Source organism: Brevundimonas sp. GW821-FHT02A10, assembly GCF_059422025.1.
This window is the reverse complement of record NZ_JBWKWC010000001.1, coordinates 1010517-1120588: the sequence shown is the minus strand read 5'-3', so window position 1 is coordinate 1120588 and position 110072 is coordinate 1010517. Positions and strand designations below refer to the sequence as shown.

Annotated in this window: 109 protein-coding genes (2 of these 109 cut by a window edge); 44 read left to right on the top strand and 65 right to left on the bottom strand. The window is 68.0% G+C overall.

All coding sequences use genetic code 11. From position 1 onward, the window contains the following. On the bottom strand, window positions 1–284 hold the 5' portion of the coding sequence (locus AC07U0_RS05180) for an HIT domain-containing protein (RefSeq protein WP_494718944.1). Its footprint begins 133 nt before the window's first position; only the first 284 of its 417 coding nucleotides appear in the window; it begins with the start codon at window positions 282–284; the stop codon falls past the left edge of the window. Window positions 285–361: 77 nt separating this feature from the next. Between AC07U0_RS05180 and AC07U0_RS05175 the strand changes: the two genes are divergently transcribed. Beyond that, a complete protein-coding gene (locus tag AC07U0_RS05175) occupies window positions 362–1177 on the top strand; it encodes a sterol desaturase family protein (RefSeq protein WP_494718943.1) in 816 nt (271 codons plus the stop codon). Here AC07U0_RS05175 and AC07U0_RS05170 read toward each other — a convergent pair. Further along, window positions 1162–2061, bottom strand: a complete 900-nt coding sequence (locus AC07U0_RS05170; protein WP_494718942.1) for an SIMPL domain-containing protein — start codon at window positions 2059–2061, stop codon at window positions 1162–1164. The two genes, AC07U0_RS05175 and AC07U0_RS05170, sit on opposite strands and share 16 nt — an antisense overlap. A gap of 177 nt (window positions 2062–2238) precedes the next feature. Between AC07U0_RS05170 and mdh the strand changes: the two genes are divergently transcribed. Continuing rightward, entirely contained in the window at window positions 2239–3201 is a 963-nt protein-coding gene (gene mdh / locus AC07U0_RS05165) for a malate dehydrogenase (RefSeq protein WP_494718941.1), read from the top strand. A 102-nt stretch (window positions 3202–3303) separates the two neighbouring features. On the opposite strand, the gene AC07U0_RS05160 is transcribed toward mdh, so the two are convergent. Both AC07U0_RS05160 and zapE read right to left on the bottom strand, forming a co-directional pair. Then, window positions 3304–3861 carry a YbjN domain-containing protein gene (locus AC07U0_RS05160; protein ID WP_494718940.1) on the bottom strand — a complete coding sequence of 186 codons (558 nt, stop codon included), beginning with the start codon at window positions 3859–3861 and terminating at the stop codon, window positions 3304–3306. Between the two features lie 64 nt (window positions 3862–3925). Further along, window positions 3926–5032, bottom strand: a complete 1107-nt coding sequence (zapE, locus tag AC07U0_RS05155) for a cell division protein ZapE (protein ID WP_494718939.1) — start codon at window positions 5030–5032, stop codon at window positions 3926–3928. A 100-nt stretch (window positions 5033–5132) separates the two neighbouring features. On the opposite strand from zapE, the gene AC07U0_RS05150 reads away from it, so the two are divergent. The 4 genes from AC07U0_RS05150 (at window position 5133) to AC07U0_RS05135 (ending at window position 9791) form a co-directional block, all read left to right on the top strand. Then, complete coding sequence (locus tag AC07U0_RS05150) at window positions 5133–5987, top strand: hypothetical protein (protein WP_494718938.1); 855 nt, start codon at window positions 5133–5135, stop codon at window positions 5985–5987. A gap of 227 nt (window positions 5988–6214) precedes the next feature. Continuing rightward, on the top strand, window positions 6215–7258 hold the full coding sequence (locus tag AC07U0_RS05145) for an aspartate-semialdehyde dehydrogenase (protein WP_494718937.1): 1044 nt from the start codon (window positions 6215–6217) through the stop codon (window positions 7256–7258). 114 nt (window positions 7259–7372) lie between these two features. Beyond that, a complete protein-coding gene (rarD, locus tag AC07U0_RS05140) occupies window positions 7373–8299 on the top strand; it encodes an EamA family transporter RarD (RefSeq protein ID WP_494718936.1) in 927 nt (308 codons plus the stop codon). Window positions 8300–8321: 22 nt separating this feature from the next. Continuing rightward, window positions 8322–9791: an MFS transporter gene (locus AC07U0_RS05135; RefSeq protein ID WP_494718935.1), complete on the top strand. Its 1470-nt coding sequence runs from the start codon at window positions 8322–8324 to the stop codon at window positions 9789–9791. Here the strand turns inward: AC07U0_RS05135 and AC07U0_RS05130 are convergent. Together AC07U0_RS05130 and AC07U0_RS05125 are read right to left on the bottom strand one after the other, a co-directional pair. Beyond that, window positions 9776–10912: a serine hydrolase domain-containing protein gene (locus AC07U0_RS05130; protein WP_494718934.1), complete on the bottom strand. Its 1137-nt coding sequence runs from the start codon at window positions 10910–10912 to the stop codon at window positions 9776–9778. The genes AC07U0_RS05135 and AC07U0_RS05130 overlap by 16 nt on opposite strands. Next, window positions 10909–12144 carry a BaiN/RdsA family NAD(P)/FAD-dependent oxidoreductase gene (locus AC07U0_RS05125; RefSeq protein ID WP_494718933.1) on the bottom strand — a complete coding sequence of 412 codons (1236 nt, stop codon included), beginning with the start codon at window positions 12142–12144 and terminating at the stop codon, window positions 10909–10911. Before AC07U0_RS05125 ends, AC07U0_RS05130 begins: the two co-directional genes overlap by 4 nt. A 59-nt stretch (window positions 12145–12203) precedes the next feature. Here AC07U0_RS05125 and greA point away from each other — a divergent pair, with 59 nt between their 5' ends. Then, the gene (gene greA / locus AC07U0_RS05120; protein WP_494718932.1) at window positions 12204–12680 is read left to right on the top strand and encodes a transcription elongation factor GreA; all 477 of its coding nucleotides are present in this window, start codon (window positions 12204–12206) and stop codon (window positions 12678–12680) included. A gap of 65 nt (window positions 12681–12745) precedes the next feature. Further along, window positions 12746–12898 (top strand): hypothetical protein, encoded by a 153-nt coding sequence (locus tag AC07U0_RS05115; RefSeq protein WP_492946435.1) that lies wholly within the window; start codon window positions 12746–12748, stop codon window positions 12896–12898. On the opposite strand, the gene AC07U0_RS05110 is transcribed toward AC07U0_RS05115, so the two are convergent. Both AC07U0_RS05110 and AC07U0_RS05105 read right to left on the bottom strand, forming a co-directional pair. Further along, window positions 12895–14067 (bottom strand): DUF1501 domain-containing protein, encoded by a 1173-nt coding sequence (locus AC07U0_RS05110; RefSeq protein ID WP_494718931.1) that lies wholly within the window; start codon window positions 14065–14067, stop codon window positions 12895–12897. The genes AC07U0_RS05115 and AC07U0_RS05110 overlap by 4 nt on opposite strands. Continuing rightward, a complete protein-coding gene (locus tag AC07U0_RS05105; RefSeq protein WP_494718930.1) occupies window positions 14064–15701 on the bottom strand; it encodes a DUF1800 domain-containing protein in 1638 nt (545 codons plus the stop codon). Before AC07U0_RS05105 ends, AC07U0_RS05110 begins: the two co-directional genes overlap by 4 nt. Before the next feature lie 152 nt (window positions 15702–15853). On the opposite strand from AC07U0_RS05105, the gene AC07U0_RS05100 reads away from it, so the two are divergent. Then, a complete protein-coding gene (locus AC07U0_RS05100; RefSeq protein ID WP_494718929.1) occupies window positions 15854–16834 on the top strand; it encodes a GAF domain-containing protein in 981 nt (326 codons plus the stop codon). A 133-nt stretch (window positions 16835–16967) separates the two neighbouring features. After that, on the top strand, window positions 16968–18485 hold the full coding sequence (exaC, locus tag AC07U0_RS05095; RefSeq protein WP_494718928.1) for an acetaldehyde dehydrogenase ExaC: 1518 nt from the start codon (window positions 16968–16970) through the stop codon (window positions 18483–18485). Window positions 18486–18560: 75 nt separating this feature from the next. Here the strand turns inward: exaC and AC07U0_RS05090 are convergent, their stop codons facing one another. Then, entirely contained in the window at window positions 18561–19457 is an 897-nt protein-coding gene (locus AC07U0_RS05090) for a LysR family transcriptional regulator (protein ID WP_494718927.1), read from the bottom strand. Between the two features lie 130 nt (window positions 19458–19587). Between AC07U0_RS05090 and AC07U0_RS05085 the strand changes: the two genes are divergently transcribed. The 7 genes from AC07U0_RS05085 (at window position 19588) to AC07U0_RS05055 (ending at window position 26793) form a co-directional block, all read left to right on the top strand. Next, entirely contained in the window at window positions 19588–20649 is a 1062-nt protein-coding gene (locus AC07U0_RS05085) for an NAD(P)-dependent alcohol dehydrogenase (protein WP_494718926.1), read from the top strand. A gap of 136 nt (window positions 20650–20785) precedes the next feature. After that, window positions 20786–21784, top strand: coding sequence for an aldo/keto reductase (locus tag AC07U0_RS05080; protein WP_494718925.1), 999 nt, complete (start codon window positions 20786–20788; stop codon window positions 21782–21784). Window positions 21785–21807: 23 nt separating this feature from the next. After that, window positions 21808–22794 carry an aldo/keto reductase gene (locus tag AC07U0_RS05075; RefSeq protein WP_494719191.1) on the top strand — a complete coding sequence of 329 codons (987 nt, stop codon included), beginning with the start codon at window positions 21808–21810 and terminating at the stop codon, window positions 22792–22794. Window positions 22795–22844: 50 nt separating this feature from the next. Then, window positions 22845–23252: a GFA family protein gene (locus AC07U0_RS05070; protein WP_494718924.1), complete on the top strand. Its 408-nt coding sequence runs from the start codon at window positions 22845–22847 to the stop codon at window positions 23250–23252. Between the two features lie 123 nt (window positions 23253–23375). Then, complete coding sequence (locus AC07U0_RS05065; protein WP_494718923.1) at window positions 23376–25520, top strand: TonB-dependent receptor; 2145 nt, start codon at window positions 23376–23378, stop codon at window positions 25518–25520. Further along, window positions 25430–26614 carry a PepSY-associated TM helix domain-containing protein gene (locus AC07U0_RS05060; protein WP_494718922.1) on the top strand — a complete coding sequence of 395 codons (1185 nt, stop codon included), beginning with the start codon at window positions 25430–25432 and terminating at the stop codon, window positions 26612–26614. The genes AC07U0_RS05065 and AC07U0_RS05060 overlap by 91 nt, the downstream gene beginning before the upstream one ends. After that, on the top strand, window positions 26611–26793 hold the full coding sequence (locus AC07U0_RS05055) for a hypothetical protein (protein ID WP_494718921.1): 183 nt from the start codon (window positions 26611–26613) through the stop codon (window positions 26791–26793). The genes AC07U0_RS05060 and AC07U0_RS05055 overlap by 4 nt, the downstream gene beginning before the upstream one ends. A gap of 3 nt (window positions 26794–26796) precedes the next feature. On the opposite strand, the gene AC07U0_RS05050 is transcribed toward AC07U0_RS05055, so the two are convergent. Continuing rightward, window positions 26797–27123: a hypothetical protein gene (locus tag AC07U0_RS05050; RefSeq protein ID WP_494718920.1), complete on the bottom strand. Its 327-nt coding sequence runs from the start codon at window positions 27121–27123 to the stop codon at window positions 26797–26799. 168 nt (window positions 27124–27291) lie between these two features. Between AC07U0_RS05050 and ku the strand changes: the two genes are divergently transcribed. Beyond that, complete coding sequence (gene ku, locus AC07U0_RS05045) at window positions 27292–28149, top strand: non-homologous end joining protein Ku (RefSeq protein WP_494718919.1); 858 nt, start codon at window positions 27292–27294, stop codon at window positions 28147–28149. A gap of 47 nt (window positions 28150–28196) precedes the next feature. Here the strand turns inward: ku and ligD are convergent, their stop codons facing one another. The 4 genes from ligD to groES all read right to left on the bottom strand — a co-directional run bounded on the left by ligD (window position 28197) and on the right by groES (window position 34074). Then, window positions 28197–30773, bottom strand: coding sequence for a DNA ligase D (ligD, locus tag AC07U0_RS05040; RefSeq protein ID WP_494718918.1), 2577 nt, complete (start codon window positions 30771–30773; stop codon window positions 28197–28199). Between the two features lie 69 nt (window positions 30774–30842). Beyond that, a complete protein-coding gene (locus AC07U0_RS05035; RefSeq protein ID WP_494718917.1) occupies window positions 30843–31925 on the bottom strand; it encodes a hypothetical protein in 1083 nt (360 codons plus the stop codon). A 160-nt stretch (window positions 31926–32085) separates the two neighbouring features. Beyond that, the gene (groL, locus tag AC07U0_RS05030; protein WP_494718916.1) at window positions 32086–33732 is read right to left on the bottom strand and encodes a chaperonin GroEL; all 1647 of its coding nucleotides are present in this window, start codon (window positions 33730–33732) and stop codon (window positions 32086–32088) included. A gap of 54 nt (window positions 33733–33786) precedes the next feature. Next, window positions 33787–34074: a co-chaperone GroES gene (groES, locus tag AC07U0_RS05025; protein ID WP_492034640.1), complete on the bottom strand. Its 288-nt coding sequence runs from the start codon at window positions 34072–34074 to the stop codon at window positions 33787–33789. Between the two features lie 235 nt (window positions 34075–34309). Between groES and AC07U0_RS05020 the strand changes: the two genes are divergently transcribed. Then, entirely contained in the window at window positions 34310–34744 is a 435-nt protein-coding gene (locus tag AC07U0_RS05020) for a DUF2141 domain-containing protein (RefSeq protein ID WP_494718915.1), read from the top strand. Window positions 34745–34778: 34 nt separating this feature from the next. On the opposite strand, the gene AC07U0_RS05015 is transcribed toward AC07U0_RS05020, so the two are convergent. Both AC07U0_RS05015 and AC07U0_RS05010 read right to left on the bottom strand, forming a co-directional pair. Beyond that, window positions 34779–36293 (bottom strand): tetratricopeptide repeat protein, encoded by a 1515-nt coding sequence (locus AC07U0_RS05015; RefSeq protein ID WP_494718914.1) that lies wholly within the window; start codon window positions 36291–36293, stop codon window positions 34779–34781. A gap of 69 nt (window positions 36294–36362) precedes the next feature. Further along, window positions 36363–37766 carry a tetratricopeptide repeat protein gene (locus tag AC07U0_RS05010; protein WP_494718913.1) on the bottom strand — a complete coding sequence of 468 codons (1404 nt, stop codon included), beginning with the start codon at window positions 37764–37766 and terminating at the stop codon, window positions 36363–36365. Window positions 37767–38030: 264 nt separating this feature from the next. Between AC07U0_RS05010 and AC07U0_RS05005 the strand changes: the two genes are divergently transcribed. After that, window positions 38031–38465 carry a YMGG-like glycine zipper-containing protein gene (locus AC07U0_RS05005; protein WP_494718912.1) on the top strand — a complete coding sequence of 145 codons (435 nt, stop codon included), beginning with the start codon at window positions 38031–38033 and terminating at the stop codon, window positions 38463–38465. Window positions 38466–38526: 61 nt separating this feature from the next. On the opposite strand, the gene pgi is transcribed toward AC07U0_RS05005, so the two are convergent. Continuing rightward, window positions 38527–40125: a glucose-6-phosphate isomerase gene (gene pgi, locus AC07U0_RS05000; RefSeq protein WP_494718911.1), complete on the bottom strand. Its 1599-nt coding sequence runs from the start codon at window positions 40123–40125 to the stop codon at window positions 38527–38529. A gap of 108 nt (window positions 40126–40233) precedes the next feature. Between pgi and AC07U0_RS04995 the strand changes: the two genes are divergently transcribed. The 4 genes from AC07U0_RS04995 to mmcB all read left to right on the top strand — a co-directional run bounded on the left by AC07U0_RS04995 (window position 40234) and on the right by mmcB (window position 42340). Next, window positions 40234–40710 (top strand): hypothetical protein, encoded by a 477-nt coding sequence (locus tag AC07U0_RS04995; RefSeq protein WP_494718910.1) that lies wholly within the window; start codon window positions 40234–40236, stop codon window positions 40708–40710. A 108-nt stretch (window positions 40711–40818) separates the two neighbouring features. Next, entirely contained in the window at window positions 40819–41286 is a 468-nt protein-coding gene (locus AC07U0_RS04990) for a universal stress protein (protein WP_494718909.1), read from the top strand. Beyond that, the gene (locus AC07U0_RS04985) at window positions 41283–41837 is read left to right on the top strand and encodes a GNAT family N-acetyltransferase (protein ID WP_494718908.1); all 555 of its coding nucleotides are present in this window, start codon (window positions 41283–41285) and stop codon (window positions 41835–41837) included. The genes AC07U0_RS04990 and AC07U0_RS04985 overlap by 4 nt, the downstream gene beginning before the upstream one ends. A 77-nt stretch (window positions 41838–41914) precedes the next feature. Then, the gene (gene mmcB / locus AC07U0_RS04980) at window positions 41915–42340 is read left to right on the top strand and encodes a DNA repair putative endonuclease MmcB (RefSeq protein ID WP_494719190.1); all 426 of its coding nucleotides are present in this window, start codon (window positions 41915–41917) and stop codon (window positions 42338–42340) included. A 3-nt stretch (window positions 42341–42343) separates the two neighbouring features. On the opposite strand, the gene AC07U0_RS04975 is transcribed toward mmcB, so the two are convergent. Then, entirely contained in the window at window positions 42344–42901 is a 558-nt protein-coding gene (locus tag AC07U0_RS04975; protein ID WP_494718907.1) for an ActR/PrrA/RegA family redox response regulator transcription factor, read from the bottom strand. A gap of 92 nt (window positions 42902–42993) precedes the next feature. Then, window positions 42994–44478 carry an ActS/PrrB/RegB family redox-sensitive histidine kinase gene (locus AC07U0_RS04970; protein WP_494718906.1) on the bottom strand — a complete coding sequence of 495 codons (1485 nt, stop codon included), beginning with the start codon at window positions 44476–44478 and terminating at the stop codon, window positions 42994–42996. Between the two features lie 87 nt (window positions 44479–44565). Between AC07U0_RS04970 and AC07U0_RS04965 the strand changes: the two genes are divergently transcribed. Continuing rightward, complete coding sequence (locus AC07U0_RS04965; RefSeq protein WP_494718905.1) at window positions 44566–45186, top strand: SCO family protein; 621 nt, start codon at window positions 44566–44568, stop codon at window positions 45184–45186. 11 nt (window positions 45187–45197) lie between these two features. Here AC07U0_RS04965 and AC07U0_RS04960 read toward each other — a convergent pair whose 3' ends face one another. Next, window positions 45198–46328 carry an FAD-dependent oxidoreductase gene (locus tag AC07U0_RS04960; RefSeq protein WP_494718904.1) on the bottom strand — a complete coding sequence of 377 codons (1131 nt, stop codon included), beginning with the start codon at window positions 46326–46328 and terminating at the stop codon, window positions 45198–45200. Window positions 46329–46406: 78 nt separating this feature from the next. On the opposite strand from AC07U0_RS04960, the gene AC07U0_RS04955 reads away from it, so the two are divergent. From AC07U0_RS04955 to AC07U0_RS04945, 3 genes are all read left to right on the top strand, one after another. Further along, window positions 46407–47093 carry a TetR/AcrR family transcriptional regulator gene (locus AC07U0_RS04955; RefSeq protein WP_494718903.1) on the top strand — a complete coding sequence of 229 codons (687 nt, stop codon included), beginning with the start codon at window positions 46407–46409 and terminating at the stop codon, window positions 47091–47093. A gap of 95 nt (window positions 47094–47188) precedes the next feature. Continuing rightward, entirely contained in the window at window positions 47189–48469 is a 1281-nt protein-coding gene (locus AC07U0_RS04950; RefSeq protein WP_494718902.1) for a polyhydroxyalkanoate depolymerase, read from the top strand. Next, window positions 48423–49166 carry a M48 family metallopeptidase gene (locus AC07U0_RS04945; RefSeq protein WP_494718901.1) on the top strand — a complete coding sequence of 248 codons (744 nt, stop codon included), beginning with the start codon at window positions 48423–48425 and terminating at the stop codon, window positions 49164–49166. Before AC07U0_RS04950 ends, AC07U0_RS04945 begins: the two co-directional genes overlap by 47 nt. On the opposite strand, the gene AC07U0_RS04940 is transcribed toward AC07U0_RS04945, so the two are convergent. From AC07U0_RS04940 to AC07U0_RS04910, 7 genes are all read right to left on the bottom strand, one after another. Next, window positions 49167–49562: a hypothetical protein gene (locus AC07U0_RS04940; RefSeq protein ID WP_494718900.1), complete on the bottom strand. Its 396-nt coding sequence runs from the start codon at window positions 49560–49562 to the stop codon at window positions 49167–49169. 145 nt (window positions 49563–49707) lie between these two features. Continuing rightward, window positions 49708–51252 (bottom strand): 2-oxoglutarate dehydrogenase complex dihydrolipoyllysine-residue succinyltransferase, encoded by a 1545-nt coding sequence (gene odhB / locus AC07U0_RS04935; RefSeq protein WP_494718899.1) that lies wholly within the window; start codon window positions 51250–51252, stop codon window positions 49708–49710. Window positions 51253–51327: 75 nt separating this feature from the next. Then, window positions 51328–54333, bottom strand: a complete 3006-nt coding sequence (locus AC07U0_RS04930; RefSeq protein WP_494718898.1) for a 2-oxoglutarate dehydrogenase E1 component — start codon at window positions 54331–54333, stop codon at window positions 51328–51330. 316 nt (window positions 54334–54649) lie between these two features. Further along, window positions 54650–55552 carry a succinate--CoA ligase subunit alpha gene (gene sucD / locus AC07U0_RS04925; protein ID WP_494718897.1) on the bottom strand — a complete coding sequence of 301 codons (903 nt, stop codon included), beginning with the start codon at window positions 55550–55552 and terminating at the stop codon, window positions 54650–54652. 58 nt (window positions 55553–55610) lie between these two features. After that, window positions 55611–56801 (bottom strand): ADP-forming succinate--CoA ligase subunit beta, encoded by a 1191-nt coding sequence (sucC, locus tag AC07U0_RS04920; protein ID WP_494718896.1) that lies wholly within the window; start codon window positions 56799–56801, stop codon window positions 55611–55613. 149 nt (window positions 56802–56950) lie between these two features. Then, window positions 56951–58462, bottom strand: coding sequence for a spinster family MFS transporter (locus AC07U0_RS04915; protein WP_494718895.1), 1512 nt, complete (start codon window positions 58460–58462; stop codon window positions 56951–56953). Window positions 58463–58576: 114 nt separating this feature from the next. After that, the gene (locus tag AC07U0_RS04910) at window positions 58577–60799 is read right to left on the bottom strand and encodes a TonB-dependent receptor (RefSeq protein WP_494718894.1); all 2223 of its coding nucleotides are present in this window, start codon (window positions 60797–60799) and stop codon (window positions 58577–58579) included. Between the two features lie 180 nt (window positions 60800–60979). On the opposite strand from AC07U0_RS04910, the gene AC07U0_RS04905 reads away from it, so the two are divergent. After that, window positions 60980–61690: a TetR/AcrR family transcriptional regulator gene (locus AC07U0_RS04905; RefSeq protein WP_494718893.1), complete on the top strand. Its 711-nt coding sequence runs from the start codon at window positions 60980–60982 to the stop codon at window positions 61688–61690. On the opposite strand, the gene AC07U0_RS04900 is transcribed toward AC07U0_RS04905, so the two are convergent. Both AC07U0_RS04900 and AC07U0_RS04895 read right to left on the bottom strand, forming a co-directional pair. Further along, the gene (locus AC07U0_RS04900) at window positions 61687–62196 is read right to left on the bottom strand and encodes a DUF2306 domain-containing protein (protein ID WP_494718892.1); all 510 of its coding nucleotides are present in this window, start codon (window positions 62194–62196) and stop codon (window positions 61687–61689) included. The two genes, AC07U0_RS04905 and AC07U0_RS04900, sit on opposite strands and share 4 nt — an antisense overlap. A gap of 134 nt (window positions 62197–62330) precedes the next feature. Beyond that, window positions 62331–62954: a DUF2141 domain-containing protein gene (locus tag AC07U0_RS04895; RefSeq protein ID WP_494718891.1), complete on the bottom strand. Its 624-nt coding sequence runs from the start codon at window positions 62952–62954 to the stop codon at window positions 62331–62333. A 192-nt stretch (window positions 62955–63146) separates the two neighbouring features. Here AC07U0_RS04895 and AC07U0_RS04890 point away from each other — a divergent pair, with 192 nt between their 5' ends. Further along, window positions 63147–63854, top strand: coding sequence for a LytTR family DNA-binding domain-containing protein (locus tag AC07U0_RS04890; protein WP_494718890.1), 708 nt, complete (start codon window positions 63147–63149; stop codon window positions 63852–63854). Between the two features lie 12 nt (window positions 63855–63866). Here AC07U0_RS04890 and AC07U0_RS04885 read toward each other — a convergent pair whose 3' ends face one another. From AC07U0_RS04885 to AC07U0_RS04875, 3 genes are all read right to left on the bottom strand, one after another. Next, window positions 63867–65333, bottom strand: a complete 1467-nt coding sequence (locus tag AC07U0_RS04885) for a carotenoid oxygenase family protein (protein ID WP_494718889.1) — start codon at window positions 65331–65333, stop codon at window positions 63867–63869. Between the two features lie 88 nt (window positions 65334–65421). Further along, window positions 65422–65838, bottom strand: coding sequence for a DUF2141 domain-containing protein (locus tag AC07U0_RS04880; protein ID WP_494718888.1), 417 nt, complete (start codon window positions 65836–65838; stop codon window positions 65422–65424). Between the two features lie 157 nt (window positions 65839–65995). Then, window positions 65996–66418, bottom strand: a complete 423-nt coding sequence (locus AC07U0_RS04875) for a metallopeptidase family protein (protein ID WP_494718887.1) — start codon at window positions 66416–66418, stop codon at window positions 65996–65998. 176 nt (window positions 66419–66594) lie between these two features. On the opposite strand from AC07U0_RS04875, the gene AC07U0_RS04870 reads away from it, so the two are divergent. Next, on the top strand, window positions 66595–68928 hold the full coding sequence (locus AC07U0_RS04870) for a sensor histidine kinase (protein ID WP_494718886.1): 2334 nt from the start codon (window positions 66595–66597) through the stop codon (window positions 68926–68928). 40 nt (window positions 68929–68968) lie between these two features. Then, window positions 68969–69826, top strand: coding sequence for an HAD family hydrolase (locus AC07U0_RS04865; protein WP_494718885.1), 858 nt, complete (start codon window positions 68969–68971; stop codon window positions 69824–69826). A 16-nt stretch (window positions 69827–69842) separates the two neighbouring features. On the opposite strand, the gene AC07U0_RS04860 is transcribed toward AC07U0_RS04865, so the two are convergent. From AC07U0_RS04860 to AC07U0_RS04845, 4 genes are all read right to left on the bottom strand, one after another. Next, window positions 69843–70745, bottom strand: coding sequence for a dienelactone hydrolase family protein (locus AC07U0_RS04860; protein ID WP_494718884.1), 903 nt, complete (start codon window positions 70743–70745; stop codon window positions 69843–69845). 70 nt (window positions 70746–70815) lie between these two features. After that, window positions 70816–71433 carry an alpha-ketoglutarate-dependent dioxygenase AlkB gene (locus AC07U0_RS04855; RefSeq protein WP_494718883.1) on the bottom strand — a complete coding sequence of 206 codons (618 nt, stop codon included), beginning with the start codon at window positions 71431–71433 and terminating at the stop codon, window positions 70816–70818. 18 nt (window positions 71434–71451) lie between these two features. Next, entirely contained in the window at window positions 71452–72330 is an 879-nt protein-coding gene (locus AC07U0_RS04850) for a hypothetical protein (RefSeq protein ID WP_494718882.1), read from the bottom strand. Window positions 72331–72412: 82 nt separating this feature from the next. Then, window positions 72413–72823 (bottom strand): hypothetical protein, encoded by a 411-nt coding sequence (locus AC07U0_RS04845; protein WP_494718881.1) that lies wholly within the window; start codon window positions 72821–72823, stop codon window positions 72413–72415. A gap of 367 nt (window positions 72824–73190) precedes the next feature. Between AC07U0_RS04845 and dnaK the strand changes: the two genes are divergently transcribed. From dnaK to dapB, 3 genes are all read left to right on the top strand, one after another. Continuing rightward, entirely contained in the window at window positions 73191–75098 is a 1908-nt protein-coding gene (gene dnaK / locus AC07U0_RS04840; protein WP_494718880.1) for a molecular chaperone DnaK, read from the top strand. 184 nt (window positions 75099–75282) lie between these two features. Beyond that, entirely contained in the window at window positions 75283–76485 is a 1203-nt protein-coding gene (gene dnaJ, locus AC07U0_RS04835; protein ID WP_494718879.1) for a molecular chaperone DnaJ, read from the top strand. Window positions 76486–76510: 25 nt separating this feature from the next. After that, on the top strand, window positions 76511–77260 hold the full coding sequence (gene dapB / locus AC07U0_RS04830) for a 4-hydroxy-tetrahydrodipicolinate reductase (protein WP_494718878.1): 750 nt from the start codon (window positions 76511–76513) through the stop codon (window positions 77258–77260). 18 nt (window positions 77261–77278) lie between these two features. On the opposite strand, the gene AC07U0_RS04825 is transcribed toward dapB, so the two are convergent. Continuing rightward, window positions 77279–77650 carry a hypothetical protein gene (locus AC07U0_RS04825; protein ID WP_494718877.1) on the bottom strand — a complete coding sequence of 124 codons (372 nt, stop codon included), beginning with the start codon at window positions 77648–77650 and terminating at the stop codon, window positions 77279–77281. 167 nt (window positions 77651–77817) lie between these two features. On the opposite strand from AC07U0_RS04825, the gene AC07U0_RS04820 reads away from it, so the two are divergent. Next, window positions 77818–78744, top strand: a complete 927-nt coding sequence (locus AC07U0_RS04820; RefSeq protein WP_494718876.1) for a DMT family transporter — start codon at window positions 77818–77820, stop codon at window positions 78742–78744. Here the strand turns inward: AC07U0_RS04820 and AC07U0_RS04815 are convergent. From AC07U0_RS04815 to coaBC, 3 genes are all read right to left on the bottom strand, one after another. Beyond that, window positions 78741–79148 carry a hypothetical protein gene (locus AC07U0_RS04815; RefSeq protein WP_494718875.1) on the bottom strand — a complete coding sequence of 136 codons (408 nt, stop codon included), beginning with the start codon at window positions 79146–79148 and terminating at the stop codon, window positions 78741–78743. The genes AC07U0_RS04820 and AC07U0_RS04815 overlap by 4 nt on opposite strands. A 107-nt stretch (window positions 79149–79255) precedes the next feature. Beyond that, complete coding sequence (dut, locus tag AC07U0_RS04810; RefSeq protein ID WP_494718874.1) at window positions 79256–79705, bottom strand: dUTP diphosphatase; 450 nt, start codon at window positions 79703–79705, stop codon at window positions 79256–79258. Then, window positions 79706–80941, bottom strand: a complete 1236-nt coding sequence (gene coaBC, locus AC07U0_RS04805) for a bifunctional phosphopantothenoylcysteine decarboxylase/phosphopantothenate--cysteine ligase CoaBC (RefSeq protein WP_494718873.1) — start codon at window positions 80939–80941, stop codon at window positions 79706–79708. A 129-nt stretch (window positions 80942–81070) separates the two neighbouring features. Here coaBC and AC07U0_RS04800 point away from each other — a divergent pair, with 129 nt between their 5' ends. After that, complete coding sequence (locus AC07U0_RS04800; RefSeq protein ID WP_494718872.1) at window positions 81071–81634, top strand: S-type pyocin family protein; 564 nt, start codon at window positions 81071–81073, stop codon at window positions 81632–81634. 31 nt (window positions 81635–81665) lie between these two features. Here AC07U0_RS04800 and AC07U0_RS04795 read toward each other — a convergent pair whose 3' ends face one another. From AC07U0_RS04795 to thpR, 13 genes are all read right to left on the bottom strand, one after another. Next, on the bottom strand, window positions 81666–82079 hold the full coding sequence (locus AC07U0_RS04795; RefSeq protein WP_494718871.1) for a helix-turn-helix domain-containing protein: 414 nt from the start codon (window positions 82077–82079) through the stop codon (window positions 81666–81668). A 196-nt stretch (window positions 82080–82275) separates the two neighbouring features. After that, the gene (locus AC07U0_RS04790) at window positions 82276–82833 is read right to left on the bottom strand and encodes a helix-turn-helix domain-containing protein (protein WP_494718870.1); all 558 of its coding nucleotides are present in this window, start codon (window positions 82831–82833) and stop codon (window positions 82276–82278) included. Then, entirely contained in the window at window positions 82830–84473 is a 1644-nt protein-coding gene (gene lnt, locus AC07U0_RS04785; RefSeq protein WP_494718869.1) for an apolipoprotein N-acyltransferase, read from the bottom strand. Before lnt ends, AC07U0_RS04790 begins: the two co-directional genes overlap by 4 nt. A 25-nt stretch (window positions 84474–84498) precedes the next feature. After that, window positions 84499–84972 (bottom strand): rRNA maturation RNase YbeY, encoded by a 474-nt coding sequence (ybeY, locus tag AC07U0_RS04780; RefSeq protein WP_494718868.1) that lies wholly within the window; start codon window positions 84970–84972, stop codon window positions 84499–84501. Next, window positions 84969–85958 (bottom strand): PhoH family protein, encoded by a 990-nt coding sequence (locus AC07U0_RS04775; protein WP_494718867.1) that lies wholly within the window; start codon window positions 85956–85958, stop codon window positions 84969–84971. Before AC07U0_RS04775 ends, ybeY begins: the two co-directional genes overlap by 4 nt. Beyond that, window positions 85958–87373 (bottom strand): tRNA (N6-isopentenyl adenosine(37)-C2)-methylthiotransferase MiaB, encoded by a 1416-nt coding sequence (gene miaB, locus AC07U0_RS04770; RefSeq protein WP_494718866.1) that lies wholly within the window; start codon window positions 87371–87373, stop codon window positions 85958–85960. Before miaB ends, AC07U0_RS04775 begins: the two co-directional genes overlap by 1 nt. A gap of 59 nt (window positions 87374–87432) precedes the next feature. Next, window positions 87433–87900 (bottom strand): Fur family transcriptional regulator, encoded by a 468-nt coding sequence (locus AC07U0_RS04765; RefSeq protein ID WP_207869338.1) that lies wholly within the window; start codon window positions 87898–87900, stop codon window positions 87433–87435. A gap of 23 nt (window positions 87901–87923) precedes the next feature. Further along, the gene (rimI, locus tag AC07U0_RS04760; protein WP_494718865.1) at window positions 87924–88418 is read right to left on the bottom strand and encodes a ribosomal protein S18-alanine N-acetyltransferase; all 495 of its coding nucleotides are present in this window, start codon (window positions 88416–88418) and stop codon (window positions 87924–87926) included. Then, window positions 88415–89071, bottom strand: a complete 657-nt coding sequence (gene tsaB, locus AC07U0_RS04755; RefSeq protein ID WP_494718864.1) for a tRNA (adenosine(37)-N6)-threonylcarbamoyltransferase complex dimerization subunit type 1 TsaB — start codon at window positions 89069–89071, stop codon at window positions 88415–88417. The genes rimI and tsaB overlap by 4 nt, the downstream gene beginning before the upstream one ends. A 52-nt stretch (window positions 89072–89123) precedes the next feature. Beyond that, window positions 89124–89543 carry a helix-turn-helix domain-containing protein gene (locus tag AC07U0_RS04750; protein WP_494718863.1) on the bottom strand — a complete coding sequence of 140 codons (420 nt, stop codon included), beginning with the start codon at window positions 89541–89543 and terminating at the stop codon, window positions 89124–89126. Window positions 89544–89628: 85 nt separating this feature from the next. Then, window positions 89629–90225, bottom strand: a complete 597-nt coding sequence (locus tag AC07U0_RS04745) for a helix-turn-helix transcriptional regulator (RefSeq protein ID WP_494718862.1) — start codon at window positions 90223–90225, stop codon at window positions 89629–89631. A 73-nt stretch (window positions 90226–90298) separates the two neighbouring features. Then, a complete protein-coding gene (locus tag AC07U0_RS04740) occupies window positions 90299–90853 on the bottom strand; it encodes a NifU family protein (protein ID WP_494718861.1) in 555 nt (184 codons plus the stop codon). Between the two features lie 31 nt (window positions 90854–90884). After that, on the bottom strand, window positions 90885–91421 hold the full coding sequence (gene thpR, locus AC07U0_RS04735) for an RNA 2',3'-cyclic phosphodiesterase (protein WP_494718860.1): 537 nt from the start codon (window positions 91419–91421) through the stop codon (window positions 90885–90887). 126 nt (window positions 91422–91547) lie between these two features. On the opposite strand from thpR, the gene AC07U0_RS04730 reads away from it, so the two are divergent. After that, window positions 91548–92294, top strand: coding sequence for a Bax inhibitor-1/YccA family protein (locus AC07U0_RS04730; RefSeq protein WP_494718859.1), 747 nt, complete (start codon window positions 91548–91550; stop codon window positions 92292–92294). Window positions 92295–92412: 118 nt separating this feature from the next. Here the strand turns inward: AC07U0_RS04730 and AC07U0_RS04725 are convergent, their stop codons facing one another. The 5 genes from AC07U0_RS04725 to AC07U0_RS04705 all read right to left on the bottom strand — a co-directional run bounded on the left by AC07U0_RS04725 (window position 92413) and on the right by AC07U0_RS04705 (window position 98238). Continuing rightward, window positions 92413–92760, bottom strand: coding sequence for a DUF2794 domain-containing protein (locus tag AC07U0_RS04725; protein ID WP_494718858.1), 348 nt, complete (start codon window positions 92758–92760; stop codon window positions 92413–92415). Window positions 92761–93090: 330 nt separating this feature from the next. Beyond that, window positions 93091–94572: a trypsin-like peptidase domain-containing protein gene (locus AC07U0_RS04720; protein WP_494718857.1), complete on the bottom strand. Its 1482-nt coding sequence runs from the start codon at window positions 94570–94572 to the stop codon at window positions 93091–93093. A gap of 51 nt (window positions 94573–94623) precedes the next feature. After that, window positions 94624–96066: a sensor histidine kinase gene (locus AC07U0_RS04715; protein WP_494718856.1), complete on the bottom strand. Its 1443-nt coding sequence runs from the start codon at window positions 96064–96066 to the stop codon at window positions 94624–94626. Next, entirely contained in the window at window positions 96066–96866 is an 801-nt protein-coding gene (locus AC07U0_RS04710; protein WP_494719189.1) for a response regulator transcription factor, read from the bottom strand. The genes AC07U0_RS04715 and AC07U0_RS04710 overlap by 1 nt, the downstream gene beginning before the upstream one ends. A gap of 181 nt (window positions 96867–97047) precedes the next feature. Next, window positions 97048–98238: an acyl-CoA dehydrogenase gene (locus AC07U0_RS04705; RefSeq protein WP_494718855.1), complete on the bottom strand. Its 1191-nt coding sequence runs from the start codon at window positions 98236–98238 to the stop codon at window positions 97048–97050. Window positions 98239–98393: 155 nt separating this feature from the next. Between AC07U0_RS04705 and AC07U0_RS04700 the strand changes: the two genes are divergently transcribed. From AC07U0_RS04700 to AC07U0_RS04690, 3 genes are all read left to right on the top strand, one after another. Beyond that, entirely contained in the window at window positions 98394–98660 is a 267-nt protein-coding gene (locus tag AC07U0_RS04700) for a DUF6356 family protein (protein WP_492034724.1), read from the top strand. Window positions 98661–98767: 107 nt separating this feature from the next. Next, window positions 98768–99586, top strand: a complete 819-nt coding sequence (locus AC07U0_RS04695) for a hypothetical protein (protein ID WP_494718854.1) — start codon at window positions 98768–98770, stop codon at window positions 99584–99586. A 55-nt stretch (window positions 99587–99641) separates the two neighbouring features. Continuing rightward, window positions 99642–100871, top strand: a complete 1230-nt coding sequence (locus tag AC07U0_RS04690) for a CaiB/BaiF CoA transferase family protein (protein ID WP_494718853.1) — start codon at window positions 99642–99644, stop codon at window positions 100869–100871. On the opposite strand, the gene AC07U0_RS04685 is transcribed toward AC07U0_RS04690, so the two are convergent. The 6 genes from AC07U0_RS04685 to nepR form a co-directional block, all read right to left on the bottom strand. Beyond that, window positions 100864–102318 (bottom strand): NAD-dependent succinate-semialdehyde dehydrogenase, encoded by a 1455-nt coding sequence (locus AC07U0_RS04685; protein ID WP_494718852.1) that lies wholly within the window; start codon window positions 102316–102318, stop codon window positions 100864–100866. The two genes, AC07U0_RS04690 and AC07U0_RS04685, sit on opposite strands and share 8 nt — an antisense overlap. A gap of 72 nt (window positions 102319–102390) precedes the next feature. After that, the gene (locus AC07U0_RS04680; protein ID WP_494718851.1) at window positions 102391–104052 is read right to left on the bottom strand and encodes an MFS transporter; all 1662 of its coding nucleotides are present in this window, start codon (window positions 104050–104052) and stop codon (window positions 102391–102393) included. Window positions 104053–104241: 189 nt separating this feature from the next. Further along, window positions 104242–104382 carry an entericidin A/B family lipoprotein gene (locus AC07U0_RS04675; RefSeq protein WP_492946514.1) on the bottom strand — a complete coding sequence of 47 codons (141 nt, stop codon included), beginning with the start codon at window positions 104380–104382 and terminating at the stop codon, window positions 104242–104244. 49 nt (window positions 104383–104431) lie between these two features. Continuing rightward, window positions 104432–106243 carry a sensor histidine kinase PhyK gene (gene phyK / locus AC07U0_RS04670; RefSeq protein ID WP_494718850.1) on the bottom strand — a complete coding sequence of 604 codons (1812 nt, stop codon included), beginning with the start codon at window positions 106241–106243 and terminating at the stop codon, window positions 104432–104434. A gap of 7 nt (window positions 106244–106250) precedes the next feature. Then, complete coding sequence (locus tag AC07U0_RS04665) at window positions 106251–106871, bottom strand: sigma-70 family RNA polymerase sigma factor (RefSeq protein ID WP_492946516.1); 621 nt, start codon at window positions 106869–106871, stop codon at window positions 106251–106253. After that, window positions 106868–107071: an anti-sigma T factor NepR gene (gene nepR / locus AC07U0_RS04660; RefSeq protein ID WP_207869305.1), complete on the bottom strand. Its 204-nt coding sequence runs from the start codon at window positions 107069–107071 to the stop codon at window positions 106868–106870. Before nepR ends, AC07U0_RS04665 begins: the two co-directional genes overlap by 4 nt. A 246-nt stretch (window positions 107072–107317) precedes the next feature. On the opposite strand from nepR, the gene phyR reads away from it, so the two are divergent. From phyR to AC07U0_RS04645, 3 genes are all read left to right on the top strand, one after another. Next, a complete protein-coding gene (phyR, locus tag AC07U0_RS04655; protein WP_494718849.1) occupies window positions 107318–108112 on the top strand; it encodes an anti-anti sigma factor/receiver protein PhyR in 795 nt (264 codons plus the stop codon). A 332-nt stretch (window positions 108113–108444) separates the two neighbouring features. Continuing rightward, window positions 108445–109464, top strand: coding sequence for an NADP-dependent oxidoreductase (locus AC07U0_RS04650; RefSeq protein ID WP_494718848.1), 1020 nt, complete (start codon window positions 108445–108447; stop codon window positions 109462–109464). Window positions 109465–109475: 11 nt separating this feature from the next. Further along, complete coding sequence (locus AC07U0_RS04645; protein WP_494718847.1) at window positions 109476–109883, top strand: acyl dehydratase; 408 nt, start codon at window positions 109476–109478, stop codon at window positions 109881–109883. 165 nt (window positions 109884–110048) lie between these two features. On the opposite strand, the gene AC07U0_RS04640 is transcribed toward AC07U0_RS04645, so the two are convergent. Continuing rightward, a protein-coding gene (locus AC07U0_RS04640) for a SapC family protein (RefSeq protein ID WP_494718846.1) crosses the window boundary here: on the bottom strand, window positions 110049–110072 show its end. The gene runs 768 nt beyond the window's last position; 24 of the gene's 792 nt are visible here — the last part of the coding sequence; the start codon falls outside the window, past its right edge; its stop codon occupies window positions 110049–110051.

The following is a 110072-nucleotide window of genomic DNA, read 5'->3' as shown; positions in this document are numbered from 1 at the left end:
TGGGCGGTGACATTGCCGAGCGCGGCGGTGTTCACCTTGTGCACCTCCAGATCCATGGCCTGAGCCAGACGGCGCACGATCTCTCCGGCCCGGATCATCTCGGCCATCAGGACGGGGCGGTCGGCGGGGGCAAGGTCGTCCAGCTCCGAGGCGTTGGCGACGCGCGGGATCAGCACCAGCCAGGGAAAGCGGGCGTCGTCCATGAGCCGCACGTCGCACAAGGGCCAGGCGGCGACGGCCGTGGAGTTGGCGATCAGGCGGGGGTCGGTCTCGAAAGTGGTCATGGCGTCATCCTAGTGCGCCCGAACAAATTCGGCAGGGGCTTAATCGGCCTGCAAGGACGATCGGTCACACTGGCGGGATGACGCTGAAGGACCTGCTTATCCTGATCGGTTTCGGCGCGGCCTTCATCGTGCTGGAGCGGCTGATCCCGCGCGACCGGTCGCAACCCATCCTGCGCCCCGGCTGGCAGACCGACGTGCTGCACGCCTTTGTCGGCGGCTGGATGATCAGCGTGGGGGTCATCCTGATGGGCATCGTCCTGAGCCTTCTGGCGGTGCATGCGGTTCCGCATTCGATCGCCGCCACGATCCGCAGCCAGCCCGACTGGCTGGAGTTCATCGAAATCCTGCTGCTGGCCGATCTGGGAATCTACTGGATCCATCGGGCGTCGCATGCCGCGCCCGTCCTGTGGCGCTTCCACGCGGTGCATCACTCCAGCGAGCATCTGGACTGGGCCGCGGCGCACCGGGTGCACCCCATCGAACAGGTGCTGTTCTCCACCGCCGCCGTCGGCCCGGCGGTGCTGCTGGGCTTCTCGCCGGGGCCGCTGACCGTCTTCGGCCTGCTCTATCACGCCCACGCCCTGCTGCTGCACGCCAATGTCCGTCTGGACTTCGGGCCGCTGAAGCACGTCATCGGCTCGCCGGCCTTCCACCACTGGCACCATGCGGACCAGCGCGAGGCCTATGACCGCAATTTCGCGGCCCTGTTTTCCGCCTACGACCATCTGTTCGGCAGCTTCCGCCTGCCGAAGGGGCGTTTGCCCGAGCGCTATGGCGTCGAGGACCCGGTGCCGAAGGACTTTGTCGGCCAGCTGGCGCATCCGTTCCGGAGTGCGGGCGACGACGCGCGCGCCGCGCCCGCCCCCGAAGCGGCGGCTCAGTTCAACCCGTAGACCACGCAGGCGCTGTCGGTGAGGGTCTGGAGCGGCGGCTGCAGGGCCAGGCGCGCGGCCTCGATGGCGTCCTCTCCCGGGGCCTGACCGGGAGGCGGCGGCGGCGGTGGGGGCGGCGCGGGCGGAGGTGGCGGCGCCTCGGCGAACATGCCCGCGTCCACCGTCGTGGCCTGACCACCGCCGGAGCCGTAGGAGGGCCAGCCGGCGAGGACGTCGGTCTGGCAGGCGCGGCCCGTGGGGTCGATGACCCGGACCGAGCCGAGCGTGGCCCCGGCGTTGGACGCGGCGGCCTGGGCCCGGGCGCGGGCGTCCTTCATGGCCTCGGCGGCCAGACGGGTCTTCCAGGCGTTCTCGGGCTCGAGATAGAAGCTGACCCTGCTGATCGAGGTCGGCTGGGTCGCCACCACCGTCGCATAGACCCGCTCCAGCGCAGAGATGTCGCGAACATTCACGCTGACGGTGGCTTCGGTCTGGTAGCGGACGATCTTGTCGGGCCGGACGTTGTCGCGCATCACCCCGGCCTCGTCGCGGTATTGCTCATAGACCGGCCGGGTGGTGAGGCCCGTCTCGATGCGCACCTTGTCGACGCCGTAGCCGGCCAGCTGCTGGCTCAGGGCCCGCACCAGGTCGGCGGCCTTTCGTGAGGCTTCCGCCGCGCTGCGGTCCAGCGCCGTGAAACTGGCGCCGAAATTGGCGCGGTTGGCCGGGATCTCGACGCGGACGCTGCCGATGGAGGCGATGACCGGGTCGCGCATCCACCAGGGGGCCGGGACATATTGCTGGCCGATGGTCGCGGGCGGCGTCTGGGCCAGGGCGGGAGCGACGGCGCCGGAAAGGGCGGCGAGGATCAGGGCGGCGGGCAGGGCGGCGGCGGCTGGACGCATCAGTTTCACTCCCGTTTTGCGAGCACCCTCGCAGCCGCCGTGAAGCGCGTAAACCCCGACGCTTGCCGAGGCCCGTCCACAGGTCTAGACCGCCGCCCAAAGATTTCCTCCCTCACTCGCAACCCCGGCCTCAAGTCGCGCTCAGCGCATCGGGCCACGCAAAACGGAGACGACCCTATGGCTCGTGCAAAGATCGCCCTTATCGGCGCCGGCATGATCGGCGGCACCCTGGCCCATGTGGCCGCGCGCGAAGCGCTGGGCGACGTCATCCTGTTCGACATCGCCGAGGGCACCCCCCAGGGCAAGGCTCTGGACATCGCCGAAGCCACCGCCGTGTTCGGCTCGTCGGTCTCACTCAAGGGCGCCAACGCCTATGAGGACATCGCGGGCGCCGACGTCTGCATCGTCACTGCCGGCGTGCCCCGCAAGGACGGCATGAGCCGCGACGATCTGGTCTCCATCAACCTGAAGGTCATGAAGGCCGTCGGCGAGGGCATCAAGGCCCACGCCCCGAACGCCTTCGTCATCTGCATCACCAACCCGCTCGACGCCATGGTCTGGGCCCTGCAGAAATTCTCGGGCCTGCCCAAGGAGAAGGTCGTCGGCATGGCCGGCGTGCTGGACTCGGCCCGCTTCGCCTACTTCCTGTCGGAAAAGACCGGCGTCTCGGTGCAGGACATCCACGCCTGGACCCTGGGCGGTCACGGCGACGACATGGTCCCGATGGTGCGTCACTCGACCGTCGGCGGTCTGCCCCTGCCTGACGCCGTCGCCGCCGGCTTCCTGTCGCAAGCCGATCTGGACGCCATCGTCACCCGCACCCGCAAGGGCGGCGGCGAGATCGTCGCCCTGCTGAAGACCGGTTCGGCCTTCTACGCCCCGGCGGAATCGGCCATCGCCATGGCCAAGTCCTACCTGCTGGACCAGAAGCGCGTCCTGCCCTGCGCCGTCTGGCTGTCGGGCGAATACGGCCTGTCGGACCTCTACGTCGGCGTGCCGGCCCTGATCGGCGCCGGCGGCGTCGAGAAGGTCGTCGAGTTCACGACCAACGACGAAGAGAAGGCGATGTTCGAGAAGTCGGTCGCCTCGGTCCAGGGCCTGATCCAGTCCTGCAAGGATCTGGATCCGTCGCTGGCTTGACGCCAGCGAGGCGCTAACGCGCGCGACGCGGTCGCGCGCTGCTTGAGCGCCGAAGAGTGAATGGAAAGGGCCGCAGCATCTGCTGCGGCCCTTTTTCTTTGCCTACTGCGCAGGCGCTGCGGCCGGGGCTGCAGCCGCCGCGCCGGTGGTCAGGCGGGCGAACTGGGGCAGGAGGCTGCGCCAGATCGACAGGTGGTCGGCCAGCTGTTCGGGGCCGCCGGCGTTCAGCAGAACGTCGTACTGGACCACCGCCGAGGGCAGGCCCGTGCCTTGGGGCGCCTCATAGATGGCCTTGAGGAAGCGGCGCTCGCGGTTCCAGCCGTTGATCATATCCGGCGTGATGACGGCGTTGGACACGCCGGTGGTGAACTGGACGTCCGAGCACAGGCCGTTGTCGCACGACTGGAAGAACAGCAGCCAGGCCAGGCCGTCGGCGTCGACACGGACATACTGGCGGCCCTGATCCTCCTGGATGGCGCCCGCCGTGGCGCCCTGGGCGGCGAGCCAGGCGATCACCGCCGCGGGGGAGACGCCGAGCGCCGCCGGCTGCGCAGCCGGCTGCGGGGCCGCCGGAGCCGCCACAGGGCGGGCAGGGGCCGTCTGGCTGACGGGCGTGACGGAGAGGGCGAGGGCCGACAGGGCGGCGGCGAAAACAGTCATCGGGAAACCTCCAGCTTCGGCCCCAGCCTAACAGCCATTACGGCGAAGTTGTGGGCGTGGACACTCAGGCGTGTTCGGCCCGCTCCAGCCACGAGGCGCTCGACATTTCGCGCAGACGAGAGACCGTGCGCTCGAACTCGAAAGCGCCGTCACCGGCCGGATAGAGGGCCTCGGGCTGATCTTCGGCGCGGACCACCAGCCGGGTCCCCGCCTCATAGAGAGCGTCGATCAGGGTCACGAGCCGCTTCGCCTCATGGCGCCGGTCGGGGCTGAGGATGGGCACGGAATCGAGGAACAGGGTGTGGAAGCGCGCCGCGATGGCCAGATAGTCCTGCGGCCCCAGCGGCCGGGCGCAGAGCTCGTCGAAGGTGGCGCGGGCCAGACTGCCGGCGGTGCGTTCGATGACCACGTCGCGGCCCAGCACCTGAAGATGGGCGGCCTCTTCCGGCTCGCCGCCGCGCAGATCGGTCCAGAGGGCCTCGAAGGCCGCGCCCGACTTGCCGTCCGCATCGCCGACAAACCAGACCGGCGAGCCCATCAGCCGGTTCAGTCGCCAGTCGCGGGCGCCGTCGATCTCGATGACCACGCAGCGTGTTTTGATCTCGTCGATGAAGGGGGTGAAGAGCTGGCGGTTGATGCCGTTTTTGTAGAGTTCGTCGGGTGCGCGGTTGGAGGTGACGGCCAGAACCACCTTCCTCTCGAACAGGGCGTCGAACAGCCGGCCCAGGATCATGGCGTCGGCGATGTCGGTGACCTGAAGCTCGTCGAAACAGAGCAGCCGGGCCTCCGAGGCGATCAGGGCCGCGATCGGCTCGATGGGGTCGTCGCCCTTGTGGGTCCCGAAGACGGCCTGACGCTGCTTCTTGTCGCCCTCGCGCCACTGGCGGACCAGGTCGTGGATGCGGGCCATGAAGGCGTGAAAGTGGGCGCGCAGCTTCTTCGGCTCGGGCGTGGCGGAGACGAACAGGTCCATCAGCATGGACTTGCCCCGCCCCGGAGGCCCCCAGATGTAGAGGCCGCGGACCTCGGGATGGCCGCCGAACAGACCCTTTCTGGAGAGATCCTTCTCCAGCCGCTCCATGGCCTTGATCAGCGGCGCCTGGGCCGGATCGGGCGCGATCACCCCCTCTTCGACGCGGATGTCATAGGCGGAGCGGATGCGGGAGGTCATGGCGCTTCAGTTAGGCGACGGGGGCGTGGCTGTGAAGCTGACGTCTGGCGTCGGGCGAACGGCCCGCCTAGGTTGGCGTGGCTGTTCTACGGGGGGTGGAATGTTTCAAGCGTTGATTCTCGCGGTCTCGTTGTTGGGGCCGCAGGCGGGGGATGCTGTCCTGCTGCCGGTCCAGCACGACCGGGCCTATGCGATTGAGACCCGTATCCACCGCTGGCGCCGGACCGGCGACGATCCGGCCGTGACCGCCGACCAGCACCTGAGAGTGGAGGTTCAGCCGGTTCCGGACGGCTTCAAGACCCTGTGGCGCGATCTGGCCGCGCCAGACCGCACCGCCATGGCGGTCCAGACCAACGAACGACTGGTCCCGCTGGTTCTGAGCAATCTGGATGCGGCCTGGGCCGAGCGCGGGCTGGCGCTGGTCAGGATGAGTTCGAACAATTCCGTGGCGGCGCAAGAGATGTTCGAGGCCATGCCGGACAATGCGCGCCAGGCCATGCTGTTCAAGGACGCCATCCTGATCGCCTCTGTCCAGGGACTGGGGCAGGCGGTGGGGGAGCCCTTTGTACAACGCCTGCCCGGCCAGAGGGTGGGCGACAGCCCGTCGATGGACATCGTGTCGACAGTGACCCTGGACTCCGTCGATCGCGCCACGGGCAAGGCGGTGATCACCTGGACCACGGCGCTGGATCCCAAGACCGTCGCCGACGCCCTGCCCGCCGCCGTCAGGGCGGTGCTGGGTCTCTCGGAGGAGGAAGCCGCGAAGATGGAGGGGTTCGACGCCATGCTCTCCTCCGCCAGGATGCAGAACGGCCGGAACTGCCGCTACGACGTCGACATGGCTTCCGGCCTTGCCGAGACGGTCGTCTGCACGGAGCTGCAGGATATCGACATCGGGGGCCAGCGGATGAAGACCGAGGGGCGTATGGAGGCGACGCAACGCCTGATGCCCTGAAGCGTCAGGGTCTAAACATAAGCGTAGCCGATGCCTTTGGCGTGCGAACTGGGGCAAATCCTTGCGCTCCCGCAGCGGAAAGCGATTGCTTCGCGCGTGCGAAAGCTTACATGCGTGCCCCTGCCGCAAGAACCCTTGCGGCAGGCCTTGCCTATTCATGCACCAATCGCGCTCAAGCAGCGAGGGACCGCGTCCCGAGCGTTAGCGCGTCCGAAGGACCAAATATCATGGGCTATCGCGTCGCCGTCGTAGGCGCCACCGGCAATGTCGGCCGGGAAATGATGACCATCCTCGAGGAACTGAACTTCCCCGTGGACGAAATTCACGCGATCGCCAGCCGAAAATCCAAAGGCGTGGAGGTCTCGTTCGGCGACCGCACCCTGAAGTGCCAGGATCTGGAACAGTTCGACTTTTCCACCGTCGACGTCGTGCTGATGTCGGCCGGCGGGACGGTGTCGAAGGAATGGTCCGAGAAGATCGGCAAGGCCGGTCCGATCGTGATCGACAACTCCTCGGTCTTCCGCATGGACAAGGACGTGCCCCTGATCGTGCCGGAAGTGAACCCGGACGCGGTCAAGGACATCCGCAAGAACATCATCGCCAACCCGAACTGCTCGACCGCCCAGCTGGTCGTGGCGCTCAAGCCCCTGCATGACGCGGCCAAGATCAAGCGCGTCGTGGTCTCGACCTATCAGTCGGTTTCGGGCGCGGGCAAGGAAGGGATGGACGAGCTGTGGAACCAGACCAAGGCCATCTATGGCCTGGGCGACGCCAAGCCGAAGAAATTCCCCAAGCAGATCGCCTTCAACGTCATCCCCTTCATCGGGTCGTTCAACGAGGACGGCTATACCGACGAAGAGGCCAAGATGTGGAACGAGGTCCACAAGATGATGGACCCGGAGATCAAGCTGACGGTCACCTGCGTGCGGGTGCCGGTCTTCGTGGGCCACTCCGAAGCGGTCACGGTCGAGTTCGACCGTCCGATCTCGGTCGACGAGGCGCGCGCCATCCTGCGCGAGGCCCCGGGCGTTCTGGTGGTCGATAAGCACGAGCACGACGGTTACATCACCCCGGTCGACGCCGCGGGCGAGCATGCCGTCTATGTCTCGCGCATCCGCAAGGACCACACGGTCGAGAACGGCCTGAGCTTCTGGGTGGTGTCGGACAACCTGCGCAAGGGCGCCGCCCTGAACGCCGTCCAGATCGCCCAGCTGCTGGACGAGACGGGGACCCTCAAGTCCTCGACCGGCTTCCGCTCGATCTCGGTCTGATCCCTCCCCAAGGGGAGAGTTTCGCCGTCAAAAGGATGAGGGGCCGCAAGGCGCCTCATCCGATCGGGCTTCGGCCCGGCCCCCTTCTCCCGCCGGGAGAGGGAAGGAGATGCCATGACTGACGCCGCCGCCTCCGAAACCCGCAACGCCCTGATCGCGGCCCTGCTCTGCTATTGTGTCTGGGGCGTGCTGCCGCTGCTGTTCATGGCCCTGGCCCATATGGGCTATTCGGCGCCCGAGATCCTGGCCCACCGCGTCCTGTGGTCGGCGCCGTTCGCAGCCGTGCTGGTGCTGCTGGCCGGACAGTCGGGTCAGGCCCGGCAGGTGCTGACCAGCCCCGCGACCGTGGGCTGGCTGGCCCTGTCGACCGTGATGATCGTCATCAACTGGGGCCTCTATGTCTGGGCCACGACCCATCACCACACGATCGAGGCCAGCCTCGGCTACTATATCAATCCGCTGCTCAACATGGCCGCCGGCATGGTGCTGTTCCGCGAGCGGATCGACAAATGGGGCTGGGCCGCCATCGGTCTGGCCGCTGTCGGGGTTGTGATCCAGGCCGTCGCCCTGGGCCGCCCGCCGTGGCTGTCGATCGGCATCGCCCTGAGCTTCGCGGCCTATGGGGTGATCCGCAAACGGGTCGCGGCCGAGGCCCAGACCGGCCTGTTTGTCGAATGCCTTCTGATGCTGCCCTTCGGCGCGGCCTGGTTGATCTGGCTCGCCCATACGGGACAGGCCGTCGGGTTCGCCAGCCCGTCGCACTGGGCCTGGTCGATCGCCTGCGGCGTGATCACCACCATCCCGCTGGCCCTGTTCGCCTGGTCGGCGCGGCGGCTGCCGCTGTCGACCATCGGCTTCCTGCAGTTCCTCGCCCCGACGCTGCAGTTCGCCGTCGGCGTCTTTACGGGCGAGCCGCTGACCCTGCTGCGTATCCTGTCCTTCGTCTTCATCTGGGCCGGCGCCGCCGTCTTCGCCCTCGCCGCCCTGTGGCGCAAACGGGCCGAGCGGCAGGCGATCAAGACGGTGGTCGACGCCGTCTAGGGACGGGCCTAGCCTCAGGCCCATGACCGAGGCTCTGTCGAAATCCCACAAGCGCTGGATCCTCGCCGCGACGGTGCTGGGGTCGAGCCTCACCTTCATCGACGGTTCGGCGCTCGGCGTCGCCCTGCCGGCGATCCAGAAAGATCTCGGGGCCGGCCCGGCGGCGGTGCAGTGGGTGTCGAACGCCTATCTGCTGACGCTCGGCGCGCTGGTCCTGATCGGCGGGGCGGCGGGCGACCGGTTCGGGCGGCGCAAGGTCTTCCTGATCGGGGTGGCGATCTTCACCCTGGCCTCCATCGTCTGCGGTCTGTCGCCGAACGTGCAGGCGCTGATCGGGGCGCGGGCGGTGCAGGGGGTCGGGGCGGCCCTGCTGACGCCGGGAGCGCTGGCCCTGATCGGGGCGACCTTCCCGCCGGAAGAACGCGGCAAGGCCTTCGGCGCCTGGGCCGGGGCGGGGGCCATCTTCGGCATGGTCGGGCCTCTGGTCGGCGGCTGGCTGGCCGACCACGCCGACTGGCGCGCCATCTTCTGGATCAATGTGCCGCTGGCCGTCCTCGCCGTCCTGATCACCGTGAAGTTCACGCCCGAGAGCCGGGACGAGGGCGCAAAGGGGCTGGACGGGCTCGGCGCCATCCTGGCCGTGGTCGGGCTGGGGGCGGTGACCTGGGGGCTGACGGCGGCGCCCGATCTGGGCATGGCGAACCCGTGGATCGTCGGCTCGCTGGTCGGGGGCGTGCTGGTGCTGGCGGGCTTCCTGTGGGCGGAGGCGAAGGAGGCGCATCCGATGATGCCGCTGAGCCTGTTCCGGTCGCCGGTGTTCAGCGGGATCAATCTGCTGACGCTGCTTCTTTATTTCGCGCTGGGCGGGGCGATGTTCTTCCTGCCGTTCGAGCTGATCCGGGTGCATGGCTGGACCGCGACCGGGGCGGGCTCGGCCATGCTGCCCTTCGCGGTGATCATGGGGCTGTTCTCGGGCGTGGCGGGCCGGATCGCCGACCGCTTCGGGGCGAAGCTGTCGCTGAGCGTCGGGCCGGTGCTGGCGGGCGTGGGGCTGGCGCTGCTGGCCCTGATGCCGAGGGACGCCGGCTATGTCGCCGGACCTCTGGCCGGGATGACGGTGCTGGCCATCGGGATGACCTTCGCCGTCGGGCCGCTGACGGCGGCGGTGATGGGGGCGGTGGCGCCGGGCCACACCGGGGTGGCGTCGGGCGTCAACAATGCGGTGGCGCGGGTGGCGGGCCTGCTGGCCGTGGCCCTGCTGGGGATGGTGCTGTCGGCGGTGTTCGTCGCCGTGCTGGACCAGCCCGAGGCCCGGGCAAGGCTCGGCGACTTCATGGCCGGAGCCTCAGGACAGGCGGCCGAGGGCGCGGCCTTTCACCGGGCGTATCAGGTCGTCATGGCGGCGTGCGCCGCATGCGCGATCCTGAGCGGAATCATCGGTGGATTCACCGCGCCCGGCCGGGTCGAGAGTGGCGTTCAGAAGCCCGCGTAGAAGGCGTCGATCAGCCGGGTCGCGCGCGGATCGCCGATCAGGTGCGGCGACTGGCGGGTCATCACATAGGCGCCCGAGACCCGGGCCTTCGCATCGGCGAAGACACAGGAGCCGCCCCAGCCGCAATGGCCGACCGTGTCCGGGTTGGGGCCGAAGATGTTCAGGCCTTCGTTGCGCATCACGCCCGTGGCCCAGCTGATCACATAGGGCAGGACCTTGTCGGGGCCGTGAATACGTTCGCGGGTCAGCTGTGACACCACATCCGGAGACAGGATCGAGCGGCCATGCAGGTCGCCGCGGTTGGCGACGATGCTGAAGATGCGGGCCAGGTCGCGCGCCGTGGCGTGAAGATTGGCCGAGGGGATTTCCGTCGTGCGCCATTCGGTCGAGCCGCGTCCGCCGGGAGCCGCGCCCTTGGAGATGAAGGCGGCGGACTTGATCGGGTCGATGCCGCCGAGGCTGGGCGGGGCGGCGGGCTTGCGGATCGCCGCGACCCGGTCGTGTTCGGCCTCGGGCAGGCCGATCCACAGGTCGAGATCGTATTTCGTCGCGAAATCCTCGCGCAGGGCGGTGCCCATCGAGCGGCCGTCGGCGAGGCGGAAGACCTCTCCGGCCAGATAACCGATGGTGATCGGGTGGTAGCCAGAGGCCGTGCCCGGGGGCCACATCGGGGCCTGGGCGGCGAGCCGGTCCAGCACCGCCTGACGATCAAACCAGATGGCCGGGTCCTCAGGGGTGTCGAAACCGGGCAGGCCGTCCTGATGCGACATCAGCTGGGCGACGGTAATGCCGTCCTTGCCCGCCTGACCGTAAGCTGGCCACAGGCTGGCGACGGTCTGGTCGTAGCTGAGCTGGCCGCGCTCGACGGCGGAGGCGATCAGAAGCGCCATCACCGCCTTGCCGGTCGAGAAGACGGGGGTCAGGGTCTTGTCGGTGAAGGGGGTGTTCTCGCGCGGGTCGGCCTGACCGGCCCAGAGATCGACCACGACCTCGCCCTCGACGCAGAAGGAGATGCGGGCCGCCTGTTCGTTCAGCCCGTCGGGGGCGTCGGTGAAATTGGCCGCGAAGGCGTCCTTCACGGCGGCGAAACGGGGCGGGCAGACGCCGGAGATGTCGGTCATGCGGGCCTCTTATCCGGGGATTTCGCGTTCAGCCAGTCCAGCACGCCGTTCGCCGCGACCACGCCCGACGCGAAACTGGCCTGAAGCAGATAGCCGCCGGTCGGCGCCTCCCAGTCCAGCATCTCTCCGGCGATGAAGACCCCCGGGCGGGCGGTCAGCATCAAGTGTTGATTCACAGCCTCCAGACCCACACCCCCGGCCGAGGAGATGGCCCGCTCCAGCCCCTGCATCCCGGTCAGCTTGAGGCGGACGCCCTTGATGCGCTTGGCCAGCTTTTCGGCGCCGAGCGGGATCTCGCCGGGGATGTCGCGCAGGACGGCGATGGCGGCGGGGGACAGGCCGCCGGCCTTCCTCAGATGGTTGGTCATCGAATCCTTGCCGCGGCCGGCGGCGAGACGGTCGACGAGGGCGTCCTCGCTCAGGTCGGGGCGCAGGTCGAGGGTCAGGGTCGCCGAACCGTCGCGGGCGATGGCTTCTCTCAGCGCCGCCGACAGGGCGTAGATCCCGCCGCCTTCTAGGCCATAGCGGGTAAGCATGACCTCGCCCCGAACCGTCTTGTCCCCGAATGTCAGGGCCACGGCCTTGAGCGCCTGACCCGCCGCGCGGTCCTTCAGGATGTCGGACCAGTCAACATTGAATCCGGCGTTGGAGGGCCGCAGGGGTGCGACCGCGACGCCTTCGGCCTCCAGCAGGGGCGTCCAGCTGCCGTCCGAGCCCAGACGCGGCCAGCTGGCGCCGCCGAGCGCCAGAATGACGGCGTCGGGCCGTTCGGCCTCTGCGCCCTCGAAGGTCAGGCCCTCATCGGACCAGCCGGTCCAGTGGGAGCGGGTCTTCAGGACGACGCCGAGCTCACCCAGCCGGGCCAGCCAGGCGCGCAGCAGGGGCGAGGCCTTCATGGCGCGTGGGAAGACCCGGCCGCTGGAACCTGTGAAGGTCGGTTGGCCCAGACCTTCGGCCCAGGCGATCAGGTCGTCGGGCGAGAAGGCGTCCAGCCAGTCGGACACCGTCGCTTCGGCCGGGCCGTAGCGCGACAGGAAGGCCTCCTGATCCTCCGAATGGGTCAGGTTCAGCCCGCCGCGTCCGGCCAGCAGGAATTTACGCGCCGGCGAGGGCATGCGTTCGTGCACGGTGACCGCGACGCCTGCCTTGGCCAGAACCTCGGCCGCCATCAGCCCGGCGGGGCCGGCGCCAATGATGGAAACGGTGCGGAGGGAGGTGTCGGAGGAGGCCATGAGGCGCCTTCTAGCGCAAGAGGGGGGATTTCGGATCAAAAACCCCTATATGTTTCCAGATGAGCGTCGCCTTCACCCGTGAGGAAGACCTGGAGGCCACGGCCGCCGATCTTCCCGACCGTCCCATCTCGCCGCACGCCAACCTCGTGACGGCGTCGGGCCTCGCCGCGATCGAGGCCGAGCTGGCTTCGGCGCGCGCGGCCTACAGCGGGGCGCAGGCGCACGGGTCGATCGAGGCCGACCGTACCGCCATGGCCCGGGCCACGCGCGACCTGCGTTACTGGTCTGCGCGCCGGGCCAGCGCCCAGCTGCTGGAGGTTCCGGCCGAGGGTGTCGTGCGTTTCGGCGGGTCTGTGACCATCGAACGCGAGGACGGACGCACCCAGACCTGGCGTATCGTCGGCGAGGACGAGGCCGATCCGGCGGAGGGCTCGGTCAGTCATGTCTCGCCCCTGACCCGCGCCCTGATCGGCAAACGGGTCGGCGACGAGGCTGTCGTAGCCGGTCAGACTGTGGAGATCGTCGCAGTGGATTGATCGGCGGTCGACACCGCCATCGCCTTGCGCTCAACTGAAATCATAAGAGAAGGAAAGAGACGCCCATGGCCCGAAAGCCCAACTACAGTTTCGAGCGTCAGGAACGCGAGCGCGCCGACGCCAAGAAGGCCGCCGAAAAGGCCGCCGCCAAGGCCGAGAAGCGCGCCCAGCAGCAGGCCGAAAAGGCCGCGGGCGCCGAGCCCACTGACGAGGACTAGACCAGACCCTCACAGGCCGGGGCCTCGGCCGCGCTGCCGGGGAAGACGCGCGCATCCAGCGCGGCGCGGTCGACGCCCATGTGATCGCGCAGGACGCCCTTGAAGACCGAGCGGACGTCGAGCGTCGGGGTCAGGTCGCGGTTCTCGAACAGCTTCGCCTCGGCCAGGGTCGGCCAGTCGCCGACAAGTCCCCCTTGCTTGAGCGCGCCGCCCGCCAGCAGCAGGGAGGAGCCGGTGCCGTGGTCCGTCCCTTGCGTGCCATTGGCGCGGGCGGTGCGGCCGAACTCGGTGGCGACGACGACGACGGTGCGATCCCAGTCAGCCCCCAAACCCTGATGCAGGCCGCCGATGACCTGATCGAGGCCCGTCAGACGCGTCTGGAGCTGGCCCAGCTGGCGGGCGTGGGTGTCCCAGCCGTCGATGGACAGGGCCACGAGGTCGGCGCCCTGATCCCCCGCCATCAGCCGGGCGACGGCGGCCCCGAGGCCGGCGACGTCGTTGCGACGGACGGTGGCGTCGCCCGCGACCATGGCCATCTGTTCGGTTTCCAGACCGCGCGCCAGATTGGTCCCGAGCATGGGGTCATCGACATAGAGGTCCTGAAGCAGGGAGGCGATGCGGTCGCCACCTTCGATCTGTCCGCCCGGCGCCCAGCTGGAGGTCGGGGCCGAGCCGCGCAGGATCAGGGGCGTCTGGGCCCCGATGGAGAGGCCGTGATAGCGGGCGCCCGAGGCCGCCAGCGCGCGGTTGAGCCAGCCGTCGGTTTGCTGACGCAGGCCCTCGCCCCCGTTCTCGAGCACGTCCTGGGCGTCGAAGTGGGAGCGGATGCGGGCGGGGATGGCCACGGCCGGGGCGAAGCGGACCTGCCCCACGCCGTAGAGATCGTGCAGCCCCTTGAGCGAAGGATGGAGGCCGAAGCCTTCGGAGAGGGCGAGCGCCCCGTTGGTCTGGCCGGGCGCCGCGATGGCGAGGCTGCCACGCAGGGGGACATAGTTGGAATCGCCGTAGGGCACGGTGACCGACAGGCCGTCCATGGCGCCGCGGGCGATAATGACGACCATCTTGTTGCGCGGACCGGCGGCTGACTGGGCCGAGGCCTTGCCGGCGAAGGCGAGGCTGACGCCGGCGGCGCCGAGGAAGAGACGGCGGTTCAGGTGGGGGTAGGTCATCGGCGTTGGAACTCCGGCGACATGAGGAACAGGGTCAGGGCTTCGGGGCGGCTTTCGGCGCGGGCGACGGCGAGGCGGGTGCGTTCGCTGAGGCGGGCGCCGAGGGCATTGGCGGCGACGGCGTTGGGATCGGCGACCTGGGCGAGGTCGGCGACGGTCTTGGACCAGTCGAGCCGCTTCACCAGGGCGTCGGGCCCGGCCCAGTCGGCGGCGGTGTCGGGCCAGCCCTCGGGCGAGGGGGCGGCGAAGGCCGGCTGGCCCATGGCGATAAGGGCCTGCTGCAACGGTTGAATCCGCTGCGGGCTGGTGTTCAGCGCCCGGTGGGCCGAGACGATAAACTCATAGGGGGTCTTGATCTTGGCCGGTTGGGGCGACCAGCTCTCGGGGGCGGTCACCAGGGTCCGGGCCACAACGGCGAGGTCGCCGCCCGAGCGGTTCCAGGCCTGTTCGAGCCTGTCGACCAGAGACGGCGGCGGATCGTCGGCGACGAAATGGATGGCGATCCTGTGCGCCAGCCGCCGGGCCGTCTGCGGCCGGTTGGCGAGGTCGCGCAGGATGGCCTCGCCCTGATCCTTCTCACCGGCGCCGTAGGTCTTGCCGAGAACGGTGCGGGCGCCCGGTTCGTGGACGATGGCGCGGTAGACGAAGCCGTTGAGGCCGGGCTCGCCGCGCACGGCGGCCTGAACACCCCGGGCATAGAGGGCCTGTTCGCGGGCGCCGCCGCCGCCGAAGCCTTGCGCCCCCGCCGCGACATTGGCGCGAACCAGATCCATGCCCTGATCGCGGGGCGCGGGGACGGACCAGCCGGTCAGGGCGCGGGCGAATTCGGTGACGTCGGCCTGGGTATAGCCGCCGTCAGCGCCGATGGTGTGCAGCTCCATGATCTCGCGGGCGAGGTTCTCGTTCAGCCCGGCGTTGCGGCGCTGGCCCGCGCGGCTGTCGGGGCCGATCGACTGGGCCTGATCGAGATAGAGCAGCATGGCCGGATGCTGTTCGGCGGCGATGGCCAGATCCTCGAACCTGCCGAAGACATGGGGGCGGATGGCCTCGCGCTCATACTGGCCCATGAAGATGGCCGACTGGAACTTGGTCGCGGAGACCGTGAAGCCGTTGGCCCAGAACAGGGCCCAGCGCTCCGCGAAACCGGCGTCGGTGGTGGCGCCCAGTTGGGCCCGGGCGAGGAACTCGCGCGCCGTGTCCTGAACCAGATCACGGCGGCTGTCGCGGCGGGCATCGAAGGCGGCCTGGGCGGGGTCGGCGCCGGGCATGGGCGCCGCCTGAGTCATGGGCGCGGTCTGATCGGCCTGATTGGCCATACGTTGGGCGCGGCGTTGCTGGCGCCGGGGTTGGGCGGGCGGCTCCATGGCCAGCTGGGCGCCCGGCTGTCCTGCGGCGGGCGGCATGTCCTGACGCGCCTGCCGCACCTGCCGGGCGTCGCGCTGGTAGTCGAGGAAGGCCTGCATTCGCTCGACGGAGTTTTCGAACGGACCGGACGGATTGGCCGCGCCGGAGGTGCGGATCTGGCCTTCCAGCCAGCCGCGGGGGTCGTTCAACCGTTGAATCTCACCGGGCCGCGCGCCCAGGCCGAAGCGGGTGAGGGCGATGGCGGCGTTGACGTCGGATTCCGAAGGCATGGCCCGTCCTCTCGTCGTTTGTGTCAGACCTGAAACGTCCCGTCTCGAAAAGTCCGTCGAAGATGAGGAGGTTGCAAGCCGGGATTGACGGGTATCCAATGACGGCGAAATGCGAAGGCCCCGCCAAAAGGGCTTCAGCGGGAGTGAGATCGATGGGCCAGAGGTCCGAGACCCTGACCGACGCGCTCGGCCATCCCGACCGGGTCCGGTCGGTGCTGGACGATGCGGCCGGGCCGGCGCGGTCGGCGCTGGCGGCGTCGTGGCGGCGCTCGATCACTCTCTATGGCCTCGATCCCGAGGACGGTCGGCCGCCCGAGGTGCTGACGGCGCAGGAGCTGGCGGCGGCGCGGCAGGAGATCGAGCCCCTGATGCGGGCGGCGCAGGCGACGCTGGACCGGCTGTTTCAGGCCGTCGGCGATACCGGCTGCTGCGTGCTGCTGACCAATCGCGACGGGGTGCCGGTCGACCGGCGCGGGGCCGTCGCTGACGACGACCAGTTCCGCCGCTGGGGTCTGTGGTCCGGCGCGGTCTGGTCCGAGGCGACCGAGGGCGCCAATGGCATCGGGACCTGTCTGGCCGAGGGCCGGGCCCTGACCATCCACCGCGACCAGCATTTCCACACCCGGAACATCGGCCTGAGCTGCACGGCGGCGCCGATCTACGACCATCAGGGGCGGCTGGCGGCGGCGCTGGATGTGTCCTCGGCCCGGGCCGACCTGACCGAGGGCTTCGTCGGCCTGATCGCAGCGGCGGTGGGCGACGCCGCCCGCGCCATCGAGGCCGCCCATTTCCGCGAGGCCTTTTCCCAGACCCGTATCGTCCTGCCGCCGGGCGGAGAGCGGCACGGCGCGGCTCTGCTGGCGGTGGATCGTCACGATCTGGTCGTCGGGGCGACGCGGTCGGCGCGCCAGATGTTCGACATCACAGACGCCCGTATCGCCGGTCAGCTGCCGGCCTCGGACGTGCTTTCGGTGGGCGGAAGCGGCGAGGAGCTGGTCGAGGCCGAACGGGGGGCGGTGCGCCGGGCCCTGGCGCGGGCGGACGGCAACGTCTCGGCCGCCGCGCGGGCGCTGGGCGTGAGCCGGGCGACGCTGCATCGCAAGCTGAACCGGCTGGGTCTGGCGGGGCACTGACTGTCGCAGCAGTGCGACAGGTGTGCGGCGCAGCATAGAAACCGGCCCTATCGCCGGGAGGATAACCGGCGCTCTCTGGTCTCCAACGACGACGCCGAAACCGGCGCGCCATGGAAACAGACGGAGACCGATCATGACCAAGCCCGATTTCATCCGCGCCGCGACGCCGAAATTCAAACCGCGCTACGAGAATTTCATCGGCGGCGAATGGGTCGCCCCCGTCGCGGGCCGCTATTTCGAGAACACCTCGCCGGTCAATGGCCGGGTCCTGTGCGAGGTCGCCCGGTCTGACGCCGCCGACGTCGAGCTGGCGCTGGACGCCGCGCACAAGGCGAAGGACGCCTGGGGCAAGACCTCGGTCACCGAGCGGGCCATCATGCTGAACCGGATCGCCGACCGGATGGAGGAGAACCTTCAGGCCATCGCCGAGGCCGAGACCTGGGAGAACGGCAAGCCGGTGCGCGAGACCATGGCCGCCGACATCCCGCTGGCCATCGACCATTTCCGCTATTTCGCCGGCTGTATCCGCGCCCAGGAAGGCGGCATCTCCCAGCTCGACAACGACACGGTCGCCTATCATTTCCATGAGCCGCTGGGCGTGGTCGGCCAGATCATTCCGTGGAATTTCCCGATCCTGATGGCGGCGTGGAAGCTGGCTCCGGCCCTGGCGGCCGGCAACTGCATCGTCATGAAGCCGGCCGAACAGACGCCGTCCTCGATCCTGCTGGTCATTGAACTGATTCAGGACCTGATCCCGGCGGGGGTGCTCAACATCGTCTCGGGCACCGGCGTCGAGGTCGGCAAGCCGCTGGCCACCAACCCGCGCATCGCCAAGATCGCCTTCACCGGCTCGACCGCCGTCGGCCAGCAGATCATGCAGTACGCCACCGAGAACATCATCCCGGTGACGCTGGAGCTGGGCGGCAAGTCGCCGAACATCTTCTTCAAGGACGTGATGGATCACGACGACGCCTTCCTCGACAAGGCGCTGGAAGGCTTCGCGATGTTCGCGCTCAACCAGGGCGAGGTCTGCACCTGCCCGAGCCGCGCCCTGATCCACGAGGACATCTATGAGGCCTTCATGGAGAAGGCGATCAAACGGGTCGAGGCCATCGTCGCCGGCGACCCGCTGGACCCGAACACCATGGTCGGCGCCCAGGCCTCGGACGTGCAGCTGAAGAAGATCCTCGGCTATCTCGACATCGGCCGGGCGGAAGGCGCCGAGGTGCTGACCGGCGGCGACCAGCCGGAACTCGGCGGCGATCTGGCCGGCGGCTATTACGTCAAGCCGACCATCTTCAAGGGCACCAACGACATGCGGGTGTTCCAGGAAGAGATTTTCGGCCCGGTCCTGTCGGTGACCACCTTCAAGACTCTGGAAGAGGCCATCGCGATCGCCAACGACACCGTCTATGGCCTCGGCGCCGGGGTCTGGTCGCGCGACATGAACACCGCCTACCGCGCCGGACGCGCCATCGAGGCCGGGCGGGTCTGGACCAACTGCTATCACGCCTACCCCGCCCATGCGGCCTTCGGCGGCTACAAGAAGTCCGGCATCGGGCGTGAGAACCACCGGATGATGCTGGACCACTATCAGCAGACCAAGAACCTGCTGGTCAGCTACAGCCCCGACAAGCTCGGCTTCTTCTGATCCCCAACTCCCCCCGGAGACGTCCCGACCCGGACGCGACTGCGGCGGCCTCTCGCAAGAGGGGCCGCCGTCTTCTTATCGGCTGCGGTAGCGAAGGGCGTCGACGAGGAGGGCGAAAGCGGGGGTCGGCTGGCGGCGGCTGGGGTAATAGAGGTGGTACCCGGAGAAGGGCGGGGTCCAGTCGTCGAGGACGGTGACCAGACGGCCCTCGGCGATCAGGGGCGCGACCTCGTCATGCATCATGACGGCAAGCCCCATGCCGGCGAGGACGGCGCGCTGGACCAAAGCCATGCTGTTGAAGATCAGCCGGCCGGCGACGCGGACATTGGTCGCCTGACCGTCCTTCTCGAACTCCCACGCATAGAGGCCGCCGAGGGTCGGCAGGCGATAGTTGATACAGGCGTGGTCGGCGAGGTCGTGCGGGGTCGCGGGTGCGCCCTGACGGGCGATGTAGTCGGGCGAGGCGATCACGACCATGCGCAGGTCCGGGCCGATGGGGACGGCGATCATGTCCTTGCCCAGCCGTTCGCCCAGACGGATGCCGGCGTCGAAACGCCCCTCGACCAGATCGGCCAGGCTGTCGTCGACCGAGATCTCGACCTTGATGTCGGGATAGGCGGGCAGGAGGCGCTCCAGCACGGGCCACAGCACCTTGCGCGCCGCATGCTCGCCCGAGGTGATGCGGATGGTCCCGGCCGGACGGTCGCGCAGGTCGCCCAGCGCCGCGACCCGCTGTTCGATGTCGTCGAAGGCCGGGCGCAGGGTCTCCAGCAGCCGTTCGCCGGCCTCGGTCGGGGCGACGTTGCGGGTGGTCCGGACCAGAAGGCGCAGGCCCAGACGGGTCTCCAGCCGCCGCACCGTGTGGCTGACCGCCGACTGGGAGGTGCCCAGTTTGGCCGCCGCCCGGGTGAAGCTGCGTTCCTCCGCCACGACCATGAAGGTCGAGAGGTCGCCCAGCTCATCGCGCTTCATTCATGAATCCTCGACATAGGTGCATGCCGATATCTGCGCCTAATCGAAGGGCCGAACCAGTCCTAGATTATCCTCACTGAAACCCGAGGGCCCGTCCGGACGGCGCCCTCTTCGCCTGCTGGAGCGCCCCATGAAGACCATCGGTTACGCCGCCCATTCGACCACCGCGGCTCTGGAGTCCTGGACCTTCGAGCGGCGCGAACTGCGCGCCAATGACGTGCAGATGGAGATCCTCTACTGCGGCGTCTGCCACTCGGATCTGCACCAGGCGCGCAACGACTGGGGCTGGTCCTCCTATCCGGTGGTGCCGGGTCACGAGATCGTCGGCGTGGTCACCGCCGTCGGCCCCGAGGTGAAGAAGTACAAGGAAGGCGACCGCGTCGCCGTCGGCTGTATGGTCGACAGCTGCCAGCACTGCGACCAGTGCGACAAGGGCGAGGAGCAACTCTGCCGCCACGGCAACACCCAGACCTATAACGGCCGCGACCGGGTGACCGGCGACCCGACCTACGGCGGCTATTCCAAGCATCTGGTGGTGCGCGAGGAGTTCGTCCTGTCGGTGCCCGACAGCCTGGATATCTCGAAAGCCGCGCCCCTGCTGTGCGCCGGGATCACCACCTGGTCGCCGCTCAAGACCTGGGGCGTCAAGGAAGGGACCCGCGTCGGGGTCATCGGCTTGGGCGGTCTGGGCCATATGGCGGTCAAGCTGGCCGCCGGTCTCGGCGCCCATGTCACGGTGCTGAGCCGCACCGCCGACAAGGAGGCCGATGCGAAGGAACTGGGCGCCCACGCCCTGCTGGTGTCGTCGGACAAGGCGGCGATGAAGGCGGCGGCCAACAGCCTGGACCTGATCATCGACACTGTGCCGGTCAAGCACGACCTCAACCCCTATATGCCGCTGCTCGACATCGACGGCACCCTGGTCATCGTCGGCCAACTGGGCCCGATGGAGGAGATGTCGACCCTGCCCCTGCTGCTGGCGCGGCGCCGCGTCTCGGGCTCGCCCATCGGCGGCATCCGCGAGACCCAGGAGATGCTCGACTTCTGCGGCGAGAAGAACATCCTGCCCGACGTCGAGATGATCCGCATGGACGAGATCAACCACGCCTTCGAGCGGATGGAGAAGTCCGACGTCCGCTACCGCTTCGTTATCGATATGGGGTCGCTGGAAGCCCCGGCCGAAGCGGCCTGATCACGTCAGAGTAAAGGGGGGGCGGCCGATCGGGCCGTCCCTTTCCTTCTTCAGAGCCCGTCTGACCGTCCAGTGTGACGGAGTGATCCCGGCTGCCTTCGGCCCGGCGGACTGACATCAAGACAGGAGCCTTCCGATGAAGATGCGCACACTTGGAAATGCGGGCCTTGAGGTCTCGGCCCTCGGCCTCGGTTGTATGGGCCTGAGCGCAGCCTATGGGCCGGCGACGGAGACGACGGAGGCGGTGACGTTGATCCGGGACGCCTTCGATCTGGGGGTGACCTTCTTCGATACGGCGGAGGCCTATGGGCCGTTCGTCAATGAGACGGTGGTGGGCGAGGCGCTGGCGCCGATCCGCGACAAGGTCGTGATCGCGACCAAATTCGGCTTCGACATCGATCAGACGACCGGAGCGCGCAGCGGCGGGACGAACAGCCGCCCCGAGCATATCGTGGCCGTGGTCGAGGCCATGCTGAAGCGGCTGAAGACCGACCGCATCGACCTTCTGTATCAGCACCGGGTCGATCCGGCCGTGCCGATGGAGGAGGTCGCCGGGGCCGTGAAGGGGCTGATCGAGGCGGGCAAGGTGCTGCATTTCGGCCTCTCGGAGGCCAGCCTCGACTCCATCCGCCGCGCCCATGCGGTGCAGCCGGTGACGGCGCTGCAGAACGAGTATTCGCTGTGGACGCGGGATGTGGAGACCAACGGGGTGCTCGACCTGTGTGAGCAGCTCGGCATCGGTTTCGTGCCCTTCAGCCCCTTGGGCGCCGGCTTCCTGACCGGGAAGATCGATGCGGAGACGGCCTTCGCGCCCGGCGATTTCCGCTCCATCTCGCCGCGTTTCACCGCCGAGGCCCGAGCGGCCAATACGGCCTTGATCGATCTGCTGAAGGCGACGGCGGAGCGCCACGGTGTGACCCCGGCCCAGATCGCCCTGGCCTGGCTGCTGGCGAAGAAGCCATGGATCGTCCCGATCCCGGGCACCACCAAACTGCACCGGCTGAAGGAAAACCTCGGCGCGGCGGAGATCGAACTGACGCCCGAAGACCTGACCGCCATCGGCGCCGCGGCGGCGCAAATCGACATCCAGGGCGCCCGCCTCCCCGAGGCTGTTCTGGCCATGACCAACCGTTGATTGGAGACCTCCCCATGACGACCATCGCAAAACGCAAACTCGGAAACCTTGAGGTGTCGGCCCTCGGGCTCGGCTGTATGGGGCTGAGCTTCGGCTATGGCGCCGCGACCGATACAAAGGAGGCCGTCGCCCTGATCCGGGCCGCAGTGGAGAAGGGCGTCACCTTCTTCGACACGGCCGAGGTCTATGGGCCCTTCACCAATGAGACCGTGGTTGGCGAGGCTTTGGCGCCGTTCCGCGATCAGGTGGTGATCGCGACCAAGTTCGGTTTCGCGCTCGATCCCGAAAAAGGTCCGCTCGGCGGGCTCAACAGCCGCCCGGACCATATTCGCAAGGCCGTCGAGGGTTCGCTGTCGCGTCTGGGGATCGAGACCATCGACCTGCTGTACCAGCACCGCGTCGATCCCGAGGTGCCGATCGAGGACGTGGCGGGCGCGGTCCGTGACCTGATCGCCGAGGGCAAGGTCAAGGCGTTCGGCCTGTCCGAGGCGGGCGTCCAGACCATTCGCCGCGCCCACGCCGTCCAGCCGGTGGCTGCGCTGCAGAGCGAATATTCGCTGTGGTGGCGCGAGCCGGAGGCGGAGATCCTGCCGACGCTGGAGGAGCTGGGCATCGGCTTCGTGCCGTTCAGTCCACTGGGCAAGGGCTTCCTGACCGGGGCGATCAAGGCCGACGAGACCTTCGACAAGAGCGATTTCCGCAGCAGCCTGCCGCGCTTCCAGCCCGAAAACCGCGACGCCAACCAGGCCCTGCTCGACATCATCGAGGCCTTCGCCGGACAGAAGGGCGCGACCCCGGCCCAGATCGCCCTGGCCTGGCTGCTGGCCCAGGCGCCGTCGATCGTACCGATCCCGGGCACGACCAAACTCCACCGGCTGGAAGAAAATCTCGGGGCCGTCGTTGTCGAACTGACGGCCGAGGATGTCGAGGCCCTGAACACCGCCTCGGCGACGCTGCAGGTGACCGGCGACCGCTATGCGCCGACGCAGCAGAAGATGATCGACCGTTGATTTGACCGGCGAGGGGAGGCGGTTCGGGAAAGCCGTCCTATATGGGCGACATGACCACGCGAACCGCCTCCTGCGACTGCGGACAGCTCAGCATCACCGTCGAGGGAGAACCTCGCGGGGTGGGGGTCTGCCACTGCCTGTCCTGTCAGCGGCGGACGGGCAGCGTCTTCGCCGCGCTGGCCGGCTTCCGCGGCGAGTGGAGCATGAGCGGACGGGCGACCGAATATGTGCGCACCGGCGATCAGGGGGCGAAGTTCCGCTTCCGCTTCTGCCCCGTCTGCGGCTCCAATGTCTTCCATACGGAGGAGGGGTTCGAGGACCGGTCGGTGAGCATTTCCGTCGGGGCCTTCGCTGACCCGACCTTCCCGCCGCCGTCCGATAGCGTCTACGACAGCCGCCGCCATCCGTGGGTGGGCCTGCCCGAGACGGTGCAGGTCTGGGACAAGGATCCGGAATAGGCCGTGTCCGCAGGTTGAATACGGCCTGCGACGCCGTGGCGGCCTTGAATGGCGCAGGCCGTTCAGATATTGCGACCCATTCTCAGATTTGCGTCCTCCCCGACGCCGTTGAAAGTCGCGCCCATGTTCCGTTCCGTCCTCCTCGCCTCCTGCTGCGTCTTCGCGGTTTCCGGTCAGGCCTTCGCCCAGACCGCTCAGGACGCCACGGAGCTGGAAGAGGTCATTGTCACGGGTTCGCAGGTCACCCTGACCGCCCCCTATGCCGGTGGCCAGGTGGCGCGCGGTGGTCGCGTCGGCCTGTTCGGATCGCTGGGCGTGATGGACACCCCTTTCGCCACGACCAGCTACACCGAGGAACTGTCGCGGAACCAGCAGTCGCGCAGCGTCGGCGACGTGCTGCAGAACGATCCGGCGGTGCGGGTGTCCAAGGGCTTCGGCAATTTCCAGGAGCTGTATGTCATCCGCGGCTTCCCGGTCTATTCGGACGACATGACCTATAACGGTCTCTACGGCATCCTGCCGCGCCAGTTCGTGGCGTCGGAGTTCCTGGAGCGGGTCGAGGTCTTCCACGGCGCGACCGCCTTCCTGAACGGCGCGGCACCCGGCGGATCGGGCGTCGGCGGCGCCTTCAACCTGACGCCCAAGCGGGCGGGCGCCGAGCCCCTGACGCGTGTGACCGCCGGGGTCGAGGGCGGCGGCGAACTCTATCTGGCCGGCGACGTCGCCCGCCGCTTCGGCGCGGACAATGAATACGGCGCCCGTCTCAACATCGTCCGTCGCGACGGCGAGAGCACGGTCGACGGCGAGGATCGCCAGCTAACCGCCATCGGCCTGGGTCTGGACCGTCGCGGCGAGCGGGCCCGCTTCTCGGTCGACGTCGGCTATCAGGACCATCACATTGACGCCCCGCGTCCGACCGTGACGCCGTCGGGCGCCGTTCCGGCCGCGCCCTCGGCCGACGTCAACTACGCCCAGCCCTGGACCTATACCGACGAGAAACAGGTCTTCGGCGCGGCACGCGGCGAGTTCGACCTGACCGAAAGCGTGACGGCCTGGGCGGCCTTCGGCGGCCGTCAGGGCAAGGAAGACAATGTCCTGGCCAACCCGAGCGCCGACGCCGCCGGCAATCTGAGCACCTATCGCTTTGACAACGTCCGCGAGGACACCGTCTGGTCGGGCGATGTCGGCGTCCGCGCCGAGCTGACCACCGGTTCGGTCGGGCACCGGATCGTGGCCTCGGCCTCGCAGGTGCAGTCGAAGTCGAAGAACGCTTGGGCGGGCAATTTCGGCGGTCTGCTGGTTGGAACCCTGACCAACCCCGTGGCCATCGCCGCACCGGCGAACGTCAGCTTCTCGGGCGACCTGTCGAACCCGAACGTGACCGAGCGGGTCGACAACTCCAGCCTGGCTCTCGCGGACATGCTGTCCTTCATGGACGGCAAGCTGCTGGTCACGGCGGGCGTCCGCTACCAGAACATCGAGACGAAGACCTACGACTACAACACCGGCGCCCTCGGCTCGTCCTACACGGGCGACGCCACCACCCCGGCCTTTGCGGTGGTGTTCAAGCCGGTCGACCGGGTCTCGCTGTACGCCAACTACGCCGAGGCCCTGATCCCCGGGAAGGTCGCGCCGGCCGTGGTCAACGGCGTGACGGTGACCAACGCCGGAGAAGTTCTGGACCCGTTCGTCGGCGAGCAGTTCGAGGTCGGCGCCAAATATGACGCCGGGACCTTCGGTGGCTCGATCAGCCTGTTCCGAACCACCCTGCAGACCGAGCTCTTCACCCCGACCAGCGCCACGACCGGCACCTACGGCTCGGGCGGCGAACAGCAGAACCAGGGCGTCGAGCTCAGCGTCTTCGGTGAGCCGGTTTCGGGCCTGCGCCTGCTGGGCGGCCTGACCTGGCTGGACGCCGAGGTCGAGGGCGGCGCCCATCCGATCGGGGTTCCGGAGTTCCAGGGCAACGTCAACCTCGAGTGGGACGTGCCGCAGCTCGCCGGCCTGACGCTGGAAGGCCGCGGGGTCTACACCGGCGAGCAGGAGGTTAATGCGGCCAACACGGTCCAGCTGGGCAGTTGGACCCGGTTCGACGCAGGCGTCCGCTATGAGCTGAATGTCGCCGACCAGCCGGTCACCCTGCGGGCCCGGGTCGAGAACCTGGCCGACAAGGATCAGTGGGTCGCCGTCGGCGGCTATCCGGGCGCCAACTATCTGACGCTGGGCGCGCCGCGCACCCTGCGGGTCTCGATCTCGACGGACTTCTGAGGCGGATGACGCCCGGCACGATCCGCGCCTGGTCCTGGGTTCACAAATGGTCGAGCCTCGTCTCGACCGCCTTTCTGCTGATGCTGTGCCTGACCGGCCTGCCGCTGGTCTTCACGCATGAGCTGAACCATCTGCTGCTCGACCAGAGCTGGCAGGCGGCTGAACCCGATGCGCCGAAGAAGAGCCTCGACGAGGTTCTGGCCACGGCGCTGGCGCGGGAGCCGGGCGACGTGCCCGCCTTCGTGAGCTTCGACGAGGACCGGCCGGTGGTGAACGTCACCAGCCGCCCCGCCGACGGCCCGGCGACGGCCTTCCACTTCCAGCCCATCGACCAGACGACGGGCGAGGCGGCCCCGCCGGTCGCGGGCCATCCGCTGCTGGAGTTCCTGCTGCAGCTGCATACGGACATGTTCCTCGGCCTGCCCGGGATGCTGTTCCTCGGCGCGATGGGTCTGCTGCTGATCGCGGCCATCGTCTCGGGTGTGGTCCTGTACGCCCCCTTCATGCGCCGGCTGCCGTTCGGGACGCTGAGGCTGGAGAAGGCCGCGCGCACCCGCTGGCTGGACTGGCACAATCTGCTCGGTATCGTGACCGTGGCCTGGGTGACGGTGGTGGGACTGACCGGGGTGGTGAATACGCTCGCGACGCCGATCCTGACCGTGTGGAAGAATACGGCGCTGAAGGAACTGACGGCGGAGTATGCGGCCCCGGTCGCGACCGGCGAGCGGGCCTCGCTGGATCAGGCCGTGGCGCGGGCGAAACAGGCCCTGCCGGGCAAGACGCTGCAGTTCGTGGCCTTCCCGGGAACCGACTATTCGACGGATCACCACTATGCCGTCTTCTTCCACGGCGACACGCCGCTGACGGCGCACCTGACCACCCCGGCCCTGATCGACGTGCGGACCGGGGAGCTGGCGGCGGTGGCCCCGACGCCCTGGTATGTGAAGGCGCTGAGCCTGTCGCAGCCGCTGCATTTCGGCGACTACGGCGGACTGGGGCTGAAGATCGTCTGGGGCCTGCTGGACCTCGCGACCATCGTCATCCTCGGCTCGGGCCTCTACCTCTGGCTCGCGAAGAAGAGGAAGCGGGCGTGAAGCGCGGGAAGGATCTCACGGCATGGGCCGTGTTCGGCGTTCCGCTGATCCTCGGCGTCCTGGCCCTGATCGGGCTGGTGGGGGCGCTGCTGGAGAACGGCCTGTGGGACGGGCTGGGCGCGGCCCTGCTGGCGACCTCGGCGGTCGCCGTGGCCTGGGCCCGGTTCAGACGCCGATAGGCCCTAGTGAGCGGCGGTCGCGGACCGGGGCACGGAGAAGATGATCACCCCCTCGAACTCGCCGACGCGGCGGCCGACCGAGGTGACGCGCGGATCGCGCACGGACTCGCGCGGGCAGGCCAGAAGGTCGGCGCTGTCATCGAACAGTTCCGAGGTCTTGTAGGTCTCGCCCAGCAGCCAGCAGGGGCCGCCCGGTTGCGGATAGCCGCGCTCGACCACCTTCAGCCGGTCGGAGAGGTCGCCGTAGGCCCGGGGCTGGGTCGGGATTGTCGTGCAGGCCGACAGCAGGGCGGCGAGGCCGAGGGTTCCGGCGGCGATGAGGCGGCGCATGACGGGTCTCCGACAGACAGTGAAGCTACGAACCCCACCCTGCCGGACCGCAGGTTGTTCGTCGAGTGACGAATGGGCGACGGGAGGGGCGAATTGTCCCGGGACGGCGTGGGGCAACGCTTCCGCGGCTGTGACGTTCGACTCCGCGTTCCACAAGGGGAGATGATCATGGCGACGCGACCGACCTGGCACGGCCATCTGAAGCTGTCGCTGGTGACCTGTCCGGTGGGGCTCTACACGGCGACGGCGTCGAACGCCCACGTCAGCTTCAACCTGATCAATCCGGAGACGAACAATCGCATCCGGATGGTGCCGACCGATCCGGACACCGGCCCGGTCGAGCGGGCCGATCTGGTCAAGGGCTATGAGGTGTCGAAGGACGAATACGTCCTGTTCGACGACGCAGACTTCGACAAGGTGAAGCTGGAGACGACCCACACCATCTCCATCGACAGCTTCGTCGACGAGGCCGACATCGACCGTCTGTACTGGGACGATCCCTTCTTCGTCGTGCCGGAGAAGGGCGTCGGGGCCGAGGCCTTCGCCGTCATTCGCGACGCCATGAAGGCGGCGGGCAAGGTGGCCATCGGCAGTCTGGTGCTGCGCGGCCGCGAGCGGCAGCTGGCGCTGGAGGTGCGCGGCAAGGGGCTGGTCGCCTGGTCCCTGCGCGCCCATGACGAGGTCCGCGACGCCGACGACTATTTCGACGACATCCCGGCGGTGAAGCCCGACAAGGACATGGTCGAGATCGCCACCCGGATCATCGCCCAGAAGGAGGCGGACTTCGATCCGACGACCTTCAAGGATCGCTACGACGATGCCCTGCGCGATATGATCAAGGCCAAGCAGAAGGGCGGCAAGGGTCTGGTCGAGGTCGAACAGCCCGACGACACCAATGTCGTGGATCTGATGGCGGCGCTGCGGAACAGTCTGAAGGGATCGGCGTCGGGCAAGGCTCCTGCGAAGAAGGCGGCGGTGAAGAAGGCTCCGGTGAAGAAGGCGGCCGCGAAGAAGAAGGCGGCCTGATCGTTTGAAGCTCTGGGTCCCCGCCTGCGCGGGGATGAGCGGAGAGATCAAAGCCCCATCTTCTTCAGCGCCGGTTTCAGGCTGACCGCGCCGTCGCGGAAGTCCGCCCACGGATCGGCCTTCTTCAGCAGGGCCGGGGCCGTGCGGATGTTGAAGGCTTTCGGGTCCAGCCCCGCCTTCACCTGACCCCAGCTGAGGGGGAAGGCGATGCCGGCGCCGGGGCGGGCGCGGGGCGACCAGGGAGCGACCGCCGTCGCCATCCGGCTATTGCGCAGATAGTCGAGGAAGATCTTTCCGCCCCGCGCCTTCTTGGCCAGGGTCGTGGTGAAGCGGTCGGGGGCGTCGAGGCGAATGGCCTCGGACACGGCCCTGGCGAAGGCCTTGTTCTGCTCCCAGCTGATCTTCGAGCGGGCGTCGGTCCTGATCGGGACGACGACATGCAGCCCCTTGCCGCCGGTCGTCTTGACGAAGGGGTTGAGGCCGAGCGTTTCCAGCTTCGCCTTCACGACCTTCGAGGCCGCGATCACATCGGCGAAGTCGAGGCCGACGTCGGGATCGAGGTCGAAGGTGATCTGTTCCGGCGTCTCGGGATCGCCGGGCGCGCAGCCCCAGGGGTGCAGCTCCAGCCCGCCCGACTGGCCGATGGCGACCAGGCCGCCGACGTCCACGACGGCGACATAGGGTTTGCGCTCATGCACATCGATCAGCTTCAGCCGCGGGTTGGAGCCGGGCATGGCGTGGCGCTGGAAGAACTGTTCGCCGCCGATGCCTTCCGGAGCGCGGATGATCGAGGTCGGGCGGTCGGCGACATGGGGCAGGAGGCGTTCGGCGACGGTCTCGTAATAGCGGACGAGGTCGGCCTTGGTGATCGGGTCCTCGCCGTCATGGGCGGGCCAGAGGATTTTCTCGGGATGGGAGATGGTGATCCCGGCAACGACGAGCTTGCCGGGTTTGGCAGCGGTCTTCGTCAGGGTCAGCCTGGGAGGAGGCGCGGCCTTGTCGCCCTTCGGCATGGCCGGCGTCTGAGGCAGGGCGTCGACCTCGGGAGCGGTCTTGTCGTCGCGCAGGCCCTTGAAGGCGGCCTGCCGGAGCGAGCCCGAGTCGGTATAGCCGCCGTGCTCGATCTCGGCGACGAGGACGGGCTTGAGCCAGTGGATCGTCTCGCCGCCGGTCTTCCTCGGGGCCGGGCCGGCGAAGGGGCTGCGGTCGGCGGCGGCCTTTTCGAGCGCGGGCAGAAGGGTCTTCAGCAGGGGCGCGGCGTAGCCCGTGCCGACACGGCCGAGTGGGCGCAGGCCCGTGGGTTCGTTGATCCCGACGATCAGGGAGCGGAAACGCTCTCCTTCGGAGGTCCAGCCGCCGATGACCACCTCGTCGCGGCCCCGGCATTTGGACTTGACCCAGGAAGCCGACCGGCCGGCGTGATACGGGGCGTCGAGCCGTTTGGAGATGACGCCCTCGAGATCCATCCGGCAGGCGCTTTCCAGCACCGCCTTGCCGCTGGAGGCGAAGTGATCGACGTAACGTATGCGTTTCGCCGCCGCCTTGGGGATGCGGTCCAGATAAGCCTGAAGCCGCGCCTTGCGGTGCGACAGGGGCAGGGCGCGCAGGTCCTCCGATCCCTCGAACAGCAGGTCGAAGGCGAAATAGATCAGGCCGCCGGTGTCCCCGTCCGAGATGGCCGCCTGCAGGGCCGAGAAGTCCGGGCTGGCGTCTTCGGTCAGGGCGCAGAGCTCTCCGTCGATCACCGCGTCGGGCCATTTCGCGGCGTCGGCGGCGTGTTCGGGGAAGCGGTCGGTCCAGTCGAGGCCCTTGCGGGTGCGCAACGTCGCCCGGCCGCCGCCGACCCCGATCTGGAGCCGGTAACCGTCGAACTTGATCTCATGCGCCCAGCCGGCGGCCGAGGGCGGATAGTCGGCGATGGAGCAGAGCTGGATGGGCACGAAGGCGTGGGGTTTCGTCGCCGTGGAGGTCTGGGCCCTGGAGGCCTTCGGCTTGGGCGGCGCCTTGCGGCCGGTGGGTTTGGATGAGGTCCACTGCGTCTTGCCGTCGGCGATCTCGGCCATCGTCCGGCCGGTCGTGACCGAGGCGTCGATCTCCATATTGGCGTCGCCCTCGCCGTCGACGGTGTATTCGTCGATCTCCTTGATCAGCAGCCAGTTGTTCCGTTTGGACGGCTTGCCGCGGTCGGACCGGAGCCGGATCAGGGCCCATTTGCCCTTCAGCCGTTCGCCGTCGAGGATCATCTTGATCTGGCCCTTCTTGAAGGCGGCCTCCAGATCCGGCTCCTGCGGCGCCCAGGTCCCCGTGTCCCACATCTGCACCGTGCCGGCGCCGTAGTTGCCGCCCGGAATGGTGCCCTCGAAGGAGCCGTAGTCGAGCGGATGGTCCTCGACCTCGACGGCCAGCCGTTTGACGGTGTGGTCCCGCGACGGCGCCTTGGTCACCGCCCAGGACTTGAGCACCCCGTCCGCCTCGATGCGGAAATCATAATGCAGCCGCGTGGCGGCGTGGCGCTGGATCAGATAGCGACCGCCGGGTGTGTTCGATTTCGCCTGCTTCCCCTTCGGCTCCGGCGTCTCCCCGAAATTCCGCTTCGCCTGATAGGTCTTCAGCTCGCCCAGCATCGCCGCCTCCTCGTCCGAACGGCAACGTTTGGGAAGGGGTTTGGATCACCGGAGGACGAGTTGTGGTCGTCAGCCGCCGGTCATCGCCGATATAGTCATTTCCTTCCGGACGGAGGCGCCAAGCGGTCCACTGTAGACGCTGACGAAGCCGGAAGACCCGTTCTCGATTACCACGGGTTCTGGCGTGGTCTGATCGGCCCCGCCCACTACGCTGACCGTAATGGGCATGCCGGTCAGGTTCTTGAACAGTATATTTGAGCTGGGCGTGTAAAGTTTTGTTGAATACCAGAACGGCCCGTTGTTTAATTGTCGTATGTTGTAGTTAAAATCAAAAATTGCCTTTGAGCGAGGCGGTATATCGATATCAAGTATTGCCTTATATACTTTGCTTTCGTCGGAAAGTTTTATTGACCTCGTATCTTCTATGAATGTCTTCTTTACACCTCCATCCGGGGTCAGGGATAGAACCGTAACCTCTCCCAGAAGTTCCATGTCGACCGGATCGGGCTCAACCGTGATGTCGAAATCATCGTTTCGAAACGAGACGTCTTTGAACAAGTTCTTTATATGTCGGATGTCTCTGACTTCGACTTTAAATGAATTTGTTGCCTTGTGGTAATCACTAACAGTGATTTTCGTTTCGGTTCTTTCACAGTAAGCACCGATTCTACGGATTTCTTTCTGTTTTTCTTCTATTACATCCGAGCTGGCAGTGTTGTCGTATGCGCTGAGAAGATATCTGACCAGCCGCTCGAATCCATGATCTGACGGATCGCTGCCGACTCGCTGTACGAGGTAAATGACAAGGGTGATCCCGACATAGACGAGGTTGATGCCCCAGCCGATGACGACTGCGTCCAACCAGCCAACGGCCCATCCGGGAAAGGAGGTGAAAGCCAGGGGCAGGATGATCCGGATCAAGATCAGCAGAACCTGGATAGCCGCGAAAATTGCGACGGCGCCGAAAATATAGCCAGACGGCTCCTTCCGATCGTTCCAGTTCACGTGAGCCCCCCGGTCCAACAAAAAACCCCGGCACAATACCGGGGTTTTTAGAAACTGCTTTTTAGCCGCCGCCGCCGCCGCGATGTCCGCCGCCGCCGCCTTGAATAGATTTGGACATCGCAAGTCTCCACGTGAAGGGCTGCTCACATAGGAGCACTTCGATTTGAGAACAACACAAAATCATAAATTGCTCCCTAACGAAACCCTGGCTGAGACAGCCAGGGTTTCGTCAGTTTCAGCCTGGGCTGAGCTTCTGGACCCCGGCCTGCGCCGGGGCGTTCGGGCGGGCTGAGGCCCGCCCTTCCGCTTAGAAGTCCATGCCGCCCATGCCGCCCATGCCGCCGCCCATGTCGGGGGCGCCGGAGCCGCCCTTCTTGGGAGCGTCAGCCACGGCGGCTTCGGTGGTGATCAGGATACCGGCCACGGAGGCGGCGTCCTGCAGGGCGGTGCGGACCACCTTGGCGGGGTCGATGACGCCCATGGCGACCAGGTCGCCGTACTCTTCCGTCTGGGCGTTGAAGCCGAAGGTGGGGCTGTCGTTTTCCAGCACCTTGCCGACCACGATCGAACCTTCGACGCCGGCGTTTTCCGAGATCTGACGGATCGGAGCCTGCAGGGCGCGACGGATGATCGCGATGCCGGCCGTCTGGTCGGCGTTGTCGCCGGTGACGCCCGCCAGGATCTTGGAGGCCTTCAGCAGGGCGATGCCGCCGCCGGGAACGATGCCTTCGTCAGCCGCGGCGCGCGTGGCGTTGAGGGCGTCGTCGACGCGGTCCTTCTTTTCCTTCACCTCGACTTCGGTCGAACCGCCGACGCGGAGAACCGCGACGCCGCCGGCCAGCTTGGCCAGACGTTCCTGCAGCTTTTCCTTGTCGTAGTCCGAGGTCGTGGCTTCGATCTGGGCCTTGATCTGGGCGACGCGGGCTTCGATGTCGGCCTTTTCACCCACGCCTTCGACGACGGTGGTGTCGTCCTTGGTGATGGTGACCTTCTTGGCCTTGCCGAGCATGTCGAGGGTGACGTTCTCGAGCTTGATGCCCAGGTCTTCCGAGATGACCTGGCCGCCGGTCAGGACGGCGATGTCTTCCAGCATGGCCTTGCGGCGGTCGCCGAAGCCCGGAGCCTTGACGGCGGCGACGCGCAGGCCGCCCCGCAGCTTGTTGACGACCAGGGTGGCCAGGGCCTCGCCCTCGATGTCCTCGGCGATGATCAGCAGCGGGCGACCCGACTGGACCACGGCTTCCAGGATCGGGAGCATGGCCTGCAGCGACGACAGCTTCTTCTCGAACAGCAGGATGAGGGGCTCTTCGAGTTGAACCTCCATCTTGTCGGCGTTGGTGATGAAGTAGGGCGACAGGTAGCCGCGGTCGAACTGCATGCCTTCGACGATGTCGACGGTGGTTTCGGCGGTCTTGGCTTCTTCAACGGTGATGACGCCGTCGTTGCCGACCTTGGCCATGGCTTCGGCGATCAGGGTGCCGACTTCGAGGTCGCCGTTGGCCGAGATGGTGCCGACCTGGGCGATTTCCGAGTTGTTGGAGACCGGCTTGGAGTTGGACTTGATCTCTTCGAGGACGGCGGTGACCGCCTTGTCGATGCCGCGCTTCAGATCCATCGGGTTCATGCCGGCGGCGACGGCCTTGAGGCCCTCTTGCACGATGGCCTGGGCCAGAACGGTGGCGGTGGTGGTGCCGTCGCCCGCCTTGTCGTTCGTCTTCGAAGCGACTTCGCGGATCATCTGGGCGCCCATGTTCTCGAAGGCGTCTTCCAGCTCGATTTCTTTGGCGACCGACACGCCGTCCTTGGTCGAGCGCGGAGCGCCGAAGGACTTCTGGATCACGACGTTGCGACCCTTGGGACCCAGGGTCACCTTGACGGCATTGGCGAGGACGTTGACGCCGCGCAGCATCTTGTCGCGCGCGTCGGTGTTGAACTGTACGATCTTGGCAGCCATTGAGGCAGCTCCTTATCTGGTGTTTTCGAAGAAGAAGGTCGTCGACGCGGGTGCTTAGGACAGCACGCCCAGGACGTCGGATTCCTTCATGATGATCAGGTCTTCGCCTTCCAGCTTGACCTCGGTGCCCGACCACTTGCCGAACAGGATGCGGTCGCCGGCCTTCAGCTCGAGAGCGTTGACCTTGCCGGTTTCATCGCGAACGCCGGGGCCGACGGAGACGACTTCGCCTTCCTGCGGCTTTTCCTTGGCGGTGTCGGGGATGATGATCCCGCCCTTGGTCTTGGATTCTTCTTCAACGCGCTTGACCAGCACGCGATCGCCGAGAGGACGAAACGCCATCTGCATATTCTCCGGTGAGACTTCTAATGTTTCCTCGGTAGCGCTCCGGACCGGCGTTTTGGCAGCCGGCGCCTGAGAGTGCTAACGCGCCGTGCAAGTAGGAGGGGAGGCCCGGCGGGTCAAGGCAAGGTTCGGTGACGGGGTTAAAGAATGGGGCGCTTGACGCAATGTACTTTGCAACATAAAGAACATTGCAGACGGCGATTGGCGCCGTCGACATTCGGAACGAACGACAATGAAAGCCTCTCTGATCGCCTTGGCCGCTGCTGCGGCCCTCACCGCCACTGCCGGATCGGCCTTCGCCGGAGACGTCACCGTGACCCTCACCGGCGTCCAGGCGCGCGGCGGCGAACTGCTGGTCGGGCTGCAGACCCGCAGCCAGTTCATGAAACACGAAGGCGTCTACGGCGAACGGATCTCCGATCCGGCGGCGGGAACCCGGACCTTCACCCTGCATGACGTGGCGCCGGGCGACTATTCGATCACCGCCCTGCACGACGCCGACGGTGACAAGGACATGAAGATGGTCAACGGCCGCCCGGCCGAGGGCTGGGGCATGCTGCACGGCGAGACCCTGCGCGCCGTCCCGACCTTCGATCAGGTCAAGTTCACGGTCCCCGCCTCGGGCGATCTGGCCCTGACGGTGGCGATGGAATACCCGGCCAACTGACCGGGTGTGCGACCCGGCGGTACTGCGTCGGGTCCTATGAGGGAGAGGCCGCCTTATCCCAGGCGGCCTCGACCGTCAGGCGGAACAGGCTGCGGCTGCGGTTGAAGGCGCGCTGGGACTGGACCGTCTCGCTGGCGCTTCCGGCGCGCGACAGGGCGGCCTGACCGGCGGGCCGCAGGACGTCGAGCGCGTCGGCGGGGCGGTCGGCCTTCAGCAGGACGCGGGAGAAGTCCTCAGCGCGTTCCGTGGCCTGGGGATGGCCGGGCGGCATGCGGCGTCGCGCCAGATCGATGCCCTGACGGAACCAGGGCTCGGACGCGGAAGGGCCCTCGACGGCGGCGACGGCACCGGCCAGGGCGTTGACAGTCCAGCCGATGGCCGGGTGCTCGGGCCCGATGGTCCGGGCCAGACTTTCATAGGATTTGCGCAGCAGGGGCAGGGCCTCGGTCTGCCGCCCCTGAGCCTGCAGGTCGCCCGCCAGATTTCCGATTGTGAAGCCGGTGTTGCGGGTCTCGCGACCCTCATGGGCGCGGATATCGATCACGGCCTGACGCAGAAGGGGCTCGGCCTCGGCGTAGCGGCCCTGACGGTCGAGGTTCCAACCGAGATTGGCGTTGATGACCGAGGTCTCGAACGGGTCGTCGGCGGCGACTTCGAGGCCGCGCCGATAGATGGCCTCGGCCTGAACATAGAGCTGCTGGCTGGTGCGGACCTGACCGAGGGTGTTGAGCGCCTCGGCGAGGCCCGCGCGACCGGCGGCGCCCTGTAGTTCGAAGGCGGCGATGGCGGCGTCCAGAACGGCGGCGGCCTCGTCGTAGCGGCCCTGGGCGTCCAGCGCGAGGGCGAGCTGCTGCAGGGGATTGCCGTCGTCGGGATTGCGCGTGGCGACCGCCGCCCGCAGGTCGACCAGCCCGCCCTCGAAATCCCCGGCCTCGGACTTGAGGCGGCCGCGCGTGGTCAGGGCCCAGGTCTTCATCCACGGCGAGGCGCCGCGCTCGGAAAGAGACACCGACCGCTCGGCCCAGGGCAGGCCCTGTTCGGGTCGGACGCGCACGGACCAGGTCAGGGCGACGCCGGCGGCGGCCTCGACGGCGGAATCGAGATGGCGCGGATCAGCCTCATAGAGGGTCAGGGCGGTCCGCCAGGCGGCCTCGGACTGATCCGGCTTGGCGCTTTCGAGCGCCCGGGCCTCGAGCTTCCACAGGTCGGCGAGATCGATCCCGCCGCCGCCGATGGCGCGCATCCGTTCAGTGATGGCCTGACGACGGACGTGGGCAGCCTCGTCCGTCTGCCCGGCGGCGGTCAGCATCTCGCTGAGATTATAGGCGTCGGTGGCGGCGGCGACCGAGCGCCATCCCAGCGCCTTACGATGGCCCATCCAGGCGGCGCGGTAGGCGCGGGCGGCGGTTTCCCAGTCATTGGCCGACTGGGCGGCCGAGGCGGCTTTCACATCGGCGTCGGCCTGGGTCTGGACGGCGGCGCGGTCGGGATCGCGGGCAAGGGCGGGCGAGGCCGCGAGCGCGACGATCAATCCCAGAGCTGCCCCCATCCCCTTCATGATCTCATCCTGAACCCGAAGGGCGGCGACGTCGCCTGACGATTCCCGTTCGCCGAGATGTCAGGGCGCTGCAGAGGCCAGACGCCAGTCGGCCTGGACCCTTTGTTCGAACAGCGGGCCGGCGCCCCTGATGCTGGTGCGCCAGTCGCGGCCGCCCGAAGCGTGACCCACCAGGGTTCCCAGCGAGCCGCGCAGTTCGGCGAGGGCGTCGCCCGGGCGGTTCTGATCCAGCAGGAAGCCGGCGTAGAGGCCCGACTGATCGAGCCCGATCGGATGGGCGGCGGCGAGGCGGGTGGCGGCGATGGTGCGGCCGCGCAGGAACAGGGCTTCCGCCTCCGCCGGGCGGTTCAGGGCGGCGAGGGTGCGGCCATAGCCGCCGAGGGTCTCGACCAGATCGGGGCTGTCGAGACCGAGGCCTGCCTCCTGGGCGTGGAGGCCGGCTGCGAACTCGGGTTCGGCCTCGGCGGGGCGGTTCTGGTCCAGCAGGCTGAAGCCGATGTTGGCGCGCACCGCGCCGACGAAGGGATGATCGGGTCCGACGAGGGCCACGGCGAGGTCGAGGGCGCGGCGGAACTGGATCTCGGCCTTCTTCCCATCGCCCTGCGTATGCAGGAACCAGCCGTAGTTGGTCAGGCACTGGGCCAGCAGGACCTTGTCGCCCGAGACCTCAGCGACCGAGACGGCGCGGCGATAGAGGGGGGCCGCCTCGCGGGCCCGGCCGGTGCGGCGCAGCGAATTGCCGAGGTTGGACAGGACGATGGCCAGGTGGAAGTCCTTGGGGCCGTGCAGCACCTCATACATGCCCAGCACCTGACGATAGGCGGGGTCGGCCTCGGCGTGGCGGCCCTGGGCGGTCAGGGTGTTGGCGTAGAGGTTGAGGCTGTCGGCGGTCTTTTCCTGCACGGGACCGAGCACGGCGCGGCGCAGGTCGTAGGACTGGCGGGCCGCGACCTCGGCCTCCTCGTTGCGGCCCTGGGCGTCATAGGCCTTGGCCCGGTCGTAGATGAGGGTGGCGATCTCGGCGGCGTCGGGGGCGTCCGCGTCTGATGTGGTGCGGCCCGCACGGCGCAGGGCCAGGGCGCGGTCGAGGTCGGCGTGGGCGGACGGATAGTCGCCGGCGTCGATCTTCAGCCGCGCGCGCGAGCCGAGCGGACGGGCGAGGCGAACGTCGTCAGACCCGTAGGCTTTTTCGACCACGGCGACAGCGGCGTCCAAGGCCTCCAGCGCGCCCTTGAGGTCGTCGGCGGCGTAGCGGGTCGAGGCGAGAGTGATCAGGGCCTCGGAGGCCTCGACCGGATCGACATGGAGGGGGAGGAGACCGGGGACGTCCGTCGGGCTGATCTCCGACCGGGCCGAGATGCGCACGTCGGCGGGAGGGGGCGGAGCAGCGGCGGCAGGAGGAGGCGGTGGAGGCGGTGGGGGCTCCGCGACCATCGGGGGCGGCGGAGGGGACGGCGCCGGCATGCGGGACGCGGGAGGATTGATGGCGCATCCCGCGACCACGAGGCACGCCAACACCCCGAATACGCTACGCCTGCGGATCATCACGCCCCCTTTGAATTCCAACGGTATGCGGCTCACGGGCGGGGGACAAGATCGGTCGGGCGCGGCTTTACGAAGCTGAACCGAAAATGAATGCGCCGAACCCGGGTCGTTCAGAAGCGAAGTCGTAGAAAGGCATCATCAAGTCGGCATCCGCCGGCCCAACATCTTGCAAGGAGACGCACCATGATGAAGTTCAAGTTCGCCGCCGCCGCTGCGGCTCCCGTTCTGGCCCTGAGCCTGCTGGCCGGTTCGGCTGATGCGCAAAGCTATCGCGACCGCGATCATCGCGAAGACAACACCGCCAAGAACGCCCTGGTCGGCGCCGCCATCGGCGGCATCGCGGGCGCCATCCTCGGCAACGGCGACGGCCGCTATGTCGCCGGCGGGGCCCTGGCGGGCGCCGCGGTGGGCGCGGCTTCCTCGAACTCGCGTGACGACCGCAACTATCGTGGCGGCTACGGCTACAGCTACGATCGGGGTCCGGACTGCGGCTATTTCCGCGACGGCCGCTGCTATCGCAACCAAGGTCACTGGGAGCGTGAGCACGGCATCAACAGCCGCGACTACGACCGCGGTCGCTATGACCGCCGCGACTATCGCTACGACCGTCGCTGGTAAGGCGCGGACGTCAGCAAGGGCGGGGAACGGGCGCTTCGGCGCCCGTTTTCGCGTCTGGGGCCTAGCGGATCAGACGGGTCAGCAGGCCTGCCGTCGAGGGATCGAGATCGGCCGAGGGACCGCCCGCCGACACGTCCTTGAGGATGGCCTTGGCCAGGACCTTGCCCAGTTCCACGCCCCACTGGTCGAAGGAGTTGATATCCCAGACCACGCCCTCGACGAAGGTCTTGTGCTCATAGAGGGCCAGCAGGGCGCCCAGCGTTTCGGGCGTCAGCCGCTCCATGACGATGGCCGTCGAGGGGCGGTTTCCGGGGAAGGTCTTGTGTGTGGCCAGACGGTCGGCCTCGGCGGCGTTCGCACCCGAGGCCAGCAGTTCGGCGCGGGCCTGTTCCGTCGTCTTGCCCAGCATCAGGGCCTGGCCCTGGGCGAGGGCGTTGGACCAGAGGGGGGATTCCGGGGCGTCCGCATGCGTCTTCGCCACGATGACGAACTCGGCCGGGACGACCTGCGGGCCCTGATGGATCTGCTGGAAGAAGGCGTGCTGGCCGTTGGTGCCGGGCTCGCCGAAGACGACGGGGCAGGTCTGGCGCGTGACGGGCGAACCGTCGCGATGCACCCGCTTGCCGTTCGATTCCATCTCCAGCTGCTGCAGGAAGGCGGGCAGGCGACGCAGGGCGTGGGCGTAGGGCGCGACGGTGCGGGCCGGGCGGTTGAGGCCGTCGACGTTCCAGATCTGGGCGAGGGCCAGAAGGACGGGGGCGTTCTTTTCCAGCGGGGCCGAGACGAAGTGATCGTCCATGGCAGCGGCGCCAGCCAGCATGGCCTCGAAGACGTCGGGACCCAGGGCGATGATGCAGCTCAGGCTGACCGCCGACCACAGGGAGTAACGGCCGCCGACCCAGTCCCGGAAGGCGAAGGTGCGGGCGCAGCCGAAGGCGACGGCCTTTTCCGGGGCGGCGGTGACGCCGATGAAATGCTTGTCGCGTCCGGCTTCCGGCAGGCCGGCGGCCAGCCAGGCCTTGGCGGCTTCGGCGTTGGCGAGGGTTTCCTGGGTGGTGAAGGTCTTCGACACGACGACCACGAGGGTGGTTTCGGGATCGAGGCCGGTCAGGGCCTCGGCCATGTCGCGGGGGTCGATATTGGCGACGAAGCGCAGGTCGATCGACGGATCGAGCGGGCGCAGGGCGTCCCAGACCACACGCGGACCGAGGTCCGAGCCGCCGATGCCGATGTGGACGATGGCGGTGAAGGGCTTGCCCGTCGCGCCCGTCTCGGCGCCGGAGCGGACGGCGGTCGCATAGGCGGCCATGTCGGCGCGGACGGCGTCGACCTCGGCCGAGACGGCTTCGCCGAGGGCGATGAAGTTCGAACCCTTCCCGGCGCGCAGGGCGGGATGGAGGACGGCGCGGCCTTCGGTGAAGTTGATGGCCTCGCCGCCGAACAGGCGCGTGCGGGCGGCCTCGACCCCGGCCGAGCGGGCCAGATCGAGGCAGGTCTCGAAGCCCTCGCGGGTCCAGGCCTGTTTCGACAGATCGAGATAGAGGCCGGCGGCCTCGACGCCCATCCGTCCAACCCGGTCGGGGTCAGCGGTGAACTGATCGACGATGCGGGCCTCGGCGTCGCGGGCGGCGGCGGCGTCAAACGCGGTCCAGTCGGTCATGGTAAACGTTTCCTGTCGATCTCAAGGTGTCGTTTACGGGTCAGGCGTAAGCCGGTTCAACGGTTATTCCGGTCCTGATTCCTGAATTGATCCGGCGGAGAAGTTTCGATGTCCTGTGGTCTCGCCCTGAGCCTCGCCCTGATGATGAGCGACCCCAATGTGGCGGTCGCCGCAGCCCAGCCCCATGCGGTGGCGGGCGCCCCGGTCTCGGTCGCCGGCGAGCCCCTGTTCGTCGACATCGTCAGCCAGTCGACCTCGCTGAAGGCCGTGGTCGACGCCTGGGCCGCGGCAAAGGCCGCGGACGCCGCAGGCTTCCTGACCGGCGCCGACTTCACCGGCTTCAAGGACCGCGCCGCCCATCTGTCCCAGACCGATATGCAGGGCCATCTGATCCTCAAGGAGCGGGGCACGGACGGCGACCTGAAATGCATCCTGCGCGGCATTTCCGAGGACATCCCGAAGAAGATCGCCGCCGTCGAGGCCGCGACCACGCCGGAAGCCCGGGCCGTCGCCCTGTCGGAGCTGTCCTATCTGCTCAACGACAATGTCGAGGTGATCACCTCGCCGCCGCAGCCGGAAGTCTGAGACCCCTTCGGTCCGGGGTCGGTCAAACGACCCGATTGGCGCAGGGAGCAAAACGCGCTTGAGTGGGGGCAGGCCGCGTCGAGAGCGGTCGCGGCCGCAGTGAGCCCCATGCCCAGGAAGTTTCTGGTTGTCGTCGACGACAGCCCCGAGTTCGACGCCGCCCTGCGCTATGCCTCGCGCCGGGCCCGTTCGACCGGCGGCCGGGTCGCGCTTCTGGCCGTCATTCCCGACAGTTCCGACGAGCACTGGGCCGGGGTGCGCGAGGAGATCCAGCGCCAGCAGAGGGCCGAGGCCGAGGCCCTGCTGACCCGTCTGGGCGCCGAGGCCGCCGAACGTTCGGGCGCCCAACCCCTGTTCATCATCGAGACCGGCGACGCCCAGGCGGCGATCCGCAAGACCGTCGGCGACGATCCGGAGATCAAGATTCTCGTCCTGGCTTCGGCCGGGGGCGGCAAGTCGGCGGGACCTCTGGTTTCGGCGGTGCTCAAGCACGGCGCGGCCTTCACGGGCAGGAAGCTGCCGGTGACCATCGTGCCGGGCGAGCTGACCGACGCCGAGATCGAGGATCTGGCGTGACGGGGGTTCAGGGGCCGGTGATCGAGACGGCGCGGCTGATCCTGCGCCCCATGGCGATGAGCGATTTCGAGCGCTGGTGCGATTTCCAGTCCGATGCTGAGACGACGCGCTTCATCGGCGGGCCGAAGACGGCCTCCGAGACCTGGCGGATCGTGATGGCGTGCGCCGGGGCGTGGAGCCTGACGGGAGCCTGCTTCTTTTCGGTGATCGAAAAGGAGACCGGGCAGTGGGTCGGCCGGATCGGCCCGTGGTTTCCGCATCAGTGGCCGGGGACCGAGATCGGCTGGAGCCTGCATCGCGACGCCACGGGCAAGGGCTATGCGCTGGAGGCGGCCGTGGCCTCGATGGACTATGCCGTCGACGTTCTGGGCTGGACGGATCTCATCCACACCATCGCTCCGGACAATGTGGCTTCGGCGAAACTGGCGGAACGGCTGGGATCGACCAATCGGGGGCCGGGCCAGTTGCCGCCGCCATCAGACGCCTATCGCGTCGATATCTGGGGTCAGACGGCGACCGAATGGCGCGAGAACCGCAAGCGGTTCGTCTGAGGTCTTTCGTCTGATGGGCGCCGGTTGAAACCGGAACGGACCCGGAACATAATGGGCAAGTGAGCGCCCTTCTCGATATCGAACTCGTCTTCAGCCGGCCCGAGACCACGCTTTCCGTGACGCGCGGGGCGGCGCGTCTGCTGATCGACATGGGCTATGCGCCGCTGCTGGAGGTCTGCCTGCCCAATGGACGGCGCGCCGATGTCATGGCGATCGGGAGGAAGGGCGACATCGTCATCTGCGAGGTGAAGTCCGGCATCGAGGACTATCGCGTCGACCGCAAATGGCCGGAGTACGCCCCCTTCTGCGACGCCTTCTTCTTCGCCGTCGCCCCGGAGTTCCCGGAAGGCGTCCTGCCGGATGAGCCCGGTCTGATCGTCGCCGATGCCTTCGGCGGGGCGGTGGTCAGGGACGCGCCGGTGCTGGCGCTGGCGCCTGCGCGTCGCAAAGCGCTGACGCTGGCGTTTGCTCGGCTCGGGGCGATGCGAACGCTGAGGGAGTAGACCCTAGCGCGGCGCGCGCTTGGCCAGGATGCGCTGCAGGGTCCGGCGGTGCATGCCCAGGCGGCGGGCAGTCTCCGAGACGTTGTGGTCACAGAGCTCATAGACGCGCTGGATGTGTTCCCAGCGCACCCGGTCGGCGCTCATCGGGTTTTCGGGCGGCTCGGGCGAGGCGTCGCCGATGGCCAGCAGGGCCTTGACCACATCGTCGGCGTCGGCGGGCTTGGACAGATAGTCGACCGCCCCGGCCTTGACCGCCGCGACCGCCGTGGCGATGGCGCCGTAGCCGGTCAGCATGACGATGCGGGCGTCCTCGCGGCGCTCGCGGATCGCCTCGACGATCTTCAGGCCGTTGCCGTCCTCCAGCCGCATGTCGAGCACGGCATAGGCGGGAAGCGAGGTCTTCAGCGCATCGGTCGCCTCGGCCAGGGATCCGGCCGTGGTGACGTCGAAGCCGCGCGATTCCAGCGCCCGCCCCATCCGGGTGCGCAGGGCCTGATCGTCGTCGAGCAGAAGAAGGGTTTTATCGTGAAGCGCGGCGACGCGGTCCTCGATGCCTGACATTTCAAGAGTCTCCATGGGCCTCAAGTCGCGGTCCAGACCGTTCGGGTCAAGACATGCGCGGCGTTTGGTCGCGACCGAGGAAGCGCCTGTAATCAGGCGATTTCAAGCGCGGATCGGGGCCAGCGCACGGTGACCCGGGCGCCGCGATGGCCGATCGGGCCGTCACCTGCGCCGACCGTGACCCGGCCGCCGGTCCGCTCCAGCAGGGTGCGGGCGATGAAGAAGCCCAGCCCCATCCCGCCCTGGCTGGGGATGACCGCCTCGGTCGAGGGCAGGGGCGGGAAGGGCGGCGGAGGCGGTGAAGCGTCCTTGCGGCGACCCAGCGCGACGCCCAGACCCACCCGCGCCGGTCGGGCGGCGGCGCGCAGCTGGGCGGCCAGGGCCCGGCGCGCCTTGCCGTGCGGGCGGCTGGTCACATAGGGCTCGCCGAGGCGCGGCAGGATGTCTGGGGCGAAGCCGGGGCCGTCGTCCAGCACCTCGACCACGATCCAGTCCTCATCGACATTGGCCGAGACCCGCACGGCCGAGGCGGCGAAATCGGCGGCGTTCTCGACCAGGGCCGACAGGCCGTGGACCACCTCGGGCAGGCGCTTCACCTGCGGAGCGGGCTGGCCGTCGGCGGCGGTGGTCGCGATGGTGATGTCGAGGTCGAAGCCCAGATGCGGATCGACGACCTCATTGAGCAGGGCCTTGAGGCCCACCTCCGTATAAAGGGGATCGCCGTCCTCGGGCCGCTGGGACAAGCGGGTCAGGATCTCGCGGCAGCGGTCGGCCTGTTGCAGCAGCAGGGCGGCGTCCTCGGCCTCGGGGCTGTCGGCGGGGGCGCCGCGCAGCATCTCCTTGGCCACGACCTGGATGGTGGCGAGCGGCGTGCCCAGCTCGTGCGCTGCCGCCGCGGCCAGACCGCCGAGCGCGGCAAGACGCTGCTCGCGTTGCAGCACGTCCTGGGTGGTGGCCAGCGCCAGCTCCAGCTTCTCGGCGTCCGCCGCGACCCGCCAGGCATAGGCGGAGGTAAAGACCACCCCGGTGGTCAGAGCCATGGCCAGGCCGATCCGGTAGAGGAGGGGCAGGATCAGCTCTGTGCCCGACTGCCAGGGCAGGGGCAGGGACCATTTGAACAGGACGCCTGTGGCAATCAGGACCAGAAAGCCGAGGCCGATGGCCTGACGGCCCGGAAGCGACGCCGCCGCCACTGTCACCGGCGCGACCAGTAGCAGGCAGAAGGGGTTCTCCAGCCCGCCGGTCAAGCCCAGCAAGGTCGAGAGCTGGAGGATGTCGAAGCCGAGGTGCAGCGCCGTCTGGCGGCCGTCGGGCAGGCGGTTGTCGGTGCGCCGGAGGTGCAGCAGGGCCGCCAGATTGACCGCCGCCCCCGCCGCTATGGTCGCGACGCAGGGCCAGACCGCCAGCGGGAAATGCAGCAGCTCATGCGCCACCCAGATGGTCGCGGCCTGACCCATGAGAGCCAGCCAACGCAGGATGATCAGAGTGCGCAGGGTCAGGCCGCGGCCGCGCCGGGGCAGGTCGCGCCAGTGGTCGGCGGGGCCCTCGCCGCCCAGCAGGGGGGGCTGCGACGTCATAGCGGAGGAAGAGGCGGTTTCACGGATGTCCACGGCCGTTCTATAGACCGCTCGCGGCCGTCTGTCGGCAGCGCCGGGAAAGACCAAATGCCACGCCGTTCCATCCTGCTGTTCGCCGCCGCCTGTTTCATCATCGCCGCCTCACTGGCCGCCGTCACCGTGGTGGTGGTCACCGGACGCGAGCGCGGCGTCACGGCGGAGGCCTCATCGACGGGCCAACCGGCCGTCGGCGGGCCTTTCCAGCTGGTCAATCAGGACGGCCAGACGGTCGACCAGACGATGTTGAACGGCAAATGGACCCTGGTCTTCTTTGGCTTCACCTACTGCCCCGACTACTGCCCCACGACCCTGACCGGGCTGGCGGCGACGAAGAAACAGATGGGCGACAAGGCGAAGGACCTGCAGATCGCTTTCGTCAGCGTCGACCCGGCGCGCGACACGCCGAAAGCCCTGAAGGACTATCTGGAATCCGACGGCTTCCCCGAGGGCGTCGTCGGCCTGACCGGGACGCCGGAGCAGATCGCCGCCGTGGCGAAGGAATACCGCGCCTATTACCAGAAGGTCGGCGAGGGCGAGACCTACACCATGAACCACACCCTGACTGTCTATCTGATGGGGCCGGACGGCAAGTTCCGCGCGCCTCTGGCCTATGATCTGGGGCCGCAGAAATCGGCCCAGCTGATCGAGCGGGTGATGGCGCGGGGCTGAGGCCCTCCCCCTCAGGCGGCCTCCATTCCGGTGAAGAAGTCGACGAGGCCGTGGGGCGCGGTGTCGCCCAACAGCATCTCCAGCATGGCGTGGGAGCCCTCGGCGGCGGCGTGGCTGCGGGCGAACATGGTCGCTTCATAGGCCGAGAGCGCGGCTTCGGGACTATCCGGATGGGCGACGATGGCGAGGGCCAGTTCGGCGCCGTCCAGCAGGGCGAGATTGGCCCCGTCGCCTGCGGGCGGCATCAGGTGGGCGGCGTCTCCCACCAGCGTTACCCCCGGGGTGCGGGGCCACTGATGATCGTTCGGCAGGGTATGGAGCCGACGCGGGACGAGTGAAGTGTCGCTGTCGGTGATCAGGGCGACCAGCGCCGGCGCCCAGCCCGCGAACTCGGCGGCGATGCGGGCCTTCGCGGCGTCAGCATCGTCGAAGTCGACGGTGTCGATCCAGTCGGCCGAACGCTTCAGGGCGATATAGGCGTGCAGCACCCCGCCGGGCTCGCGGTGGGCGAAAATCCCCTGACCGGGCTCCAGCGCGAACAGGGCGCCGCCGCCGACGGCCTCGGCCGAAGCCGGGTGGCGGGCGTCGGCGTCGGAGAGACTGGTCTCGACGAAGGTCACGCCGACATATTCGGGGCGGGCGTCCGACAGCAGGGAGCGGACCCGTGACCAGGCGCCGTCGGCTCCCACCAGAAGGTCGGTCTGGACGGTCGAGCCGTCCGTGAAGATCAGGGTGTGTCGACCATCGCCCCGCGCCGTGACGCCGGACAGTTTGCGGTCCCAACGGATCGTGTCCTCGGGCAGGGAATCGATCAGCATCTGGCGCAGTTCGCCCCGCAGGACCTCGGGGCGGCCACCCGCGCCGTCGTCGGCCTCCTCCAGCAGCAGGGCTCCGTGCCGGTCCAGGGTGCGCGAGGCCTGACCGCCTTCGTGGATCAGGCTCCGGAAGGCGTCGATCAGGCCGGCGGCTCGCAGCGCGACCTGACCGTCTTCCTCATGGATATCCAGTAGCCCGCCCTGGGTCCGGGCCTCCGGCGAGGCGTCGGCCTCATAGATCGTCGAGGCGATGCCATGAACATGAAGCACCCGGGCGAGGACGAGGCCGCCGAGCCCGGCGCCGACGATGGAAACATAAGGGGGCATGGGGGAGTTCCTGATTGTCTGGAACGTCGTTCCAGATTTGCCAATTGGAACGGCGTTCCATTCGTGTCAAGACGGGGCATGATCCCGGATACGAAAACGGCGCCGGCCAAGGGGCGCGGGGAGGCGCTTTCCAAAGAGCGGATCGTCGCCGCGGCCATCGCCCTGCTCGACGCCGAGGGAGAAGCGGGGCTGACCTTCCGCGCGCTGTCGGCGCGACTGTCTACGGGCGCGGGAGCCATCTACTGGCACGTCGCCGACAAGACCGAGCTGATGACCGCAGCCTCCAACGCCGTGATGGCGCGGGCGCTTGAGGGGATCGAGGTCGAGACCGATCCGCGCGCAGGCATCCGCGCCGTGGCCCTGGCCGTCTTCGACGCCATCGAGGCCCATCCCTGGGCCGGTATCCAGCTGTTCCGCGATCCCGCCGGCTCGGCCATGGTGGAGATCATCGAGGGGATCGGCGGACGGTTGCTGGCGCTCAATGTGCCGGGCGAGTCCCTGTTCGACGCGGGTTCGGCCCTGTTGAATTATGTGCTGGGCGTCGCCGGCCAGAACGCCGCCAACGCCCGGGGACATCCGGCCGAGGTGGACCGCGAGGGCTTTCTCAAGGCCGTCGCCGATCGCTGGATCGAGCGCGATCCGGCCCGGTATCCCTTTGTGCACAAGGTCGCGGCGCGGCTGGCCGATCATGACGACCGGGCCCAGTTTCTGGCCGGGCTGGACCTGATCCTGACGGGCGTCGTGGCGCTGGCGGAGACCCGATAGCGGCCGGGGCTCCCCTAAAGTGATAATCCTTTTGCAGTGCACAATGATTTATGGTGCCTTGCGCGCCATTCGGCGGGGGTCGATATCGGAGTCTCATGCTCTACGCACTTCACGAGCTCGCCTACCAGTCGGCGCAGCCTTTCCGCCTCGGGGCGCAGTTCGCCCGCAAATTCTGGACCTCGCCCTTCAATCCGGCGTCGGAAACGGCGATCGGCCGCACCGCCTATGCCTCGGCCGAGCTGTTCGAGAGCGTCACCCGCCGCTACGGCAAGCCGGACTGGGGGCTTGAGGTCATCACCATCGACGGCAAGCCGGTGCGCACCGTCGAACAGGTGGTCTGGGAAAGCCCGTGGGTGAAGATGGTGCGGTTCGCCCGTAACGTCGGCGATCTGAAGCGCGCCAAAAAGCCCGTCGCGGCGCCCAGCGTCCTGATCGTCGCGCCCCTGTCGGGCCACTATGCGACCCTGCTGCGCGGCACGGTCGAGACCTTCCTTCAGGACCACGACGTCTATGTCTCGGACTGGACCAATGCGCGGCAGGTGCCGATGCTGGAGGGCCGGTTCGACTTCCACGACTATATGGACCATGTCCGATCGATGCTGGCCCAGATCGGTCCGCGCGCCCACGTTGTCGCCGTCTGCCAGCCCGGACCGCCGGTCCTGGCTATGGCCGCGGTGATGGCCGAGGACAACGACCCCAACCGTCCGGCCTCCATGACCTTCATGGGTTCGCCCATCGACGCCCGCCTGTCGCCGACGGTGACCAATGTGCTGGCGGAAGAAAAGCCGTTCACCTGGTTCCAGTCGAACATGATCCACACCGTGCCCTGGCCCTATCCGGGGTTTGGCCGACGGGTCTATCCGGGCTTCGTCCAGCTCTACAGCTTCATGTCGATGAACGAGGAACGCCACACCGACGCCCACTGGACCTATTTCAAGGATCTGGTGAAGGGCGACGGCGACGGGGTCGAGAAGCACGAACAGTTCTACGACGAGTATCTGTCGGTGCTGGACCTCTCGGAGGAGTTCTATCTCCAGACCATCGACATCGTCTTCCAGGACTACACCCTGGCCAAGGGCGAGCTCGTCCATGACGGCCGTCCGGTGGACCTGTCGAAGATCACCGACATCGGCCTGATGACGGTCGAGGGCGAGAACGACGACATTTCCGGCGTCGGCCAGACCCAGGCCGCCCATATCCTGTGCCCCAATGTTCCCGTCGAGCGCCGGGTGCTCTATGTCCAGCCGGACGTGGGCCACTACGGCGTCTTCAACGGCCGGCGGTTCCGCGAGGAAATCTATCCGCGCACCCGGGACTTCATCGCGAAAAATGAAAAGCTCTGCGCCGTACCGGACCGGTCAGCGACTGCCGCTTGAGCCCGCGACCGCGGGCGGAGAGACGCTTCAGCTACGCCTGTCGGTGAACCCGAGGGCGCGGAGGATCTCGATCCGTATCGACGCACGGGCGGGCGAGGCGGTCGCTATCGCGCCCAGTGAACGCCGCCTGTCCGAGGCCGTGGCCTTTGCGCGGTCGAAAGCCGGCTGGATCGCCGAACGACTGGAGGCGCGGGTCGAGGGGCAACCGTTGACGCCGGGTCAGATCATCCTGCTGCATGGCGTCGAGACGCGGCTGGAGGCCACAGGGACGAACGGCGCGGCGCGGCTGACGGCCGACGGCGTCGGGCCGGTGATCCGTTCGGGCGGGGAGGGCGAGGCCTTCGCGCGCCGGGTCGAGAACCTGCTCAAGCGCGAGGCGCGGACACAGCTGGTGGCGCGCACCGAGGTGCATCTGAAAGCCCTGAACCAGAGGCCGGTGAAGGTCTCGGTCGTCGACACCCGCTCGCGCTGGGGCTCATGCAGCCCGCACAACCGCTCGATCCGCTATTCATGGCGCATGGTCATGGCCCCGCCCGCCGTGCTCGACTATCTGGCCGCGCATGAGGTCGCCCATCTGGTCCATGCGGATCACAGCCCGGCCTATTGGGCGGTGGTGCATGGTCTGGTCGGGGATCACCGGCCGTTCCGCGCCTGGCTCAAGGCCCACGGACAGGCCCTGCATGCGGTCGGTCGCTAGCTAGCGCAGCAGACCCGCCAGAGGCATCGACAGCACCAGCAGGGTCGCCAGACTGTAGACGGCGAAGGCGTTCAGGGTCTGGCGGCGGCCCCGGGCCGAGATCGGGTCGCGCGGGCGATACCAGCGCTGGGCCCAAAGCAGATAGGCCGCCTGTGCGCCCCAGCAGGCGAGGAAGACCAGAACCGCCCAGGGCTGGAGCAGCATCAGGGCCGCGCCCGAGGCCAGGACCAGCACCGATCCCATGGCCAGCATGACGTCGGCGGCGCGTTCGGTGGGGGAGGAGGGCAGGACGGCGGCAATCGCTCGCTCCATCCGCCAATTGATCAGGACCTGCCGCAGGGCGAGAACCCCCGCGAGCACATAGAAGACACCCATCCCCCGAACGGCCCATTCCATGACGGAAGGGTGATCTATTACTTCGTATAGGTAAACCTACGGATTCTGACAGGGGCTGCGTGCAGGGCTGTCAGGCCGTCGCCGGAAAGAAAAAGCGCGCGACCGCCGAAGCCGTCGCGCGCTCTAATTCTCTCTCGTAGGGTCCTTAGAGGTCCAGCAGCGAGCGCTGCGGGTCTTCCAGGTGTTCCTTGACGCGGACCAGGAAGGTCACGGCTTCCTTGCCGTCGACGATGCGGTGGTCGTAGCTGAGGGCCAGGTACATCATCGGGCGGATCTTGACCTCGCCGTTGATGGCCATCGGGCGCTGCACGATGTTGTGCATGCCCAGGATGCCCGACTGCGGCGCGTTCAGGATCGGCGTCGACATCAGCGAGCCGTAGGTGCCGCCGTTGGTGATGGTGAAGGTGCCGCCCTGGAGCTGGTCCATGGTCAGGCCGCCGTCGCGGGCGGCCTTGCCGAGGTCGGCGATGCCCTTCTCGATGCCGGCCAGCGACAGGGTGTCGGCGTCACGCAGGACCGGAACCACCAGGCCCTTGTCGGTGCCGACGGCGACGCCGATGTCATAGTGGTTCTTGTAGATGATGTCGGTGCCGTCGATCTCGGCGTTGACGGCCGGGATTTCCTTCAGGGCGTTGATCACCGCCTTGGTGAAGAAGCTCATGAAGCCCAGCTTGACGCCGTGGCGTTTCTCGAAGGCGTCCTTGTACTGGGCGCGCAGGGCCATGACCTGGGTCATGTCCACCTCGTTGAAGGTGGTCAGCTGGGCGGCGGTGTTCTGGGATTCCTTCAGGCGGCGCGCGATGGTCTGGCGCAGACGGGTCATCTTGACCCGCTCTTCGCGCGGCTGGTCCGGACGCGGGGCGGCGGGCGCAGCGGCGGCGACCGGGGCCGGAGCAGCCTTCGGCGCGGCGGCGGCGGCCAGGGCGTCGCCCTTGGTGATGTTGCCCTTCGGACCGGTCGGGGTGATCGAACCGGCGTCCAGACCGCCTTCGGTGACGATGCGCTGGACCGACGGCGACAGCTGGGCCGAGCCGGTGTTGGCGGCGGCGGCCGGAGCCGCAGCGGGAGCCGGGGCCGCAGCAGCCGGGGCGGCGGCCGCGCCGGCGCCGGCGGCGATCGAGCCGATGGACTGGCCGGGGGTGACGGTCGCGCCTTCGTCGGCGGTGATGGTCAGAACGCCGTCAGCCGGGGCCGCGACCTCGACCGCGACCTTGTCGGTCTCGATCTCGACGAGCAGCTCATCCTTCTTCACGGCCTCGCCGTTCTTCTTGAGCCACTTGCCCATCGTGCCTTCGGCGACGCTCTCGCCCATGGTCGGGACCGGGATGGCGACCGTGGCGCCGCCCGAAGCGGGAGCAGCGGCGGCCGGGGCGGCGGCAGGAGCCGCAGCGACCTGCGCTTCAGCAGCCTTTTCAGCTTTCGGAGCGGGCTTGGCCGCGGCCGGGGCGGCCGAGGCGCCTTCGGTGACGACGCCCAGGACGGCGCCCGGAACGACGGTGTCGCCCTCGGCGGCCTTGATGTCCGACAGGACGCCGTCGGCCGGGGCCACGACTTCCAGCGAGACCTTGTCCGTCTCCAGCTCGACCAGGACCTCGTCCTTCTTCACCGCCTCACCGACCTTTTTGGTCCATTTTGCGATGCTGGCTTCCGAGACGGATTCACCAAGGGTCGGGGTCAGGATGTCGGCCATGTCGGGTCCAGGCTTTCGTGTAAGGCTTCAGGCGGCGTTGTAGGTCAGTGTTGTGTCAGGCGAACGAAGGAAGGTCTAGGCGAAGGCCTCGTCCGTGAAGGTCTGCAGTTCCTTCAGGTGGCGGCTCATCAGACCCGCGGCGGTCGAGGCCGAGGCCGGACGGCCGACGTAGCGGGCGCGTTTGGACTTCACGTTCAGCTTCTCGAGCGTCAGTTCGATCCACGGATCCACGAAGGTCCAGCCGCCCATGTTCTTCGGCTCTTCCTGGCACCAGACCAGTTCGGCGTTCGGGAAGCGGGCCAGTTCGGTCATCATCGACTTCATCGGCCAGGGGTAGAACTGCTCCAGACGCAGCAGATAGACGTCGTCGACGCCCTTCTTCTCGCGCGCGTCGAGCAGGTCGTAATAGACCTTGCCCGAGCAGACCACGACGCGACGGATGTCCTTGTCGGCCTTGATCTTGATGCCCGAGATTTCGGGGCGCGTCTGGGCGTCGTCGTGCAGCACGCGGTGGAAGGACGAACCCTCGGCCATGTCGGCGATGGTCGAGACCGCCTTCTTGTGACGCAGCAGCGACTTGGGCGTCATGATGATCAGCGGCTTGCGGAACGGCCGCTGCATCTGGCGACGCAGGATGTGGAAATAGTTGGCCGGGGTCGTGCAGTTGGCGACCTGGATATTGTCCTCGGCGCAGGCCTGCAGGAAGCGTTCGAGGCGGGCCGAGGAGTGTTCCGGACCCTGGCCCTCATAGCCGTGCGGCAGGAGCATGGTCAGGCCGCTCATGCGCAGCCACTTGCGCTCACCCGAGGTGATGAACTGGTCGATGACCACCTGGGCGCCGTTCACGAAGTCGCCGAACTGGCCTTCCCACATCACCATCGTGTTCGGGTCGGCGAGCGAATAGCCGTATTCGAAGCCGAGCACGGCCTCTTCCGACAGGGCCGAGTCGATGACCTCGAAATTGGCCTGGCCTTCGCGCAGGTTGTTGAGCGGGATGTACCGCTCTTCCGTGGTCTGGTCGATGATGCCCGAGTGGCGCTGGGAGAAGGTGCCGCGCACCGAATCCTGACCCGACAGACGAACCGGGAAGCCCTCGTCCAAGAGGCCGGCGAAGGCCAGGCTCTCGGCCGTGGCCCAGTCGATCGTACCGGCGGTCAGGCTCTCGCGACGCGCCTCGATGACGCGCTTGAGCGTCTTGTGCATGTCGATCGCGTTCGGAATGGTCGTCAGGCGGTGGCCGTAGTCCATCAGCTTCTCGGCCGGGATGCCGGTCTTGCCGCGACGCTCGTCGTCTTCGGCCAGGCCCACGCCCTTCCACTGACCGTCCAGCCAGTCGGCCTTGTCGGCCTTGAAGGTCTTGCCGGCCTCGAACTGTTCGTCGAGCCAGGCTTCCTGTTTGGCGACCAGGGCGTCGACCTCGGCCTCGGTCAGGACGCCTTCGGCGACCAGACGGGCGGCGTAGATCTCGCGCGTCGACCGCAGGGCGCGAATCTTCGAATACATCAGCGGCTGGGTGAAGGTCGGATCGTCGCCTTCGTTGTGACCGAAGCGGCGGTAGCAGAACATGTCCACCACCACGTCCTTGTGGAATTTCTGGCGGTATTCGGTGGCCACCTTGGCGGCGAAGACGACCGCTTCCGGATCGTCGCCGTTCACGTGGAAGATCGGCGCCTGGACCATCAGGGCGACGTCCGAGCAATAGGGCGTCGAGCGCGAGTTGCGCGGCGAGGTGGTGAAGCCGATCTGGTTGTTGATGACGAAATGCATCGTCCCGCCGGTGCGGTAACCCTTCAGACCCATCAGGGCGAAGCATTCGGCGACCACGCCCTGACCCGCGAAGGCGGCATCGCCGTGGATCAGCAGGGGCATGACCTTGGAGCGATCCAGCGCCCACTGGTTCTCGGGCACGCCGGCGTTGGCCTCACGGATGTCGAAGGCCTGTTTCGCGCGCGCCTTGCCCAGAACGACCGGGTTGACGATCTCGAGGTGCGAGGGGTTGGCGGTCAGCGACAGGTGGACCTTCTTGCCGTCGAACTCGCGGTCCGACGAGGCGCCCATATGGTATTTGACGTCGCCCGAACCCTCGATGTCCGAAGGCACGGCCGAGCCGCCCTGGAACTCGTGGAAGATGACCTTGTGGGGCTTGCCCATGACGGTCGCGAGGGTGTTCAGGCGGCCGCGGTGGGCCATGCCGATGACGATCTCGTCGATGCCCAGGGCGCCGCCGCGCTTGATCATCTGCTCCAGCGCCGGGACCATGGCCTCGCCGCCGTCCAGACCGAACCGCTTGGTGCCCGGGAAGCGCTTGTGGGAGAAGCGTTCGAAGCCTTCGGCCTCGATCAGCTTGTTCAGGATGGCCAGCTTGCCTTCCTTGGTGAAGCCGTTCTTCTCGAAGGCGTCGGCGCCCTCGAAGCGCTGCTGCAGCCAGGCCTTCTCGTCCGGCTCGGCGATGTGCATGTACTGGATGCCGATATGGCCGCAGTAGGTGCGCTCAAGGATCGCCATCAACTCGTTCACGGTCGCGTACTGCAGGCCCAGGACGCCGTCGAGGAAGATCGGGCGGTCCAGGTCAGCGGCGGTGAAGCCGTGGAAGGCGGGGGTCAGCTCGGGGTTGTCGATGGGCTGTTCGATGCCCAGCGGGTCGAGCTTGGCGTGCAGATGGCCGCGCACCCGGTAGGTGCGGATCAGCATCAGGGCGCGGATGGAATCGTGGGCGGCGGCGCGGACCTCGTCGGCGCTGACCCCGGCTGCGGCTGGCGCAGCGGCAAGGGCGGCCTTGGCGGGCGCGGCGCCGGCCTTCTTCGGATCAACCTTGGGGGCGGGCCACTGGCCGTCGAAGACGCCGGTCTCTTCCGTCGGCTCCAGGATCGCGCCGCGGCCCCAGCCGCCGGCCGCGCCCGAGGCCTTGACCACCGCGGCCGAGTCCTTGAGCTGGTCAAAGAAGCTGCGCCATTCGCCGGACACGGAAGACGGGTCGTTCGCCCATTTCTCGTGGAGGTCCTCGATGAAGGCGGCGTTCGCGCCATAGAGGAAGCTGGTCTCGGCAAAGACCTGGTTCAGCCGACCGGCATCGTCCGCCATCGTTCTCGTCGTCCTTTTGGGGCCTCACGGTCACAACCGCGTGAGGCCAGCGCGGTTCATATAGGCGCTGTTTCCTTATGGGTCATGACCGAAGAGGGGCGAAACGATAAGAAATTGGTTCCGAGTGTAAACAAAAACGCCCCCGGCCGTGACCGGGGGCGTCTTCGATGCGGGTTTCCGGCACGATCGATGCCGAAACCGGTGTCATGCCGCCCAAGCGGGGCGACAATTCACCGCGTAAGGTTCTCGTCTGGGCCGCTCGCCCGAGGCGCTCAAGTAGCGAGCAACCGCGTTGCGAGCGTAGCGCCCCTTGGGATCAGCCCTTCAGCACTTCGACCAGCGTCGTGCCGAGGCGGGCGGGCGAGGGCGACATCTTGATGCCGGCCGCTTCCATGGCCGCGATCTTGGATTCCGCATCGCCCTTGCCGCCGGAGACGACAGCGCCGGCGTGGCCCATGGTGCGGCCCTTGGGAGCCGTACGGCCCGCGATGAAGCCGGCCATCGGCTTCTTGCGGCCCTTCTTCGCTTCGTCGATCAGGAACTGGGCGGCGTCTTCCTCGGCGCCGCCGCCGATTTCGCCGATCATGATGATCGAGGTGGTTTCCGGGTCGGCGAGGAACAGTTCCAGGACGTCGATGAACTCGGTGCCCTTGACCGGGTCGCCGCCGATGCCGACGGCCGTGGTCTGGCCGAGGCCTTCGTTGGTCGTCTGGAACACGGCTTCATAGGTCAGGGTGCCCGAACGCGACACGACGCCGACGGAGCCCTTCTTGAAGATGGAGCCCGGCATGATGCCGATCTTGCACTCGTCCGGGGTCAGGATGCCGGGGCAGTTCGGGCCCAGCAGGCGCGACTTCGAACCTTCGAGGCGGCGCTTGACCTGAACCATGTCCAGCACCGGGATGCCTTCGGTGATGCAGGTGATGAAGGGGATCTCGGCGTCGATGGCCTCGATGATCGCGGCGGCCGCGCCCGACGGCGGGACGTAGATCACCGTGGCGTCGGCCTTGGTGGCGTCGCGGGCTTCGGCGACCGAGGCGTAGATCGGCAGGCTTTCACCGTGCGATCCGGTCCAGTTGGTGCCGCCCTTGGTCGGGTGGACGCCGGCGACCATCTGGGTGCCGTGATAGGCCAGGGCCTGTTCGGTGTGGAAGCCGCCGGTCTTGCCGGTCAGGCCTTGAACGATGATTTTCGTGTTCTTGTCGACGAGGATGGACATGGGTCTATCGATCTCTGGATATATTTGTCAGCGGGGCGGTGGAGGCTGAGCGCAAGGCTCAGCCGACCGCCGCGACGATCTTCTGGGCGGCGTCGTCGAGGTCGTCGGCGGCCTGGATGGTCAGGCCGGATTCGTTCAGAATCTTCTTGCCCAGCTCGGCGTTGGTGCCTTCGAGGCGGACGACCAGCGGCACCTTCAGGCCCACTTCCTTGACGGCCGCGACCACGCCTTCGGCGATGACGTCGCACTTCATGATGCCGCCGAAGATGTTGACCAGGATGCCCTGGACGTTCGGGTCAGCGGTGATGATCTTGAAGGCCGCAGCGACCTTCTCCTTGCCGGCGCCGCCGCCGACGTCGCAGAAGTTGGCAGGCTCCTTGCCGTACAGCTTGATGATGTCCATCGTCGCCATGGCCAGACCGGCGCCGTTGACCATGCAGCCGATGTTGCCGTCGAGCGAGACATAGGCGAGGTCCCACTTGGAGGCCTCGATCTCCTTGGCGTCTTCTTCCGTCTCGTCGCGCAGGGCGCGCATGTCGTCGTGGCGGAACAGGGCGTTGCCGTCGAACGAGACCTTGGCGTCCAGGACGCGCAGGTGGCCGTTCTCCATGACGATCAGGGGGTTCACCTCCAGCATGTCCATGTCCTTCTCGACGAAGGCCTTGTACAGGGCGGGGAACAGTGACTTGCCGTCTTCGGCGGCGTCGCCGGTCAGGCCGTAGGCGGCGTTGATCTTCGCGACGTCGGCTTCGGTCACGCCCGTGTCGGGGTCGATGACGATGTTCTGGATCTTCTCGGGGGTGTCGTGGGCGACAGCCTCGATGTCCATGCCGCCTTCGGTCGAGACGACGAAGGCGATGCGGCCGTACTGACGGTCGACCAGCAGCGAGCAGTAGAGTTCGCGGGCGATGTCGGCGCCGTCTTCGATGTAGAGACGGTTGACCTGCTTGCCGGCTTCACCGGTTTGCGCGGTCACGAGGGTGTTGCCGAGCATTTCCTTCGCGTTCTTGACCACGTCCTCGATCGAGAAGGCGAGGCGGACGCCGCCCTTGGCGTCGGCGGGCAGTTCCTTGAACTTGCCCTTGCCGCGGCCGCCGGCGTGGATCTGCGATTTCACGACATAGAGGGGTCCGGGCAGTTGCTTCGCTGCGGCCTCGGCCTGGTCAGCCGAAGTAATCGGCACGCCCTCGGCGACCGGTGCGCCGAAGCCCTTCAGGACCTGCTTGGCCTGATATTCGTGAATGTTCATGGATCCGACGTCCTGTGGCGGTGGCCTGGGGAAGAAAGTTGGCCGCGCTTATAGGCGTCGCTTGTTCGCAGGTGCAACCGTCTGTGATCACCCGTTACGCTATCGATCGGATCAGGCCCGGTATCAAAGGGCCGTATGAGGGGTCGCCCCTAGTCGACCCAGTCCTTCTTCAGCGTCCGCGACGCCCCGAACAGCAGGATCGAGGCCAGGACGTAGAAGCCGACGCCGGTGTAGATGGCCCAGCGCAGGCTCTCCTCACCGAAGGTCGGGGCCAGAAGGTCGCTCATCCAGCCGAAGTAGAAGAAGCCGACCGCCAGACCCAGCAGGTTGTTGATCAGCAGGAACAGGGCAGAGGCGGTCGAACGCATCGGGGCCGGAACCAGATGCTGGACCGCCGCCGTCACCGGACCCAGCCAGGCCAGGTTCAGGCCGGTCGGGATCAGGAAGATCAGGAAGGCGATGGTCAGGGACAGGCCCTGCGATCCGCCGCCGGGAATGATCTGCTGGATCAGCCAGGCGGAGTTCATGGCCAGGATGAAGCAGGGGCCGGAGATCAGGAAGGCCACGGCCGGGGTCAGGGGATAGGCGCCCTTGCCGCGTTTGGCCAGCTTGTCGGCGATCATCCCGCCCAGCCAGATGCCGGCCAGACCGCCGATCAGGGCGATGCCGGAATAGTACCAGGAGGTCTGTTTCAGGGTCAGGTCGAAGCTGCGCATGAAGAAGAGCGGCAGCCAGCCCGCGACGCCGTAGCCGCAGACCGAGGAGGAGGCGGCGCCGAGCGCCAGCAGCCAGAAGCTGGGCTTCCTGACGACGACCGAGGCCGTGGCCCTGGCGATCATCAGCGAAATCCCGATGACGAGGGCGAGGCCGCCGCCGAAGGCCCAGACCAGGGGATTGCCGATGGCGAGGCCGGCGAAATGGCCGAGCACGGCGAGGATCAGGCAGCCGGCGCCGAGGCCCAGCATGATCAGGGAAGCCACGCGTCCGGGACCCGTCGGGCCGGCGACCACCGGAGCCGGCGCCGCGGCGGGGGTTGCGGCGACATCGCTGCCGCCCCGCTTCGGATCGCGGATGGTCAGGCGCAGCAGCGGGGCGAGAAGCAGGCCGATCAGGCCGACGGCGATGAAGGCGGTGCGCCAGCCATAGGTCGCGGCCAGAAGGCCGCCGACGAGGGTCCCGGCCGCGGTGCCCAGCGGAATGCCGAAGGCGAAGGCGGCGAGCGCCCGGGCCCGGTGCTGGGGCGGGAAGTAGTCGGCGATCAGGGAATAGGCCGGGGCTACGCCGCCCGCCTCGCCGACTCCCACGCCCATGCGGCACAGGAACAGCTGGCCGAAGGAGCCCGCCATGCCGCACAGGGCGGTGAAGCCCGACCAGACGGCCAGGGCCCCGGTCATGATCCAGACACGCGAGAAGCGGTCGGCCAGCCAGGCCAGGGGAATGGCCAGGGTCGAATAGACGGAGGCGAAGGCGATGCCGCCCAACAGGCCGAACTGGCTGTCCGACATCTTGAACTCAGCCTTCAGCGGGGCGGCGAGAATCCCGATGATCTGGCGGTCCAGAAAATTGAGCATGTAGACGAGGACCAGAACCGCCAGAACGTAATAGCGGTATCCGCCCCGTTGCGCGGGGTCCTGCGGGGCGGTCGTGTCGGTCGTCGCCATGTCGCTTCCTCGGATTTTCTGGTTTTCGGTATGGTAACGGCCGCGCTGTGGACCGCAACGAAAAAGGGGCGGCGCCTTTCGACCCCGCCCCCGTTTTCCGCTATTTGCCTGGTTCTAGAACTTCAAGCCCAGAGTCGCGGTGACCGTGCGCGGCGCGCCGTAGAAGGCGATGATCGAGTCGCCCGTCAGAGCGCCGGGGAAGCTGTAGCCGCCCACCTTGTAGCGCTCGTCGCCGAGGTTCTTGCCATGGACGCCGAAGGTCAGGCGATCGTCGGACGAGGTCCAGACCACGCTGGCGTCGTAGATCCAGTAGGCGCCCTGATCCAGCAGCGGGGCCGGGGTTTCGAACTGCTGGTAGGCGCCGCGATAGGCGATCGACGGCAGGAACGAGATCATCGAACCGTTCGCCATGGTCCAGTTGTAGGTGGCGCCGATCGAGCCGGTCCATTCCGGGGTGTTCTGGAAGTTGCGTTGCGACGAGACGTCGATGACGCAGCCGACCAGGGTCGGACAGGCGGTGTTGCCCGAGGCCGTGGGCACATAGGCCAGGAACTGGTCGAACTTGGCGTCGATATAGCTCAGGGTCAGGTTGAAGGTCAGGGCCTCGGTCGCGCGCAGGCGGCTTTCCAGTTCCCAGCCGCGGATCGAGGACGAACCGACGTTGTCGACCACCGAGGCGACGGTGGCGCCGGCGGGGTACTGGGTCGTGATCTGCTGGTCCTCGTAGGACGAGTCGAAGATCGCGGTGGCGAAGCTCAGGCGGCGATCGAACAGCGTGCCCTTCAGGCCGATTTCATAGGTCTCGACGGTTTCGGGGTTATAGCCGTTGACGGTGTTCGGATAGAGCACCGCGTCGCCCCGCATGTCGAAACCGCCGGATTTGAAGCCCTGGCCCCACGACACATAGGTCGTCAGTTCCGGGTTGATCTTGTAGCTGACCGAGATCCGCGGCGTGAATTTCTCGAACTCACGCGTGCGGGTGTAGTTGGTGCGCGGAGCGCCCAGCAGCACAGCCGAGGTGTTGTTGAAGTAGGGGCTGCGGATGCCGAGATACTGCTGACGGAAGACGGTGCCTTCCTTTTCGTCGTGGGTGTAGCGACCGCCCAAAGAGATCGACAGTTGCGAGGTCAGGTCGTAGCTGAAGTCGCCGAAGACAGCGTAGCTCTTGGTGTCCACCGAGCCCGAAGTCAGGGTGGTCAGGTTGGCCAGGCCGACGACGGTGTCGAAGGCGCCCGAAGCGGTGGCGTCCAGATAGTAGACGCCGGCGACGCCGTTCCAGTTGGAGCCGTTCAGCAGGATCTGGAACTCCTGGCTGAACTGGTCGTCGTCATAAGCGGCCGGGATGTCGAGGATCGGCTGCGGCAGGTTGTCGAAGTCGATGTTGCCGCGCGTCTTGCCGTCGCGGTAGGCGGTGATCGACTTCAGCGTGACCATGTCATTGACGGTCCATTCGCCGGTCAGCGACAGGCCGCGGGTCTGGACGCGGTTGCGGTCGCCGGCGCCGGCGTTGGTGTCATAGACGTCCGCCGGGATCGGGGCGAACTCGCGGTGGCCGTGACGGGCGTTGGAGTTGTCGTTCACCAGGTCGCCGGCCAGACGGAAGAACAGATAGTCGGTCGGTTTCCATTCCGCGCTGGCGCGGGCGGCGATGACGTCCTTGTTGTAATGGTCGTTGCCGGTGTTCAGGTTGGTGCCGAAGCCGTCGCGCAGATAGCGGGCCAGCGAGGCGGAAACCGCGAACGTGTCGTTGAAGGGCAGGACGGCGCTGGCGACCACATCGCGCTGGTTATAGCTGCCGTAGGACGCGCGCAGCGAACCTTCCGGCTCGGTAGCGTCGATGCGGCGCGTAACGTACTTGATCGCGCCGCCGATGGTGTTGCGGCCGTAAAGAGTGCCCTGGGGACCGCGCAGGACTTCGATGCGCTGCACGTCGAAGATGTCGAGCACGGCGGCCTGCGGGCGAGCCACATAGACGTCGTCGATATAGAGGCCCACGCCCGGATCGAAGCCCCAGAGCGGATCCTGCTGGCCGACGCCGCGGATGAAGCTGATCAGGGTCGAGTTCGAGCCGCGCGCGGCGTTCAGCGTCAGGCTGGGGGTCGAACGCGCCAGTTCGGTGATGTCGGCGGAACCCTTGTTCGCCAGCTGTTCGCCCGAGAAGGCGGTCACGGCGACCGGCACGTCCTTGAGGCTTTCTTCACGGCGGCGGGCGGTGACGACGATGTCGTCAACGGTGGCGGTATCGCTCTGCGGGGCCGCGTCCTGGGCGAAAGCCCCGGTCGAAATCGCACTCCACGCCGCGCCGGCCAGCAGCGCGCTCTTCACGAGTCTGTTCATTGGGGTCGTCCCGTTCCTGTTGTTTCCAGCCCATCGACGCCTTTATTCAGCGTTCAATGATTTTCTTGAACCTGACCCCGTTTCGACGATCTGTCAAACGGCCCAGCTTGAGTGGGGTGACGTGGCGTCAGGCTGTGGCGCCGTTGCACCGGCGCCGGTCGTGGGTCTAAGCCTGTGGGCATGAGCGAGACTGTCCCTTCGCCGGCCCGTCGCGGCCGCCCGCCCAAAGCCGCCGGCGCCGCCGCCGTGGACACCCGCGCCACCATCCTGGACGCGGCAGAGGACCTGTTCTCGAAACACGGCTTCTATGGCGTGACCATCCGTGAGGTGGCGCGCGAGGCCGGGGTCGATACTGCCCTGGTCCACTATTATTTCGGGGCCAAGCGCGAGCTGTTCGACGCCGTCTTCATCCGCCGGGCCGAGGTCTGGAACAACGACCGGGTCGACGCCATCAACCGCTATGTCGAGACGGCGGCGGCGTCAGCCACGCTGGAAGGACTGCTGGAAGCCTTCCTGAGGCCGCCGTTCGAATGGTCGCTGAAGGGCGGGCCGGGCTGGAAACACTATGCCGCCCTGGTGGCCCAGACCAACGCCAACCCCACCTTCGGCGGCGAGACCATGGCCCGCTATTTCGACCCGGCCATCCATCGGCTGATCGAGCTGATCCGGGGGCTGATCCCGGGGTCGAAGGACGTCGACCTCTACTGGGCCTATCACAATCTGTCCGGGGCCCTGACCCTGACGCTCGGCGAGACCGGGCGTCTGGACCGACTTTCCGGAGGCCTGGCCCGTTCCGGCGATCTGGAGAGCGCCTGCGACTATATGGTCCGGTTCGCGGCGGCGGGCATTCGCGCGGTCTGCGGCCCGACCGTGGTCCCGCAGCAGGGCTAGCCGAAAAAGATCGCCCACATCAGCCTTCCGGGCAGGAAGGTGAATGCGCCGGCGATGATCAGCCCGCCGACGAACAGGGCGCCCATGGTGCGGCCGTGCGCGCGGATACGGCCCGAACGCACATGCCAGATCCCCATCGGCAGGGCGATCAGGGTCCAGCCCGAAAGCAGATGGATCAGGCTCAGAGAGCCGGGGTTCATGACCCGGATGAAGAAGGAGCTGATCGCCACGGTCGCCATGGCGACGACCCAGCTCCAGCCTATCAGACGATGCGCCGCCGTGCCCTTGACCCCGATCAGCTGAACCGTGCCGAGCAACAGGGCGGTCAGTGCGGCGGCGATGTGGAGTTTCAGGACACCGTTCTGACGCGCCAGCAGGGCCCAGTCCGGGGCATGGCCGAAGCGCTGCGAGATCAGGAGCCCGCCCGCCACGGCGACGAGAGCGACGGCGACGAGCAGCAGCAGGCGGCGGGGCGTGTAGGTGGCGGTGGGGGTGACGGCGGTCATGACGGGATCCTCGGGAGAGGCCCCGACCCTGACGGGTTTGAGGGACGATCAAAGCGCCGCTTCGCCGGTGACCGCCTCCGCTTCGCGAACGGACAGGGGGCAGGGTCCAGGCGGTCGGCCTCAGACGATCCCGATCAGAAGATGCCGCGCAGGGTCACGCGCTGGGTTACGCCGGTGGTCGTCTGTTCGAACGCGGCGGCGTCGAAGGCCGGCAGGCCGAAGCGGGCGCGGGCGCCGTTCGAGAAGCCGAACGGTTCGCGCGGAATGCCGAGGGCGTTCTTGCTCAACTTGCCATCGCCATCGGTGTCCTGGAAGGCGGCGATGGCGTAGCGGCCGGGCGGCAGGCCCTGGACATAGATGCTGGTCACGGCTCCGGTCCGCTGGAGCATATAGGTCCGTACCGGGTTCTCGCTCTTCCGGAAGGATTCGGCGTCGCGATAGATGGCCACCGCGATCCGGCCGTTGGTCTGGGGCGTCTCCAGCTCGAGCAGCAGGGTGGTCTGGGTTCCGCGGGTGGGCCGGTTCTGGGTCGGCGGCACGATCGGGCGCGAGGGCGCGGCGACCGGGGGCGGAGCGGTCGCAGCCTCGGCCGAAGGGGCGGGCGCCGTGACGGCGGGCTCGGTGACTGCGGGTGCGACGGGAACGACATTGGCGGTGCGCGGCGGCGGGGCCATGGGCACCATACCAGCCTGCTGGGCCACCACGGCATGCGCCGGGGCCATGACAAACAGGGTCGCGATGGCGAGGATGATCTTCATTCCGGGTGCGTTTCGTGGTCTCACAGCGTTATCGCCTCCGACCATGACGGCGAACACCCGTCGAATGCAATGAGTCCCATCCTGAATTCCCCCAACACGTCAAACCCATCGGCCAAAACCGACGGCGATCGCGCCGTTCGCAGCAAGCCCCCTCGCAGGCCTCTGACGCTAGGTCTGGTTCGCGGCATTGTCGTGGCGACGGCGGCGGGCGGGGTCTTCGCCTTCATGGGCGCCTTCGGCACGGGGGCGGCGCCGTTCGGCCTGCGTCTGGCCTATTGGGTCCCGGTGATGCTGGCCGGCGCCTTTTGGGGGCATCTGTGTTCGCGACTGATCGAGCGCTGGATCGATCTGGACGAACGGCCCTGGCTGACGGTCCTGGCCCTGACCGCCGCGATCACCGGGCCGGTCTCGGTTCTGGTGTGGGCGGTGACGGGGCTGATCTTCGAGGGCCGCGTCTATTCCCTCTCGGCCCTGCCCTATATGCTGATCCCGGTCGGCGTGGTGACGGCGACCCTGTCGGCCATCAACGTCTTCCTGTCGAAGGCCCAGCCGGTCCAGACCCATGCGGCCGAGGTCGGGGCGCCCGCCGCCCGCTTTCCGGATCGCCTGCCGCTCAAGCTGAGGGGCGCCGCCATCCGCGCCGTTCAGGCCGAGGACCACTATCTGCGCATCCACACCGACCGGGGCTCGGACCTGATCCTGATGCGGCTGTCCGATGCGCTGGAGGAGCTGGAGGGGCTGGAAGGCGCCCAGACCCACCGCAGCTGGTGGGTGGCCAGGGACGCCGTGCGCGACGTGGCACGCGGGGACGGCCGCGCCACCCTGTCGCTGGACGGCGGCCTGACCGCCCCCGTCAGCCGACGCTACGCCGGGGCCTTGAGGGAGGCGGGCTGGTATTGAGATCTCCCGGGGCTAGGCCTTCCACACCCCGTGGAACCCGGCGGGCAGGGCGACGTCGGCGGTCCAGCTGGCGACCGGTCCGTCCGACACATGGGCGGCGTCGAAGACGTGCAGTTCAGTCACCCCGGCGCGCAGGTTGATGGCGGGGCCGACCAGCCAGGCGTCGCGCTCGGTCCGGGCGTTCGGCCTGGGCACGAACACCGTCTCCTCGACGATATGGCTGACGCCGAACTCGAAGCTGTCGGACTTGCCCGACGCCCAGTCCTGAACGGCCAGACCGGTCGGCAGGGGACGGTCCGGCGTCTCGCCCGCCGTATGGGCGGTCAGGGTCCGATTGAGGCCGGCGAAGCGCGGATTGGCCTTGGGGAACTCCCCGACCGCGCCGCTGGAGACCATGTCGGCGCGGCCGTCGGCGTACAGGGTGACCAGTTTGAGTACGGCGGGCTCCCCGGGCACGCGGCCGCGCTGCTGGACCAGAACCCGGGCGCCCTCGACCGCGAACTGGACGTCCTTGCCCGCCGCGACGTCGAAGCGGATCGTGCCGTCCCGGTCTGTCCAGGCGTCGCCGAGGTGGAAGAAGGAGAAGGTCGGCAGTTCGAAGATCCGGCTCTGCGTCAGATCGGCCTTGTCCAGCACCAGGACCTGGGTCCCCAGCTCCGGCTTCCAGGCGAACTGGCTGGCGAAGGGCATGCCGTGATGGTCGAAGACCCAGGGCTGCAGCACGATCACCAGATGGCGGTCGGTGGCGGTGAAGTCGTGCAGATAGCTGGCGCGCGGCAGGCGCACGAGCGAGGCGTCGATCAGGCTTCCGTCGGCGCGCATATGCCAGACGACCATCTGGCCGCCGCTGGTCCCGACGTTCCAGACCGTGCCGTCCGGGGCGTAGCGGGGGTGAGGCTGGAAGGGCATGCCTTTCAGGTCGTCGCGCAAGGTGACGAAGCCCTCGGTGGCCAGTGAGCCGGGGTCCATGGCGAGCGGCGAGCCGGCCTCCCACAGGGCCCAGATCTTGTCGCCGGCGACCATGACCGCGGTGTTGGCGGCATTGGCGGCGTCGTTGGAATCGAGCCGTGCGCGGCTGTCGCCCGCCGTGCCGAAGCCGGGAGTGACGACGGCGTCGAGTTCGCTCTCGTAGCGGCGCTTGGGGGTGTCGGCGAAACGGGCCTGCAGCGTCGCCTTGCCGTCGCGGATGTCGAACGACCGCATCAGGCCGTCGCCGTCGAACCAGTGGGTCGCCGAGCCGCCCGGGCGGCGGAATTTCGCCGGGCCGTTCCGGAACAGCGTCCCCTCCAGCCCCACCGGCGCCCGGCCGTGGGTCAGCCGCAGGGCTTGCGGCGCGATGTCGCCTTCGAGATCGCGAGTGGCCAGCGCCCAATCGGCGGTCGCATCAAGGGCGGCGGCGGCGCGCACCATCTCCGGCGTGGCGACGGCGGCGGACAGGGCGGCGGCGCCCATCAGGAAGTTGCGGCGGGTGGGGGTCATGGTCGCACTCGGCATAAGAAGATTTCGGGAAAGCCGGGGGTCTGGGGGCTCAAGCAGCGCGAAGCGCGTTAGCCCCCAGAGAGAAAGGTCACTTCAGGCTGATCGTCTGGGCCGTATCGCCCGAGACGGTGAAGTGAGCCTGCGCCCAGGTCGCCGGGCCCATACTGCCGCGGGCGTTGTTGGAGAAGGCGTAGGGCTCGGTCGGCATGCCGAAGGGGTTGGTGTTCATCCGGCCGTCGCCATTGACGTCGTGGAACGACTTCACCGCATAGTCGCCGGCGGGGACGGTGAAGGTCGCGGTGTGCTGGCCGGCGGAGACATCGACCATGGCCTGGGCGACCGGGGCGCCCTGACCGCCGTAGGCGGCTTCGCTGCCGAACAGGACCACCATGATCTCGCCGGTCGAGGCGGCGGTGTCGAAGGTCAGGGTGACGGTCGGCTCGTCGGCGGCGAAGGCGGGAGCAGCGACGAGCAGGGCGGCGAGGGTAAGGGCGGCGATTTTCATGGCGGCGATCCTGAGAGGGAGGCCCGACGGCCGGGCTCCGATGTCCCGACCGTGCCGCCGCCTTCCTCGCCTCGCCACCGCCTCTACGGCTGCGACCGCCGTCCGTTCGCGAACGACCACGCCTGTGCGTTCACGAAGCGCGAACGAACACTCCGGATCAGTCCGCCGCGTCCTCGATGGCGTGGATCTGGTCGTCGTCGAGGCCGAAGTGGTGGCCGATCTCATGGATCAGGACGTGGGTGATGATCTCGGCCAGGCCGACGTCGCCGCGCTCGCACCATTCGTCGAGGATGGGGCGGCGATAGAGGAAGATGCGCGAAGGCTCGATCGCCGGACCCATCGAGTCGCGCCGGCCGATGTCGACGCCGTGGTAGAGGCCGCTGAGCTCGAACGGATCCTCGATGCCGAAGCTCGCCAGGGTTTCGTCATCGGCGAAGTCGTCAATGCGGAACACCACCTCGCCCGCCGCCGTACGGAACTCCTCCGGCAGGTCGGCGAAGGCCTGTTCGGCCAGTCGGGCGAAGTCGTCGAGCGAGGGGGCGAGTTGGTCGGTCCAGAGGGAGGGCGAGGCGTCGGTCATGGGATGCGGCCGGGAGTTTGTGGTCGGTGAGGAACGACGGATGTGGCGATGATCGGCGGCAATGGCCACGCGTCCGGATGGCGCAACCTGTGTCCGTCCGGCTCCGTATCACCAACGCCCATGCAAATCGCACGTCTTAAGCTATGGTGAATCATCGAATCGGCGGGTGAGGATTGATGGCGGAAGCCGAAATCGCCTTTGTGGCGGCGGCAGGCGCGGCGGGTCTGGCGTTGGCGGTCAGCGCCTGGGCCTGGCGGCTGCGTGGACGGCTGGCCGCGCGCGAGGCCGAGGTCGAGGCCTGGGAAGGCGAACGTTCGTCCGCCCTGTCCGAGCGCGATGGCGCCCTGACCGCCTTCGAGGACCTGCGCATCGGCCTGACTTCCGACGGTGGGGTGAACAGCCTTCTCGGGCCGACCGAGGCCGTGGTCGCGGCCCGCGCGGCGCTGTGTCCCGAGGACGAGGGCGCCGATGACGCCGTGGTTCTGGCGACCGCCATCCATGCCGCCTGGCCCGGCCAGATCCGCGCCCTGGTCGAACAGGGCGAGGCCTGCGACCTGCGTATCGACACCACGACCGGCAGCTGGGCCGTCGAGGGACGGTTGTCGGGCGGCGTCGCCTGGCTGAGACTCTATCCCATCCGGGCCATGGTCTCGGGCGTCGAGGCCAGCCTCGGCCTGCTGACCGATGCCTCTCCCGCCCCGACCTGGGTGATCGACGCCGAGGGCCGGCTGCTGTGGGCCAACCGCGCCTGGCTGGGCGAGGTCGATGCGGCCTCGCTGGAGGAGGCGCGCGACCGGGGTCTGGTCTTCGATCGCGGCGCCGAGGGTCTGTTGACCGAGGCCGGGCGGATCGGAGTGCGGCAGGAAGGCTTCCGCTGGACCGCGGGCGGCGGACGCCGTCGCGCCTGGCGGATCGTCGCCGAGCCCCTGGCCCGGACCGGGGCGCTGGCGGGCGCTGTTCTGGCCTTCGCCATCGACATGACCGAGGCCGAGGAGACGCGCGACACGCTTCGCCGTCACGTCGAGGCCCATGACGAGACCCTGAACCATCTCGCCGACGCCGTGGCCATCTTCGGTCCGTCCAAGCGGCTGGCCTTCCACAACGTCGCCTTCCAGCAGCTGTTCAACATCGATCCGGCCTGGCTGGACGAGCGCCCGACCCATGCCGAGCTGCTGGACCGGCTGCGCCAGAAGCGCCAGCTGCCCGAGGTCGTCGACTATGCGGGCTGGAAGGCCGGGGAGCTCGATTTCTACGGCGCCTCCGAGGCCGCGCCGGACGACAGCTGGTCCCTGCCCGACGGACGAACCCTGCGGGTCGTGCGCCAGCCCCACCCGCTGGGCGGCATCCTGCTGCTGTTCTCGGACATCACCGACGAGCTGCAGCTGCGCAGCCGCTACAACGCCCAGATCCAGGTCCAGACCGCGACCCTGGACAAGCTCAACGACGCCGTCGCCGTGTTCGGCTCGGACGGGCGGCTTCGGCTGCACAATGAAGCGTTCGAGACCTTCTGGGGCCTGTCGAACGAACGGCTGATCGAGGCGCTCGACTTCGACGCCGTCGCCGAATTGGCCAAACACACCCTACCCGATCCGGCCCTGTGGCTGGGGCTGAAGGCGCGGGTCGCCGATCCTGATCCCGAAAGCCGCGTGCCGATCTCGGGCGAGGGCCGCACCGCCGACGGCCGCATCGCCGCCTGGCAGACCCGCCCCCTGCCGGACGGCGCGACGCTGGTGGCCTTCTCCGACGTCACCGCCCGGCGCGAGCTGGAACAGGCCCTGGCCGCCAAGGCCGCCGCGCTCGAGGAAAGCCAGGCCCTGAAGCGGGAGTTCGTCGGCTCGGTCAGCTATGAGCTGCGCACGCCCCTGACGACCATCGTCGGCTATTCCGAACTGCTGGAAACGCTGGGCAATCTGAACGAGCGCAACCGCCAGCACGCCGGGGCGATCCGCGTCGCCGCCAGCCAGCTGGCCCGGTCGATCGACGACGTTCTGGACATGGCCCAGATCGATGCCGGCGAGATGGAGCTGGCGCTGGGCGACGTGCGGATCGACGACATGTTCGCCGCCGCCGCCGAACGTTTCCGCCCCCGCATCGAGGGGCGCGGCGCCCGGCTGATCGTCCACCCCGTGGAAACGACCGGCGCCATTCGCGGCGACGCCCGACGCATCGCCCAGGCCCTGGATCATCTGCTCGAGAACGCCACCCGTTCGGTCGCCGAGGACGGGGTCGTCACCCTGCGCGCGGAGGGCAATACGTCCGAGGTCCGCATCCGTGTCGAGGACACCGGGCGGGGCATTCCCTATCACCTGCAGGCCCATGTCTTCGATCGCTTCGTGCGTCGCGACCGGGGCGGACCGGGCGTCGGGCTGGCGCTGGTCAAGGCCCTGGTCGAGCTGCACGGCGGCTGGGCCGAGGTCGAGAGCGAGCCCGGCAAGGGCGCCGCCTTCATCCTGCACCTGCCCGTCGACGCCCAGAGCGACGCGGCGGCGCCGGAGCTGCAGCTGGGCTGAGCGGATTTCAAAGCCCGCGTGAACGCGATAGAGGAGCCGCATGACCGAGCTTCTCAAGACCGCCATCATCTACGATTTCGACGGCACCCTCGCGCGGGGGAACATGCAGGAGGTGACCTTCATCCCTTCGCTGGGCATGGGGATCGGCGACTTCTGGGGCGAGGCGGACCGGCTGACCAAGTCGAACGACGCCGACAATATCCTGATGTACATGCAACTGATGCTGCAGCGGGCGCGGGAACACGGCGCCCCCATCACCCGCAAGCTGCTGGCCGGCCACGGCGAGGATGTGAAGCTGTTCGACGGGCTGAAGTCGGATCTGACCGGCAAGGGCTGGTTCGAGCGCATCAACGAGATCGGCGAGAAATACGGCCTCGATATCGAGCATTACATCATCTCGGCCGGCCTCGAGGAGATGATCGACGGCTGCCCGATCCGAGACGCCTTCCACCACGTCTTCGCGTCGAAATTCGCCTATGACGACACGGGCACGGCCATCTGGCCGGCGGTGGGCGTCAACTATACGACCAAGACCCAGTACCTCTTCCGCATCAACAAGGGGGTGCTGAACCACTGGGACCACGAGCGGATCAACAAGTTCACCGCCGACGACGACCGGCCGGTGCCGTTCGAGCGGATGATCTTCCTCGGCGACGGGGACACCGACGTGCCGACCATGAAGATGATGCACACCAAGGGCGGCTTCTCGATCGCCGTCTATGATCCCCTGAACACCGCCCGGGATCAGAAGAAGGTCTACAGCCTGATCTCCGAGGACCGGGTCAATTTCGTCGCGGCGGCCGACTATCGCGAGGGCCAGCCGCTGGACCTGATCGTCAAGGGCCTGATCGGCCGGATCGCCATCACCGCCGGGGTGATGCCGGCCAGCGAAGCCTAGGTCCGGGGCCTGAAGCCTACTTCAGCTTCGCCTCGAAGACCTTGAGCAGCTTGCCCCAGCCGTCGGCGGCGGCGTCGGCCTTGTAGCTGGCGCGGTAGTCGGCGTGGAAGCCGTGCTGGGCGCCCGGATAGACGACGATCTCGCTGGTGGTGTTTCCGGCGCTGCGCAGGGCTGCGCGCATAGCCTCGACCGCCGTCTGGGGGATGCCCTGGTCGAGCTCGCCGTAGAGGCCCAGCACCGGGCATTTCAGGTCGTCGGCCAGATCGACGGGCCAGGGCGTCCCCGCCGAGGCCTGCTCGGGCGTGGCGGTCGCCGACGGGGCCAGCTGCCCGTACCAGGCGACGCCCTGATCGATGACAGGGAACCGGGCGCAGGCCTGCCAGACCACCTTGCCGCCCCAGCAGTAGCCGGTGATCCCGACCTTGTCGCCATTGGCCCAGAGCTGGCCGCTGGCCCAGTCGAGCGTCGCCGAGACGTCGCCCATGACCTGTTCGTATTTGGCGGCGCCGACGATCTGGCGGATGCGGGTCATGTCGGACAGGGGCGCCGGGTCCTCAACGCGGACGAAGAAGGCGGGTGCGATGGCCGCATAGCCCTGTTTGGCCAGGCGGCGGCAGATGTCCTGGATATAGGCGTGGACGCCGAAGATCTCAGACACGACGATCACGACCGGGAAGGGACCGTCGCCCTCGGGCCGGGCCACATAGGCGGGCAGGGCGAAGCCGTCCGGCGCGGGGTAGGTGACATCGGCGGTGGTCAGGCCGTGGGAATCCGTGACGACGGGTTCCGCCGACTGGGCCAGGGCCGCGACCGCATACTGGCTGAAGAAGAGGCCGCCGACGGCGCCGACGCCGAGCGTGCGGCGCGAGAACTTCAGGTCGTCTGCGGTCTGGCCTTCGGGACGGATCAGGACGGTCATGCGGCGCTCCGGAACGGGTCGATTGAATGCGGAGGGGACCTTGGTCCCGACCGGCGCGACCGTCGAGTCCCTAAAGCGCCCGGCGCAGTGTCAGATTGAGGCGCCCGCCGCCGGGGATCAGCCGTGACGAGCCCTCCAGCACCCGGTCGATCCCGTGCCGCGCCAGCCTTGCAGGACCGGTCAGGGCGCAGACGTCGCCGGAGGTCAGGCGGAAGGTCGAGGTCCTGCCGCCCTCGGCCGGGCCGATGCGGAAGGTCGCGGTGTCGCCCAGCGAGACCGACAGGACGGGCGCGCCGTGATCGGCCTCGTCGCGATCCTGATGCAATCCCATCTTCGCCCCCTCCCGATAGAGGTTGACCAGACAGGCGTCGGGCTGCGCTGGCCAGCCGGTCAGGCGGTCCCAGAGGTCGAGAAGAACGGGCGGGATCGGGGGCCAGGCTGCGCCCGTCTCCGGGTGGGTCGGCTGGTAGCGATAGCCGTTCCGGTCCGAGACCCAACCGAGCGGGCCGAGGTTGGTCATCCGCACCGAAAAGGGCCGACCGCCCGGCGTCACGGGCCGATAGAGGGGCGCGGTCTCCATGGCGGCGAAGACCTGCTCCACGAGGGCGCTTTGCTCCGCCTCCGACAAGGCGGAGGGCCACAGGCGGAAGCCGGGCAGGCCGGTCGGGATTTCGGGCGGCGGGATCACGCCGCCCTTCTAGGCCGATCAGGCGTAGAGGGCCACGAACATGCCGGCGGCGGGCGAGGAGTTGCGGATGTCGCGGTCCATCTGTTCCAGCGCCTTGTCGACATCCTTGAGGCCCTCCTCGGTCTCCTTGAAGGCCTTCTTCGTCTCGTCGTCGGGGCCCTTGAGGGCGGTCTGGATCTTCGCTTTGGTCAGGAGTTCGCGGATCACCTTGCCGACGCCGCGCACCAGTTTGACGAAGTCCATGTCGCCGGCGGCCTCCGAGCCGCTGACCTCGTCGCGCATCTTTTCATAGAGGTTGCGCGGATCGACGGCGGGGGCGGGGACGGCGGAAGTGGCCTTTGCATCGGACGACGCGTCCGTGACCGCTTCGGCGTCCTGTGGTTCGGCAGCGGCAGCGGCGGCGCCTTCCCCTTCAGTCCTGTCAGCGGTGGAGGCCTTTTCCGACGGTTCTTCGGCGGGACCAGACGCGGCGGCGGGGGCGGACGGGGCGCTCGCGGAGGCGCCGCCGAGGTCGCGGGCCGCGCCGCCGGCATCGGCATAGGCCTTGATGGCTGATTTCAGGTCTTTGGTGATGGCGGCCAGCTGTTTGGCCATGACCTGGGGATTGTCGGAGGCGAACTGTTTCAGGGTCCTGATGCGTTCGATCAGGGCCATGACCTGGGCCTTCGCCTGGGCCTTGAGCGAATCCCGCCGCTGTTTCTGCATGTCCTCAAGCGAGGTCGCGGCGGTGCGGGCGGCCTCGGTCTTTTCGGACGCCCTGTCGGCGACCCTTGAGGATGGCGCGGACTCCGCCTTCAGCAGGGCGGCGAGGGTCGCGGCGGGCTTTTCGGTCGCCGCCTTGAGGTCGGTTTTGAAGCCCGCAGTCTGTCGGGCGAGGGTCAGTGTCGCGAGCGTCATCGGATCCGAGCTTTCTGCTGGAAGCCCGGATCCTGACACAGAGAGACTAAGCGGGGCTTTACGGGCCCGCCTTGGTATTCAGTTACCGCGTGTAATAATAATCCGCGATCTGGCAGACGTTGATGCCGCGGCGTTCGAGGACCTGGCCGTTGGTGAACTCGGCGCGGAAATCGTAGACGCAGGCGCCCGAGCCGTCGTCGATGTTGACGGTCCAGTTGCGGCCCGAATCCAGGGTGTCGCGGCCTAGGATGTCCTCTTCCCAGCTGTCGGCGCGGGCGTCCGACGCATAGAAGCGCAGCATGGTCCAGCCAGTCTGGTTGTGGATGGTGACGCGGCGATTATAGCCGTCGCGCGACTGGGCGACCTTGAGCACCGCCAGCGGTTTGGCGACCAGGGTCGCCTGACCCGTTTCAGCGGCGGCCGCCGTTGAGCCCGCGCCGATCAGGGCGAGGCCGATCAGGGCGTTGCGGGCGATGGAAGCGAACTTGGTCATGGTGTGATCCTTTCCCCGGACGGCAGGCCGTGGCGGCGTCCGTCGATGAGGAAATCTACCGCCGTTCCGCCAGCAGGGCTCCTGACGGGGTCTGACGACGGCTGACAGGGTCTGATTCCGGGTCTGAAGGGGCAAAGAGTCCTCGGGTTGAATCCCGACGTTGCACATCAAGGCCTTGCGGGGCATGAGGGCTTTCCCATATCCGCACCAGCCGGAGAGGCCCCGAAATCACTGGGGGCTTTCCAACGGAAAACCATCCACCGTCCCTCCCGCGAGGGACATCACGACCAACCGGGGACGGTCACGCGCGGCGCTTAGCTTGAAAAGGCCGCCGCACCGCCCGCCAGACGGAGAGACAATAAAGCCCATGGGCAAGATTATCGGTATCGACCTCGGCACGACCAACTCGTGCGTTGCGGTCATGGAAGGCAAGAACCCCAAGGTCGTCGAGAACGCCGAGGGCAACCGCACGACCCCGTCGGTCGTCGCCATCCAGGACGCGGGCGAGACCCTGGTCGGCCAGCCGGCCAAGCGCCAGGCGGTCACCAACCCGACCAACACCTTCTTCGCCATCAAGCGCCTGATCGGCCGCAATTTTGATGACCCCGTTGTGGCGAAGGACAAGGGGATGGTCCCCTATGAGATCGTCAAGGGCCCGAACGGCGACGCCTGGGTGCGCGCCAACGGCAAGGACTATTCGCCCCAGCAGATCTCGGCCTTCACCCTGATCAAGATGAAGGAGGCCGCCGAGGCCTTCCTCGGCGAGAAGGTGACGCAGGCCGTCATCACCGTGCCCGCCTACTTCAACGACAGCCAGCGTCAGGCCACCAAGGACGCCGGCAAGATCGCCGGCCTGGAAGTGCTGCGCATCATCAACGAGCCGACCGCGGCGGCCCTGGCCTATGGCCTGGACAAGAACGACGGCCAGAAGATCGCCGTCTACGACCTGGGCGGCGGCACCTTCGACGTCTCGGTTCTGGAAATCGGCGACGGCGTCTTCGAAGTGAAGGCCACCAACGGCGACACCTTCCTGGGCGGCGAGGACTTCGACCTGCGTCTGGTCGACTACCTGGCCGACGAGTTCAAGAAGGAGCAGGGCGTCGACCTGCGCTCGGACAAGCTGGCCCTGCAGCGCCTGAAGGAAGAGGCTGAAAAGGCCAAGAAGGAGCTGTCGTCCACGACCTCCTATGAGGTCAATCTGCCGTTCATCACCATGAACGCCTCGGGCCCGCTGCACCTGAACATCAAGCTGTCGCGCGCCAAGCTGGAAGCCCTGGTCGACGACCTGATCGCCCGCACCATCGAGCCCTGCGCCAAGGCGCTGAAGGACGCGGGCCTCAAGGCCTCGGACATCGATGAAGTCGTCCTCGTCGGCGGCATGACCCGCATGCCCGCCGTGCAGGAAGCCGTGAAGAAATTCTTCGGCAAGGAGCCCCACAAGGGCGTGAACCCTGACGAAGTCGTGGCTCTGGGCGCCGCGGTTCAGGCCGGCGTTCTGCAAGGCGACGTCAAGGACGTGCTGCTGCTGGACGTGACCCCGCTGACCCTGGGCATCGAAACCCTGGGCGGCGTCTTCACTCCGCTGATCGAACGCAACACCACCATCCCGACCAAGAAGAGCCAGGTCTTCTCCACCGCCGACGACAACCAGTCGGCCGTGACCATCCGGGTCTTCCAGGGCGAACGCCCGATGGCGGCGGACAACAAGGTCCTGGGTCAGTTCGACCTGATGGGCATTCCGCCGGCGCCGCGCGGCCTGCCGCAGATCGAGGTCGCCTTCGACATCGACGCCAACGGCATCGTCCACGTCACCGCCAAGGACAAGGCGACCAACAAGGAACAGTCGATCCGCATTCAGGCCAACGGCGGCCTGTCGGATGCCGACATCGACAAGATGGTCAAGGAAGCCGAGGCCAACGCCACGGCCGACAAGGCCAAGAAGGACCTGGTCGAGGCGAACAACGCCGCCGAAAGCCTGATCCACTCGACCGAGAAGGCTCTGGCCGATCACGGCGACAAGGTCGATGCCGACGTCAAGGGCGCGATCGAAACCGCCCTCAACGACCTGAAGGCCGCCAAGGAAGCCGGTACGGACCCGGAAGACATCCGCGCCAAGACCAACACCCTGGTCCAGGCTTCGATGAAGCTGGGTGAAGCCATGTACGCCCAGGGCCAGGCCGGTGACGAAGACGTCGCCGCCACGGCCGATGACGGCGTGGTCGACGCCGAGTTCGAGGAAGTCGACGGCGACGACGACGAGAAGAAGAGCGCGTAAAACAACACGCTCTGTAAATGTGAGGGCCCCGCTTGTCAGACGGCAGCGGGGTCTTCTTTTATGAAGGTTGCATCACACGACCCGCTTACCATGTGTTTGACAGGCACTGACTGGGTCACGGACCGCGCCGATCGCCCGCAGAGGCGACGCCGGGCCGACAAGGGATAGAGGACGAGTTCGCCCGATGGCGCGTGACTATTACGAGATTCTGGAGGTCGAGCGGACTATTGACGCCGCCGGACTGAAATCCAGCTATCGCAAACTGGCCATGATCCACCATCCGGACCGCAACGGCGGCTCCGAAGAATCGATGGCGAAGTTCAAGGAAATCTCCGAGGCCTATACCGTCCTGTCGGACGAGCAGAAGCGCGCCGCCTATGACCGCTACGGCCATGCCGGTGTAAACGGCGGCGGTGGCGGCGGTTTCGGCGGCGGCCAGCAGGGCTTCCACGACGTCAACGACATCTTCTCCCAGGTCTTCGGCGACGCCTTCGGGGACGTCTTCGGCGGTCGCGGCGGCGGTCGGCAGAACAACGGCCCGCGCCGCGGCTCGGACCTGCGCTACGACCTCGAGATCACCCTGGAGCAGGCCTATCAGGGCGCCGAGGTCGAGATTTCGGTCCCCTCGACCCTGACCTGCGAGACCTGCGAGGGCACGGGCGCCAAGAAGGGCGCCAAGCCGACCACCTGTTCGACCTGCGCCGGTCAGGGCCGGGTGCGCCAGGCCAACGGCTTCTTCCAGGTGGAGCGTACCTGCCCCAGCTGCGGCGGCGCCGGCCAGAAGATCTCGGCGGCCGATGTCTGCACCACCTGCCACGGCCACGGTCAGGTCCGCAAGACCCGCACCCTGAACCTGAAGGTTCCGGCCGGTGTGGACGACGGCTCGCGCATCCGCCTGACGGGCGAGGGCGACGCCGGCCAGCGCGGCGGCCCGCGCGGCGACCTCTATGTCTTCCTGTCGGTTCAGCCGCACGAACTGTTCGAGCGCGACAACCTCGACCTCCTGTGCACCGTGCCGGTGCCGATGACGGTCGCGGCCCTGGGCGGCGATATCGAAGCGCCCTGTCTGGTGTCCACCGCCTGCGACGGCGAGTGCAAGGCCCCTGTGACCGTCCCCGCCGGCGCCCAGACCGGCAAGACCGTTCGCATCAAGGGCAAGGGCATGCCGCACCTGAACGGCCGCCAGCGCGGCGATCTGGTGGTCGAGCTGTTCGTCGAGACCCCGACCGACCTGACGCCCCGCCAGAAGGAGCTGATGCAGGAGCTGGCCCAGTCGTTCGGCGAGGGCCAGAACCCGCGCAACACCTCCTTCGCCGGCAAGGCCAAGCGCTTCTGGGCCGATATTCTCGGTTCGGAGAGCGATCCCTCGAAAGAGACTGCGGCGTAAGCCGGTTCGTGCTTAGAGTGCGTCGATGAGCGGAATCTTTCATGCCGGTATCTCCGGCGCACGCGGCCGGATGGGCCGTGCGGTCGATCAGGTGCTGGATGAGCGCGACGACGTCATGGTCGCCGTGCGCTTCGACTGGGGCGAGACCCCCGACCTGAGCCTGTGCGACGTGGTCATCGACTTCTCGACGGCGGAGGCTTCTGTCAGCCTGGCCGAGCTGGCGGCCGAACGCGGCGGACCGGCCCTGGTCATCGGCTCGACCGGCTTCACTCCCGAACAGGACGTCCGCATCCTGAAGGCGTCCGAGAAGGTCGCCATCGTGCGTAGCGGCAACTATTCGCTGGGCGTCAACATCCTGATCGGTCTGGTCGAGCACGCCGCCCTGCGGCTGGACGCGCGCGACTGGGACATCGAGGTGATCGAGGCCCATCACCGGCTGAAGGTCGACGCCCCCTCGGGCACGGCCCTGATGCTGGGCGAGGCGGCGGCCAACGGGCGCGGGCACGACCTCGAGGAAGTTCGCCAGAAGCCCTATGACGGCATCACCGGGGAGCGCGAGCCGGGCAAGATCGGCTTCGCCTCTATTCGCGGCGGCGGCATCGTCGGCGAGCACACGGTCCTGTTCGCCTCCAAGGACGAGACCCTGACGCTCAGCCACTCGGCCATCGACCGCAGCCTGTTCGCCAAGGGCGCGGTCGCAGCGGCGGCCTGGGTTCGAACCCGCGGTCCGGGCCTCTATGACATGCAGGACGTTTTGGGCTTCAGGCAGGCCTGAGGGCGAAGCTCTCAGGGTCTAGTGCGCGTGGCGATGGCCGTGTGACCGGAAGGCGCTGCCGGTGAGCAGGGTCTTCAGGAAGAAGAAGATCGAGATCACGATCGCATAGCCGAGGAAGAGGGCCAGGGCCGTCATCCAGAAGCCCATGGTCATGATGTCGGGCAGGGCGATCTGGCCGCCGTCCAGCGCCGGGCGCAGCATGACCACCAGACGGTCGACGATGACGGCGCCGAGCGCCGTGCCCCACAGGCTGCGCCAGGCCGGCATCACCAGCGCGGCGATCAGGGCGATGATCAGCCCCACCACCTGATTGACGCCGTCGAAACCGCCCTGGGCCAGGGCGAACAGGCCGCTCAGAAGCGAACCGATCTGATCGAGGAAGTTTTCCATCACGCACCGCTCCTGTTTGGGGGCCTGCCGGAAACGCAGCTTGGCCGCATGAAGCAGGGTTAACGCCGGTATTGGAGATTCGCTCCGCCCGCGCGTGTGCGATTTCAACCGGACAGGGGCGCACGGCTCCGCTAGAGAGCCCGGATGATCGGCAAGGCCTTGAAAGCATGAGCGGGACGGCGACCGCACAGTCTGACCGGATCGCCTATGGCATCGCCCTGAGGATCGCCTCGGCGGGCTTCTTCTCGATCATGTCGGCGGTGCTCAAGCTGGCGACGACCCACGGGGTCAATGCGCCCGAGATGCTGTTCTATCGCGCCCTGTTCGGCCTGCCGGTGGTGCTGGTCTGGGTTCTGACCATGCATGGCGGCGTGCAGGTGCTGGGCACCGAACGGCCGTGGGCGCATCTGTTCCGTAGCGGGCTCGGCATCGCCTCGATCCTGTGCACCTTCCAGGCCCTGACGCTTCTGACGCTGCCGGACGCCGCGACGCTCGGCTTCACCGCCCCGATCTTCGCGACGATCCTGGCCGCCCTGGTCCTGAAGGAGGTCATCGGGCGGCATCGCTGGGTGGCGGTGCTGGTCGGATTCATCGGTGTCGCCGTAGTGCTCAGGCCCGGCTCGGGTCATGCCCCGCCGCCGGTCGGGGTGGTGTTCGGCCTGCTGGCCGCGCTCGGCACCGCCGGGGTGACGGTAACCCTGCGCCAGCTCAAGGACACCGAACATGTGGCGGCGATCGTCTTCTGGTTCTTCTCCGCCTCGGTGGTCGTGGGCGGGCTGATGCTGCCGGTCTTCGGCCACTGGCATGACCTGACGACCTATGGACTGCTGGCGGCCGGCGGCTTCGCCGGGGCCCTAGCCCAGCTGGCCTCGGCCGCCTCGCTCAAGGCCGCGCCGGTCGCGACGGTGGCGCCGTTCGACTATCTGCAGATCGTCGGGGCGGTGATCTTCGGCTGGTGGCTGATGAACAGCCCGCCCAGCCTGAACACCCTGATCGGCGGCGTCCTGATCGCCGCCAGCGGCCTCTACACCGTCTGGCGCGAACACAAGCGCAGCAAGGACCGGATGGTCCAGACGACGTCCGCGCCGGTCTAGTGGACCTTGCGAGGTGAGGCGGCGAAGACCGGAGGGGATTGGCGGGCCTCGATCAGAACCGATACCTCTTCGGGATCGAGTTCCCGCACCTCGGGCGCGTTGTCGCTGACCACGTCAATGCAGTGCCATTCGGCGTTCACGAACCAGTGGGTCAGCGGTCCCGGATAATCATCCGAGGCGAAGGTGGTCGTCGAGACATAGGCCAGATAGGCGCTGGCTTCCCGGGTTCCGCTCAGGCCCTCGGGCAAGGCCTGCCCTTCCTCAGGCTGATAGAAACTCTCGTTGCGGATGCTGTAGGCGACGTATCGCCACCAGGTCAGTTCGAAGGCGCGGCTGGTCTCGTCGGGCTCCACCGGATTCGCGGGTCCAAGTTCCGTGTCGACGACGACCGGCTGTCGCTTCATTTCCAGGAGAACAAGGCGAAGGTCGTTGGTTGAGGGTTCCCCGATCCCCATGAGGAGCAGCGAACTTTCTCGCTCCAGCGGAGGGCCGGGAAGGAATGACACGGAGCCTATCGCCCGGTCGATCCAAACCCGCCCGCGCCGCGCGCGGTTTCGTCGAGGCTGTCGACCTCGGCGATCAGGGCCTGGGCATGCGCCGCAATGACCATCTGGGCGATGCGTTCGCCGCGCTGGATCACGAAGGGCTCAGCGCCGTGGTTGATCAGGATCACCCCGACCTCGCCGCGATAGTCGCTGTCGATGGTGCCGGGCGAGTTCAGGCAGGTGACGCCGTGCTTGAGCGCCAGACCCGAGCGCGGCCGCACCTGGGCCTCCCAGCCGGGCTCCAGGGCGATCCTGAGGCCCGTCGGCACCAGCGCCCGGGCGCCCGGAGCCATCGTCAGGGGGGCATCGGCGGGCACGGCGGCGCGCAGGTCCATCCCGGCCGAGCCGGTCGTCTCATAGGTCGGCAGGGCCAGCCCCTCGGAATGGGGCAGTCGCTGGATCCGCAGGGTGGTCATTCAGGCTTTTCCGTCGGTCTGGAAGTGATCGGCGATCCGGGCGGCGAGGGCGCGGGCGATGGCGGTCTTGGGCTGGCGCGGCCAGCTCTCGGTCCCCTCGCGGGTGACCAGGAGGACGGCGTTGCCGTCCGAACCGAAAACGTCGTCTGAGACGTCGTTGCCGACGATCCAGTCACAGCCCTTCCTCGACAGTTTGGCGCGGGCATTGGCCTCCAGATCCGTGGTCTCGGCGGCGAAGCCGATCACGAGGGCGGGGCGGCTCGGGCCGGGGGCGGCGATACCGGCCAGGATGTCGGGGTTCTCGATCAGGGCGAGGGTCGGCGGACCGCCGGGACCCTTCTTGATCTTGCCGCCGGCGATGGTGTCGATGCGCCAGTCGGCGACGGCGGCCGACAGGACGGCGATGTCTGCGGGCAGGGCGGCCTCTGTCGCGGCCTTCATCTCCAGCGCGCTCTCGACATCCACGCGGGTGACGCCGACGGGGACCGGCAGACCGGTCGGGCCGGACACCAGCGTCACCTCGGCGCCGAGGGCGGTGAGGGCCGAGGCGATGGCATAGCCCTGTTTGCCGCTGGAACGGTTGGTCAGGCCGCGTACGGGGTCGATGGCCTCGAAGGTGGGGCCGGCCGTCACGACCGCCCTGCGGCCTGTGAGCGGCCTGCCGTCGGGGCCGGTCAGCAGGTCGATGATCCGCTCGAGGATGGCGGCGGGTTCGGCCATCCGGCCGGGGCCGAACTCACCGCAGGCCATTTCCCCGTCGTCGGGACCGACCACGGCCATGCCGTGGAAGCCCTCGAAGCCCTTGAGCCGGGCGACATTGGCCTGAACCGCCGGGTGCAGCCACATGCGCACATTCATGGCCGGGGCCAGCAGGGTCTTCTTGTCCGTGGCGATCAGGGTGGTGGAGGCCAGGTCGTCGGCCAGACCGTTGGCGGCCTTGGCGATCAGGCCGGCGGTCGCGGGGGCCACGACGATCAGATCGGCCCAGCGCGACAGCTCGATATGGCCCATGGCCGTCTCGTCCTCGGGTGCGAACAGGGTCTGGCGCACCGGGTGGCCGGTCAGGGCCGCGAGGGACAGGGGGGTGACGAACTCGGCGCCCGCGGCGGTCAGGATGGTCTGGACCTCGCCCCCGGCCTTCCTGATCAGCCGGACCAGCTCCAGCGCCTTGTAGGCGGCGATGCCGCCGCCGACGATCAGCAGGATCTTGCGGGACTGGAGAGCGCCTGTGGTCATGTCCTGTCTCTAGCCGGGCCGCCGGTCGCCGTCGAGGCAGGGCAGGGGCGACGCACAACCGCGAAAAAGAACATTGCAGGAACATGCAACCTATGCATAACTGCGTTCAGCGATGCAAGGGAGGGTTGGATGGGCGGATTGATCATCAGGACCGGGGCGGTGCTGGGCGTCGGCGCGGTGCTTCTTCTGGCGGGTGGTTGCGACAATGGGCCGTCGGCGGTCCAGACCCGGGACCGGGCCGGGGAGGCGGGGGCGGTCCTGACCGCCGCGGCGCTCGGCGGAGCGGCGCAGGCCGGAGCGATGGGACCTGAGTCCGGCGGCGGGGCGCCGGCGGAAAAGGGCGTGGTCACCGCCAACCGGCGGGAGACGGCCGACGCCAAGATTACGCGGCTGTACGAGCGCAACGGCGCGGCTTTCGGCGCGCGTTCGGCCGAGGACTATGCGGCGCGGATGCAGGCCTTCGCCAAAAACCCGCCGGCGGGGGCGGATACGGCCAAACGGCCGAACGGCGACACCCTCTATTACCAGGCCTCGACCAACACCTTCGCTGTCGTGGCCCGGGATGGTACGCCCCGGACCATGTTCAAGCCGGATGACGGCCCTGCCTATTGGGCCCAGCAGAAGGAGCGGGCGCCCAACTTCGGCGTGCGTCGAAATGCTGGGGCGAGCACAGGCTCCGCCCCGAACTCGTGAAGGCGACGACCGCGTCGGTCGGAGAAGGGGCTCAGGCCTCTTCTTCGGGGCGGTCGGTCATCTCACGGATCAGGTCGAGGGCCAGCTTCTGCTGCCGGTTCGACAGCTGCGGCGCCAGGCGTGAAATCTCGATCGAATAGCGGGTCGAGGGGAAGTCGTGATCGAAGGCGGCAGCGCCCTCTTCGGCCATGCCCGGCTGGCCCTGGGCCAGGCCCTGGAAGAAATAGCCGATGTCGACCTTGAAGAAGCGGGCAATGTCCCAGAGCTTCGACGCCGAGATGCGGTTAGCGCCCTTCTCGTACTTCTGGATCTGCTGGAAGGTCAGGCCGAGAGCCCGGCCCAGATCGCTCTGATTGTACCCCAGGCTGATGCGTTTTTCGCAAACCCGCCTGCCTACATGACGGTCGACGGGGTGGGGTCCGTCTTCGCCTGCGCCTCTAGCCATTTTTCTCTCGCCGTATCCGCGTACTAACGCGACCGTTTTGATGCGCCGCGTTTCGGCGGCTGTCACCCAATATTATACATACGGCGGCGCTTCACATTCGGTTGCAACCTTTAGGCATCATTTTTCGCGGATTCCGCGCTGCTACCCGCGAATAGGTATCAGGTACGAAACGTACCATATTCAAAAGCGAGAAAGTTCAGGGTCGATTCGTCTTATGCGAGCGAATCCCCCTGAGTGCGGCGAGGGCCAGACTCCGCTCCAGCGGGCTCAGGTCGGCGGCGACTTCGGCGATGGCGCGCAGTTCTGCATCGTCCGGAAGCGGATCGTGCGGATTTCCGGACAAGGGCTCGAACACCGCGCCCTCTTCCGCCACTCCCGCGACGCCTCCTCCAGCCATGGCGCCCTCAGCCTTGGGGAATGTCGGGCCAGTCATGGGGCCGTCTTTCGCGCCGGGCGCGACCGCTTCCCCGAATTCGCCGCCGCCGTTCGTGACGGGGCCGATGGTGAAGGGCAAGCCGGCGTAGACCTCGGAGACGTCCAGTCCATAGCGGCGGCAGAACTGCCAGATGCGTGAGGCGGGAATCCGCTGGCCACTCTCATAGGCCTGCCAACGCCCCTCGGAGGCGCCCATGTCGGCGGCGACCTGACGGCGGGTCAGGCCGAGGGCTTGGCGCAGTTCGCGGAAGCGGCGGCTGACGGCCGCGTCGACATGACGGGTCCGCTCGGTTTCCTGCCGCTCTCCTCCCCTGCTCATGCGGCCGGCGCTCCACCGGGTGAGGTGAGACGCCGCCAGGGCAGGCAGATCGCCAGACTGGCTAGAACCGCCAGCCAGAAGAACAGGTCGCCGACGCGGCCGTAGAGGGTCGCCGGCGCCGGACGCGGCAGGAAGGCGTCGATGACGCCGCTCTCGCCCGGATCCAGCCGCTTGCCCGGAACCAGCCTACCCCAGCCGTCGATCATGGCCGAGACCCCTGTCGGGGTGGCGCGCACCACCGGCAGGCCGGTCTCGATGGCGCGGTAGCTGGCGAGGTTCAGATGCTGCAGCGGCCCCGAGGTCCGGCCGAACCAGGCGTCGTTGGAGACATTGGCGATCCACGACGGGCGCTTCGCTCCGCCGGGAGTGAAGCCCGGGTAGAGGCTTTCGTAGCAGATCAGGGGCTGGACGCGCGGCGCGTTCGGCAGGTCGATCGGCGCGGGCTTCGGTCCAGCGCTGAAGTCCGACGGCATATGCACCAGACTGCGGATGCCCAGCGCGCCCATCAGGTCGCCGAGCGGCAGATATTCGCCGAAGGGCACCAGCCGGTATTTGTCATAAATGCCGCTGACCCTCAGGCCCGGCCCATCGCCTTCGTCATGCAGGGCGAAAAGGCTGTTGAAATAGCGGTCCGGGGCGCCTGGCTTTGGCGAGGGCTCGGCGCGGGCGAGGCCCATCAGCAGGGTCTGGCCTGGCTGCAGGGCGCGGGCGATGGCCGTGGCTTCCGGCGCCCCGTCGGCGAAGACCTGATTGGCGCTGGCGGGAAGGGCGCCCTCGGGCCAGACCACGACGTCGGGCAGACCGCCTTCCCCCGGTCTGGCGGTCAGGTTCAGATAGCGATCGACGATCCCCTGATAGGCCTCGGGCGTCCATTTCGATTCCTGGGCCACATCGGCCTGGACGATACGGACGAGAGTCTGGGAAAGCTCGACCTTCGCTCCGTGCAGCCGGATCATGCCGCCGATGACGAGGGCCAGCAGGACGCCGGCGCCGATCAGGGCCGAGGCGGCGCGGCGCTCGCGCGTGCCCGGCCCCAGCAGCGGGGCGAAGGCCGAGACGGCGGCGACGGTGACGAAGCCCAGACCATAGACCCCGACGACCGAGGCGAACTGCGATCCGGCCGATCCGGCCTTCCAGCTGGCGCCCGCGGGGTTCCACGGGAAGCCGGTCAGGACATGGCCGCGCAGCCATTCCAGCAGGCAGAACAGGGCGGCGAAGACCAGGACGCGGATGACGCCCGCGGGCGCGAACCGGCGATACAGCGCCAGCGCCGTCCCCCAGAACAGGCCGAGGCCGGCGGGCAGCAGGCTGGCGGCGAAGGGCGCCATCCAGGCCTGTGACGGATCGACCTGAAACGCCTCGGCGACCCACCAGCAGGAGATGAAGAAATAGGCGAAGCCGCCCAGCCAGCCTATCCAGAACGCGCCGCGTTTGGTCTCCGACCGCTCGGCCAGAAGCATCAGCAGCGGATAGCCGAGCAGGCCCGGCAGGACGCCGAACGGCGGATGGGCCAGAGCCGCGCCGACCCCGGCCAGAAGCGCCAGGCCGATGCGGCCCAGACGCAGGATCAGCCGACGCCGCTTCTCGCTCCCGGCGGCGAGAGCGTGGACGGGCAGGTCGGCCAGGGGTTCGGAGGTCATGCGGCCCGTTTTTACTGGAGGCGATTCAGAGGTCGTCAGGCAGGATGTATGGGTCCGCCACGCCCAGGCTGGCAAGCAGGGTGCGCTCTTCGGCCTCCATCGCCTCGGCCTCGGCCTCTTCCTCATGGTCGCGGCCAAGGACGTGCAGGGTCCCGTGGACGACCAGATGGGTCAGATGGTTGGCGAGGCTCTTGCCCTGCGCCTGCGCCTCGTCGCGGCAAACGCCGAAGGCCAGGACGATGTCGCCGAGATGGGCGGGGGCGCCCGGCATCGGCATGTCCCCGCCCGGGAAGGACAGGACATTGGTCGGCCGGTCCTTGTCGCGGAACTGGGCGTTGAGCAGCTGGACCGCGCCGTTGTCGGTCAGCAGGACGACGAGGCCGCCCTCGACATCTCCCAGCGCCGCCTGCGCGGCCCGTTCGACAATGGCCTCGGCGTCCGGCAGGGCCTCCGTCCAGTCGTCGGCCTCGATCTCGACCTCGATCAAGGTCTCGCTCATTGGGCAGGGTCTTCGAGGTCGGCCTTCGGACGGCTGCCAGCCGAATCGGCGTCATAGGCGCGCACGATCCGCTCGACCATGGCGTGGCGGACCACGTCGCGGGCCTCGAACTCCAGCACCCCGACCCCCTTCACATCGCGCAGGATGCGCAGGGCATGGGCCAGTCCGGAATCGCGCGGATTGAGCAGGTCGATCTGCGACGGGTCGCCGGTGACCACCATGCGCGCGCCTTCGCCGAGACGGGTCAGGACCATCTTCATCTGCAGGCGGGAGGTGTTCTGGGCCTCGTCGACGATGATGAAGGCGTGGCTGAGAGTGCGCCCGCGCATGAAGGCGATGGGGGCGGCTTCGATCTCGCCCTTGTCGCGGCGGCGCTGGACGTCCTCGGCGCCGAGGATGTCGTTCAGCGCCTCCCAGATGGGAGCCAGATAGGGGTCGACCTTCTCGTTCAGGTCGCCGGGCAGGAAGCCCAGCTTTTCGCCCGCCTCGACCGCCGGTCGGGTGATGACCAGCCGGTCCACCTGACCGCGCCGCAGCAGGGAGGCGCCATAGGCGGCGGCGAGGAAGGTCTTGCCGGTGCCCGCCGGGCCGACGCCGAAGCTCAGCTCGTGATTGGCCAGAACGTCCAGATAGCGGGCCTGGGCGTCGGTCTTGGGCACGATGGCCCCGCGCCGGCCGATGGGCAGGGCCAACGGATCGACACGACGGCCGCCGCCGGACACGCCGGTGCGGGCCACGCCGATGGCGGCGCGGACGTCGGCCTCATTGACCTCGGCGCGCTGGGCGATCCGGCCGGCCAGGGTCTCGATGACCTGTTTGGCGTTTGCCCGGTCGCGGGCGCCGCCGTTGATCGACACCCCGCCGCCGGGCGCCTCGATCAGCACCTTGAACGCGTCCTCGATCAGGGCGACGTGACGGCTGTTGGGCCCGATGACGGCGTGCAGGGCGTCGTCGTCCAGCTCCAGGAACTCACTCTCTCTCGCCACTAAGCGACCTTCTGTTGGAGCAGCTGGCCGGTGAGGCTGTTCTGCTGTCCGCTGATGATTTCGACCGGAACGATCTGGCCGAGCAGATGATCCGCGTCGTCGACGTGGACCGATTGGAGCCAGGGCGAGCGGCCGATGGCCTGGCGCCCGTGGCGGCCCTTTTTCTCGAACAGGACGTCGACCGTCAGGCCGGCGCGCGAGGCGTTGAAGGCGGTCTGCTGTTCGAACAGCAGGGTCTGGAGCGCCTGCAGCCGTTCGCGCGACACGGCGTCGGGCACCTGGGTTCCCATGCCGGCGGCCGGGGTGCCCGGGCGCGGCGAATACATGAAGGAGAAGGCCGAGGCGTAGTTCACCTGACGGACCAGATCCATCGTGTCCTCGAAATCCTTGTCCGTCTCGCCTGGGAAGCCGACGATGAAGTCGCCGGACAGGGCGAGGTCAGGCGTGGTTTCGCGGATGCGGGCGATCAGGTCGATGTATTTCTGACGCCCGTGCTTGCGGTTCATCAGCCGCAGGATCCGGTCCGAGCCCGCCTGAACCGGCAGGTGCAGCCAGGGCATCAGGGCGGGCAGCTCGGCATGGGCGGCGATCAGGTCGTCGGACATGTCGTTGGGATGGCTGGTCGTATAGCGGATACGGTCGATGCCCGGGATTTCGGCGAGCGCATAGGCGAGCCTCGCCATGGTCCAGACGCCGTCGGGACCCGCCCCATCATAGGCGTTGACGTTCTGGCCCAGCAGGGTGACCTCGCGCACACCCTTGGCGGCCAGACCCCGTGCCTCGGCCAGCACGTCGGCGACCGGACGCGACCATTCGGCGCCGCGCGTATAGGGCACCACGCAGAAGGTGCAGAATTTGTCGCAGCCCTCCTGCACGGTCAGGAAGGCCGTCGGGCCCTTGACCCCGCGAGCCGCGGCGCCTTCCGCCGACAGGGCGTCGAACTTTTCATTGGGGGCGAAGTCGGCGCCGATCCGTTCGCCGCGCGCCCGGGCGTTGCGGGTCAAAAGCTCGGGCAACTGGTGATAGGCTTGGGGGCCGACGACCAGATCGACGGCGGGCTGGCGCCGCATGATCTCCTCGCCCTCGGCCTGGGCGACGCAGCCGGCGACGGCGATGGTCATGCGGCCCTCGCCGCGGGCCAGCTTCCTGTCCCGCATCTCGCGCATCTTGCCGAGCTCGGAATAGACCTTCTCGGCCGCCTTCTCGCGGATGTGGCAGGTGTTCAGAATGACGAAGTCGGCGCCCTCGGCCGTATCGGTGGCCGCATAGCCGAGCGGGCGCAGGACGTCGGCCATGCGCTCTGAGTCGTAGACATTCATCTGGCAGCCGTAGGTCTTGATGAAGAGACGCTTCGGCGGCGTCTCTCCGATCCCGGCTGCAGGGGGCGCGCTTGCGGGCGCGAGAGTGTCGGTCATGTGGGTCTTAATAAGGGGCTGCGGGGCGTTTCGCCACTGCGGCCCGAAAGACCTCGGGCTCAGTGGTCGTGGCGGGCGCCGTGACGGGTGAAGATCAGACCTTCGCGCTTGGAGGGCTCGGCGCCTTCGATAGCCGTGCCGTAGAGCTCGAGCTTGTGTCCGACCAGCTGGAAGCCCAGGCGTTCGGCGATCTCGGTCTTCAGCCGCTCGATCTCGGCGTCGAAGAATTCGATGACCTCTCCGGTGCGGGTGTCGATCAGGTGATCGTGGTGATCGTCGCCGGCCTCTTCATAGCGGCTGCGGCCATCGCCGAAATCGTGCTTCTCGACCACCCCGGCTTCCTCGAACAGGCGCACGGTCCGGTAGACGGTGGCGATCGAGATATGAGGGTCGATGGCGGAGGCGCGGCGGTACAGCTCCTCCACGTCCGGATGATCCTCGGCGTTCGACAGCACCCGCGCGATGACGCGCCGCTGCTCGGTCATACGCATGCCGCGTTCGGCGCAAAGCTTTTCGATCCGGTCCATGGTTCGACAGAATAGAGACGACCTCAGCCGGAGGGAAGTCGCTCCGGCCATGCAAGCGTAAGAAGAAGCGCGTCGACGCGGCTTCCGTCCGATTTTTCGTAATAGTTCCTGCGGCGCCCGGTCTGTTCGAAGCCGAGGCGGGCGTACAGGGCGCGGGCGGCGACGTTGTCCTCGGCGACCTCGAGGAACAGCCGGTCGGCCCCGGTGCCGGCGGCGACCTCAGCCGCGGCGCGGGTCAGCTGTGCGCCGAGACCCGCGCGACGGGCCGTCGGACGGACGGCCAGGGTCAGGATCTCGGCCTCGTCCAGCACAACGCGGCACAGGATGAAGCCGTCCGCAGCGGTGACCGCGAAGACACCGGCCTGACCCAGAAGGCTGTCGAAGGCGGCGGCGTCCCATGGGGCATGGAAGGCCTCGGCATGAATCGCGGCGAGGGCGGATGGGAGGTCGGGCGCGACTTCCGGGGCCGAGGCCACCGTCAGACCGTCGGCCGGATGCGGCGGCGGCGAATCGGTCACGACGGCCTGGCGGGCCGCGCCTGTCCCGGCAGCCGGGTCGGCGGGGTCGCATCGGGCGCGCGCAGATAGAGCGGCGTCGGCGGCGAGGTCGCCGGATCGGCGGCGATCGTCAGGGCGGCGAGGGCGGCGGGGGTCGGGACGGTGAGCGGCTCGGTCGCGAGACCGTCAGTCACGAGCGCCGCCCCGTTGCCCGCCCAGAGACGGGCCTCGCCGGATAGAGTCTCGCGCGCGGCGTCGAGGCCAAGCGCTGTGGGAAGCATGGTCGGGACGCCGTCGGCGAAGGTCTGCAGATAGACCTGGCCCCGGCGGGCGTCGATGACGGCGGCGGTCGCGCCGGTCCCGCCGTCGGCGGAGCGGGCGAGGGCGGCCAGGGTCGAAATCCCGACGACCGGCACGCCGAGCGCGGCGCCCAGCCCTTGGGCGAAGGCGAGGCCGACGCGCAGGCCGGTGAAGGAGCCGGGACCAACGGTGACGCCGATGCGTTCGATGCCGTTGAAGCCGCCGGCGTCCGCCACGGCGTCGCGGACGAGGCCGCCGATCCGCTCCTGATGCCCTTTGGCCATGGGCTCGACACGCACGCCCAGCGGCCGGTCGCCGTCAAAGACGGCGGCGGTGCAGGCGTTCAGCGCCGTATCGATGACGAGGACCTTCATGCGCGGACCTCTATCCGCGCGCGGCCGGGAAGGCGAGGGGGCTCGCCGCCGCTTACCTTGAGGCCAGCGCTTCCACGATCGTTGCAACCGCGCGCCGGGCGTCGCGGCTTTCGATCAGGCCGAAGCCCGTCGCCACCGCTCGCCCTTCAGTGCTGGCGGTCAGGAAGCGCAAGCCTGTCAGCCATTCCGCCTCTGCGGCGTCCGCTCCGGAAGACCCGCCCGGCGGTCCCGCCCATCCCGGCGCCGGTGCGGGCGGCGGGAAGAAGCCTGCGGTCGCGGCGCCCAGCACGGTCGCGATCCGGTGCAGGCGGGAGACCGAGACCCGGTTCGTCCCGGCCTCATATTTCTGGATCTGCTGCGGACTGATGCCCAGCCGGTCGGCCAGCCCCTGTTGCGACAGGCCGAGGGCCGCGCGGCGCTGGGCGATGCGCGCGCCGACGAAGGCGTCGATCTGGTCCGGCGATCTCGGCATGGCATCCCTCCCGCTTCGTCCGGGGAGAACAGTTTCATGAAACGAAAAGCGTTGCAACTTATTCGTTTCATGACTTCGTGCGAGGTCAGGGATCGAGGCGGGCGATGACGGCAGCGACACGGAGGGCGCGGGCGCGGTCCAGCACGGTTTCGGCATCCAGCCCGCCGGGGCCGCCGCGCAGATACAGGCGGTCAGCGTCGGCGCGGTCGTAGAGGCGGATCAGGCGCGAGCCGTCGGTCAGGTCGATGACGCAGCCCTGATCCCGGCGCGGCCAGCGTCCCGGATCGAACTCCAGCACCACCCCCGAGGCGGCCCAGGGGGCGAGGTCGTCGTTGGAGAGTTGCAGCCGCTCCGTTGCAGAGAGCGCAGCGGCCGGGGCGCCGGTCCAGCCGCGCGCGCCGCTTTCGACGCCCTTCACGGCGGGCGCAGGCGCGTCGGTCGTGATCCGGGCGGCGGCGAGGGCGAGGTCTTCAGGGCTGGCGTCGAGGGCAGCGGTCAGGCGGCGCTGGACGTCAGGACGAAACAGGCCGGGCCGTTTTCCGGCCTCATACAGGCCCCAGCCCTGACTGGTCATGTCGAGCCGGGCGCCGGCCTCGGCCTGACTCAGCCCTCGTTCGCGGCGCAGGCCGGCCAAAGCCTCGCCGAGGGCGCGTACGTCGCTGTCCTGTTCGAAGCGGGGCATGGGCGAAGGATGGCAGGCTTGCGGGCAGGCGGCCAGAACGAATTGGTTTCAGTGAAACCCGGCTGGAGGTGACCTAAATCACCTGCTCCACGCGCGTCACTTCCGGCACATAGTGTTTCATCATCTGCTCGACCCCGGCCTTGAGGGTGGCGGAGGAGGAGGGGCAGCCGGCGCAGGCGCCGCGCATGCGGAGCGAAAGCACGCCGCTGTCTTCATCGAAGGAATCAAACAGGATGTCGCCGCCGTCCTGGGCCACGGCCGGACGGATGCGGCTGTCGAGCAGGGCCTTGATCTCGGCGACGATCTCGGTGTCCTCGCTCGTGTCGGTGGCGGCCTCTTCGGTGCGGATCAGCGGGGCGCCAGAGGTGAAATGGTCCATGATGGCGGCCAGGATCGGCGGCTTCATCTCCGACCAGTCCAGACCGTGCGGGGCCTTGGTCACCGAGACATAGTCGGCGCCGAAGAAGACGCCAGCGACATCCTCCAGATTGAACAGGGCCTCGGCCAGGGGCGAGGCGGCCGCCTGGTCGATGTTCAGGAACTCGCGCGCGCCCAGCGGGGCGACATCGCGTCCCGGCAGGAACTTCAGCACGTTCGGATTGGGCGTGGGTTCGGTCTGGATGAACATGGGCTGCAGATGCGCTCAACAAGGCCCGCGTTCAAGACGGGTACGACTGCTCCAGCTCATATTCGCTGCCGTGCTCGGTCAGGGTGCTGGAATAGAGACCGAAGCGGTCGATGCGGATCGGCGGCGAATGCAGCAGATTGTGGTTCGAGACCCAGGCCCCGATCCGGTCCGGATTGGTCTGGGTCTTGAGATAGGCCAGGGTCAGGTGGGGCTTGTAGACGCGTGGCTCCATGCGGATCCCGGCCCGTTCGGCCGCCGCCTTGCAGCGGCCGGCCAGGACGTTGAGTTTCTCACTGGGCTCGACCCCGGCCCACAGGGTGTCGACCTGATGAGCGTCGCCACGGGTCCCGACACCCTTCAGCACGATCTCGAACGGATCGACCGGGATGCGCGACAGCTCGCCGGCCAGATCGTCGGCCTGACGCTCGGGCACGTCGCCGTAGAAGGCCAGGGTGATGTGCAGGGCCTCTTCCGGCCGCCATTTCGCGCCCGGCAGTCCGGTCTGGCGCCGTTTCAGGGTCTGGGCGACGTCCCACGGAATGGGCAGGGCGGTGAACAATCGAAGCATGCGACCCTTGGTAGCGGGGCGGATCGACGCGGGAAAGCGCACATTCCCTTGCATGGCGGGGTCCAGACCCCGATATTTCAGCCAAGGCCGGGGACGTGCTCCGGCCAAGAGGAGATTGATCTCGCGATGAGCGACTTCAGAAACGGTTTCACCAATGTGGCGCCCGCCTCGGCCGACATGTCGGTCGACGCCGGACTGCGCGGCTTCATGCTGGGCGTCTATAACAAGCTGGCGCTCGGCCTCGTGGTCGCGGGCGTCCTGGCCTATGTCACCGGCAATGTGCCGGCCGTACAGCAGCTGCTGTTCGCCGTCGGTCCCGACGGCCGCGTCGGCCTGACCCTGCTGGGCATGATCGTCCAGTTCTCGCCGCTGGTCATGCTGTTCGGCTCGATGTTCTTCATGCGCAACCCGACCGCGGGCGGCGTGAATCTGCTGTACTGGGCTGTGGTCTCGACCATCGGCGCCGGTCTCGGCATCCTGTTCCTGCGCTATACCGGCGGTTCGCTGGCCACGACCTTCCTGATCACGGCGGCGGCTTTCGGCGGCCTGAGCCTGTTCGGCTATGTCACCAAGCGCGACCTCTCGCCGATCGGCACCTTCCTGATCATGGGCGTGATCGGCCTGATCATCGCCTCTGTCGTGAACATCTTCCTGCAGTCGCAGACCTTCTACCTGATCATCAGCGCCATCGGCGTGCTGCTGTTCTCGGGTCTGATCGCCTTCGATACGCAGCGCCTGAAGATGACCTACTACCAGCTGGGCGGCGACCAGCAGGCGATGGGCGTGGCGACGGGCTTCGGCGCCCTGAACCTGTTCATCAATTTCATCAACCTGTTCCAGTTCCTGCTCGCCTTCACGGGCGGCCGTCGCTGAGTTCAGGCGGAAGCCAGACTACCGAGAGGCCCGGCGGAAACGCCGGGCCTTTTTCGTTTCTTCTCCATGAAATGGGGAGGGAAACGTGAAGGGTGGGAGGGGCTAACCTGCGCCGCCTCTATTCCACGATCTGGAATTTGCGGCTGTCGAAGACGCGCAGGACCTGATCCAGTTCGCGGCCGCGTTTGAGCACCATCCCGCCCTCGCCGATGACGGCCCACTGGCCCTGACGGGTCTGCAGCGCCGGTCGTTTCTCGATCCGGTAGAGGGGGGCGTCGCCCGAGCGACGGAAGATGGCGAACTCGGCGACGTCCTTGTGGCCGACCATGGCGTAGTCGCGCCATTCCCCGGCGGCGACCATGCGGCCATAGACGCGCAGGATCAGGTCCAGCTCCTTGCGGTGGAAGAAGACGGGACCGGGTGAGGGCTGCCCATCGGGACCCGCCGCGTTCGGATCAAAGCTCATTCCCTCAAGTTAGGCCGCTATCGGCCAAACGCCAGCGCCGAAGCGGAACAGTTCGCCCTGAAAATAATCGGCGGCGACACGAAATGGCCCCGTTTCGGTCCAGCCACGGCCAGCTTGCCCGGTGAAATACAAACCGTCGGCCAGACGGAGTTCGGAAGCGTCCCGGATCCTGAACAGCCCCCCCAGCCCCCCTGGATGTTTCCAGCAACGGGCTCCGTCGGGCCGACGCTTCCTCCAAGCGAGACGCCCGCTGCCGCCCCCCTCCCCCCTCCGGCGCAGCGGGCGTTTTGCTGTCCGGCGTCTGGTTCGGGTTGAGGAAGCCGTCGGGGATCACTCCCCGACGTTGATCTCCACCGTCTCTTCGCCGCGCTTGACCGTCAGGGTCGTCATGCCCTGATCGGCCTCGAGCGCCGCGGCCAGACCGGCCAGATCCGTCACCTCGCGCTCGCCCACCTTCGTGACGATGTCGCCGGCCGTCAGCTTGTGCTGGGCCGCGTCCGAACCGCCCTCGACCGAAACGACCAGCACGCCCGTCTGCGGCGTGGCGTCATCCTTCGGCGCCTCTGCAGGAGGCAGGGCCTGGAACTGGGCGCCGAAGGCCTCGATGGCGGTCTTGCCGACCGCGACCCGCACCGGCTCGGCTGTGGCGACCGTCAGGGCGGTGGTGTGCTCACGCCCGTCGCGCAGATAGACGATCGGCAGGCGGGTGCCCGGAGGGGCGATGCCGACCGTGGCCTGGACCGAGCCGGCGTTGGCCACCGGACGGTTCTGGATGCGGGTGATGATGTCGTTCTTCTGCAGGCCCGCCGCCTCGGCCGGAGAGCCGGGGGTGACGTCCTCGACCACGGCGCCGCGCACAATGCCCAGACCGAAGGCCCGCGCCCGCGTGGCGGTCAGGGAGCCCATCATCGCTCCGATCTTGCCGCGCGTGACCTCGCCGTGCTCGCGGATCTGGCCGACGACGAACATCAGGATACGGGTCGGGACGGCGAAGGCGATGCCGTCGTTACCGCCGGTGGCCCCCATGCCCAGCGGGTCCGAGCCGCCCGACAGGATGGAGGTGTTGATGCCGATCAGACGCCCGCGGCTATCCAGCAGCGGCCCGCCGGAGTTGCCCGAGTTCACCGCCGCATCGGTCTGGATATAGTCCTCGACCGCATCGCCCAGACCCGACCGGCCCAGACCCGAGATCACGCCCATGGTCAGGGTCTGGTCGAGGCCAAGCGGATAGCCGACCGCGAAGGCCAGGTCGCCGGTCCTCAGGGTGTCGGAATCGACGATCTCCACCTGCGACAGGTTCGGCGCCTCGATCTTGAGCACGGCGACGTCGGTCGCCTTGTCGACCCCGACGAGGGTGGCGTCGAACAGCCGGCCGTCGGTCATGTCGACGGTGAATTTGGTGCCGCCGTCGACCACGTGGTTGTTGGTGACGATGATCCCCTGACGTGCGTCGATGATCACGCCTGAGCCGCTCTGCAGGGGCTTGGGTTCGTTCTCGCCGGTGGTCGGGCCGCGCGAGGAGCCCAGGGTCGTCACCTGGACCACGGCGGGCAGGGAGCGTTCCAGACCGGTCGCGAAGGTGAAGACCCCGCGCCGCTCGTCATAGGGCAGGGGGAATTGCGGCGTCCGGCTCGCCGGAGCCGGGGCGGCCGCCGGACGCGGCGCGCGATAGGGGGTCGGCGGAATCTGGGCCGGGGGCGGCGCGGTCGCGGCGGGGGGCGTCGGCTTGGGTGTCTGGGTCAGGCCCGCGCCGGGAAGGGTCAGCAGGACCAGGGCGACGGCCGAACCCGCCATGAAAACCGAACGTGACATCAAGTCTTTCCCCCGGGCGCGACGCGTCCTCGCGGGCGGCCGGACCTCAACCTAGCGCGAGAATTGCGCCGTGACGATGGTCCCCGGCGCGGCGTCATCAATCGTCATTTCCGCCCCGTGACGACGCAGGACGGCGGCGACGAAGGTCAGGCCCAGACCGTGGCTTTCGCGGCCTCCGGCCTCGGCCGAGGCGGACCTCAGCGCGGGGTCGGACAGCAGGCGAGGATCGAGCCCCGGGCCCCGATCCCGCACCGACAGGGCCGGCTTCCCGGCCGCGATGAAGGCCCTGAGGGTCACCGTTCCGCCGTCGGGCGAGAATTTCACCGCATTGTCCGCCAGATTGGCCGCGGCCCGCTGCAGCAGGGAGCGGACCCCGAGAACCGACACCGGTCCGTCGGGGCGTTCGACCCGAATGACCACGCCCCGCGCCTCGGCCAGGGGCTCATAGAGTTCGGCGACCGCTTCGGCCAGATGGTCCAGCCGGACCTCCTCGAACAGCCAGGCCTCGCCTTCGCGCAGGGCCATGGCCTCGTTCATGGCCCGGCTCAGCGCCTTGAGATCGTGCGCCGCTTCCAGACCCAGACGGCTGCGTTCGTCGGGGTCTTCGGTTTCGGCCAGCCGCTCCATCCGGGCCGTGGCGCGGGCCAGGGGAGTGCGGAAATCGTGGGCCAGCTGGTCGGCCGAATCGCGCAGCCAGCTGAGCAGCTCCTCCAGCCGGTCCAGCGTCCGGTTGGCCTGAACCGTCAGCTCGGTCAGTTCCGGCGCCACCCCAACCTCGGCTGCGCGCACCGAGAAGTCGCCGACGGCGGCGCGGTCCAGGGCCTGGCTGACCCCGGTGATGGCCAGCGTCAGGCGGCGCCGGGCGAAGGCGGCCGCGGCCAGCCCCGAGATCAGGATGACGGCCCCGGTCAGGGCCACGGCCAGCACCGCCCAACCCAGCGCGCGCCCCGTCGGATCGACCACCCGGCCGACGATGATGTTCAGCGACCCGACGGTGCGGCGCACGACCACAGCCTCGACCGTGCGGCCCGGACAGAGTTCGCCGCGCGCCAGTTTCACCCGCCAGACATTGTCGCCCAGCCTCGGCAAGCGTTCGCGCGGCGCGGTCTCCAGCGCGGCCAGACCGGCCGGCTTGCCCACGGGCGCGCGGATGTAGCGAACCCCGGCCCCGCCACGACCGGTGCGGCAGGTCTCTTCCAGCGATCCGGGGTCGCGTCCGGGCCCGCTCTGGAAGGCGCCGAGCCAGGCCGACAGATAGGCGGCGTCCCCGGCGGTCAGTTCGGACGGGTTGAAGTCGGTCTCGACGCCCAGTTTGGAGACCATGGCGGCATAGTCGTCGAGCGCCGACAGGGCCGCCTGCTGGCGCTGGTCCATCCGCACCGCCTGCCCCGTCAGGACCAGCGAGCCGGTGAGGGCGAGCGCCGCCAGCACCGCCAAAGCCGAGGCCAGCTGGGTCGAGGTGCGCCGCGCCAGCCAGTCCCGCAGCACCCGCATCAACGGTCGAGGTCGCGGAAGATCAGGCTCTGGCTGCGCGCCGAGACGATCAGGGGATGCAGGTCCTCGCCCACCTCCGGCGCCTGTTCCTTGAGCCGGCGGCGCAGGGCGCTGATGCGGGCGTCGATGATGTTGACGAAATTCTCGGGCAGGAATTTCCACTCCACCCAGCAGCGATCCCACAGCATGGTCTTGGTCACCGGCTGGCCGCGCGCCGTCATCAGCTCGTGGACGATGGCGAACTCCAGCGGCGACAGATCGATCAGCCGGGCGCCGGTTTCGAGCTCCAGCTTCAGGGTCCGGGCGCCGGGCGACAGGCGGAAGGGCCCGTTCAGGATGTCGGCGCCGGCGGGTTTGGCATGACGCGCCGTGCGGCGGATCTGGCAGCCGATCCGGGCCAGCAGCTCCTCGTCGCCGACGGGCTTGGCCAGATAGTCGTCGGCGCCGCCCAGCAGCCCCTCGACCTTCTGCCGCTCACCGCCCAGCGCCGTCAGCATCAGGGCCGGCGTATCCGCGCAGGGGCCGCCCGAGGCGCGCAGCCGCTTGAGGGTCTCCAGTCCGTCGAGGCCCCTGGTCAGGCGATCGAGGATCAGGACGTCATAGGCGCCGGACGCGCAGGCCTGCAGCGCCGCCTCGCCGGTATCGAACCGATCCACGGCCTCGAACCCGGCGCGCAGCAGCCGGTCGGCGACGTGCTCGGACAGGTCCGGATCGTCCTCCAGCAACAGGGCGCGACGGCCGTCGAACATGGCGGTCATGGCCGCGAAGGCCTGCTCCGCCGATTTCGTCTCGAGATCCATGGTCACGCCCGCACTCCTCAGCGACCGACGATACGGCGTGGGCGCGGAATGACAATGGCCGCCGGGGTGACGGTTTCTGATGGCTCGCGCGGTTCCACCTCCCCCAGAAGGGGAGGAGAAGACTGCGCTCAAGTAGTGAGCGACCGCGTCGCGAACGTAGCGCGGCGGCGAAGCCGCCCCACTAGAAAGCGCTTTCGCCCGTGATGGCCCTGCCGAGGATCAGCGCATGCACATCATGCGCGCCTTCGTAGGTGTTGACCGTCTCGAGGTTCATGGCGTGGCGCATGACATGGAGCTCGCCGGTGATGCCGGCGCCGCCGTGCATGTCGCGGGCCTCGCGGGCGATAGCCAGGGCCTTGCCGCAGTTGTTGCGCTTCATCATCGAGATGGTCTCCGGCACCCAGGCGCCGGTGTCGAGCAGTCGGCCGAGGGCATAGGCGCCCTCGAAGCCGAGGAAGATTTCGGTCTGCATGTCGGCCAGCTTCTTCTGCACCAGCTGGCGCGAGGACAGGGGGCGGCCGAACAGCATCCGTTCGCCGACATAGTCCCGCGTGGCGTGGAAACAGAATTCGGCGGCGCCCATGGCTCCCCAGGCGATGCCGTAACGGGCCTTGTTCAGGCAGGAGAACGGACCGCGCAGACCCTTCACGCCCGGCAGCAGATTGGCCTCGGGCACGAAGACGTCGGTCAGGCCGATGTCGCCGGTGATCGACGCGCGAAGGCTGAGCTTGTCGCCGATCTTCGTCGTGGTGAAGCCCTCGAAGCCCCGCTCGACGATGAAGCCGCGGATGACGCCGTCCAGCTTGGCCCAGACGACCGCGAGGTCCGAGATGGGCGAGTTGGTGATCCAGTATTTGCCGCCGTTCAGGCGATAGCCGCCCTCGACCGCCTCGGCTTTGGTCTTCATGGAAGCCGGATCGGAGCCGCCGTCGGCTTCGGTCAGGCCGAAGCAACCGACCAGCTCGCCCGCCGCCATCCGGGGCAGGAAGCGCATCTTCTGTTCTTCGGAGCCGAAGGCGTAGATCGGATACATGGCCAGCGACGACTGGACGCTCATGGCGGAGCGGTAACCCGAATCAACCGCCTCGATCTCGCGCGCGATCAGGCCATAGGCGACGTGGCTGACGCCCGAGCCGCCGTACTGTTCGGGCAGGGTCGCGCCGAGGAAGCCCATCTGGCCCATCTCGGTCATGATCGACCCGTCGAAGGTCTCGTCCCGGAAGGCGGCGACCACGCGCGGCAGCAGCTTCTCGCGGGCATAGGCCCGGGCCGCCTCCTGAATGGCGCGCTCGTCCTCGGTCAGCCGGCCGTTGAGGTCGAAGGGATCGTCCCATTTGAAGGTTTGGGCTGCGGATGCGGCGCCGTCGGCCATATGAATCGTCCCGGTCTCTGTGTGTTTCAAGGCGTTCAGCGGATCGTGACGCGTCGTGACGATCCGGCCCCTGTTGTTGTTCGCGGTTTAGGGCAGAATGGCTGCTTCGGGTAGGGGCTGGCCCGAGGCAGCTCCGATACAGCGAGGACCGTTTCATGATCCGCAGGCTGAAGACCCTGTTCGCCGATCATCCGCGCGAGGTGGGCGAAACCTATCTGGAGCATTCGGCGACGGCCTTCGGCATGGGGATGCGGCTGGCCCGGCTGTCGGCGACGGCCTTCCTGCACGGCCTGGTGCCGGGAGTATGCAAGACCGCCGTCTCGGACGAGATCAAGGTCATGGCCCGCGACCTCGGCGGCCGGGCGGAAGAGGCGCGCGAATGCCGGATGCGTGATGCGGGCGTCTGGGATCCGGGTCTCTAGCCCCCGATCTGACTGGGTAATCCACCTGATAGGCGCCTCAGGGCGTCGGGAACACTGTCCCGGCAAGCGGCGCCGCGATCCCCGGCTTCGACCGCCGAGGACTTTCGATGAAGACCATCGCCCTGCTCGCCGCCGCCGGCGCCCTCTCCCTGGCCGGCGCCGGTTCCGCCAACGCCCAGGCCCTTGAGGACCGCTTCTGGTTCGAGGCCTCGGCCTTCAAGCCGGACATCGACACCCATGTGAAGGTCTCCTCGCCGAACGGGGCGATCGGCACGGACATCAGCCTGGAATCCGATCTCAACCTCGCCGACCGCGAGACCCTGCCGGACATCTTTGTCGGGGCCCGGCTGGGCAGCCGGTGGACGGTCACTGGCGAATATTTCGCCCTCGATCGCGACGGAACGGTCGGGCTCTCGCGCGATATCGTCTTCGACGACGTCACCTATCCGACCGGGGTGTCGCTCTCCAGTTCGTTCGACACCAGCGTCTATCGGCTCAGCGTGGCCTATTCCTTCATCCACAACGACCGGGCCGAGGCCGGGGTGTCGCTCGGCGCCCATGTGACGAGCTTCGACCTCCAGCTTTCGGGCGAGGGCCACATCGGCTCGGCCGCGATCCAGGCCGTGCGGCGTGAGAGAGACGCCCTGGCGCCCCTGCCGACGCTGGGCCTTTACGCCGGCTATCGCATCACGCCCAAGCTGAGCATCGGCGGGCGATTCGATTACATGTCGCTGGGCGTCGGCGACTATGACGGCGAACTGACCAACGCCCAGGCCACCATCTCCTATCGCCTGTTCAGGAACGTCGGGGTGGGGGCCATGTACCGCTACGTCGACTATGGTCTGCAGATCGACAAGGACAAGTGGAAGGGCGACATGTCCTACCAGTTCTCCGGCCCGGCGGTCTTCCTGCAGGTCGGCTTCTGACAGCAGCCCCTCGTGACCGCCTTCTCCCCGAGGGAGAGACGGGTTAGGCAGGGGCATGACTGCTTCCCAAGGCCCCCTCTCCGGCGTTCGCGTGCTCGACCTCTCGCGGGTGCTGGCCGGGCCCTGGGCGACGCAGGTTCTGGCCGATCTGGGCGCCGAGGTGATCAAGATCGAACGGCCGGGCGCGGGCGACGACACCCGCAGCTGGGGCCCGCCCTTCCTGAAGACGACCGATGGGAGGCGCGGCGACGCGGCCTATTTCCTGTCGGCCAACCGGGGCAAGAAGTCGGTGACGCTGGATATCGCCAGCGAGGAGGGCGCGGCCCTCGCGCGTGAGCTGGCCGCGACCTGCGACGTCGTCATCGAGAACTTCAAGACCGGCGGGCTGAAGAAGTACGGCCTCGACCACGCCAGCCTGACGGCGGTCCACCCGAAGCTCGTCTATTGCTCGATCACCGGCTTCGGTCAGGACGGGCCTGACGCGGCGCGGCCTGGCTATGATTACATGATCCAGGCCATGGGCGGGTTGATGTCGATCACCGGTCAGGCGGACGGGTCGCCGGGCGCCGAGCCGATGAAGGTCGGGGTCGCCGTGGTCGATCTGTTCACGGGCATGTACGCGTCAAACGCCATTCTCGCCGCCCTGTTGCACGCCCGCGCGACGGGGGAGGGGCAGCATATCGACCTCGCCCTGTTCGATGTTCAGGCCGCCATGCTGGCCAATCAGGCGACGAACTTCTTCGCCTCGGGCAAGGCGCCGACGCGGATGGGTAACGCCCACCCCAACCTCGCCCCCTACCAGCCCTTCCCATGCAGCGACGGGATGATCGTGGTGGCGGTCGGTAACGACGGCCAGTTCCGGGCCTTCGCGAAAGCGCTGGGCGCCGAGGGCCTTGGAACCGACCCCCGCTTCGTCTCCAACGCGCTCAGGATCGAGCACCGCGCCGTCCTGACGGCTGAAATCTGCGCCCTCACCGCCGGGCTGACGATGCGCGAACTGACCGTGGCGCTCGACGCCGCCGGCGTGCCGTGCGGGCCGGTCAATACGATCGATCAGGTGTTCGAGGAGCCGCAGGCCCTCCACCGCGGCTTGGTCGTCGAACAGGCACGTACCGATCTGGACGGGCCGGTGAAAACCGTCGCTTCTCCGATCCGCCTGTCGAAAACCCCCGTCGCCTATGACGCCGCCCCGCCTGCCCTGGGGCAGGATACGACGGCGGTGCTGGAGGCGCTGGGTGTCGATGAAGGACGGCTGACCGCCCTGCGCGACAAGGGCGTTATTTGAGGGCCAGCGTCACCTGTTTGATGTCGACATATTCGTCGATGCCGTGGATCGAGCCCTCGCGGCCGTAGCCTGACGACTTGACCCCGCCGAACGGGGCGACGGCGGTGGAGATCAGGCCGGTGTTGATGCCGATCATCCCCGCCTCGATGTGACGGCCGATGCGCATGGCCCGGTCCAGATCCTTGGTGAACAGATAGGAGGCGAGGCCGAACTCACTGTCATTGGCCATGAACAGCACCTCCTCCTCGGTCTCGAACGGGAAGACGGGGATCAGGGGGCCGAAGGTCTCTTCGCGGCGGAACAGTTCGTCCTTGCCGCCGAGGGTCACGGTCGGCTGGAAGAAGCGGCCGCCCAATTCGTGGCGCGCCCCGCCGGTCAGGACCCGGCCGCCGTCGGCCTTCACATGGGCGAGGTGTTTCTCGACCTTGTCGATGGCCTTGTCCTCGATCAGGGGGCCGACCTTGACGCCGTCCTCGAAGGCCGGGCCAACCGGAATCTTCGCCACTTCCGCGGCCAGCTTTGTGGCGTATGCCTCGGCAACCGAGGCCTCGACATAGACGCGGTTGGGACAGACGCAGGTCTGGCCGGCGTTCCTGAACTTGCCCTTGATGGTCTCGGCGACCGCCTGATCCAGATCGGCGTCGGCGAAGACGATCAGGGGGGCCGCGCCGCCCAGCTCCATCGACACACGCTTCAGGGTGTCGGCCGACTGTTTGGCCAGCAGGCGGCCGATCGGAGTCGAGCCGGTGAAGGACAGTTTGCGGATCAGGGGCGAGGCGGTCAGGACGCCGCCGATGGTCGCCGCATCGCCGGTGATAACGCTCAGCGCGCCCTTCGGCAGCCCCGCCTCATAGGCCAGTTCGGCAAGCGCGATGGCGGTGAAGGGCGTCTGCGAGGCTGGCTTGACCACGGCGGTGCAGCCGGCGGCGAAGGCGGGACCGAGTTTCCTCGTCAGCATGGCCGCCGGGAAGTTCCACGGGGTGATCAGGGCACAGGGGCCCACTGCCTCGCGGAAAGTCAGGATGACATGGCCCAGCGGGCTGTCCTGGGTCTCGCCGATCAGCCGCTCGGCCTGACCCGCGAACCATTTGAGGAAGCTGTTGGCATAGGCGACCTCGCCCTTGGCCTCCTCAAACGGCTTGCCGTTCTCCAGCGCCATCAGGGCGCCCAGACCCTCGGTGTTGGCGTCGATCAGGGCGGCCCAGTCGCGCAGGAATTTCGCGCGCTTGTGCGGATCGCTGCGCGACCATTCGGGGAAGGCGTCGTGGGCGGCCTGGATGGCGCGCTCCGTCTCGGCGGCGCCCAGATCGGGGATATGGCCGATGATCTGGCCGGTCGCCGGGTCGTCGACGGGAATGCCGTTGGAATCGGCGGGAATGGCCTCCCCGGCGATCAGGGCGTGTTGGCGCAGGAGCTTCAGACCGGCGTCGCGGGCGGCGGTGTTCATGGCGGGACCCTCGTCGATGATGTGCGATCTCTAACGCCGTGACGTCGCGTCAGGGCGCAAAAAAATCGCGGATCACTGACCGATCGTGTCGAGGTCGCGCCCTCTGGTCTCCGGCAGGAAGATCAGGGCGGTGACGGCGGCGACGGCGGTGAAGCCCAGCGCGTACCAGAGGCCAAAATAGATGTTCCCCGACCAGGCCACGAGGGCGAAGCTGGCGGCGGGCAGCAGGCCCCCGATCCAGCCGGTGCCGATATTGTAGGGCACGCTCATGGCCGTGTAGCGGATGCGGGTCGGGAAGAGCTCGACCAGGGCCGCCGCCTGGGGCCCGTAGACGGCGGTGGCGGCGACCATGAAGATCATCAGCACCCCGAAGACGCCCCACCAGTTGAACCGGGCGGGATCGGCTTTCGCCGGATAGCCGGCCTCGACCAGCGCCGCCTTCAGCCGGGTCTCGACGTCGGTGCGCGCGGACTTGAGCGCGGCGCCCGACAGCTTGCCGGCCTCGACCGAGGCGACCTCCTGTCCGCCGATGCGGACGACCGCGACCGATCCGGTCGGGGCGGCGACATTGCTGTAGTTGACCCCGGCGTTCGACAGGACCGACTTGGCCAGGTCGCACGACGAGGTGAAGGCGGTCTTGCCGACCGGATCGAACTGGACCGCGCAGGTTGCGGGGTCCGCGACGACCGTCACCGGCGACGCGCCTTGCGCCTCCGCCAACGCCGGATTGGCGGCGCGGGTGAGGGCGTTGAAGCCGGGGAAGACGGCGATCAGGAACAGGATCATCCCGCCGATCATCACGGGCTTGCGGCCGATCTTGTCCGAGAGCCAGCCGAACAGAACATAGAGCAGGGCCGAGGCCACGGTCAGGGCCAGGATCATGCCGTCGACGGTTGACGCCTCGACCTTGAGCACGCGCTCCATGAAGAAGCGGGTGTAGAAATAGCTGGCGTACCAGACGGCCCCTTGCGCGAACATGATCCCGACGAGGGCGACCAGGACCCAGCGGGTGTTCTTCCAGCTCAGGAAGCTTTCGCGGAAGGGAGCGTGACGGCCCTGGCTCTCGGCCGCCATCTTCACGAAGGCCGGGCTCTCGTGCAGGCGCACGCGAATCCAGAGGGAGACGATCAGCAGAAGCGCCGACAGGCAGAAGGGGATGCGCCAGCCCCAGGCGTCGAAGGCCTCGACGCCGAGGATCGCCCGGGTGGTCAGGATGACGACCAAAGCCAGGATCAGGCCCAGCGCCGCGGTGGTGTTGATGTAAGACGTTAGCAGGCCACGCGTCTTTCGCGGCGCATGTTCGGCCACATAGATGGCCGCGCCGCCGTATTCGCCGCCCAGCGCAAAGCCCTGCAGCATCCGCATGACCAGCAGCAGGATCGGGGCTGCCAGGCCGATCGCGCCGTAGTCGGGCAGCAGGCCGATGGCCACGGTGGCCAGACCCATCATGGTGATGGTGACGAGGAAGGTGGTCTTGCGGCCGGTCTTGTCGCCGAACCAGCCGAAGGCGAGGGCGCCGGCGGGCCGGACCACGAAACCCAGGCCGAAGGTCAGCAGGGCCAGGATATAGGACACCGCCTCACCCGCATCGGCGAAGAAGTGACGGGCGATGATGGTGGTCAGGGAGCCGAAGACGAAAAAGTCGTACCACTCGAAGGCAGTGCCGGCGGCAGAGGCCGCGACCACGGTCTTCAGGCCCGGTTCGGCGCTCTTGTCGGCTGCGGCTGTCGTCATCGGAATCTCCCCGGCGGCCTCTGACGGGCCGTCCCGTGCGGACCCTAGCGGCAGGGGTCTGTCGGGGGAAGCGCGGCGGTTGGGCGCGGGGCGTCAAAAAACCCCGTCGGTGGGGCGACCGGCGGGGTTCTTGATCTATCGGCGGCTCTCTCCAACCGCCGATATCTGATTAAATCGCGTCCGGGGAAATTAGTTCCCCTTGGCTTCCTCGGCGGCGCCGGTCACGGCATGGCCGGCGGCGGCGGTGTCGCGGCCCACGCCCGAAACCGTGTTGCAGGCGGCGGTGGTCAGGGCGGCGGCGGCGGCGAACAGGACGAACATCTTGCGCATGGCGGAACTCCGGGAGGGGCGGCGCGGACATCGCGCCGGGTGTGCCGGATCAACGCGACGAAGGCTTGGCGGTTCCGACCAGATCGGCGATGTCCGTCGGCACCACGGCCTCGGGTGTGGCGAAGACCATGCGGGCGATCGTGCCGCCGTTCGGGCCACGAAGGATTTCGGCCTCGCCTCTCAACTGTTTGGCGAAGGCGCCCATCAGGGTGCGTCCGACCCCGGCGGTGACCGCGGCCTGATCGGGGCCCGGACCGTCGTCCTGGACCTCCAGCACGCTCTTGTCGCCGTCGACCTTGAAGCGGACCTTGAGCTCGCCGCCGCGCCCGGCGAAGGCATGCTTCTGGGCGTTGGAGACGGCCTCGACCAGCCAGAGGGCAAGGGGCGCCAGCTTGTCCGGATCGACCACCAGACTGTCGGCCTCCACCGACGACGACACCATGGGGCCTCGCATGGCCTCGGCGGCGACCAGCTGGCCGACCAGCTCGTTCAGGAACTCGCGGGCGTCGGCATAGCGGATGTTCTCGGACTGGTAGAGGGTGCGGTAGATCAGGGCCAGAGCCGAGATCCGCTGACGTGTGTCGCCCAGCGCCGCTTTGGCCGGAGCGTCGGTCAGGGCCCGCTGCTGCATCGACAGCAGGGACGAGATGATCTGCAGATTGTTCTTCACCCGGTGGTGGATCTCGCGCATCAGCGCGTCCTTTTCCGTCAGGCTCTCGGTCAGCATGCCGTCGCGGGTGGTGATGTTCTCGGCCAGCTCGTCCAGGGTCTGGGCGAGAAGGCGGATTTCCGAAGGAGCGTTGGCGGCCTGGACCGGGCGCACCGAGAACCGGCCGCGCGCATAGATGGCGGCGATCCGCTCCAGATAGTCGAGCCAGCGGATGACCACCCGCTCGGTCACCAGCATGACGGCGGCGAAGGCGGCCAGCCAGGCGGCGAAGGGCAGGAGGATCGAGCCGATCGGGTTCAACTGGGCCCAGGACAGCAGGCCCGGCGCGGGGGCCGAAAGAAGGACATAGACGTCGCGGCCCGCCAGGGCGGCGCCGGCATAGACCCGGTGCTGACCGAGGCTGTCGTCGGCCTCGAACAGGGCGGTCTCGTCATTGCGGGCGCGCTCGACCCAGCCTTCCAGGGTGCGATCGCCCTTCAGGCGGAAGGCGCGGACGTCGGTGGCGGTCAGGACATGGCCCTGGGCGTCGGTCAGGGCCGCCTGGGCGCCCTTGGGCAGGGCGGGGTCGGTGACGTCAGGCTGCAGCCGATCCAGCGGAATGACCGCGACCATGGCGCCGTCGAACCGTCCCAGAGGCCGTTCGATGCGCGAGGCCACGACCAGACCGGGGCGCGGCGCCGTCGTCGAGGCCGACCGCTGGACGACCAGCGCTTCTCCCGCGGCCACACGCTGGAACCAGGGACGGGCCCTGACCGTCGCCGAGGTCGTCGTGGGAAGAGGCGGGCGCGAGGAACAGAGAATGTCCCCGGTCGAGGCCATCCGGTACAGGGCCTCATAGTCGTCCAGCCGCTCGATCAGGGCGCCGAGCCGCGGGCCGCAATTCGGACCGGTCGCCTCGGGACCGAGCGCCTCGAGCAGGATGGTGGTGCTGTCCAGCCGGGCCTTGGTCGTGGCCGCGGCGCGGGCGGCCGCCAGCTGCAGGTCCGAGCGACGGTCGGCGGCCTGGTCGCGGAAGTCGGCCTGGGTCTGGATCGCGCCCAGCACCAGAATCGGCAGCAGGGCGATGGCCATGGCCACGCCCAGCCGAAAGCGAATGCTCTGGAACCGCCGCGAGCCCGAACGGGACTTGAGAGTGAAACGCCTTTTCAGGTCGCGTCCAAGAGAGCGGCCCAGGGAGTGGCCGATACGCACCACGGGCTCAGACCTGCCTGGCGCCGCTCAGACGATCCGCGTCGGCCAGGATGGACCGCATGGCGTCACCGGCCGCCTTGCCGTCGCGGGCGTAGCCGCCGCGCTCCAGCGTGGCCAGCAGGGCCCGGCGGGCGCGACTGACGCGGCTCTTCACCGTCCCGACCGCGCACTGGCAGATCTCCGCCGCCTCTTCGTAGGCGAAGCCGCCGGCGCCGACGAGGATCAGGGCTTCGCGCTGTTCCTCGGGCAGGGTGTTCAGGGCCATGCGCAGTTCGTCCAGGGCGACGGGCGCCTCGGGATCGTCGACAGCGACCAGGGTTCGTTCGGCGGCTTCCTGATCCAGCTGCGACTGACGCCAGGACCGGCGCTTCTCGGAATAGAACTGGTTGCGCAGGATCATGAAGGTCCAGGCCTTCATGTTCGTGCCCATCTGATAGCTGGCACGGGCGTCCCAGGCCTTCATCATGGCGTCCTGGGCCAGGTCGTCGGCCGCGGTCGGATCGCCGGTCAGGGTCCGGGCGAAGGCGCGCAGATGCGGGATCAGGGTGACCAGCTCACGCTTGAATCCGGCGTCATCGGCCGAAGGCGGTTTGGGCGGCGCGGGCGGCCGCGAGGAGGACACGCTCATTCGCCGCCCTTTTCGCCCGCATTGTCGTCGGCGCGCCGCAGAATGGCGAGGAATTCGTCGGGGATGGGCTCGTTGACCACCTCGTCGAACATATGGCGCAGCTTCACGCCGATGGCCTGCTGACGCAGGCGGGCTTCTTCCAGCCCGGCCTCGCCTGTGGGAGCGGCCTTGCGCCGGGAGGAGTCAGGAGTATCGATCATGGACAATTAGGCCGCCACCCGTTGCACGCATTCAAGGACGCGCCGATCTTTGCGATCGACGTCATTATGGAACCGGACAACGTCGGCCAACGGACACGGTTCCGGTTATAGATGCAAAAATATGGTCAAGGTTGTCGGTCGCGGATGGAACCGTGGCGGTGATGATACGTTTGGAGCTGGTCACGCGCCCGGGTCCGCCTTGGGGTCTTTGGCGTGTCACCTTGTTATGTCGGGGAATTTTCTGAGATGAGCCTTCTGGCCAGACTTGCGCCGCACCTGCCCTACGTCCGCCGCTACGCGCGCGCCCTGACCGGCGATCAGGCGACCGGCGACAACTATGTTCGCGTCGCCCTTGAGGCCCTGGCCGCCGGCGAGCGCCAGCTGTCGACCGAAATGACCCCGCGGGTCGCCCTCTATCAGGTGTTCCACGCCATCTGGTCCTCGACCGGCGCCCAGCTGGAAGACCAGAGCGGTCTCGAAGGCCGCGACGACGCCTCGCGCCGCCTGATGCGCATCGCCCCGCGCTCGCGTCAGGCCTTCCTCCTGACCGCGCTCGAAGGTTTCACGCCTTCGGAGGCCGCCCAGATCCTGTCGGCCGATGTCCATGACGTCGAGCGGCTGATCGGTGAGGCCCAGGCCGAGATCGACGCCGAACTGGCCACCGACGTCCTGATCATCGAGGACGAGGCCATCATCTCGGCCGACATCGAAAGCCTGGTCCGCGAACTGGGCCACAACGTCACCGCCACGGCGACCACCCATGACGAAGCCGTCGACGCCGTCGCCCGCCACCGTCCGGGTCTGGTCCTGGCCGACATCCAGCTGGCCGACGGCTCGTCGGGCATCGATGCGGTCAAGGACATCCTGAAGCGGTTTGACGTGCCGGTGATCTTCATCACCGCCTTCCCCGAGCGCCTGCTGACCGGCGAACGCCCGGAGCCGACCTTCCTGATCACCAAGCCCTTCCAGCCGGAAACGGTGAAGGCCGCGATCAGCCAGGCCCTGTTCTTCCACCCCTCGCGCCGCAAGGAAGCCGCGTAAGGATTTCTGGAAGCCGCCATCGGAAGGCCGCCGGACTCGCGTCCGGCGGCCTTTTGTCTGGCCGGTTCGCCGGAGCGGAGAAAAATCTCGCTCCACACGGAACGCGATTGAAGAGTCGTCGTTATCAGGATGCGGAGGCGGCGACGCCCCCCCGACTTGAGACCGGCCTAGCCGGTCTGTCGCCTCCGCGCCTCATTCTCGATGATGCCACTATTCAGGGCGGACCTCACGGTCCGCCCTTTTTCTTTGCGCGCGACGCCGGGTCCCCTCGACACCGCCGCCCGAGGGGCCAGAATGGGTTCTGAAAAGAAACCATCCCGGGAGAGCCTTCGATGCCGATGAATCGTCAGTGGATCCTGCGGCAGCGACCGCAGGGCCTGATCAAGGACGGGGACCTCGAGCTGGTCGAGAGCCCGACGCCCGCGCTCAAGGACGGCGATATCCTCGTGCGCACCATCTATCTCTCGCTGGATCCCACCAACCGCACCTGGATGAACGACGCGGTCGGCTATCTGCCGCCGGTGGGTCTGGGCGAAGTCATGCGCGGCCTGACCCTGGGTGTCGTCGAGGAGACGAAGTCGCAGAAATACAAGGTCGGCGATCTGGTCACCACGGCCATGGGCGGCTGGGCCGACTATGGCGTCGTGCCCGATGCCGGGGCCTCGCGCGTGCACCGCGCGCCCGGCCTTCCGCTGACGGCCAATATGTCGGTCATGGGGATGACCGGGATGACCGCATACTTCGGCGTCACCGATGTGCTCAGGCCCGAGCCCGGCCAGGTCATGGTCATTTCGGCGGCGGCGGGCGCCGTCGGTTCGATCGCCGGCCAGATCGCCAAACGGCGCGGCGCCCATGTCATCGGCATCGCCGGCGGTCCCGACAAATGCCGCTGGCTGGTCGACGACCTCGGGTTCGACGCCGCCATCGACTACAAGAACGAGGACGTCGGCGAGGCCCTGGACCGTCTGGCCCCGAACGGCGTCGATCTGAATTTCGAGAACGTCGGCGGCGACATCATGGTGGCGGTATGGAACCGGCTGAACCTGCACGCCCGCATGGCCGTCTGCGGCATGGTCTCGGCCTATAATGCGACGAAGCGGCCGCCCTCGCCGGACCTCAGCCGTCTGATCACCCACCGCATGACCATGCAGGGCTTCCTCGTCATGGACTATTCGCCCCGGGCGAAGGAGATGGTCGCCGAACTCGGTCCCTGGCTGGCCGAGGGCAAGGTGAAATGGAAGGTCCACGTCGACAGCGGCCTCGAAGGCGCCTTGACCTCCTTGAACCGCTTGTTCACCGGAGATCACGACGGCAAGCTTCTGGTGCGCGTTTCGGAAGAGCCGGCCGGCTAGGAAATCAGACCATGAGCGAAAGCCTTCACCTCCATTTCGAGGATCTCGAGAACGGTCAGGTGCTCCAGCTTGGGGCCATCGCCGTGGATGAGGCGGGCGTGGAGGCTTTCGCCGAGCGGTTCGCGCCGGGCTGGGACGTCGCCTATGGCGCGCCTGACGCCATGGTCTACGCCCTGTGGTCGCGGCTGGCGGCCGAGAAGGCCTCGGGCTGGGCGCAGACCAAGGTCCTCGCCGTCGACGGGCTGCGCTTCATGCGCAATCCGCCGCCGGGCGAGCTGTTGCGCGGCCGTATGACGGTCATGGGCAAGGACCCGGTCGGCGATGAAAAAGGCATCGTCATCGCCCAGCACGACCTGCTCGACGAAGGCGGCCGCCTTGTCTTCGGCTGTTTGACGCGCGCTCTTTTTGTGCGCCGCTGACGCGTCGCGGGGGCTACCGCGCGGTCGCGCTACTTGAGCCCGGGATACGCACGCTATTCAAACAAAAAGCCCCGCCGGGCGAACCGACGGGGCTGATCTGTTTCCGGCCTCAAGTAGCCCGAACGGGCGGTAGCGCCAGGAAAGAAGCTTAAGTCGCTGCGCGACTTAAGCGTTGGCGGCCGTTTCCAT

Coding starts and splice junctions, on each gene's coding strand:
- pgi (WP_494718911.1), bottom strand. CDS start 40,125: ATGACCGACTGGACCGCGTTTGACGCCGCCGCCGCCCGCGACGCCGAG.
- groL (WP_494718916.1), bottom strand. CDS start 33,732: ATGGCTGCCAAGATCGTACAGTTCAACACCGACGCGCGCGACAAGATG.
- AC07U0_RS04710 (WP_494719189.1), bottom strand. CDS start 96,866: ATGGATCTCGAGACGAAATCGGCGGAGCAGGCCTTCGCGGCCATGACC.
- AC07U0_RS05150 (WP_494718938.1), top strand. CDS start 5,133: ATGTTTCAAGCGTTGATTCTCGCGGTCTCGTTGTTGGGGCCGCAGGCG.
- AC07U0_RS05130 (WP_494718934.1), bottom strand. CDS start 10,912: ATGACCGACATCTCCGGCGTCTGCCCGCCCCGTTTCGCCGCCGTGAAG.
- AC07U0_RS04680 (WP_494718851.1), bottom strand. CDS start 104,052: ATGACGACAGCCGCAGCCGACAAGAGCGCCGAACCGGGCCTGAAGACC.
- AC07U0_RS04650 (WP_494718848.1), top strand. CDS start 108,445: ATGCCGATGAATCGTCAGTGGATCCTGCGGCAGCGACCGCAGGGCCTG.
- AC07U0_RS05175 (WP_494718943.1), top strand. CDS start 362: ATGACGCTGAAGGACCTGCTTATCCTGATCGGTTTCGGCGCGGCCTTC.
- AC07U0_RS04740 (WP_494718861.1), bottom strand. CDS start 90,853: ATGTTCATCCAGACCGAACCCACGCCCAATCCGAACGTGCTGAAGTTC.
- AC07U0_RS05020 (WP_494718915.1), top strand. CDS start 34,310: ATGAAAGCCTCTCTGATCGCCTTGGCCGCTGCTGCGGCCCTCACCGCC.
- AC07U0_RS05145 (WP_494718937.1), top strand. CDS start 6,215: ATGGGCTATCGCGTCGCCGTCGTAGGCGCCACCGGCAATGTCGGCCGG.
- nepR (WP_207869305.1), bottom strand. CDS start 107,071: ATGATCGATACTCCTGACTCCTCCCGGCGCAAGGCCGCTCCCACAGGC.
- sucC (WP_494718896.1), bottom strand. CDS start 56,801: ATGAACATTCACGAATATCAGGCCAAGCAGGTCCTGAAGGGCTTCGGC.
- AC07U0_RS04825 (WP_494718877.1), bottom strand. CDS start 77,650: ATGGAAAACTTCCTCGATCAGATCGGTTCGCTTCTGAGCGGCCTGTTC.
- AC07U0_RS04645 (WP_494718847.1), top strand. CDS start 109,476: ATGAGCGAAAGCCTTCACCTCCATTTCGAGGATCTCGAGAACGGTCAG.
- AC07U0_RS04945 (WP_494718901.1), top strand. CDS start 48,423: ATGAAAAGCTCTGCGCCGTACCGGACCGGTCAGCGACTGCCGCTTGAG.
- ligD (WP_494718918.1), bottom strand. CDS start 30,773: ATGCTGGGCGAGCTGAAGACCTATCAGGCGAAGCGGAATTTCGGGGAG.
- AC07U0_RS05070 (WP_494718924.1), top strand. CDS start 22,845: ATGACCACGCGAACCGCCTCCTGCGACTGCGGACAGCTCAGCATCACC.
- AC07U0_RS04910 (WP_494718894.1), bottom strand. CDS start 60,799: ATGAACAGACTCGTGAAGAGCGCGCTGCTGGCCGGCGCGGCGTGGAGT.
- AC07U0_RS05135 (WP_494718935.1), top strand. CDS start 8,322: ATGACCGAGGCTCTGTCGAAATCCCACAAGCGCTGGATCCTCGCCGCG.
- AC07U0_RS04860 (WP_494718884.1), bottom strand. CDS start 70,745: ATGACCGTCCTGATCCGTCCCGAAGGCCAGACCGCAGACGACCTGAAG.
- AC07U0_RS04950 (WP_494718902.1), top strand. CDS start 47,189: ATGCTCTACGCACTTCACGAGCTCGCCTACCAGTCGGCGCAGCCTTTC.
- AC07U0_RS04965 (WP_494718905.1), top strand. CDS start 44,566: ATGCCACGCCGTTCCATCCTGCTGTTCGCCGCCGCCTGTTTCATCATC.
- ybeY (WP_494718868.1), bottom strand. CDS start 84,972: ATGAGCGAGACCTTGATCGAGGTCGAGATCGAGGCCGACGACTGGACG.
- groES (WP_492034640.1), bottom strand. CDS start 34,074: ATGGCGTTTCGTCCTCTCGGCGATCGCGTGCTGGTCAAGCGCGTTGAA.
- coaBC (WP_494718873.1), bottom strand. CDS start 80,941: ATGACCACAGGCGCTCTCCAGTCCCGCAAGATCCTGCTGATCGTCGGC.
- phyR (WP_494718849.1), top strand. CDS start 107,318: ATGAGCCTTCTGGCCAGACTTGCGCCGCACCTGCCCTACGTCCGCCGC.
- AC07U0_RS05090 (WP_494718927.1), bottom strand. CDS start 19,457: ATGAAGCGCGATGAGCTGGGCGACCTCTCGACCTTCATGGTCGTGGCG.
- AC07U0_RS05010 (WP_494718913.1), bottom strand. CDS start 37,766: ATGCCGGCGCCGTCCCCTCCGCCGCCCCCGATGGTCGCGGAGCCCCCA.
- AC07U0_RS04705 (WP_494718855.1), bottom strand. CDS start 98,238: ATGGCCGACGGCGCCGCATCCGCAGCCCAAACCTTCAAATGGGACGAT.
- AC07U0_RS04790 (WP_494718870.1), bottom strand. CDS start 82,833: ATGAGCAGGGGAGGAGAGCGGCAGGAAACCGAGCGGACCCGTCATGTC.
- dut (WP_494718874.1), bottom strand. CDS start 79,705: ATGACCACCCTGCGGATCCAGCGACTGCCCCATTCCGAGGGGCTGGCC.
- AC07U0_RS04820 (WP_494718876.1), top strand. CDS start 77,818: ATGAGCGGGACGGCGACCGCACAGTCTGACCGGATCGCCTATGGCATC.
- AC07U0_RS04905 (WP_494718893.1), top strand. CDS start 60,980: ATGAGCGAGACTGTCCCTTCGCCGGCCCGTCGCGGCCGCCCGCCCAAA.
- mdh (WP_494718941.1), top strand. CDS start 2,239: ATGGCTCGTGCAAAGATCGCCCTTATCGGCGCCGGCATGATCGGCGGC.
- AC07U0_RS04720 (WP_494718857.1), bottom strand. CDS start 94,572: ATGTCACGTTCGGTTTTCATGGCGGGTTCGGCCGTCGCCCTGGTCCTG.
- AC07U0_RS04700 (WP_492034724.1), top strand. CDS start 98,394: ATGATCCGCAGGCTGAAGACCCTGTTCGCCGATCATCCGCGCGAGGTG.
- AC07U0_RS04885 (WP_494718889.1), bottom strand. CDS start 65,333: ATGACCCCCACCCGCCGCAACTTCCTGATGGGCGCCGCCGCCCTGTCC.
- AC07U0_RS04960 (WP_494718904.1), bottom strand. CDS start 46,328: ATGCCCCCTTATGTTTCCATCGTCGGCGCCGGGCTCGGCGGCCTCGTC.
- AC07U0_RS04850 (WP_494718882.1), bottom strand. CDS start 72,330: ATGACGCTCGCGACACTGACCCTCGCCCGACAGACTGCGGGCTTCAAA.
- AC07U0_RS04875 (WP_494718887.1), bottom strand. CDS start 66,418: ATGACCGACGCCTCGCCCTCCCTCTGGACCGACCAACTCGCCCCCTCG.
- AC07U0_RS04675 (WP_492946514.1), bottom strand. CDS start 104,382: ATGCGCAAGATGTTCGTCCTGTTCGCCGCCGCCGCCGCCCTGACCACC.
- AC07U0_RS04730 (WP_494718859.1), top strand. CDS start 91,548: ATGAGCGACTTCAGAAACGGTTTCACCAATGTGGCGCCCGCCTCGGCC.
- AC07U0_RS05005 (WP_494718912.1), top strand. CDS start 38,031: ATGATGAAGTTCAAGTTCGCCGCCGCCGCTGCGGCTCCCGTTCTGGCC.
- AC07U0_RS04975 (WP_494718907.1), bottom strand. CDS start 42,901: ATGTCAGGCATCGAGGACCGCGTCGCCGCGCTTCACGATAAAACCCTT.
- sucD (WP_494718897.1), bottom strand. CDS start 55,552: ATGTCCATCCTCGTCGACAAGAACACGAAAATCATCGTTCAAGGCCTG.
- AC07U0_RS04815 (WP_494718875.1), bottom strand. CDS start 79,148: ATGAAGCGACAGCCGGTCGTCGTCGACACGGAACTTGGACCCGCGAAT.
- miaB (WP_494718866.1), bottom strand. CDS start 87,373: ATGACCGACACTCTCGCGCCCGCAAGCGCGCCCCCTGCAGCCGGGATC.
- AC07U0_RS04990 (WP_494718909.1), top strand. CDS start 40,819: ATGCCCAGGAAGTTTCTGGTTGTCGTCGACGACAGCCCCGAGTTCGAC.
- AC07U0_RS04695 (WP_494718854.1), top strand. CDS start 98,768: ATGAAGACCATCGCCCTGCTCGCCGCCGCCGGCGCCCTCTCCCTGGCC.
- odhB (WP_494718899.1), bottom strand. CDS start 51,252: ATGGCCGACATCCTGACCCCGACCCTTGGTGAATCCGTCTCGGAAGCC.
- AC07U0_RS05050 (WP_494718920.1), bottom strand. CDS start 27,123: ATGCGCCGCCTCATCGCCGCCGGAACCCTCGGCCTCGCCGCCCTGCTG.
- AC07U0_RS05170 (WP_494718942.1), bottom strand. CDS start 2,061: ATGCGTCCAGCCGCCGCCGCCCTGCCCGCCGCCCTGATCCTCGCCGCC.
- AC07U0_RS04880 (WP_494718888.1), bottom strand. CDS start 65,838: ATGAAAATCGCCGCCCTTACCCTCGCCGCCCTGCTCGTCGCTGCTCCC.
- AC07U0_RS04845 (WP_494718881.1), bottom strand. CDS start 72,823: ATGACCAAGTTCGCTTCCATCGCCCGCAACGCCCTGATCGGCCTCGCC.
- dapB (WP_494718878.1), top strand. CDS start 76,511: ATGAGCGGAATCTTTCATGCCGGTATCTCCGGCGCACGCGGCCGGATG.
- AC07U0_RS04915 (WP_494718895.1), bottom strand. CDS start 58,462: ATGGCGACGACCGACACGACCGCCCCGCAGGACCCCGCGCAACGGGGC.
- AC07U0_RS04895 (WP_494718891.1), bottom strand. CDS start 62,954: ATGAAGATCATCCTCGCCATCGCGACCCTGTTTGTCATGGCCCCGGCG.
- exaC (WP_494718928.1), top strand. CDS start 16,968: ATGACCAAGCCCGATTTCATCCGCGCCGCGACGCCGAAATTCAAACCG.
- AC07U0_RS04765 (WP_207869338.1), bottom strand. CDS start 87,900: ATGGACCGGATCGAAAAGCTTTGCGCCGAACGCGGCATGCGTATGACC.
- AC07U0_RS05110 (WP_494718931.1), bottom strand. CDS start 14,067: ATGACCTACCCCCACCTGAACCGCCGTCTCTTCCTCGGCGCCGCCGGC.
- AC07U0_RS04930 (WP_494718898.1), bottom strand. CDS start 54,333: ATGGCGGACGATGCCGGTCGGCTGAACCAGGTCTTTGCCGAGACCAGC.
- AC07U0_RS05100 (WP_494718929.1), top strand. CDS start 15,854: ATGGGCCAGAGGTCCGAGACCCTGACCGACGCGCTCGGCCATCCCGAC.
- AC07U0_RS04995 (WP_494718910.1), top strand. CDS start 40,234: ATGTCCTGTGGTCTCGCCCTGAGCCTCGCCCTGATGATGAGCGACCCC.
- AC07U0_RS04665 (WP_492946516.1), bottom strand. CDS start 106,871: ATGAGCGTGTCCTCCTCGCGGCCGCCCGCGCCGCCCAAACCGCCTTCG.
- AC07U0_RS05125 (WP_494718933.1), bottom strand. CDS start 12,144: ATGGCCTCCTCCGACACCTCCCTCCGCACCGTTTCCATCATTGGCGCC.
- tsaB (WP_494718864.1), bottom strand. CDS start 89,071: ATGAAGGTCCTCGTCATCGATACGGCGCTGAACGCCTGCACCGCCGCC.
- dnaJ (WP_494718879.1), top strand. CDS start 75,283: ATGGCGCGTGACTATTACGAGATTCTGGAGGTCGAGCGGACTATTGAC.
- AC07U0_RS04970 (WP_494718906.1), bottom strand. CDS start 44,478: ATGACGTCGCAGCCCCCCCTGCTGGGCGGCGAGGGCCCCGCCGACCAC.
- thpR (WP_494718860.1), bottom strand. CDS start 91,421: ATGCTTCGATTGTTCACCGCCCTGCCCATTCCGTGGGACGTCGCCCAG.
- rarD (WP_494718936.1), top strand. CDS start 7,373: ATGACTGACGCCGCCGCCTCCGAAACCCGCAACGCCCTGATCGCGGCC.
- AC07U0_RS04690 (WP_494718853.1), top strand. CDS start 99,642: ATGACTGCTTCCCAAGGCCCCCTCTCCGGCGTTCGCGTGCTCGACCTC.
- AC07U0_RS04800 (WP_494718872.1), top strand. CDS start 81,071: ATGGGCGGATTGATCATCAGGACCGGGGCGGTGCTGGGCGTCGGCGCG.
- AC07U0_RS05015 (WP_494718914.1), bottom strand. CDS start 36,293: ATGGGGGCAGCTCTGGGATTGATCGTCGCGCTCGCGGCCTCGCCCGCC.
- AC07U0_RS04955 (WP_494718903.1), top strand. CDS start 46,407: ATGATCCCGGATACGAAAACGGCGCCGGCCAAGGGGCGCGGGGAGGCG.
- AC07U0_RS04745 (WP_494718862.1), bottom strand. CDS start 90,225: ATGCCCCGCTTCGAACAGGACAGCGACGTACGCGCCCTCGGCGAGGCT.
- AC07U0_RS05080 (WP_494718925.1), top strand. CDS start 20,786: ATGAAGATGCGCACACTTGGAAATGCGGGCCTTGAGGTCTCGGCCCTC.
- AC07U0_RS05085 (WP_494718926.1), top strand. CDS start 19,588: ATGAAGACCATCGGTTACGCCGCCCATTCGACCACCGCGGCTCTGGAG.
- AC07U0_RS04725 (WP_494718858.1), bottom strand. CDS start 92,760: ATGAGCTTTGATCCGAACGCGGCGGGTCCCGATGGGCAGCCCTCACCC.
- AC07U0_RS04900 (WP_494718892.1), bottom strand. CDS start 62,196: ATGACCGCCGTCACCCCCACCGCCACCTACACGCCCCGCCGCCTGCTG.
- dnaK (WP_494718880.1), top strand. CDS start 73,191: ATGGGCAAGATTATCGGTATCGACCTCGGCACGACCAACTCGTGCGTT.
- lnt (WP_494718869.1), bottom strand. CDS start 84,473: ATGACCTCCGAACCCCTGGCCGACCTGCCCGTCCACGCTCTCGCCGCC.
- AC07U0_RS04795 (WP_494718871.1), bottom strand. CDS start 82,079: ATGGCTAGAGGCGCAGGCGAAGACGGACCCCACCCCGTCGACCGTCAT.
- AC07U0_RS04940 (WP_494718900.1), bottom strand. CDS start 49,562: ATGGAATGGGCCGTTCGGGGGATGGGTGTCTTCTATGTGCTCGCGGGG.
- AC07U0_RS05160 (WP_494718940.1), bottom strand. CDS start 3,861: ATGACTGTTTTCGCCGCCGCCCTGTCGGCCCTCGCCCTCTCCGTCACG.
- AC07U0_RS04685 (WP_494718852.1), bottom strand. CDS start 102,318: ATGAACACCGCCGCCCGCGACGCCGGTCTGAAGCTCCTGCGCCAACAC.
- AC07U0_RS05065 (WP_494718923.1), top strand. CDS start 23,376: ATGTTCCGTTCCGTCCTCCTCGCCTCCTGCTGCGTCTTCGCGGTTTCC.
- AC07U0_RS05105 (WP_494718930.1), bottom strand. CDS start 15,701: ATGCCTTCGGAATCCGACGTCAACGCCGCCATCGCCCTCACCCGCTTC.
- AC07U0_RS04715 (WP_494718856.1), bottom strand. CDS start 96,066: ATGCGGGTGCTGCGGGACTGGCTGGCGCGGCGCACCTCGACCCAGCTG.
- ku (WP_494718919.1), top strand. CDS start 27,292: ATGGCGACGCGACCGACCTGGCACGGCCATCTGAAGCTGTCGCTGGTG.
- AC07U0_RS04870 (WP_494718886.1), top strand. CDS start 66,595: ATGGCGGAAGCCGAAATCGCCTTTGTGGCGGCGGCAGGCGCGGCGGGT.
- zapE (WP_494718939.1), bottom strand. CDS start 5,032: ATGACCTCCCGCATCCGCTCCGCCTATGACATCCGCGTCGAAGAGGGG.
- greA (WP_494718932.1), top strand. CDS start 12,204: ATGAGCGTCGCCTTCACCCGTGAGGAAGACCTGGAGGCCACGGCCGCC.
- AC07U0_RS04750 (WP_494718863.1), bottom strand. CDS start 89,543: ATGCCGAGATCGCCGGACCAGATCGACGCCTTCGTCGGCGCGCGCATC.
- AC07U0_RS05115 (WP_492946435.1), top strand. CDS start 12,746: ATGGCCCGAAAGCCCAACTACAGTTTCGAGCGTCAGGAACGCGAGCGC.
- AC07U0_RS04865 (WP_494718885.1), top strand. CDS start 68,969: ATGACCGAGCTTCTCAAGACCGCCATCATCTACGATTTCGACGGCACC.